This is a genomic window from Streptomyces humicola, assembly GCF_024436035.1.
In the GTDB taxonomy this organism is placed as follows: Bacteria; Actinomycetota; Actinomycetes; order Streptomycetales; family Streptomycetaceae; genus Streptantibioticus_B; species Streptantibioticus_B humicola.
This window is the reverse complement of record NZ_JANFNG010000005.1, coordinates 1-115,343: the sequence shown is the minus strand read 5'-3', so window position 1 is coordinate 115,343 and position 115,343 is coordinate 1. Positions and strand designations below refer to the sequence as shown.

The window sequence follows — 115,343 nt, the reverse complement described above, 5'->3', positions numbered from 1 at the left end:
CGGGCGGCCAGCGCCTCGACCAGGTCGTCGTGCAGCCGCTCGGGCACGTAGATCCGCTTGATGCCGGCGCAGATCTGGCCGTTGTTGATGAACGCGCCCCAGAACAGGCCGCGCTCCACCGTGGCCACGTCGGCGTCGTCCAGGACGATCGCCGCGTCGTTGCCGCCCAGTTCGAGGGTGTAACGCTTGAGGTCGGGAGCGGCGGCCGCGGCCACCGCCTTCCCGGTGGGCACCGAACCGGTGAAGCTGATCTTGCGGACCGCGGGGTGGCTGGTCATCCAGGCACCGAGGTCGTCACCGCCGCTGACGGCGTTGACCACGCCGGGCGGCAGCACCGACGCGACGATCTCGCCGAGCCGCAGGGTGGACAGCGGAGTGAACGGGGAGGGCTTGATCACCACAGTGTTGCCCGCGAGCAGCGCCGGGCCGAGCTTCCAACCGGCCAGCAGCAGCGGGAAGTTCCACGGGGTGATCGCGGCGACCACGCCGAGCGGCCGGTGCACGACCTCCGCGTACGCGCTCGCGTCGTCTTGGATGACGTTGCGGGGCAGTTCGAGGTCGGCCGTCGTGGTCAGCCAGCGGGCGGTCTCGGTGATCTCGTAGGCGGCCGCCTTGAGCGGCTTGCCCTGCTCGGCCGACAGCACCTCCGCGAGGTCCTCGGTGTGGGCGAGCAGCGCGTCAGCGGCCTGCTTGATGGCGCCGCGCCGCGCGTCCTCGTCCTTGCGCCAGGACACGCCGGCCGCCTTCGCGGCGGCCATGGCCTGGTCGAGCTGCTCACGGGAGCAGTCGGGTGCCTCGGCGAAGACCTGCCCGGTGGCCGGGTTGACGACGCCGAAGCTGCCCGCGCCGGCGACGGACTTGCCGCCGATCGTCATTGTGAAGCCGGTAGTGAGGGTTTGGGTCATCAGAACACCACCACAGCTCGGGCGCCCTTTTCGGAGGCGCAGTAGTCGACAGCGTCGTTGACCTTGTCGAACTCGAAGGTCTCGGTGACCAGTTCGTCGAGTTTGAGCACGCCCTTCTCGTACAGCCTGATCAGCCGCGGCACGTCGCGCTTGACGTCGGAGGACCCGTACAGGGAGCCGCGGATGATCTTCTCGGTCATCACCACGCCGGTGAACGCCGGGACGGTGAGGTTCACGTCGTCGCCGGCCGCGCCGACCAGGACGACCTGCCCGCCCCTGCGGGTCATCTTGACCGCGTCCCGCACGGTCTCCTGGCGGCCCACGACCTCCAGCACGTGGTCGGCACCGCGTCCGCCGGTCAGCGCCCGCACCGCCTTGACGGTCTTGTCCGAGGGCTGGAGCACCTCGGTGGCACCGAGCTTGACGGCAAGGTCCAGGCGCTCCTGGTGCATGTCGATCGCGATGACCGTGCTGGCACCGGCGATCCGGGCGCCCTGGACCGCGTTGAGCCCGACGCCGCCGCAGCCGACGATGACGACGGTGTCGCCGACCCGGATGCCCGCGGTGTTGACCGCCGCGCCGAACCCGGTGAGCACACCGCAGCCGAGCAGCGCCGCCGACGAGAACGGGATGCTGTCGGGGATCTTCACCGCCGCGCCGGCCGGTACGACGCAGCGCTGGGAGAGAGTGCCCAGGCCCGCCATCTGGTAGACCGGCTCACCGCCGAGGGAGTACCGCGTGGTGCCGTCGAGCAGCGCGCCCTTGGCGAAGGCCACGCCCGCGGTCTCGCACAGCTGGGGCTGGGCGTGCGAACAGTAGAAGCACGTGCCGCACTGTGCCAGCCAGGACAGCACGACGCGGTCGCCCGGGGCGACGTCGGTGACGCCGTCGCCGACCTCGACGACGGTGCCGGCGCCTTCGTGACCCAGGACCACCGGCAGCGGGTGCGGCAGCGTCTTGTTGAAGACCGAGATGTCGGAGTGGCAGACGCCCGAGGCACCGATCTCGATCGTCACCTCGCCCCGGGACGGCGACTGGAGGTCGACCTCGGCCAGTTGCAGCGGCTGTTGCGGGCTTGTCAGCACCGCGGCGCCGGTCATGCGGTACCCCAGGAGCAGGTACTCGGGTAGTCTACATATGTGGTCACTGAGTCGCTCATGCTGTATAGCTTAAGCGTGTTTTCGGTGCTCGCGCCATACCCGGACGCGGAACCGCACGTATCAGACCACAGCAGCCGATCTGGAGGAGAGATGGAGCTCAAGGTCACCCGCTACGCCGTCGATGAGGCAGGAGTCGCCACCGTCTGGCTGCACCGGCCCGAGCGGCGCAATTCGTGGACCGGCCGGATGCACGACGAGTACCGCTGGATCTGCAAGCAGCTCGACGACGACCCGAAGGTCAAGGTCATCGTGCTGACCGGCACGGGACACACCTTCAGCGTCGGCGCCGACCCCAGGGCACTTACCGGTTACGTCACCGCCGACCACTACGACCCCGCCCTGCCCAAGGACGCCGAGCGGCCCGGCTACGGCATCCGGCCGGAGTTCGACGCCGACATGGCCTGGCAGCTCGGCATGAGCAAGCCCATGATCGCGGCGGTGAACGGCGCGTGCGCCGGAATCGCTGTCGCGCTGGCAGCCTTCTGCGACCTGCGCTTCGCCGTCGAGGGCGCGAAGGTCACCACGGCGACTCCGCGGCTGGGACTGCCCGCGGAATACGGGCTGTCGTGGATCATGCCGCGGCTGATCGGGATGACGCACGCGGCCGACATCCTCCTCACCGGCCGGGTGTTCCTCGCCGAGGAGCTGGGGTCGATGGGCTTCTTCAACAAGGTGCTGCCCGAGGCGGAGTTTGCCAAGCACGTCGACGAGTTCGCGCACATGCTGGCCGCCGCCTCCCCCGAAGCGGTGACCACCACGAAGCGGCAGCTGTGGGCCGACCTGCTGCACAGCGACATCCGGGCGGCCGTCGAGGAGAGCAAGGCACTGATCGGGGCGCTCATGAACAAGCCCGACTACGCGGAGGGCGTCGCGGCGCTGATGGAGAAGCGCGCGCCCAAGTTCGTCCGCTGATCACACAAGGAACGGAGATGTCGATGAAGGTTCATGTCAACCCCGAACTGTGCCAAGGGCACAACCGGTGCATCGTGCTGGCGCCGAGCTTGTTCACCGCCGACGAGGAGGGGTTCTCCACCGAGAACGGCGACGGGACCGTACCCGACGACCAGCGCGGAAAGGCCGAGCTCGCCGTCGACAACTGCCCGGAACAGGCGATTTCCCTCATCCATGACGCGTGATGACCGTGAGGACACAGCGATGAACGAAGTCTCCCGCTGGGGACGTGAGGTTTCACAGTCCACCGTCGGCGGAAATCCGTGTCTCGTCTACACCCTGCGCCCCGGCTCGGTGGCGGAGCTGCTCCTTGAGGCCCGTCGCTGGAGCAACCGCGAGTTCCTCGTCCAGGGGGCCCGCCGGATGACCTCCGGTCAGCATGAGCAGGCGGTTGCCCGTGTCGCGGCCCACCTGCGAGGGCTGGGCGTCGAGCGCGGCACCCGCGTGATGATCCTCGGCTTCAACCGGATCGAATGGGTCGTCACCTACTGGGCGCTCCAGGTAATGGGCGCGGTCGCGGTGCTGGGCAACGCGTGGTGGAGCGAGGAGGAGGCGGCCGGCGCGCTGGCCCTGACCGAGCCTGCCCTTGTGGTCACCGAGCGGCAGCTCGACGGGTTCCGGACCGTGGACTTCGAGACACTGCGTACCGTCGTGGACAGCGACGACATCGTGGAGCTGGAGCTGACCCCGGTCTCCGAGGACGACGTCGCCGTGATCATGTTCTCCTCCGGAACCACGGGGGCGCCCAAGGGCGTGATCATGTCGCACCGGTCGGTGGTGGCCAACCTCCAGAACCTGCTCACCCTCACCGGGCGGCTGCCCAACGAGCTGCCCGCGGACCACCCGGGCACGGTGAGCATGCTGTCGGTGCCGCTCTTCCACCTGGCCGGCGTGCAGATCAGCTCCACCACCCTGCTCTCCGGGGGCTCGCTGATCTTCCTCAGCGGCAAGTTCGACCCGGCCGAGGTGCTGATGCTGATCGAGCGGGAGCGGGTCAAGGTGTGGGGCAGCGTCCCGACCATGGTCTCCCGGGTCCTGGACCACCCCGACTTCTCCAAGCGGGACACCTCAAGCGTCACCTCCGTGCCCATGGGCGGCTCCGCCATCTCCCCCGAGCTGCGGCAGCGCGTCACGGAGTCGTTCTCCGGCGTGAAGTCGCGGGTCGGCAGTCTCTACGGCCTCACCGAAGCGGGCGGCGTCCTCGCCGCGGGCAGCGGCCGCGACATCACCGACCGGCCGGGCTGCGTCGGCAGGGCGCTGCCCGTGGTCCAGCTCCGGATCAAGAACCCCGACGCCGACGGCGTCGGGGAGATCCAGGCCCGTACCCCCACCGCCACCTACGGCTACCTGGGCGAGCAGGGCGGCGTCGCCGACGCCGAGGGCTGGATCAGCACTGGCGACCTCGGGCGGATCGAGGAGCCGAACTGGCTCTATGTGACCGGGCGTTCGAAGGACATCATCATCCGCGGCGGCGAGAACATCTCCTGCGCCCACGTGGAGAGTGCGGTGCTCGCCCACCCCGACGTCCTGGAGGCCGCGGCGGTCGCGCTGCCGCATCCCGACCTCGGGGAGGAGGTCGGGGTGGCCGTGGTGCTGCGCCCGGGCGCGGCGCCCGACGTCGACGCCCTGCTGTCGGTCGCCAAGGGCCGGCTCGCCCGCTTCGAACTGCCGAGCCGGTGGTGGCTGCGCACGGAGTCGCTGCCCACCAACCCGACGGGCAAGATCTTGCGCGGCGAGGTCCGCAAGGCGTGGGTGGAATGCGGCGGCCAGGACATCGTGGACATCGCCGCGTCGGCCTGAGTCTTACGGGGCCGCGGCCGGTCCGCGCAGGACCCGTAAGGCCGCAGGTCCCGCAAAAGACAAGGTGACCGCCGCGTGATGCGGTGGTCACCTGTGACACCTCGGCCACCAGGCGCTGGAGGCCTGCGCGGTCGGGCGCTGAGACCGCCGAGTGGCCCTGGTCCACGTCGATGACGCGCACGCGTTCGGCCGACCAGCCCAGGGCGATGGCCCGACCGCGCAGGTCGTACTGGACCGCGGTGGACTCTGTGTTGTGCGCGACCCGGTAGAGCGTGGATTGACGCACCCTGGGTCCGGAACGCCGCCCGGTCGGCCGCCATCACCACGACGGGTCCCGCAGCCATGCCGTCCGCGCCGTCGGCACGGTGACCAGGTCGCCGTCCTCGTGATGGACATAGACCAGGTCGCGCCCAGCTCTGCTCACGCTTGAGGGATTCCAACTCCCGCCCGAACAGCGGGTGGAACCCGGTGCGTCACCCGCACCGCGACCGAATGGGGCTCACCGTTATGAAGAGCCTGGAAAATAGACAGGTCGTCGGCCGACGGAGAGCCGGCCGACGACCTCAGGGACGGTCCGTCAGGCAGAGCGCGGTCATACCATCTGGAGCACGGGCTTGATGGTCTTGCCCGCCTCGGAGTCCTCGCACGCGGTGTTTATGTCCTTGAAGGGGTAGCTGGTAATGAGCTTGTCGTACGGGAAGCGTCCCTGTGCGTGCAGTTCGATCAGTCGCGGGATGAACTCTTCGGGACGCGCGTCGCCCTCGGTGACGCCGACGATGTTGCGGCCGGCCATGAGGAACTCGAGCATGTCGACCTCGATGTTGGTGCCGGCGGTGCCGAAGCCGAGGGTGGCGCAGGTGCCCTTGGGCGCCAGCGCGCTGACGGCCTGCCGCACGACGGGCGTCACTGCGGTGGTGTCGACTGCGTAGTCCGCGCCGCGGCCGGTGATCTTGCGGATCTCGTCGACGACGTCGGTGGTGCCGCCGTTGATCGTGTGGGTCGCGCCGAGCTCCTCGGCCAGCTTGAGTCGCTCGTCCACCAGGTCGACGGCGATGATCTTCGTGCAGCCCGTGACCTTGGCGGCCATCAGGGCGGCCAGGCCGACCGCGCCCGTGCCGAACACCACCAGGCTCGAACCGGCGGGCGGGTTCAGGCGGTTGAGGACGGTGCCGGCGCCGGTCTGGATGCCGCAGCCGAGCGGGCCGACGATGGACAGGTCGGCGTCCGGGGAGACCTTCACCACGTTGCTCTCGACGGCGATGGCGTAGGTACCGAAGGAGGACTGGCTGAAGAAGAAGCCGTGGATGTCGCCCTCGCCATGCAGGGCGTTCGTGCCGTCGGGGCGCGAACCCGCGACGTTGCGCAGAGCGAACTGCTCGCAGTAGGCGGGCTCGCCGCGCTTGCACATGACGCACTCGTGGCACGCCGCGTAGGTCAGGACGACCTTGTCGCCGGGGGCGACCTTGGTCACGCCCGCGCCGACGGCCTCGACCACACCGGCGCCCTCGTGCCCGAGCACGAGCGGGAGCGGCACTGGCAGCCACTGGTTGCGCACACCGATGTCGGTGTGACAGATGCCGGAGGAGTGGACCTTGACGAGGATCTCGCCGTCGCCCGGGGCGTCGAGTTCGAGTTCTTCGAGGATGAACGGCTGTGCTGCTTCCCGCACGACTGCGGCCGTGATGCGCATGGATCTTGCTCCTGTGGAATGAAGGGGATGGTGAAGCGGTGAGGCCGTACGGGCCGAACGGAGCCGGCCCGTACGGAGAGCCTCAGCCCGGCAGGTAGATCGACTTCAGCTGCTGGTAGCCGGAGATGGCTTCGGGGCCGAACTCCCGCCCGAGGCCGCTCTGCTTCACACCGCCGAACGGCGCGTTGAGGTCGACCACGTATCCGTTGACGCCGATCGTTCCGGTCTGCACGCGGTCCGCGATCGCGATGGCCCGCTCCGGGTCGCTGGACCAGACGGTGCCGCCCAGACCGTAGTCCGACTCGTTGGCGATCTTCACCGCGTCGTCGTCGCTGTCGTACTTGATCACGGACAGCACCGGTCCGAAGATCTCTTGGGTGGCGATGGTGGAGGAGTTGTCCACGTCGGCGAAGACCGTCGGTTCCACGTACCAGCCGCGGTCGATGCCGGCCGGCCGGCTGCCACCGAGCGCGAGCCGGGCGCCCTCGCCGCGTCCCTTGGCGATGAAGCCCTCGACGCGGTCGCGGTGTTCGGAGGAGGCGAGCGGGCCGACCTCGGTGCTCGGGTCCAGAGGGTCGCCGACCTTCAGGTTGCCCATCCACGCGGAGATCGCGTCCACGACCTCGTCGTACCGGTTGCTCGGCGCGAGGATGCGGGTGCACGCCATGCAGGTCTGGCCGTTGTTCGCCAGCGAGGCGAAGAACAGACCCTCGGTCACCTTGTTCAGGTCGGCGTCGTCGAGGATGAGCGCCGCGGACTTGCCACCGAGCTCCAGGCTCACCGGACGCATCAGCCGGCCGCAGTTCTCGGCGATGATCCGGCCCGCGGCGGTGGAGCCGGTGAAGGCGACCTTGTCGATGCCGGGGTGCTGCACCAGGTAGGCGCCGAGCTCACGGCCGCCAGGCACCCAGTTGATGACGCCGGCCGGGATGCCCGCCTCGTCCGCGGCCTCGGCCAGCACGAAGCTGTCGAGCACGGTGCCGGGGGAGGGCTTGATGACGATCGTGCAGCCCGCGGCGAGCGCGGGGCCGATCTTGGTGATCGCGAGGACGACCGGGTAGTTCCACGGCACGATGGCGCCAACCACACCGACCGGGTTGCGCTGCACGAGAGTGTCGAAGCCCAGCGGCGACGGCCGGCGCTCGACGCGCTCGGAGGAGGCGGCCAGCGCGGCGTAGTAACGCAGCAGCGCGACGCCGTAACCGCCTTCCATCGCCTGCGCCAGGCTGATCGGCATGCCGTTCTGGAGGCTCACGATGCGGGTGAGCTGCTCCGTGCGCTTCTCGACGGCGTCGGCGAAGCGGTTGATGACGGCGGCACGGTCGGCGGCGGGCAGGGTGGACCAGCCGGAGTCGTCGAAGGCTCGCCTGGCGGCCTGGACCGCGCGGTCGACGTCTGCCTCGCTCGCCTCGGGCACGCTGCCCAGCGGCTCCTCAGTCGTCGCATTGATGGCCTCGATGCGGCGATCCGTCGCCGGGTCGACCCAGCCCCCGTCGATGTACAACTTGTCATGCAACACTGCCATGCCCGGCTCCTTTGCTGGTGACCGCTCGAGCGAACCCTGACAGATCCCGTCCTGGGTGGGTCGCTTGTCATGTTGAGGGGTGACGCTGCGCACTTGAACATAGGGACCAGTCGTCGTCTAGTCAACACGTAGCGCAACTAATACTCAGAATATGTAGAACATTTTGGGGAGATCCCGGATCGCTGCACCCGTGACGGTATGCGTTGCGGTTTCCATCCCGAGGGCGCGGTGCGGCGTCAATATTCTACGTCGTGTGGAGTATAGTGCTCATATCTGTATAGAATAGGTGCCGAGGAAGTGAGGATGACTGTGGACGACGACGCAGTTCTGCTGGAGACGGACGGCCCAGTCGCGCGGCTGATACTCAACCGCCCCGCCAAGCACAACGCAATGCGCTTCGACGACCTCGACCGGCTGGTCGAGCTGCTGCACGAGGCCGAGGAGGACGACTCGGTCCGGGTCATCATCCTTCAAGGACGGGGCAAGTCGTTCTGCGCGGGCCATGACTACGACGACGCGGTGCGTTCCTACGGTCTGGAACCGGAGGCCGACGGCGAGAAACCGCGCCGCCCCAGCCAGCGCTCCCGGCTGGCCCGCGACCGCAGGCTCGGCATGAACTACATGGCCTTCCACTACTCGCTCAAGCCGGTGATCGCCCAGATCCAGGGCGTGTGCGTCGGCGCGGGCCTTTACATCGCGGAACTGGTCGACCTGGCGATCTGCGCGGACACCGCGCGCTTCAGCCACGCCGAGCAGCGCTTGGGCCTCGCGGGCAACACCTGGCACCTGAACACCCAGATCATGAAGTACGGCCCCAAGCGCGCACGCGAACTCCTCCTGCTCGGCGAGGAGTTCAACGGCACGCAGGCCGCCGAGTGGGGCCTGGTCAACCGCTCGGTGCCCGAGGAGGACCTCGAAGCGACCGTGGAGGAATGGGCGCGCAAGGTGGCCCAGCACCCCAGGGACGCGCTGGTCACCGGCAAGGCCGTGTGGCAGATGGCGCTGGACAGCCTCGGCGGCTCCCAGCAGTTCTGGCGCGGTTACGTCGGGCACACCCTCGGCACCAACCTCCGGTTCGAGCCCGACGAGTTCAACTTCCTGCGCGAGCGCAGCCGCCTCGGCACGCGCGACGCCTTCGCCGACCGGGACAGCCACTACAACGGCAACGGCAAGAGCCGCTGACGCTCCCGCAGGCCCAGACTCCCGGGCAGGGGACACTCGGGGGAAAAGACAAGGTGGCCGCCGCATCACGCGGCGGCCACCTTGTCTTTTGCAGGTCCTGCGGCCTTACGGGTCCTGCGCGGCCCGCCGCCTCGGCCAGTTCAGCCGGCCTCCGCCGCGAGCCAGGCGCGGCCGGCGCCGGTGATGACGCGGTACTGCATGTCGGCAGCGAGCAGCGCGGGCTCCTCGTTGTAGAGCGTGGCCACCGCGGCCCGGCCGAGCCCGACTTCACGGGCGGCCTGGTGCGCCTCCAGTTTATGCACGCGGCCGCCCGGCGCGTCGGCGATCCGCTGGAGGAAGGCGGCCCGGGGACCGCTGCCGACCGGCGGGGCCAGGGTGTTGTCGGGAAGCTCGACAAGCGACTCCAACTGGCGGACCACTCCGCGCAGGGTCTCCGCCCACGCCTCGGCGGTGACCTTGACATCGCTCGGGAGTCCGCCCGAACTCTGCCAGGTCCGCTTGGGGAACCGGCGGATGTACTCCCATTCCAGCTCGAGCATTCGCGTGGTATGCAGGGCGTACTGCTCAGCGCTGCCGTGCAGGAAGACCCAGTTGCGGGTCTCGTGGGCACTGGTCCCCTGCTGTTCCAGTTCCTCGTCGCTCAGTTCCCGGGCGGGCCGTCCACGGACGTCATGGTTCTCCACGGGTACCCCTTCCAGGGTTGGTCTTGCCCGCCCCGGTGTCGCCGGAGCGGGGCTGTGACTCACAGATTCGACGTATGTAACGCGGTGCGTCAAGAGTCTGTAGTGCATCGGTCGAGGCAGGTTGCTTTTCCGGCGACCCGGAGTCCGGGGAACGTTACATACTGTGAGTGACTTGGGTCCACCTTGTGTAGAGCGACGCGATGGTCGTCCGGGCCGTTGACCTCACTCCGCGCGCCGCACACCATGCGCACCAGGCCGGACACGCTGTCGTATGTGGCCGGCGGGTTGCGCGGTGCCGCGTCCACTCGCGCCGTGCGACGGGCGCCAGAATTCACGTGCAGATGGGACGCATTGGGTATGCGGAAGGAGTTGGCTGGTGGGGGCGGTGCGGAAGCGAAATCCGTCCCGCGGGATCGCCAGGTTCGATCAGCGCCCTGTGTGCCGTCTATCGGAACCAGGGCCCACGCCCGGTGCACTGGCAACGGCCGCCTGTTGCACATGCATTGACGTCGTGTGTCGATCAGATGACACAGTGCCTTGACGTTCTACAACAGAGAAGCTACGCTCCCTGAACACGTCAAATGTGGTACAGGTCTCGACCCATAGAGACCATCGATGATCTCGTCTCAGGACCGCCGACGGTATGCCTCCCCGGACATAGTTCGTCCGCGCGGCCATGGTCGACGAGGACCTCTACTCCTTCAGCAGTGTCTCGCAAGCGGGACCGCACCTGCTCACAGTCTCAACACGCCGATCAACACTGAGAGGGACGGATAGCGTTGAGCGCCAACCAGAACCCGACGGGCCATGCAGAGCCCGAAGAAGCGGACAGTGCCACCATTCGCGCGTTGATCGAGAAGTTCAGCGTGCACAACAGGGAGAGCCTGGAAAACCGGGACGCGATATTCCGCGAGATGCGCGAGTCGTGCCCGATGGCCCGCAGCTCGGCACACGGCGGCTTCTACGCCGTCTCGCGCTACAAAGACGTCTACGCGGCCGCGCACAAGCAGGACGTGTTCTCCTCCTTCCCGGTGACAATCCCGCCGTTCGGCAACCCGACGCCGATGATCCCGATCGAGATGGACCCGCCGGAGCACCGCAAGTACCGCACCCTGGTGGGAACCCAGTTCAGCCCCAACACGATCGAGGCGAACGAGCCGCAGTTGCGCGCCATCGTCAACACGCTCATCGAGAACCTCCAGGGCCGGCCCCAGGCGGACCTGGCGGAGGAAGTCGCGATCGCGCTGCCGCTGCGCGCCATCCTTGAGGTGTACCTGGGCGTGCCCGAGAAGGACTGGGCGATGCTCAAGAAGGAATTCCTCTACATGCTGGAGCCCGACCCCGAGAAGTCGGACGAGGAGAACAACGAGCGGGCCATGCAGGCCGGCCTCAACTGCTCGATGTACTTCGCCGAGCTGCTGGAGGAGCGCCGTACCAACGGCTTCGGCGACGACTTGATCAGCCATCTCGCGCAGGTCGAGATCGACGGCCAGCGGCTGACGGACGACGAGATCTTCGGCTTCTGCCTGGTGCTGGTGCCGGCCGGCTTCGACACCACCGCGAGCCTGCTCAGCCGGCTGCTGCTGATGTTCACCGAACGGCCCGAGGTGCGCGAGCAGTTGACGGCGATCGTCGACGACCCTGACAAGCTCGACCTGGCCGTCGAGGAACTGGTCCGGTACATCCCGCCGCAGCCCGGCGTCGCCCGTAACGTGACCACGCCCACGACGTTCGCGGACACCGAACTCGCCGTCGGCGACCGCCTCCTGCTGCTGTGGCCGTCCGCAAACCGCGACCCCGAGGAGTTCCCCAACCCGGACGAGCTGATCCTCGACCGGCAGCCGAACCGGCACCTGGGCTTCGGCTCGGGCATTCACCGTTGCCTCGGCTCGCACCTCGCGCGCCTGGAGATCAAGATCCTGCTCCAGGAGTTCCTGCACCGCGTCCCCACGTACGCGGTGGCGCCCGACGCCAAGCCGCTGTGGCACACCGGCAATACCTGGGGTGTCTCGGAACTGCCGGTGGTCTTCGAAGACTGGGACACCGTCGGCGCGAGCGCGGGGCAAGGTGAATGAGCATGCTGAAAATCGCCATTGACGCCGGAAAGTGTGAAGGCCACGCCAGGTGTGTGGCCCGCGCTTCCGAGCTGTTCGACGTCGACGACGAAGGCCAGTCCTTCGTCCTGGCGAACCCGGTGCCGGCCGGGCAGGAGGACGCGGCGCGCAGCGCGCTCGAAGCGTGCCCGGAGCGGGCGATCACGATCACTGAAGTCTGAAGCCCAGACCCATAAGCCGATAAAGCGAACCGCCGGGCCGGACAGAGACCTGGCCGGTCGGCGGCTCCGGCCTTTTGCCGAAGAACAGGAGTATCGAGATGGGTGTCTTCAAGGACGAAGCCGAGGTCTACGAGTATCTCGGCCGCATTTTCCAGGCCGGGCTTGACGACCCGGACCTCGGGCCGAAACTCCGCGCGGTCGGCTCGGTGCTGAAGCTCAATCAGACAGACCCCGAATCCACCATAGTGATCGACTTCGGCGAAGGAATCGTCCAGCTCGGGGAGAGCGGAACCCCCCAGGTGACGCGGCCGATCGATGCGGAACTGTCCATGGCGGCGGACACCGCGCACAAGTTCTGGCTCGGCAAGGTCAACGTCGCGCTGGCGATGGCCAAGGGCCAGATCCGCAACAAGGGCAAGGTGTCGGCCGTGATGAAGGTCGTCCCCATCACCAAGCCGCTGTTCGCCACCTACGAGAAGATCCTCCGCGACGCCGGGCGGGCCGACCTCGTCGAGGCCGTCAAGTAACGGGCCAGTAGCCGCACCACAACGCCAACGGGAGCTTAAATGACAACCGTCGCTGAAGCCGACGTAGAACGACGGAGAGCGCCCGGTCCGGGGGGCCGAGTGCTCGGCTTCGTGCCGGCTTCTGTGCGGAAGCCGGTGCTCGAAGTCGGGCACATGTGCCAGCTGCTCGGTCAGGTGGTCTACAGCGCCGTTCGCAGTCCCAAAGGTTACTGGGGCGACACCCTCGAAGAGATGTACAGCCTGCTGAAGCTCTGCTTCTGGCCCGGGATGCTGTCGATGGCCGGCTTCGGCTTCCTCATCTGTGTCATGGGCGTCGGCCTGCTGACGCTGCTCGGCGCGGACAACCGCATGGGCGCCTTTTGGGTGATGGCCGACATCCGTGAGATCGCGGCGTTCATGGTCGGCATGGTCGTGGCCGGCGTGATCGGCACCTCGATCACCTCCGACCTCGGCGCGCGCAAGGTCCGAGAGGAGCTGGACGCCCTCAAGGTGCTCGGCATGGACCCGATCCGGATGCTGGTCATCCCGCGGGTCATCGCCACCGCCGTGATGTGCGCCCTGCTGAACTGCCTCACGTCGTTCGTCGGCGTCCTGCTCGGTCTGCTCGCGGTGCGCGCGCTCGGCGACACCACCAACGCCGCCTATATCGACAGCATGTCCCACAACCTGTACGCGGCCGACGTGTGGGGCGCCGAACTGAAGACCCTCCTGGCCGGACTGCTGATCGGCGTGATCTGCAGTTACAAGGGTCTCCACGCGGGTGGCGGTCCCGAGGGGGTCGGACGAGCGGTCAACCAGGCCGTGGTGACCTGCTTCGCCATGGTGTGGGTGCTGAACTTCTTCTTCAACGCCATCGCGCAGGGTCTCAACCCGAACCTGTTGACGCAGAGATAGAGGGACAAGCGAAGAATGACTACCGTTACCGAAAGTGTCCCTTCGCCATCCGCGCGCGGTGAGCACCGCAAGGCCAGGGCGGCGACACCTGGACAACCGAACGCCCTGATCGCAGCGAGTGAGACGGTCGGCAAGATCGCCGTTTTCGGCGTCCGGGTCATCGGCGACGTGCCGCTGACCATCGGCTTCTACTTCTCCGAGGTCCTGCGGCAGGCGGCGATCCTGGTCCGCTCCAGCGCACTGATCATCTGGTTCATGATGTTCGCCATCGGCTCGGAGGTAGGCCTCCAGGGTCACTACATCCTCGACCAGGTCGGCGCCTCGGGCTACGTCGGCGTCTTCACCGCCATCGGCGACCTGAAGGCGGTCAGCACCTCGATGTGGGGCTGGATTCTCGCCGCCAAGGTGGGCTGCGGATACGTCGCGGAAATCGGCTCCATGCGCATCAGCGACGAAGTCGACGCCCTGGAGGTCATGGGCGTCAACTCGCGCGCGTATCTGGCGGGCGCGCGACTGGTGGCTATGTGGATTGCGGCGCCTTTCTTGTTCTTCGTCGGTCTGGGGTGCCAATTCTTCGGCTCCTGGGTGGTCGCGCAGGTGATGCTCAAGTCCACCTCGCCGGGCGGCTACTCGAACATCTTCTGGTCGTTCCAGGCCCCGGTCGACCTTCTGTACGCCCTGATATGGGCACAGTTGCTGGGGACCTTGGTGGTCGTCGTCGGCTGCTTCTACGGATACACCGCCAGCGGTGGACCGGTCGATGTCGGTCGGAACACGGCAAAGTCGATGATGGTCAATATGATCGTCGTGAGTGCGTGCGCCGTCATCCTGTACCAGTTGTTCTTCGGTACCACCATCCAGACACCGATTGGAAATTAGCAACGGCGCGTTGCTGTCGACTTCGACAGGGGAGTCCCCATGGGTCCGCAAATCCAAGACAACGCTGATACAGAAAGCCTTCCGCCCGTGCGGGAGCCGGCCGCGGTCGGTTCAGGCCCCGGGTCCGAGAATTACGCGGGATCGGTCGCGAGCGTCCGTGACCTGCACAAGTCGTTCGGTTCTTTCCAGGTGATGCGGGGACTGAGTCTCGATTTCCATCCGCAGGCGATCACCACGATTCTCGGCCCGTCGGGTACGGGCAAGAGCGTGCTGCTCAAGCACATGGTCGGCCTGCTGGAACCGGACTTCGGATCGGTGCGTATCTTCGGCAAGGACATCTGGGCAATGAAGGAGCGCGAGCGCGCAGAACTGCGCAAGCGCTTCGGTGTGCTGTTCCAGGACGGCGCGCTCTTCGGCTCGATGAGCGTCTACGACAATGTCGCGTTCCCGCTGCGCAAGCACACCGACCTGGCCGAGGCCGAGATCCGCGACATCGTCATGGAGCGGCTCCAGGAGGTCGGTCTCGAAGCCGCGGAGAACAAGGCGCCCAACGAGATCTCCGGCGGTATGAAGAAGCGTGCCGGCTTCGCACGCGCCCTCGTGCTGAACCCGGAGATCGTGCTCTTCGACGAGCCGGACTCCGGCCTCGACCCGGTCCGTACCAGCCTGCTCAACGACGTGATCCTCAAAGTGCACGCCGAGGACAAGGGCACCTACGTGGTGGTCACGCACGACATCCGCACAGCCCGGAAAGTCAGCGACTACGTGGGGCTGATCTGGAAGGGCCAGGTCGTCTACTACGGACCGGCCAAGGAAGCATTCGAGTCGGACGACCCGTTCGTCCGGCAGTTCCTGGTCGGCGACTCGGTCGGCCCACTGGGGATGGACTGAGATGGCACGACGAGCAAAGTGGCTGGTGGGCGTCTCCCTTGTGGCGATCTTCGCGCTGGCGGCCGGCTACCTGCTGGCTTCGGGCGGGTCCGGGTACGAAGTCCAACTTGTCATGCCTAATGCGGCAAACCTGTTGAACGGCTCGAAGGTCGAGATCGACGGCATGCCGGTGGGTTCGGTCCGCAAGCTGGAGACACGGGACAACAGCGCGCTGGTGACGGTGTCGGTCGACAGCAGTCATGCCCCGCTGCATACGGGCAGCAAGGCGCAGGTGGAGTGGCAGGGCGTGCTCGGTGAGCGCGTTGTCGAGCTGCTGCCCGGCCCCGCCTCCAACCCGGCGATACCGAAGGGCAGTCTGCTCGCAGCCGGCACCGAGCAGGTCGAGCTGGACCAGGTGCTGGCCGCGCTCGACCCGGCGACCCGCGCGCACCTGGACTCCACGGTGCAGCAACTGGACGCCGCGCTGAAGTCGAAGCCGCAGAACCTCCAGGACACCTTGCAGGCCGCCGGTCCCGCCGTGCAGGAACTGGGATCGGTTCTCCAGGCGGTCGGGCAGGACGGCCCGGCCATCACGAGCCTGATATCCGACCTGCAGAAGATGACCGACCCGCTGGCCCAGCGCCGCGCGGAACTTCAGACGGTTGTCGGCAAGCTCACCTCGGCGATGTCCTCGATGGCCACCGAGCAGAGCCAACTCCAGCAGGCGCTCGGCCAGTTGCCCTCCACCCTCGACGCCGCGCAGAAGACGATGGACACCGTTCCCGCAGCGGTCGATTCGACCGTACCACTGTTGCAGGACCTGCGGCCGGCGACCCAGCAGCTGACGTCGGTGTCCAAGAACCTCAGCCCGCTGCTGGTCGACCTGCGGCCGACCATCGCCGAGCTAGGACCGGTCCTCCAGTCCGCGAACACGCTGCTCAAGTGGACGCCATCGCTGCTTGACAGCACGCACGGGGTGGTGCCGGGCGTGACCCAGGCAGCCGACCAGCTCAACCCGGCCGTCGACTTCCTGCGGCCCTACACGCCCGACCTCGTCGGCTGGCTGACCAACTGGGGCGCGACCTTCGGCAACTACGACGCGCAGGGCCACTACTTCCACGCTCTGGTCCAGGTCTCCACCAGCGTCTTGAACGACAACCCCGGGATCGACGCCGGTCTGACCGGTGGACCCAATTCCACACCCCCGCCCGGAATGGCATCCGGCCAAGGCTGGGTCGACGCAAACGGGAGCACGGCGCGATGAGCAAATCCAGGGCGACCTTCCTCAAGACCACAGCCGCCGTCGCGGTGGTCGCCGTCATTGCTGTGGGCGGATTCGCGAGCGCGGACTTCGGCGGCAGCAAGCAGGTCACCGTCACGGCCATGTTCTACGACGCCAGCCCGCTGATCCCCGGCAACCTCGTCCACATGGACGGGATCGACGTCGGCCAGATCAAGTCGGTCGAGCTGCGCAACGGCCAGGCCGCGGTGACCATGGACGTCGACAAGGGGGTGCTGCCGCTGCACGACGACGCCACCGCCACGATCCGCCCGGTGACGCTGCTCGGTGAGCGCTACATCGACATCAACCGCGGTTCGGACAACTCGCCGGTGATGTCGGCCCCCGAGGTGATCACCGCCAAGCACACGACCACCTCGGTCGACCTCGACCAGGTGCTCGACTCTCTCGACGACCCGACCTCCACCGCGCTCGCCGCCTTGGTGACCACGCTCGGTGAAGGCGTCAACGGGCAGGGCACCAACGTCAACGAGGCGATCAAGGCCCTCGCGCCGGCTATGGAGAACACCAAGCAGCTGGCGACGATCCTGGACCAGCAGAACTCGGTGCTCAACCAGCTGGTCGACCGGACCACGCCGGTGGCCGAGTCGCTGGCGGGCAAGAACGGCCAGAACCTCGACCAGGCCGTCGAGTACGCCAATCAGTTGCTGTCCTCGGTGTCAGCTCAGCACGAGGCCATGACCGCGGCACTCCAGCAGTTGCCGAGCACGCTCCAGAAAGCGCAGCACACGCTGTCGCAGGTGGCTGGCGTCGCCGACCAGGCGACGCCGGTGCTGGAGTCGGCGAAGCCGGTGACGGACAACCTGTCCCAGATCACCTCGGAGCTCAACACTTTCGACGACAGCGCGAAGCCGGCCCTCACCTCGCTCAACCCAGTGCTGGTCAAGGCGAAGTCGCTGCTCGACCAGGCCCAGCCGGTCGTCCGTGACCTGCGGACCGGCGGCCCGTCGCTGGCGAGCACCAGCGCGTCGGCCAACCGGCTGGTGGGCGGCCTCAGCCCGCAGATCACCACCGTGATGGAGTTCGTGAAGGACTGGGCGCTGAGCACCAACGGCCGGGACGCTCTGAGCAACTACTTCCGGGCGTTCGTGGTCACCACCCCGAAGGGCCTGCTCCAGATTCCCGGCGTCGGACTGGGCGGTACCGCCCCCACGACGTCGAAGAACGGCAAGTCGGCGACCCCGTCTCCCACGCCTTCGCCGTCCACCAGTTCGCTTCTGCCTACCCCCTCGGGCGGGGACGACAGCGCGACCGGTCTCACACCGACGCAGGAGAACTCCCTGCTCGGCCAGATCCTCGGAGGTTCGTGATGGCCGCACTCTCGCGGACCGACTCCCGCTCATTCGTGATCGGCACCGTGGGCCTCCTGGTGGTCATCGCGGTCGTCGCCTTCGGCCTCACGGCCAGCTCGGGCCTGCCCGGCGCCCCGACGACGAAGGTCCAGGCGGCGTTCACCAACGTCGGCGCGTCGCTGCAAGTGGGCGACGACGTCCGGGAGAACAGCTCCCGCATCGGCCGGGTCTCGGGCCTTACGTTCGTGAACGGTCAGGGGGTCGTCACCATGGAACTCGACGGCCACAAGCAGGTGTACAAGAACGCGCGGGCCGCTGTCTGGGACCAGTCGGCGCTGGCGAAGAAGTTCATCGAGCTCGACCCCGGCACCCCCGACGCCGGCCCGCTCGGTCACCAGGTCATCGCGGCGAACCGCAACGTCGACTCCGCTGACCTCGACCAGGTGCTCGACGTGCTGGACCCGCCGACCCGGGCCAAGCTCACCAGCGCCGTCCGCCAGCTCGGCGACGGCACCGCCGGCCACAGCCAGGACCTGCACGACATCCTGGTGCACCTGCCGGCGACGTTGGACGACCTGGGCACCGCCAGCGAGGCGCTGTCCAAGCCGTCCACCGACCTGCCCGCGCTGCTCCAGTCCGCCGACCAGCTCACCGGCTCGCTCAACGGCCACGAGCAGGAGCTCGCCGCCCTGGTCCAGCAGCTCGGCACGACGGCGAAGGCGATCAGCGTCGACAAGGGCGACCCCTTGCAGAGCGCCATCAAGGACCTGCCCGGAACGCTGACCGACGCGAGCACCAGCTTCGACTCCCTCAACAAGCCCCTTGACAACATCCACTCGGCGCTGGTTTCGGTCAAGTCGGGCGTGAACTCGCTGGGCCGGGCGACCCCCGACCTGCGCGGTGTGCTCAGGGAGGGCAAGCCGCCGCTGGACAAGGTGCCGGGCGTGTCCGAGGCCGCCCAGCCGGCCGTCACCGACCTCACCGGGACGCTCGCCGACGCGCGGCCGCTAGCACCCGCGGTCACCACCGCCCTGCGTGACGCCGCTTTGCCGGTGGGCACGCTGGCCATGTACACCACCCAGGTCGTGACGTTCTTCGAGCGCGTCGAGAGCATGGTGTCCACCTCCGTGTCCCCCGGCGTCCACGGCGCACGCGTGGGCCTGGCGGTAGAGGGGCTGTCGACGGTCACCGGCGGTCTGATCAACGACCCGTTGCAGGGCCAGGACGCCTACCCGGCGCCCGGAGCGGCCGACGGTGAGAAGACCGTTTCGCCGCTCGACAACATCCCCGGAATTCTGTACGGAGGCAACTGATGAGCGCCGCGCGATCGTGGACGCGACCTCTGCGTTCCCCGGCAGGCATCGGGGCCGTGCTCCTGGTGCTGACCGTGGTCTTCCTGCTGGCGGTGTACCAGAAGGAGCGCATCGGCACGATGCTGTCGTCGGGCCACACGGTGAAGGCCGACTTCAGCCGTGACTACCAGCTGCGCCCGTACAAGACCCAGGTGAAGGTCGCGGGTGTGGTCGCCGGCACGGTGACCGGCGTGGAGAAGGAAAGCGGCCACGTCGTCGTCTCGATGAAGGTGAACGACGACGTCGTCGGGAAGCTGGGCGACCAGCCGTCGGCGTTGATCCGCCCGACCACGCTGCTCGGTGGCAACTACTACGTGCAGCTCACACCGGGCGGCACCGACCAGAAGTACGACGGGAGCACCATCCCGATGTCGCGGACGGGCATTCCGGTGGAGCTGGACCAGGTTCTCCAGGCCCTTCCGAAGTCCGCTCGCAGCGGCATCCAGGGTTCCCTGAGCGAGACGGACCAGACGCTGAAGAACGGCGCGGGCACGTCGCTGGGCAACCTGCTCGCCGACGCGCCCGGCACCCTGACGCCGGCCGCCGAGGTTCTCGACAGCCTTCAGGGAACGCGTCCTTCGCAGGACCTGAGCCAGCTGGTGCCCGCGCTGGACTCGATCGCGTCCGTGATGAGCCGTCAGAACGGCCAGCTCGGCGACATCGTGGACTCGCTCGGCACTGTCAGTACGGCACTGTCGGACCAGCGCCGGCCGGTCACCGACACCCTGGCCACGCTGCCGCAGACGCTGTCGGACACACGTACCGGTCTGACCGCCCTGAACGGCTCGCTCCAGCAGCTCACCCAGACCGCGACCGACGCCCTGCCCACCGCACAGCGACTCGGTCCGCTGCTGAAGACGACGGACCCGGTGCTCCAGCAGGCCCGCCCGCTGGTGGCCAACCTGCGGCCGCTGCTGAACAAGGCGCTTCCCGTGGTGCAGCAGCTCGTGCCGACCTCGAAGCAGGCGACCTCGACGCTCGACGACCTGAAGGGTCCCGTGCTCGACCGGGTCAACGGCCCGATCGCCAAGACGGTGCTGTCGCCGTGGAAGGGCACCGGCTACTACCAGGGCGACGGCGGCAACGGCCACCTGTTCTATCAGGAGGTCGGCTACCTCGCCGCGCACGCCGCGAACCTGTCGAAGTACGGGGACAAGAACGGCCGGATGATCGGCCTCGCGCTCGGTGTCAGCCCCTCTAGCGCCGGCGGCAACGAACTCGGCACGGCGAAGCTGCTCCAGCAGCTCGGGCTGCTTCCCCAGGGCCTGTCGGTGCTGCCCGCGCCCGACACCGGCGGCGGCGCCTGGACCCCCGACTCGGCCACCGCGCCCGGCCAGGACCAGGTCCTCAACGGCCCCATCAACTCCCTGCTGGGGTTGCTGACCGGCGCGTCCGGATCCCAAGGAAAGCAGGGCTGACATGAGCAGGAAGTTTTCGGCCCGCCGGACATGGGAACGCATCCGCACCGTCCCGGGCCTGGGACGCAACGTGATCACGATGGTGGTTCTGGTAGCCCTCGGCCTCGCCAGCGCGTCCATCATCCTGGGCAACCAGCGGTTCATCACACCGTGGGCGCACCAATACGTCTTCGCCGCGGACTTCACCGAGGCAGGGGCGGTCAACCCCGGCGAGTCGCCCAAGGTGCGCATCGCGGGCGTCCCGGTCGGTCAGGTCACGGGCGCCACGGTGACCTCCAAGGGCCAGGCCGAGCTGACCATGTCGCTGGAACCCGGCCACACGATCTACGACAACGCCCATCTCGTGCTGCGGCCGACGAACCCGCTCAACGAGATGTACGTCGAGGTCGATCCGGGCGGTCCGCCCGGAAAGCCGCTGCCCGCGAACGGCGTGATCCCGGCGAGCCAGACGCAGCGGCCGATTCAGCCCGACCAGGTGCTGGACCACCTTGACGAGCGGAGCAGGGCGGCGCTGGCCGACCTGCTGTCGGCCTCGGACGTGGCGCTGGCCAGCGCGCCGTCGAATCTGCCGTCCGGCCTCGACTCGACCGACGCGACACTGCTGAAGGTCCAGCCGGTCCTGGACGCGCTCACCGAGCGCCGGCAGAACATCAGCAAGCTGGTGACGTCGCTGTCCCAGATCAGCATGGCCGTGGGGCACAACGACGCACGGCTGATCAGCCTGATGAACGCCACGCAGGACTCCCTGGGAATCCTGTCGAAGAACACCGGCGATCTGGAGGCCACGCTCAACGAGCTGCCCGGCACCACCGGTCAGCTCAAGAGCGCCATGACCGGCGTCAATGGCCTGACCAAGCAGCTCAACCCGGCGCTTCAGAACCTGTCCAAGGCGTCGGCGCAGCTGCCGAAGGTGCTCCAGAAGACGCAGGACACGGTCACCGACATCGGCCAGACCGTCACCGCGGCCAACCCGGTCGTCCGGGCGGCCAACCCGGTGGTCGACGACCTGCAGCCGCTGGTCAGCGACCTGCACACCTCACTCGGCGATCTGGAGCCCATCGCGCGCGACTTGAACCCTGACACCGAGACCCTGGTCGCCTACCTCGGCGATCTCCAGGCGTTCATCTACAACACCAACGGAGTGTTCAGCCTGTCCGATGCCAACGGCGGCTTCATCCGCGGTCAAGTGGCGGTTCCGCTGCCCGACGCCGGAGTGATCCCCGGAACGCACGGCGGCAACAGCGGCGGGAGTAAGTGATGTCGTTCGTCACGAGCAGGCTCGGCAAGATGCTTGTCCTCGGCGTCTTCTCCGTCCTGGCACTGGTCTACCTCGGCTATCTGTTCGCCAAGGCCGGAGTCAGTGGCCCGTTCGCCGGGGCGTCGTACAAGGTCTCGTTCACGACCCCGGACGTGAACAACCTCATCCCGATGGGCGATGTCGACATGGCAGGTGTCCGGGTCGGCACGGTCGACTCGATCAGCCACACCAACGGTATGGACAAGGTCGTCCTCAACCTCGACTCCGGCGTCGCCCCGCTGCACCAGGGCGCGACCGTGCGGGTCGGGGTGAAGTCGCTGGTGGGCGAGTCCTATGTGGCGGTCAACGACGGCAGCGGAAAGGTGCTGGCCACCGGATCGGCGCTGCCGGCGTCCGCGGTGAAGCCGGCCGTGCAGCTCTCCGACGTGGTGCGCAGCCTCGATCCCAAGACGAGGACGGCGCTGGGGAGTCTGATACGCAGCCTGGGCACCGGCACCGACGGGACCAAGGAGAGCGTGTCCCAGACCATGACCGGTCTCGGGGACATCGGCACCCAGGGCTTCACGGCTCTGGACGCCATCTCGGCCCAGTCCAAGGACCTGACGACGCTGGCGCAGCAGACCACGACGATCCTGTCCGCGCTCGACGAGGGCGAGGGGCAGATCGGCGATCTGGTCAAGAGCGCACAGCAGTTGACAGCGGCGACCAGCGGGCAGCAGAAGAACCTCAGCGCGACCGTGCGCTCGCTGCCGGGCGTCCTGAGCAGCACGCAGACGGCCACGCAGAAGCTCACCACGCTGTCGCAGTCGCTGGCGCCCGTGGCGTCGGACCTCAATGACGCGGCGCCGTCACTGAACACCGCCTTGCAGCAACTGCCGCAGACCACCAACGACCTGCGCGGCCTGCTGCCGGACCTGAACGGCACGCTGACCGAGGCGCCGGCCACCCTGGACCGGGTGCCGACCCTCGCCTCGGACGTGAACGCGGTCATCCCCCAGTTGGAGACGACGTTGAGCAACCTCAACCCGATGCTGGGCTACCTGGAGCCGTACGGTCCCGAACTCGGTGCGTTCTTCTCCAACTTCGGCGCCATGATGAAGTACACCGACGAGGCCGGAATTCACTACTTCCGGCTCGAACCGGACCTGGGTAACGAGCAGATCGTCAAGGGTGTTCCGATCAAGCTCCCGAACATCCTCGTCAACGACAACCCGTACCCCGCTCCCGGACAGAGCGACGCGGCGACCGGCCGGAGCTTCACCAAGCTCTACCCGGCCAAGAAGTAGCCGCCGGGGCGCGGCAGGCGGATGGCTCCACCAGCCGTCCGCCGGCCGCGCGCCCACCCTACCGACATCGTCATCACCGCCGCGGGCCGACCTGCCGCGGAGGAGCCGCACTGCCGAAAACGCAGTCCCGCCCCAAGGACGACATCAAGGACAGTCAACTCGGAGGTTGAGAGTGACTCGCAGCAATGTGCACGGAAAGCAGAAGGCGGAAAGGAGCGGGCCCCCCAGGGACGTGCGCGCCGAGCCGCTCCCTCACACACGCCGGTTCCAGCTCAGCGTCAAGCACGCCGCACTCGCCGGTATTCTCATCGCCACGACCGCGGGCGGCCCGCCGCACTTCGGGGATTCCCTCGATCTCGCGGCGCAGGTGCAGAAGGCCGGTTCCGGCAGCGGCACCGAGGCGGTGGACGGCGGCACCCCGCTGTACCTCGCCAGCCCCCCTCCCGCGCCCGCCCCGCCGCAGGACCTGGCGCAGCCGGCTGCGCCGGTCGGCATGACGCCCCCGCACGCGGCCCCGATCACCTTCGTCGCCGCCGGCGCGTCCGGTATTCCGAAGACGGTGCTGGCCGCGTACGAGCAGGCCGCAGGCACGCTGGCGCAGGAGGAGCCCGGCTGCCACCTGCCGGTCGCGGTGCTCGCCGGTATCGGCAAGATCGAGTCCAACCACGCCGAGGGCGGCGCGGTCGACACCAACGGCACCACGCTGCGGCCCATCCTCGGCCCGGTGCTCGACGGCTCCAACGGCTACGCCGCGATCCCCAACGTGTACGGCACGCAGTGGGGGCAGAGTGGCGTGTGGGCCAGGGCGGTCGGACCGATGCAGTTCATCCCGTCCACCTGGGCCCGCTGGGGCGGGGGCGGGGACCCGAGCAACGTCAACGACGCCGCGCTGGCCGCGGGCCGTTACCTGTGTGCGGACGGCCGCAACCTGTCCACCCCGGCCGGACTCCGGAGCGCCATCGTCAGCTACAACGACTCGCAGCAGTACCTGATCGCGGTGCTCGAGTGGATGAAGGTGTACTCCGGCGGGATCTCCCCGATCCCCGACAGCACCGTGTTCGGCCCCGTCACCGCCGTCGACATCTCGGACGGCTCCGGCAGCAACGGCACCCCGGGCGCGTCGAAGTCCACACCAGCCAAGCCGAAGCCCGGCACGAATGAGCCGGCCCCGAAGCCGACCGGCGGCTCGGGCCCGCAGCCCACGCCGAAGCCGACGCCCGCTCCCGGCAAGCCGACCCCGACCTCGCCGGGTGCGCCCACGGACGGCGGCCTCCAGCCGGTGCTCACCGGTACGGTCACCACCGTGACCGGAGTCGTCGGCGGACTTCTGTCGCCGTCCTGAGGAATAGCCCTGGGTAGCCAGGGGCGCACCGGACCTGAATTCACACACTTCTTCCGTGAAGTGGGCTTCGGTAGGGGCCGGAACACGCCCCGGGCTTCGGGCTGCCGGAACCGGAAAAAAGAACTACAGTACAAGCAACTTGGACTCCACAAGCGTTGACTGTTCTGGAGGTGCCGAGTAGGGTGACTCACCTCGCAGGGGCGGATCTGAGATGGTGTTTTGCCGCCCGGGTCGGGCGGCAGGCAAGAAGGAGGAAGTCCCGTAAGAGCTGTCGGAAACTGAGTCGCGAGGCATGGCTGTGTTCCGAGACCTGTCTTATGTAAATTCTCTGCGAGCGGCTTGGGTCACTGAACACGCAAAGGAGTACGACACACCATGAGGCGCACAGCGGAGCCCGCGGCCCGGGCCGGAAAGAAGCTGACTGCGTTCTGGCGTCGCCTCGTCGGCAGGGAGGGAAAGGGCGGCAAGAACACCTGCCGCCGGCTCCGTCTTCGCCGGCCCACCGCGCGTGAACTCGTCATATCCCTGATAGTTCTCGCGGTCGCCGCGGCGACCGCTGGCGGATTGACCCGGCTGCGGGTGGAAACCGCCATGGATTCCTTTCTTCCCCAAGGCGATCCGACGGTGTCCGCGATCGAGCAGAACGCGCGGTCGTTCGGCGGGGACCCCATCGTCGTACTGCTGGAATCGAGCAACCCGCGCCAACTACTGGTCGACGAGGACCAGTTCGATAAACTCCTCCGGCTGGAAGGCATCCTCTCGCAACTTCCGGACGTGGCCACGGTGTACGGCCCGGCCACGGCCGTGAACCAGATCGCGATCTCCTCGCAGGACATGCTTGCCCAGATCAGCGGCGCCGGGGACTCCCTGCGGGCGCAGGCCGAGGAGAAGGCGCGCGCCCAGCACCTGTCCGCCGCAAAGATTCAGGCCGCGGAGGACGCCGCGGTCGCCACGTTCGACGCCCGCTACGGCGCGCTGCTTGTCAAGGGCCTGCCGGGCGGACTGCCCACCACCAGCAATCCGAACTTCATCAGCAACGTCATCTACGACCAGTCGGGCCAGCCGCGCGTACGGTGGAAGTTCGTCGTCCCGAACGCGAACAGCGTCACCGAACTCGTCCGCCCCCGCGAGGACCTGGACGAGGCCGGGACCGAATGGCTCGTCTCCGCGGTCCGCGCGGCGGTGCGGCACTCTGGCCTCAAGACCAGTCGGGTGACCGTCACGGGCGTCCCGGCCATCACCTCCTCACTGACCCACGAGGTCGTCTCCGAGATGCCGGTGCTCGGCGGACTGGCCGTGCTGGTGATCCTGCTGCGGTTCCTCATCGCGCCCTCGCAGACCACCCGGCTGCGCAGGCTGTGGCCGCTGGTGGCGGCCGTCATCGGCAGCGCGCTGACCCTGTCCGCCTTCGGCTGGCTCGACGTGCCGATGTCCTTCGGCGCGATCGCGCTGTTCCCGCTGCTGCTGGGCATCGGCAGTTCGTTCCCGCTGTATCTCGCGTCCTTCTCCGACCGGCGCCGGGTGCTCGCGGTGTCGCTGGCGAGCGCCGCGGCCTTCGGCTCGCTGGCCATCTCGCCGCTGCCGTTCGTACGCGAACTGGGTATCGCGCTGGGCGCCGGTGTCCTGCTGACCGTGGCCGCCACGCTGGCACTCGGCAACATGGTCGCGCCGATCCCCAGTTCTGCGGGCGGCCGTCCGGGCGGCACCGCGCGGCGGTCGCTGCCGGCCGGCCGACGGTGGGTCGTCCTCGGCGTGCTCATCGCCGTCGCCGGCCTCGGCTGGGCCGTGCTGCCCAAGCTGGACATCCAGGCCAACCCGGAGGACCTCGCCAAGGGCCTCCCGGAGCTGAGCCAGGCCCAGTACGCGGAGCACGTCCTGGGATCGTCCGGTGACGTGAGCATCGTGCTGCGCGGAACCGACACGCAGGGCCCGCAGGCACTTCAGTGGCTCCAGGAGGCCGAGACCGCGGTGGTCGGCAAGTACGGCGACCGCATCCAGCCGATCCTCACAGCGCCCGACCTGCTGTCCTTCCTCGGCAACTCACCCACCTCGGCTCAGATCTCCGCAGGGGTAGGACTGCTTCCGCCGTACCTGACCGACGCGGTCTTCACCCCGGACGGCACCCAGGCCGTCATGGACTTCGGCCTGAAGTTCCAGGACCTGGGCGCGCAGACGAAGCTGCTCCACGACGTCCAGGTCGCTCTTCCCGCACCGCCGGCCGGATACAAGGTGCAGATCGTGGGTCTTCCGGTCGCCGCGGACCGGGCGTACACACTGATCAGCAACGACCGCTATCTTTCGAACGCCGCGGGTATCGTCGTCGCGGGAGCGGTTCTGCTGCTCGGCCTGCGGCGGCGCCGGGACGGTCTGCGGGCGGCGCTCGCGGCCGCGCTCGCCACCGGGTGGACGCTGGCAGCGCTGTGGGTCCTCGGCCAGTCGCTCAATCCGCTGACCGTGGCGCTGGGATCACTGATCACGGTGACCGGCTGCGAGTTCACGGTGCTCCTGATCGACGCCCGGCAGGAGGAGGGCTCCCGGCTGCAGCGCGTCGTGGTGTGGGCATGCGCCACGTCGGCGCTCGGATATCTCTCGCTTGTGCCGTCGCGGATCGCGTTGCTGCGTGAGTTCGGAATCGCGCTTACGGCGACGGTTCTGTTCTCCTACCTGGCCGCGACCGCGGTGGTACGACTCATCCCTGTCAAAGAGCGGCCCATGGAAACAGGAAAGCGTCCCGTCTCGAAGGTCGGGTCAGTCAAGTCCGCAGAGCCGGTAAACGCGGAGGTCATGCAGTGAAATTCAAACTCCCCGGCGTTCTGCGCCCAGGTGGCGACCGGAGCTCGGGCGGCGGCCTGCGCAGCAGAGCGGGGATCTTCCCCAGCCGCCAGTTCGCCCTGGTCTTCTCGGCGGTGCTGCTGGCGGCGATCGCCGGCGGCGCCGGAACAAACCTGTTCGTCCAGGAGAACAACGACCTGCCGAGCGATGTCGCCTTCCGTGCTGAAGGCGTGACCATGACCAAGGAGCAGCTCCAGCACCGGATCGTGCTGATGGAGTTCCTCTACGGTCTCCAGCAGCCGACGGACGCGGCCAAGCAGGACAAGTTCCGGCGTGACGTCGCGAAGGCGCTCGCGGTCAGCCAGGTGATCGACACCGCCGCCCGCGAACGCGGCATTGTGATCGCGGACAAGGAGGCGAGCGATCAGCTCCAGAGGATGATCAAGGACAACTCCTGGGGCGACAACAGCACGCTCATCCAGCAGCTCGGCAGCCATGGACTGTCCGAGGACGACGTGCTCGGCGAGATCCAGCGGCAGCAGTCGAGCGCCGAGCTGTTCTTCAAGGTCACGGAATCGGTCAAGGCGACGACCGACGCCCAGGCCCAGAGCTACTACAACGCGCACAAGAGCCAGATGGTCTCGCCGGAGCAGCGGACGCTCGACAACATCGTCGTGTCGTCCCAGTCGCAGGCCGAACAGATCGTCGAACAGGCCCGCGCGGGTGGCGACTTCGCGGCCCTGGCGCAGAAATACTCCCTGGACGGGAGCACCAAGAACTCCGGCGGCTCTCTCGGTTCCGTGACAGCCAGTCAGCTCGACTCGGGCTACGCGGCGGTCGCGTTCAAGGCGGCCGACAACTCGGTGTTCGGTCCGGTCAAGACGACGCAGGGCTGGAACGTCGGCATGGTCGCCGCCGTCCAGAAAGCGGTCCCGCTGTCCTTCAGCCAGCTGAAGAGCGCGATCGAGACCAAGCTTGACAACGACGCGAAACTCAAGGTCTGGGACGCGTTCTTGAAGAAGCAGATCATCGCCGCGCACGTCCGTTACGCGGCGGCCTACGAGCCGGCGGATCCCGACTCGCCGCCGGCCACGAACACGGTTAGCTGACCGGCATCGGAAGTACAGGACGGGAGAGTCGTGCTTACGCTCATATTGATAGTGGTCGCCGGCGTGAGCCTGCTGCTGGGCTGGCTGCTTGGGATTACGCCCCTGGTCTACGTGGCGCTCGGCGTGTCGGCGCTCGGCCTGATCCTCATCGGGGGCGACGCGTGGCTGCGCCGCAGGCGCGCCGCGCAGGCGGAGGAGTCCGACCCCGATGCGGCGGACGCCGATGAGGCCGATGACGAGGACGGGAAGGCGGCCGAGGACGGCGCGGACGCCGACACCGCCGTGGCCGCGTCCGCCGCGTCGTCCACATCGCGGGTCAGGGGCTGGGCAGCCAAGGCCAAGCCGAAGGCTGTGCCCGCTCCCGCGGCGACCGAGAACGACGCGGGCGGCGACGCGGCCGACGAGCCGCTCACCGACGACTCCGTGGTGCTCGTCGTGGCCGGCCGCAGGCGTTTCCACACGCCGGGCTGCTCGACGCTCGACGGCAAGGGGCCCGAGGAGCTGACGGTCGCCGAGGCGCGCGAGGAGTCCTTCACGCCGTGCACCATTTGTGTCGGCGCCGCGACGAAGAAGGAGCTCGCCAGGCGTCCGCGCTGACCGGGTCCCCGCCCGGAGGACTACGACCGGGCACAGGTCGCGTTGATCGACTATGTCCCGCCCGGCTGGCCCGAGGGCACGCGCGTGGTGGCCCGGCGGGTGCGCTACGACGCTGAGCAGATATCCGCCGATGCCCGTTCGCGACGGGCGCGCACCGTGGGCAAGAACCAGCTCGCCCTCGCCCTGGGCGGCGAGCTGGACGAGGTCTTCGCCTACTCCTTCTTAGCCACCAACGAGGAGTTGGACCTGGACGAGGAGATCACGCAGGCGGAGTTCGCATTCCGGCGGCGCACCCGGATCGAGGAGCTCTTCCGGGATACCGCCTACGGCGCCGGGCTGAACCACCTCCCCTCCGGCTCGCACGCGGTGAACACCTGCTGGATGTGGGGCGCACTGCTGGCCTACAACCTGTCGGCCTGGCTGCAGATGATCGCCCCGCTCGGCCCAGCCCGCGCCCGGATCGCCACCGTCCGCCGCCTGCTCATCGCCCGCGCAGCCCGCCTGGTGGTCACCAGCCGCCGCACCCCTGCTGCGATTCGGCCCCGCAGCACAGGAGTTGATCGAAACGGTACTGGCACGCATCCGCCGCCTGCGTCCCCTGCCGTCCGCCTGACCGACCCGCCCACCCCGGGCCCGACCCACCTCCGCCGTGGAAAGCCGTCCACCCGGCACGCCAGCCGGGCCCTCGGCCTGCCCGCACCCGGCCCCGCGCTCCATCACAGCCCCCAACCGACCCACCAGGTGATCACCTGACGCACCATCCGCCACTACCTGCGGATTCGGGTCAGACGTGCGAGGACAGGAGGATGAGGAGAAAAAATCATTCTACACTCTTTCGTAGTTGCGTCCGTGAGATGTATAACGATGATGCTGTGGCTGCAGATCGTGGTTGGCGTGGCCTGCCTGGACCGCATGTCCGGAAAACGGGCTCCTTCTTGCAGGAGGCGAGATACCCATGGAGCGGAACCCCCTCAGCCAGTCGTACTGGCCCGCTGAAGAAGGTGGCGAGAAAGTTCGGGACCTGACACTGGGAGAGCTGCTGCGAGAAGCGGCGCAAGCCGCGCCGGAACGGTTGGCGCTGGTCGACGGCGTCAAGGATCCGGCCGAGCGCCGGTCCTGGACGTATACGCAATTCCTCGACGCGGCCGAGCACGCTGCCCGCGCACTGCTGAAGCGCTTCTCGCCGGGGGAGCGGATCGCGATCTGGGCGCCCAACAGCGCGGACTGGATCATCCTCCAGGAGGGGATCAGCCTCGCGGGCATGATAATGGTCGCCGTGAACCCCGCCTACCGCAGCCAGGAGTTGGGGTACATCCTCAAGCAGTCCCGCTCGGCGGGCCTGTTCCATGTCGACTCCTACCGCGACTTCGACATGCGGACCGTGGTGGACGAGGTGCTGCCGCAGTTGCCCGACCTCAAGGAGGTCGTCTCCTTCTCCGACTGGGACGCCTTCCTGGCGTCCGGCGACCCGGAGCAGGAGCTGCCCCCGGTCGCGCCCACCGAACCGATCCAAGTCCAGTACACCTCGGGCACCACGGGCTTCCCCAAGGGCGCTCTGCTGCACCACAAGGGACTTGTCAACGAGGCGCACTTCGTGGCACTGCGGGCCGGCATGTCAGACGGCGGTGTTTACATCAACGCGATGCCGATGTACCACATCGGCGGCGGCGCGGTGACGTCCTTCGGCGCGGTGGCGATGCACGGCACCTTCGTCATCATGGGCGGCTTCGACGCCGGGCTGATGCTGGAGCTCTTCGAGGCGTACAAGGGCACCCACACCCTGGTGGTGCCCACCATGCTGATGGCCCTGCTGGACCACCCCGACCGCGAGTCGCGCGACCTGTCGAGCCTCCAGACCATCATGTCGGGCGCCGCGGCGGTGCCGGCGGCGCTGGTGCGGCGCACGATCGCCGCGCTCAACTGTCAGTTCAGCATTCTCTTCGGCCAGACCGAGATGCACGGCGTCATCAGCCAGACCCGGGTGACCGACTCGGCCGAGGACCAGTCGGAGACCGTCGGCCGGCCGCTGGCCCACCTGGAGGTCAAGATCGCCGATCTGGTCACCAACGCCCCGCTGCCGCTCGGCGGGACGGGCGAGATCTGCTGCCGCGGTTACCAGAACATGATCGGTTACTACGAGCTGCCCAAGGAAACCGCGGAGACAATCGACTCCGAGGGCTGGGTGCACATGGGCGACATGGGCACCATGGATGAGCGCGGCTTCATCAAGGTCACCGGCCGCCTGAAGGACATGATCATCCGCGGCGGAGTGAACATATACCCCCGGGAGATCGAGGAACTCCTCGAACTGCACCCCGCCGTCGGGCACATCGCGGTGATCGGCGTCCCGGACGAGAAGTGGGGCGAGCAGATCGCCGCGGTGATCCGGATCAAGGACGGCGAGCAGACGCCGACCGCAGACGAGCTGAAGAAGTTCTGCCGTGAGCGGATGGCGGCCCACAAGTCGCCGGTGTACTGGATCTTCGTCGACGACTTCCCGGTCACCGCGTCCGGTAAGGCCCAGAAGTTCAAGCTCAAGGAGCAGTTCGCCGCCGGCGTCCTGGAGGCGCAGGTCGCCCAGTCGTCGGCGCCCCAGCCGAGATGAGGTGAGGCCGGACCGGCCCCGGCAACCCGGGCCGGTCCGGCCGGTTGGTCCGTAACTCCGGCCAGTCGGTCCGTATACGAGTCGGGGGGGCGCCCCGCGTGAAGCGGCGGCCCGCCGACAGTCGCGTGCGGGGCCGGATGCTCAGGCCGGTACGGGGAGGGGCGTCAACTGCCCGGCCGCGTACGGGAGTCAGGCCAAAACGGCACAGCTGCGTCCCGTGCCCTCGGCGTCGAGCGCCCGCATGATCCGCTCGGTCACCTTGTCCACCTCGCCGACCGCGTCGACCGCGTGCAGCAGGCCCTGGTCGGCGTAGTGGGTGACCAGCGGGGCGGTCTGCTGAGCGTAGACCTCCTGGCGGCGGCGTACGGTCTCGGTGGTGTCGTCCGAGCGGCCCGACTCGGCGCTGCGCACGGCCAGCCTGCGGACCACCTCCTCGGTGTCGACACGCAGTTCGAGCACCGCATTGAGCGAGGTGCCCAGGTCCGTGAGCAGTCCGTCGAGCGCCTGCGCCTGCGGGCGACTGCGCGGGAAGCCGTCGAGTAGGAAGCCGGTGGCCGCGTCGGGCTCGGCTAGCCGGTCGCGCATCATGGCGATGACCACCTCGTCAGGGACCAGGTCTCCGGCGTCCATGTAGGACTGGGCCGACTTGCCCAGCTCGGTGCCCTGGCGCAGGTTGGCCCGGAAGATGTCCCCGGTGGAGATGTGCGGCACGGCGAGCTGGGCCGAGATGATCTCGGCCTGCGTGCCCTTGCCTGCTCCGGGGGGTCCGACCAGCACGATACGCATCAGCGAGAAACCTTTCGAAGTGGCGAGGCTGGAGGTGAACGCGGCCTTGCGCGGGTTGCTTGAGGGTTGCTCGGCCCGGGCGCGGCGCTGCGCCGGGAGGCGAGCGCGACGCGGCACCGCCGGGGGCGGGTAGGGCGTCGCACGCTCCAGCAGCTCGCTCGAGTCGGGCGCGGCCACGCGCGGAACACGTGAAGGGAGGAGTGAAGAGGGCGGTACGGCTGCGGACACGGAAGTGTGGGACCGGCACACCAGACCCACACCTGGTGGCGGGAATTATGCGAGGGTGACGGGCGCAGCCAGGGACTTCAGGATACCCGCGGCCTCCTGCGCCATGGCCGGTAGGAACTCTGCGACTCGCACCACATCGGCGATGGCGCTCGCCACCTGACCCGCGAGCACCAGACCGTTCTCCACATCGCCCGTGGTCTGGGCGAGTTGCATCTGCTCGATCTTCCACCGCGTCAGCTCCACCGCGCTGTGCACGGTGGCGTCGGTATGCAGCAGCGACTCCGATGCCTTGTTGCGCAAGCCCCGGCAGGGACCGTAGACGCCGTCGAAGGCCACGTCGTCGCCCTCGCGGGCGTCGATCAGCGCCTGGGCGTAGTTGGGGTGCCAGTCGGCGTTGTCCTCGGTGGCGATGAAGCGGGTGCCCATGGCGACCGCGTCCGCGCCCAGGCACAGCGCGGCGGCCAGCGTCCGGCCGTCGCGGGCGCCGCCGGAGAGCACCACGGGGACGTGCACGGCCTGCGTGACGTTGGGCACCAGGACGTAGGTGTGAACGGCCTTGCTGGGCGCGTGTCCGCCCATCTCGAAACCGGAGGCGATGATCGCGTCCACGCCCGCCTCCTGCGCCTTGAGTGCCTGCCGGGTCGCGCCCACCTTGTGCTGGCTGATCATGCCCGCGTCGTGGATGCGCCGGACGTAGCCGCCGGGGTAGCCGGCCGAGGTGGTGAGCACTTTCAGCTGGCGGGCCAGGCCCTCGTCCGCCGCGCGGGCGGCGAAGACCGTGTCGATGTAGACGTCGGTGAACGGCATCACCTTGCCGTCGGCGTCCACGCCGACCGGGATGTTCACGGCGAACGGCTTGTCGGTGAGCGAGGCGCACTCTTCGATGTGCGCGCGGAAGGTTCGCGCGCTCTCCTGCAGGTCGTCCGGCATGCCGGGCATGCTCACCGTGCCGAGGCCGCCTGCGTCGGACACCGCCGCCGCCAGCCGGGCCGTCTTGAAGGGGCCCAGGCCCTCCTGCACGATCGGGTGCTCGATGCCCACGAGCTTGGTGTACCGGTTGCTGATCGGTCCCACGGGGTTCTCCACATTCGCCACAGGAATTAGTACCTAGTTGCCGATTGCGTCAAATGTTGGCCCAGATGGCCATCCAGCGCTACCCGCCGCCTGACCTCACCTGTCAGGACGCCCTGTTTGTGTGGTTTGTAGCCGCCCCGACCCCGCTCCCGCGGGACATCGGGACCAAAAAGTTCGACAGACCCTTGGCAGTAGCGCAAAGAACGCGTAGAACTTTATCGGGGAGTGAAGACCAACCACAGGAGAGCGCTGATGTCCACTGACGCCCGTACCGGGCCGGCACCCAGCCCGACCGGCCCGCTCAGCACGATCGACTACAACGAGCGCATCCCCAACAACGTCGACCTGGCCGCAGACCGGCGCCTCCAGCGTGCTCTGGAGGGCTGGCAGCCGAAGTTCCTCGACTGGTGGAAGCAGCTCGGACCCTCCCTGCCGACGAAGGACGTCTACCTGCGCACCGCGATCGCGGTCGGCCGTGACGGCTGGGCGCACTTCGCGCACGTGCCCATGGAGGAGTACCGCTGGGGCATCTTCCTTGCGGACCGCGACCCCGACCGCAAGATCGCCTTCGGCAAGCACAAGGGCGAGCCGGCCTGGCAAGAGGTCCCCGGTGAGTACCGCGCGGAGCTCCAGCGCCTGATCGTCGTCCAGGGCGACACCGAGCCCGCCTCCGTCGAGCAGCAGCGCATCCTCGGCAGCACCGCGCCGAGCCTGTACGACCTGCGCAACCTCTTCCAGGTCAACGTCGAGGAGGGCCGTCACCTCTGGGCGATGGTCTACCTGCTGCACGCGTACTTCGGCCGTGAGGGACGGGAGGAGGCGGAGCAGCTGCTCAAGCGCAACTCGGGAGACCCGGACAGCCCGCGTATCCTCGGCGCCTTCAATGAGGAGACCACCGACTGGCTCCAGTTCTTCATGTTCACGTACTTCACCGACCGCGACGGGAAGTACCAGCTCGGCACCCTCAAGGAGTCCGGCTTCGACCCGCTGGCGCGCACCTGCGAGTTCATGCTCAAGGAAGAAGCGCACCACATGTTCGTCGGCACCACCGGCGTGCAGCGCGTGGTGGAGCGGACCGCCGAGCTGATGAAGGAGCACGACACCGAGGACATCTGGCAGTACGGCGGCATCCCGCTGCCGGTCATCCAGAAGTACCTGAACTTCCAGTACTCCGTCTCCATGGACCTGTTCGGCTCGGAGCGGTCCACCAATGCCGGCAACTACTACAGCTCCGGCCTCAAGGGCCGCTGGCAGGAGACGCGGCGCAAGGACGACCACGAACTGCTGGGCGCCGAGCGCACGATGAACGTGGTCGAGGACGGCCTGATCGTCCAGAAGTCCGTGCCGCTGCTCAGTGCCCTCAACCTGGACCTGCGCGACGAGTATGTGGCCGACTGCGCCAACGGCGTGCGCCGCTGGAACCAGGCGCTGGAAGACGCGGGCCTGGAGCAGCGGCTGTTCCTGCCGCACGAGGGCTTCCACCGCGCGGTCGGCGTCTACGCCGACCACCACGTGAGCCCCGAGGGCGAGGTCGTCGACGACGCGACGTGGGAGGCCCGCAAGGGCGACTGGCTGCCGAGTGACGAGGACCGCAGGGCGGTCGCGGCGCTGATGGTGCCCGAGTACGAGCCCGGCAAGTTCGCCGGCTGGATCGCTCCGCCGCAGGCCGGCATCAACGAGCAGCCGGTCGAGTTCGACTACGTGCATCTCGCCGAGGAAGCCCTCGCCTGATTCCGCCCGACGGACGGCACAGCCCTGGCGGCCACCCGTGGGTGGGCTCCATGGCTGTTGACCACTCCCGCCCATGCGGGCGCGCCGGACCGGCCCGACGCCGGTCCGGCGCACACCGGGAGCCAACCCCTGCCATAATTATCTACAAGCAATTGAACTAGATTCATATTGGCGTAGAATGTTGAGAGTGTCTACGTCGTCCGCCCAGTCTGCTGAGAGGTGTGGCATGTCCGTCTCCGCTTCCGTGAGTGACAGTTCCGCGAAGGAAGGTGCGGCACCGGCCCAGCCCGAGGCCGCGCCGGAGATCTCCTTCCGTGTAACTCCCGACAGCTACCGCCATTGGAGGGTCGAGGTGGACGGGGAAGTCGCCACGGTGATCCTCGGCGTCGACCAGGACGGCGGGCTCGTCCCCGGTTACGAGCTGAAGATGAACTCGTACGACCTGGGCGTCGACATCGAGCTGTACGACATCGTGCAGCGGCTGCGCTTCGAGCACCCCGAGGTCAAGTCGGTCGTGATGACCAGCGCCCTGGAGCGGATGTTTTGCGCCGGCGCCAACATCCGGATGCTCGCCCAGTCCTCGCACGCCTGGAAGGTGAACTTCTGCAAGTTCACCAACGAGACGCGCAACGGCATCGAGGACGCCACGACCAGCTCCGGCCAGACCTGGATCGCCGCGCTCAACGGCACGGCGGCCGGAGGCGGTTACGAACTGGCGCTCGCCTGCGACCAGATCATCCTCATCGATGACGGTTCCTCGGCCGTGTCGCTGCCCGAGGTCCCGCTGCTCGGCGTGCTGCCCGGCACCGGTGGCCTGACCCGCGTGGTCGACAAGCGGCACGTCCGTAAGGACCGCGCCGACATCTTCGCCACCAAGTCCGAGGGCTTCCGCGGTGCCACCGCCGTCGAGTGGGGCCTGGCCGACTTCACCGTGCCGCGGGCCGGCTTCGCCGAGGAGATCGCCCGCCGCGCTCACGAGGCCGCCGCTACCTCCTCCCGCCCGTCCGACGCGCAGGGCATCGCACTGACCCCCCTGGACCGCAAGGCGTCCGGCGACAGCATCACGTACCCGCACGTGACGGCCACCATCGACCGCGACTCGCGGCTCGCCGAGATCACCGTGCACGCGCCGGTGGACGCGCCGCCGGTAGACGGCGCCGCGATCCACGCCCAGGGCGCCGACTACTGGCCGCTGGCGGTCACCCGCGCGCTGGACGACCTGATCCTGCACCTGCGCACCAACGAGCAGGAGATCGGCACCTGGCTGATCCGCGCCCAGGGCGACGCCGACGCCGTGCTGGCCTACGACGCGCAGCTCACCGAGCTCGCCGACAACTGGCTGGTCAACGAGATCCGCCACTACTACAAGCGGACCCTCAAGCGCCTCGATGTCACCAGCCGCAGCATCGTGGCCGTCATCGAGCCCGACACCTGCTTCGCCGGCCTGCTGCTCGAACTGGCCCTGGCCGCCGACCGGCAGTACATCCTGGAAGGCGTCTACCAGGATGTCGACCCGGACGCGACGCCGGCCACCATCGTGCTGAGCGAGTCCAACTTCGGCGCCTGGCCGATGAGCAACGGTCTCAGCCGTATCGCGTCCCGCTTCTGGGGCCACGACGAGGACGTCACCGCCGCCAAGGCCCGGACCGGCGAGCGTCTCGACGCGGCCGCCGCCACCGAACTCGGGCTGGTCACCCTCGCCCTGGACGACATCGACTTCGCCGACGAGCTGCGCATCGTCCTCGAGGAGCGGGCCGCGCTGTCGCCCGACGCCCTGACCGGCATGGAGGCCAACCACCGCTTCGTTGGCCCCGAGACGATGGAGACCAAGATCTTCGGCCGCCTCAGCGCCTGGCAGAACTGGATCTTCATCCGGCCCAACGCCTCCGGCCCCGACGGTGCGCTGCGGCGCTTCGGCACCGGCCGCAAGGGCGACTACAACATGCAACGGGTCTGATCCATGCCCGCCCACCGCAGCCGCATCCTCAACGCGCAGACGTGGCTGGTCGACCGTCATGTCGACAACGGCCGCGGCGAGCACATCGCCGTGCGCGGCACCAGTGGCACGCTGACCTACCGCGAACTGGCCGAGGTGTCGGCCGACGCCGCGGCGGGCCTGCGTTCCCTGGGGTTGCGCCCCGACGACCGGGTCCTGTTCGTGATGAACGACGACGTGCCCATGCTCGCCGGAATCCTCGGCGCGTTCCGGGCCGGCTTCGTCGCGGTGCCCCTGTCCACCATGCTGAACGGACGTGAACTGGGCGGCCTCGTGGCCGACTCCGGCGCCTCCGTGCTCGTGGCGAGCCAGGAGTATGCCGAGGCCGCGCTCGCCGCGGCCGAGGCGGCACCGCAGCTGCGGTACCTGGTCGTCGACGCCGAGCAGCCGCTCGTGACGCCGGCCGGAATCCAGGCACTGACCTGGGCGGAGCTCATCAAGACCGGGGCTGCGGCCGCTGCGGAGCAGCGTGCCGCGGCCCCCACCACCGAAGACACCTGGGCGCTGTGGCTGTACACCTCGGGGACCACCGGCTTCCCCAAGGCGGCGATCCACCGACACGCCAACATCCGTCACGTGTGCGAGACCTACGGTGCCAGGGTGCTCGGGATCACCCCCGACGACTCGTGCCTGTCGGTCGCCAAGCTCTTCTTCGCCTACGGGCTCGGCAACGCGCTGTTCTTCCCGCTGTCGGTCGGCGCCACCACGGTGCTGGAGTCCAGGCGGCCGACGCCCGAGGTGTTCGGGGAGCGGGTGCGGCAGGAGCGCCCGACGCTGTTCTTCGGCGTCCCGAGCTTCTACGCGGCGCTGCTCGCCTCTGACCTGCCGGACGACACCTTCGCCTCGGTCCGGCTGGCCACGTCGGCGGGCGAGCCGCTGCCGGCCGGTCTCCAGGAGCGGTTCTCCGAGCGCTTCGGGGTGGAGATCATCGACGGTATCGGCTCCACCGAGGCGCTGCACGTCTTCCTGTCCAACCGCCCGGGCGAGGTCCGCCCGGGCACCACCGGCCGTCCCGTGCCGGGGTACGACATCGAGCTGCGCGACGCGGCGGGGATGCCCGTACCCGACCACACGCCTGCGTCGCTGTACGTGCGCGGGCAGTCCATCGCCGAGGGCTACTGGCGCCGGACCGACGCCGGCCGCACCGTCTTCCAGGGCGAGTGGCTCAACACCGGTGATGTCTACGCCCGTTCCGAGGACGGCTACTACACCTGTCTCGGCCGCAGCGACGACATGCTCAAGGCCGGCGGCATATGGATCTCCCCGGCGGAGATCGAAAGCCGCCTGCTGGAACACCCCGCCGTCGACGAGACAGCCGTCGTCGCCCTCACCGACGCCTCCGGCCTGGACAAGCCGGTCGCCTGCGTCGTCACCGGCGCCCCGGTCACCTCCGACGAGTTGATCCAGTGGTGTCGCAACGGTCTGGCGTCCTTCAAGCGCCCCCGAGCGGTGATCTTCATGGAAGAACTGCCGAAGACGTCCACCGGCAAACTCCAGCGGATCAAGATCCGCCAGCTCGTGGCGAACCTCAACGTCCACCTGACAGCCGCCCCTTCCCCCGCTCCCACCTCTGCCTCAGGAGGCCACACATGACTGCCATCCAAGTCGACCTGCTGATCGTCGGTGCGGGACCGGTCGGTTTGTTCGGCGCCTATTACGCCGGAGTTCGCGGGCTGTCGGTGGCCGTGGTCGACTCGCTGAGCCAGGTCGGCGGCCAGGTGAGCGCGATGTACCCGGAGAAGCAGATCTTCGACATCGCCGGCTTCCCCGCGATCTCCGGCCGTCAGCTGATCAGCAATCTGGCCGAGCAGGCCGCGCCGTACGAGCCGGTCTACCTGCTCGGGCAGGAGGCGCGGCAGCTGGAGCGGGTCGCCCGCGACGGGCAGCCCGACCTGCTGGTGGTCAAGACCAGTTCCGGCCAAGAGGTCACGGCCGGCGCAGTCGTGATCACCGGCGGCATCGGCACCTTCACCCCACGCCCGCTGCCGGCCGGCGAGGACTTCCTCGGCAAGGGACTTGAGTACTTCGTGCCCTCGTCGTCGGAGTACACGGGCAAGGACGTGGTCATCGTCGGCGGCGGCGACAGCGCCGTGGACTGGGCGCTGATGCTCCAGCCGATCGCCGCGAGTACCACGCTGATCCACCGCCGCGACGCCTTCCGCGCGCACCACGCGTCGGTCGAGCAGCTCAAGGCCTCACCGGTGAAGATCATCACCAACGCCCAGGTAACGCAGACCACCGGCGACGCGCAGCTCGAAGCGATCGAGATCAAGGTGACCGGCGAGAGCACCAACCAGACACTCAAGTGCCACAAGCTGGTCGCGGCGCTGGGCTTCACCGCCAACCTGGGCCCGCTGCGGGAGTGGGGCGTCGAGCTGCACGACAACCGGCACCTGGTCGTCGACTCGGCGATGCGCACCAACGTCTCGGGCGTCTTCGCGGCCGGCGACATCACCCACTACGACGGGAAGGTCCGGCTCATCGCGGTCGGATTCGGTGAAGTGGCCACCGCGGTCAACAACGCTGCGGTGCACATCAACCCCGACGCGCAGCTCTTCCCCGGGCACTCCACGGACAACCAGGCTCCGCTTCCCCTCTCCGTGTGATCCGCGCTCTCGTAACCATCCGCATCCAGTTGGGAGGCAGGCAGCATGCCGTACGTCATCGCCGCACCGTGCATCGACGTCATGGACAAGTCGTGCATCGAGGAATGTCCAGTCGACTGCATCTACGAGGGAGAACGCAAGCTCTACATCAACCCGAAGGAGTGCATCGACTGCGGTGCCTGCGAACCGGTGTGCCCGGTGGAGGCGATCTCCCAGGACCGCCGCGCCCCGGACCCCGAGTTCGTCGAGGACAACCGTCGTTTCTTCACCGAGCTGCTGCCGGGGCGTGATGCCCCGGTGGGTACACCTGGTGGCTCCAACAAGACCGGCCCCATCGGCGTGGACACCCCGCTGGTGGCCTCGCATTGACCGCCGGCCGGCCCGCCGTCGGGTGGTCCGTAACCGAAGAACGTGCCCTTGAGCGCCCCTGTGGCCGGCCGCGAACGCGCGGTACGGCTTGTCAGGGGCGCTCCGGCATGTCCGGGCGCGCGCCGGCCCGAAGACTCGAACAGCACTCGGACTTCGTGCGCCGTCATACTTCTTCGGCCGATCCCTATAACCTACATAGCTAGACACTGGATATCTCTAAGCGTAGAGTGTTGTTATGAGCGAACAGCCGGTCGAGCACGATTTCGATGGTTACGACATCTTCTCGTCGGACTTCAAAGATGACCCGCACGCCGTCTGGGCGGCCATGCGAGCGGGCGGCTGCCCCATGGCCTACTCGGACAAGTGGGGCACCTCGTGGATGCCGATCTCGTATGACGACATCCGGAACGTCGCGCGCGATGGTGCCCGGTTCACTTCGAAGGCCGTCGAGGTTGCCGGTCCGCTGGAGTCGGCCGGCGGTCTGTACCTGCCTCCGCTGACGTCCGACCCGCCGGAGCACAAGCCGCACCGGGACATCCTGATGCCCTACTTCCTGCCCGCCCGGATCGCGGAGTTCGAGCCGTTCATCCGTGAGAAGGCCAGGACCCTGGCGGAAGAGCTCGCCGCCCGCGGCAGCGGCGACGTGGTGAACGACTTCGCCCAGCACCTGACGATCGCCGTGCTCACCAAGATGCTCGGTGTTCCTCCCGGCGAGCAGTTCACCGACTGGATGATCCGGATGATCCGGCTCGGTCCGAAGGACCAGAAGGTCCGTGCGCAGGTGATCGAGGAGATCCTCAACTACCTCGGCGGCCTGCTGGACGAGCGAGAGGTCGAGCCCCGCGACGACCTCATCAGCTACCTGGCCCAGGCCGAGCTTGACGGCGAGCCGCTGACCCGCAAGCACAAGATCGGTGCCGCCTTCCTGGTGCTGATCGCGGGCGCGGACACCACTTGGAGCGCGATCAGCGCCGCCCTGTGGCACCTGGCCGCCAACGACGAGGACCGCAGGCGTCTGGTCGCTGACCCGAGCCTGCTGGACACCGCCACCGAGGAGTTCCTGCGCGTCTACGCTCCGGTGAGCGTCGCGCGGATCGCCAAGGAGGACATCAAGCTGCACGGCCGCAGCATCGCCGTCGGCGAGCGTGTACTGCTGGCCTTCGGCGCGGCCAACCGCGACCCCGAGGTCTTCGAGGACCCCGACGAGATCAGGATCGACCGGGCACGCAACCGCCACCTCACCTTCGGGTCCGGCGGCCACCGCTGCCTCGGCTCCAACCTCGCCCGGCTGGAGCTGCGCGTCACCCTGGAAGAGTGGCTGCGAGTCATGCCCGACTTCCGCCTCACCGACCCGGCGGGCGTCACCTGGAGCGGCGGCCAGACCCGCGGGCCGGAGCGAGTGGACTTCGAGGTGGCACGGTGAGCGACAGCACGGTGAACGGCACCCCCGCCGGCGGTCAGACCGAGCCGCCCGCCCCGCTGCGCGGGGTCCGCGTGATCGAACTCGCCCACTGGATGGCCGGTCCCGCCGCCGGCGGTGTGCTCGCGGACTGGGGTGCCGACGTCATCAAGGTGGAGCCGCACGGCGGCGAACCCATGCGGCACATCTGGGGCTCGATGGGCGCTAACCCGGACGCGCCGAACGGCGCCTTCACCTCGGCCAACCGCGGCAAGAGGTCCGTCGAACTCGACATCCGCCGACCGGACGGCCGGGAGACGCTGGCCCGCCTGCTGGCCGGCGCGGACGTGCTGGTGACCAATCTGCGCCCGTCCGCCTTGCGGCGGCTGGGCCTGTCGCCCGAGGAAGTGGGCGAGCAGTACCCCCGTCTGGTGTACTGCTCGCTCACCGCCTACGGCTGGACCGGAGACGACGAGGAGCGGGCCGGCTACGACCTCGCGTCGTTCTTCGGCCGTACCGGTATCTCGCACGAACTGACCACCCAAGGGGAGCCTCCCGCGCCCCTGATGCAGGGAATTGGCGACACCTTCACTGCCATGACCGGCGTCGCCGGCATCCTCGCCGCGCTCCACGAGCGCGAGCAGACCGGCCGCGGCCGGATGGTCGGGGTGTCCCTGCTGCGTACCGGCATGTGGGCACTGGCCGGCGAACTCGGCGTGCAGGCCATGGGCGGCAGGCCCAGGCCGCCGTACCCGCGGGACAACTGCCCCACCCCCATGTACAACTCCTACCGCACCGCCGACGACCGGTGGTTCTTCCTGGTCGGGGTCCAGGCGGGACGCCAGCTGCCGAAGGTGCTCGCCGCCATCGGGCGCACCGACCTGCTCCAGGACGAGCGGTTCGCCAAGCCGCGCGATCTCACCAAGAACCGGCGGGAGTTCATCCCCATCCTCGACGAGGCCTTCGGCGGCCACCCGCTGGAGTACTGGGCCGAGGTCTTCGACAAGCACGACGTGTTCTGGGCTCCGGTGCAGACTCCCGAAGAGGTGGTGAGGGACCCGCAGGCCCGTGCCACCGGGGCGTGGGTGGAGATCGCCAACGCCGGGGTGGAGTCGGTCGATTCCCCGATCACCTACGACCAGGTGCAGCGCAGCGTGGTCGCCGGGCCGCCGCGGGCAGGCCAGCACACCAGGGAGGTACTGGCCGAACTCGGGTACACGGAGAAGGAAATCGCGAGTCTGGCGACACCTCCGCCCCCTCGTGAGGCACAGTGAGGACTTCCCCGACGTGCAGTTCCTCTTGGCTCGAACTGCCGAGGCTCGCCACCGAGTGGATCTTCGGCACCGACTGGCCCTGCGCGTCCCGCAATGTGACCGCCCTTCGCGAGCTGGGCCTGCCCGCCGACACCGCACGTGCCGTGCTGTCCGGCAACGCCGCCAAGACCTTCCCCGGACTCGGGGTGTGAGGGACTGATGACGATGACCGCTGTGTACATGGTCGACGCCTGCCGTACTCCTATGGGCAAGGCCAAAGGCCAACTGGCCAGTGTGCGACCGGACGATCTGACCGCGGTGGTAATGCGCGCGCTGCTGGCGCGTACGCCCTCCCTGGACCCGTCGCGGATCGACGACGTCTACTGGGGTGCGGCCAACCAGGCGGGCGAGGACAACCGCAATGTCGCCAGGATGGGCGTGCTGCTGGCCGGCCTGCCGGTCGAGGTGCCCGGCGCGACCGTCAACCGGCTGTGTGCCTCCGGCCTTGAGGCCGTCTCCGGCGCCGCCCGGGCCATCGCGGCCGGCGAGGCGGACCTCTGCCTCGCCGGCGGCACCGAGTCCATGACGCGCGCGCCCTTCGTGCTGCCGCGCCCCGACTCCGGCTACCCGCGCTCGATGGAGCTGGCCGACACCCGGCTCGGCTGGCGGCTGGTCAACCCGCAGATGCAGAAGGACCATCCGCCGATCTCCCTCGGCGAGACCGCCGAGAACGTCGCCGACCGCTACGGCATCGGCCGCGAGCGCCAGGACGCGTTCGCCCTCACCAGCCACCAGCGCGCCACCGCCGCGGCGGCGGCCGGCCGCTTCACCACCGAGGTCGTGCCCGTCGCGATCAAGAACGGCAAGGCCACCGCGGACGAGGGTCCGGACGCGTCGGTCACCCTGGAGGCGCTGGGCACGCGCAAGCCGGCGTTCCGCCGCGAGGGCACCGTTACAGGCGGCAACTCCTCGCCGCTGTCGGACGGCGCGGCCGGCCTGCTGCTGGCCTCCGAGCGGGGCTTGGCGGCCGTCGGCGTCGAGCCGCTGGCGCGTTACGTCGGCACCGCCGCGGCCGGTGTGCACCCCGACTTCATGGGCATCGGGCCGGTGCCCGCCACGCGCAAGCTGATGGCCCGGATCGGCTGGTCGGTGGACGACCTGGACCTGGTGGAGCTGAACGAGGCCTTCGCCGCCCAGTCGCTCGCGGTGGTCGACGAACTCAAGCTCGACCCCGAGCGGGTCAACGTCAACGGGGGCGCCATCGCGCTCGGACATCCGCTGGGATGCTCCGGAGCGCGGCTGGCGGGGACGCTCGCCCACGAGATGCGCCGGAAGGGCGTCAGGCGCGGGCTGGTAAGCCTGTGCGTCGGAGTGGGCCAGGGTCTGTCGATGGCCTTGGAGGCAGCATGAGCAAGCAGATCGGCGTCATCGGCGCCGGAACGATGGGATTGGGCATCGCCTACGTCTTCGCGGTCGCGGGATACGCGACCACACTGGTCGAGCCGCGCGAGGACCAGGCGCGGCTCGCCCTGGAGACCATCAGGAAGCAGGCCGAGAAGGCCGAACAGCGCGGCAAACTGCCCGCCGGGGGCGCCAAGGCCCTGGTGGACAACGTGGTGTACGCGCCCGACGTCGCCCAGCTCGGCGAGGGGCTCGACCTGATCGTGGAGGCCGTGCCGGAGCGCGTCGAGCTCAAACGCGCGGTGCTCGCCTCCGCCGAGGAGACGAACCCGGTGCTGCTGGCGAGCAACACCAGCGGCCTGAGCATCGACACCCTCGCGGCGTCGCTGCGCCGCCCCGAGTGCTTCCTCGGCCTGCACTTCTTCAATCCGGTCTGGTCGATGCCGCTGTTGGAGATCGTCCGCGGCGCGGCGACCAGCGAGGTGGCGCTTGCGCAGGCCCGTACCGCCGCTGAGGAGATCGGCAAGGAGACCATCGTGGTCCGCGACGCCCCGGGTTTCGCCACCAGTCGGCTCGGTGTGGCGATCGGCCTTGAGGCGATGCGGATGCTGGAGGACGGCGTGGCCGCCGCCGAGGACATCGACCGCGCGATGGAGCTGGGCTACCGCCACCCGATGGGTCCGCTACGGCTGACCGACCTGGTCGGTCTCGACGTACGCCTCGACATCGCCCAGCACCTGACGAAGAGCTTCGGCCCGCGCTTCGAACCGCCGCAGATCCTGGTGGACAAGGTCGCCGCGGGTGAACTCGGCCGCAAGAGCGGCAAGGGCTTCTACGACTGGAGCAACGGGTGACCGCCGCGGAGGAGAAGAAGCTGAAGACCCTGCGGATCGAGCGCCGCGACGACCGCACCGTGGTGATGCTGGACCGGCCCGCCGAGCGCAACGCCATCGACGCCACCATGGTCGAAGAACTGCACGGCGTGTGTGCGGAGTTGGAGTGCGAGCCGAGCGTGCTGCTGCTCACCGGCGGCACCGACGGCGTGTTCGCTGGCGGCGCCGACATAGCCCAACTGCGCGAACGGCGGCGCAAGGACGCGCTCGCCGGCATCAACCTGCGGCTGTTCGAGCGCATCCGGGCGCTGCCGATGCCCACGGTGGCGGCGGTGGACGGCCACGCGCTCGGCGGTGGAGCGGAGCTGTCGTACGCCTGCGACATCCGGCTGGCCACGCCCCGGGCCCGATTCGGCCAGCCCGAGCCGCAGTTGGGCATCCTGGCCGGCGCCGGGGCGGCCTACCGCCTGGTGCGCCTGCTGGGGGAGAGCGTCGCCAAGCAAGTGCTGCTGGCCGGCCGGACCCTGGACGCGCAGCGCGCTCTGGACCTGGGCCTGGTCATCGACGTGGTGCCGCCGGACGAACTGCTGGCCGCCGCGCACGCGACCGTGGACCGTATGCTTCGCGGCTCGGCTGTCGCGCTGCGGCTGACCAAGCTGGCCGTGGACGCCCCCGAGGCGGCGCACCCGCAGCTCGATCTGGTCGCGCAGGCGGTGCTCTTCGAGGATGAGGAGAAGTTCGCCCGCATGGACGCTTTCCTCAACCGCGGTTCACGCGGCGGCCGCTGAGTCGGCGCACGGCGGGAGTCGGCGCCTTGGTGACCGGCCCCCACGCGGCCGGCCGACGCGTCGGGTAAGGCTACGGGTACGGGTGCGGAGGTCAGACCGCGCTGTGTTCTTCCATCAGCCGGTCCCACCGCTGCTGCGCGTGCTCGTGCCAGTCGCCGTGCATGCGGTGGAAGAGGTCGGCGGCCTGGACGCCGCTCCAGCGCTCCGGCAGCAGCATGCGCGGCAGTTGGGGGTCGAGGAAGGGGAAGCGGCGCCACTCGTGGACCAGCCGGGTCTGCGCCTGGAAGACTGTGTTCCCCTCGACCGGGTGCGCGCCGGTGAACTCGTCGATGAACGCCTCGTACCGCGCCTCGACGTCGCGCAGGTCCCAGGCGCGGGAGACCATCGTCTCCTCACTGCCCACCGCACCATAGTTGGCGGTGAACGACATGGCGTCCGCGGAGAGTCCGAGCTCCTTGAGCACGGTCAGCGCCTCGGCCTCGTGGCGGGTGTCGGGCGAGATCCACACCCCGGTCTCGGGGGTGCCGAAGCCGGCCCAGGCGAGCTGGGTGCGCAGCCGGTGGCGTAGTTCGCGCTTGGCCTCGGGCACGGAGACGAGTATCACCAGCCAGGTGCCGTCCCACTGCCGCTCGTTGTTGCCGAAGCTGTAGATGCGCTCGGCGCCCTCGGTCAGCAGCCTGCGGCCGGGCGGGGTGAGCGCCCAGCGCACCCGCCGCCCCACCCGCTCGGAGGTCAGCCAGCCCTCAGCGGCGGTGCGGGCAAGCGCCTGACGAGCCGATTTCTCCTCGATCTCGAACATCCCGAGCGCTTCGACCAGCGCCGAGGTCCACACCGGGCGGTCGCGCGGCAGGACGTACTCACCGAGGATGGTCGCCAGCAGCGACCGCGCGCTGGTGTGGCCGACCTCGCGCCGTCTGCTGACCTTCGGCCGGGCCTCGTCCGCCGGGCGTGCGGCCCGCGGCTTGCGTTCGCCCGCGCTCTGTCCCTCCGCATCCAGCACCATCGTCCGTCACATCCTTCACCGTGGATCGCGGGACACCGCAGGTGCCGCGCGGTTTTCAGGCTACTGGCCGCCCCGGCGGGGACGCCCACCCTCATCGTCAATATACTTGTTTTTTGCGTAGCGACTGAATAATGTCAATAATAAGTTGGTCGCCGTCCGAACGAACGGGGAACCCATCGATGCCGATCTACGCACTCGGCCCTGACGAGCCGCAGATCCACCCCAGCTGCTTCGTCCACCCCGACGCCGTCGTGATCGGCCGTGTGTCGATCGGTGAAGAGGCCACCATCTGGCCCGGCGCCGTCCTGCGTGGCGACCACGGCGGGCGCATCGAGGTCGGGGCCCGCACCTCAATCCAGGACGGCACCGTGCTGCACACCACCGAGCAGTGGCCGACCGTGATCGGCCCGGAGTGCGTGGTGGGGCACAACGCCCACCTGGAGGGCTGCACCGTCGAGAGCCGCTGCCTGATCGGCTCCGGTTCCATCACGCTCAACCGGGCCGTGGTCCGCACCGGAGCGGTGGTGGGCGCGGCCGCGCTGGTGCCCGAGGACTTCGAGGTGCCCGCGCGCACGACGGCGGTCGGTGTTCCCGTACACCTGCGCAAGACCGGTCTCGACCCCTCCTGGATGGACTTCGCCGTGCAGAGCTATGTCGACGCCGGCAACCACTACCGGGGCGCGCTGCGCCGGTTCGACCGCTGAACCCCGTGACTCCTGATGGAAGGTGACCCGCTCGTGGCGGCGAAATTGCAAAGCTATGTCAACGGTGACTGGTACACCGGCCCCGACGAGGGCCGGGCGATACTCGACGCGGCGACGGGCGAAGAAGTGGCCCGTATCTCCACGCAGGGCGTCGACGCCGAGTCCGCGCTGCGGTACGCGCGTGAGGTCGGCGGTCCCGCCCTGCGCGCGCTCTCCTTCCACCGGCGGGCCGGGCTGCTCAAGGCCCTCGGCAAGCATCTGACGCGGTATACCGCCGAGTTCAACGAACTGTCGACCCGCACCGGCGCCACCGCCCGCGACTCGGCCTTCGACGTCGACGGCGGCATCGCTGTCCTCTTCGTCTACGGCAGCAAGGGCGCCAAGGAGCTGCCCGACGGATTCGTACTGCCCGACGGCGACTTCGAACCAGTCGGCAAGGCCGGCACCTTCGGCGTGCGGCACGTGCACGTCCCCCGGCACGGCGCCTCCGTCTCGATCAACGCCTTCAACTTCCCCGTGTGGGGCATGCTGGAGAAGCTCGCCCCCGCCGTGCTCGCCGGTGTCCCGTCGGTGATCAAGCCCGCGAGCCAGACCGCGTACCTGGCCGAACTGGTCTTCCGCCGCATCATCGAGTCGGACATCCTGCCGCCCGGCGCAGTCCAGTTGGTCTGCGGCCGGCCCGACGGGCTGCTCGACGCGCTCACCGGCCAGGACTCGCTGAGCATCACCGGCTCAGCGAACACCGCACAGACGCTGCGGTCGCATCCGGTGATCACCGGCCGCGCCGTGCGGTTCAATGCTGAGGCGGACTCGCTGAACTTCTCCGTGCTCGGGCCGGACGCGGTCCCCGGCACCCCCGAGTTCGACCTGTTCACCAAGGCGCTCGTCACCGAGATGACCGTCAAGGCCGGGCAGAAGTGCACCGCGATCCGGCGGGCGTTCGTACCCAGCGCGCTGATCGACGAGGTCGCCGAGGCGGTCTCCGCCCGGCTCGCCGAGGTGAAGGTCGGCAATCCGGCCGACCCCTCGGTCACCATGGGCGCTCTCGCCAGCCTCGGCCAGCGCGCCGAGGTCCTCCAGTCCGTCAAGGCCCTCACCCGGGCCGCCAAGATCGTCCACGGCGACCCCGAACACTTCGAGCTGGTCGACGCCGACCGCGAGCGCGGCGCCTTCCTGCCGCCGCTGCTGCTGCGCTGCGACGAGCCGGGCCGCGCCGAGCCGCACGAGGTGGAGGCGTTCGGCCCGGTCAGCACCCTGCTGCCGTACGACGGGGCCGCCCAGGCCGTCGAGCTGGCCGCCCGCGGCGAGGGCAGCCTGGTCGGCTCGATCGTCACCCACGACCCGGACTTCGCCCGCGACGTCGTCCTCGGCGCGGCCCCCTGGCACGGGCGGCTGCTCGTCCTGGACCGGGAGGACGCCAAGGAGTCCACCGGACACGGGTCGCCCCTGCCGCACACCACGCACGGCGGCCCCGGCCGGGCCGGCGGCGGCGAGGAACTCGGCGGCATCCGCGGCGTCCTGCACCACATGCAGCGCACCGCCGTACAGGGCTCCCCGGCGCTGCTCGTCGGCGCGCTCACCGACGTCCCCGCGGCCCCCGAGGCGCAGTTGTGACCCGGCTCGGCCCCGACCTGGAAGTCCCCCCGATCGGACTGGGCGCGATGGTCCTGTCGGGGGTGTACGGGCGGATCGCCGAGCAGCAGGCCGAGGAAGTGATCCGCGCCGCGCTCGACGGGGGAGCCGGCTTCATCGACACCTCCGACGCCTACGGCCGCCGCCCCGGCGAGAACGAGGAACTGATCGGCCGGACCGTGGCCGGCCGGCGCGACGAGGTCGTCATCGCAACAAAGTTCGGCTACGTCGGCCCCGACCAGGGCCGGCCGGTCGACGCCGGCTACCGCATGCGGCTGTTCGTGGACGGCAGCCCCGCCCACGCGGCCGAGGCCATCAACGCGAGCCTGCGCCGCCTCGGCACCGACCACGTGGACCTGTGGTACCTGCACTTCCCCGACCCCGAGGTGCCGGTCGAGGAGACCGTCGGCGCCATGGCCGAGCAGGTCGCCGCGGGCAAGGTCCGGCACATCGGGCTGTCCAACGTGGACGCGGCGCAGTTGCGCAAGGCCGCGGCCGTCCACCCGGTGGCCGCCGTGCAGTTCGAGTACTCGCTCTTCAGCCGGCAGGCCGAGGCGGCGCTCGTCCCGGCCTGCGACGAGCTGGGCGTCGGCTTCGTCGCCTGGGGGCCGCTGGGCAGCGGCTTCCTCGCCGACCCCCGCTACCTGGACGGCTCCGCGGAGGTGGCCGAGGTGCCGCGCGGCGACCTGCGCTCGCGCTACCCGCGGTTCTCCGCGCAGACCCTGGCGGTGAACCGGGACCGGTTCGCGCCGCTGCGCGACATCGCCCGCGACAAGGGCTGCACCCCCGGTCAGCTCGCGCTGGCCTGGCTGCTGGCCCGGGGCGCGGTGCCGATCCCTGGCACACGCAACCCCGCGCACTTGACGGAGAACCTGGCGGCCGCCGAGGTGCGGCTGTCGGCGGAGGAGACCGCCGAGCTGGACCTGCGTTTCCCGGCGGACACCGCCGCAGGGGCGACCTTCCTGCCCGGCTGACAGCCCGGAACACCTCTGGAACGCTTGCAGCACTGCACGGGGCGGGTCTGCGCGCCGGATCCGTCCCGTCGCGCGTCCGGGGGGCTTCGGAGATAGATGTCGCGCACATCTATAGTTCTGGTTCCGGAAGTTGTAGAGTGTGGGACGGTCTGCGCTACTGCCGCGCTGTACGAGGATTGAGAGAGCCATATGGAGATCGAGTTCGACGATCCGGGCGGCGACTGGACGCGTCCAGGGGTCTTCGAGGTCTCCGCGGGCGTCTACCGCATCCCCTTGCCGCTGCCCTCCGACGGCCTGCGCGCCGTCAACGTGTACGCGCTGCGCACCTGCACCGGCCTCGTCGTCGTCGACTCCGGCTGGGCACTGGCCGAGGCGCGCGAGGCGCTGAAGAAGGCGCTGGGCGCCCTGGACTGCGGCTTCGGCGACGTAGACCGCTATCTGATCACACACGTGCACCGGGACCACTACACGATGGCCGTGCTGCTCCGCCGCGAATTCGGCTCCCGGATCCTGCTGGGCCGCGGCGAGGAAGCGAGCCTGCGGCACGCCCTGGACGCGAATGCCGACCCCTGGGGCGGGCTGCGCCGCCAGTTGCGCCGTGCCGGCGCCGACGACCTCAGCGGTCGCCTGACCGAGGAACTCCCGCCCAGCCACGTGATCACCGACTGGGAGTCGCCGGACGAGTGGCTGGACGCGCCGGTCTCGGTGAAGGTGGGGGACCGGGCGCTCCAGGCGATCGCCACCCCCGGGCACACCCAGGGCCACGTCGTCTTCCTCGACAGCGAGCGCGGCGACCTCTACGCCGGCGACCACGTGCTGCCGCACATCACGCCATCGATCGGCTTCGAGCAGGCCCCCGCGGCCTCCCCGCTGCGCGACTACCTCCGCTCGCTGCGGGCCGTCCGCGTCCTGCCCGACCAGCGGTTCCTGCCCGCGCACGGACCCGTCTCGCCCAGCACCCACCGGCGGATCGACCAGCTCCTGGACCACCACGGCCACCGCTTGGACGAGATCGCCGCCGCGGTGGAGACCGGCTGCGACACCGCCCGGCTGGTCGCTGGACGGCTCGGCTGGACCAAGAGGAACCGCCGGATCGAGGACCTCGACCTGTTCAATCAGTGCCTCGCGGTCACCGAGACCCTCGCCCACCTCGACGTCCTGGTCGAACAGGGCCGGCTGACCCGTACTGCCGACGGCACCGCCGAGGCCAGCCACTACGTGACCGCGTGATCAAAGGCCCGCGGGTCGGCGGCCGCCAAGCTCGCCTGGATCGCCGTTACCGACCGCCGGTTCGCGCCGGTGGTGGAAGTGTGGCAGCGGGAGACGTGCGGCCGACCCCCGAGCGCACCAACGCGTTCGGCCGCGCGATCGCCCTCAGCCACCCGCTGGGCGCCACCGGTGCCCGCCTGATGAGGACCCTGGTCCACCAGCTCCGCCCGACAGGCGGGTGCTACGGGCTGCAGATCTCACGCCGCCGTGGGGTTGAGAGTGTTCACGCCCCGGGAGCATTCTGGGCCGTCGGAGGTAATGTCAGGTGATGCGATTCCCGTGAACGCGATGGGATGAGTGTGCCGAGGGTGATGGGCTCACCGAGGGCCCGGTGAGCGACGACGAGCGCCCGAACACGGCGCCGGATGAAACCGCTGCGGTAGACGCGGGGGTGTCGTTACGGCCTGCAGCATGGAGGCCCGTCGACTTCGGCCGCGAAGACGGTGACATCGTTGGGCGCCCCGCAACCCGGCTGCTGGGGCTGGGGGAGTGGGCGTTCACCACCGAGCTGGCGGTCAGCGAGCTGGTCACCAACGGCATCCGCTACGGCGCCAGCCCCATCCGGCTGCGCCTGATCCGGGATGACGAATGCCTGATCTGCGAGGTCTCCGACGCCAGCAGCACCGCCCCGCACCTGCGCCGGGCCCGCGTCTTCGACGAGGGCGGCCGTGGCCTGCTCCTGGTCGCCCAGCTCACCGACCGCTGGGGCGCCCGTCATACCCCGACGGGAAGATCATTTGGGCGGAACAGTCTCTGACCGCCCTCAGATCATGACGGCTCCTGCCTGCGGCTTCTCGGACGGATCGCGTGGGACAGCGCCGGTCCGCCGGCCCTTCGTGCAGGTAGCGGTCGAGGCCGCTGAGAGTGAGGGTGGTGCCGCGGCAGAACGACAACCGGGCCCGCGCGAAGGCCCGCCGGTCCCATGCCGTCCCGGCGAGCGCGGAGCCGATGCGTCTCTGCTCCGACTGCCTGCGCCGCGAGTACGGCGCGCCGTCCGCTCGCACGCCGGCCAGTCGGCCCCTGGCCCTGCCTATGGAGGTAAGGCAGGCGTCGACCACATACACAGCCGTCATCGGTTCTCTCACACCCCAAGTCCAGGGAAGATCTTGGCGGCGTTGCCGGACAGCACGGCGCGCACGGTGTCGGCGGGCAGGCCCAGTTCGCGAAGGGCGGCCACATTGCGGGAGGCCCCTGGCACTCCGGGCCAGTCGGTCCCGAAGATCCACTTGGTGGCGAGCCTCGGCAGGTCGAACCGGGAGAAGTACTCAGGCAGCTTCCTAGGGGGCAGCCCGGCGAGGTCCAGCCACACGTTCGGCCTCCCCAGGGCCAGGAACGCCGCGCTGTCGTACCACCAGCCCCGCCCACCGTGAGCGAAGACGAACTGCACGTCGGGGAAGTCCTCGATGACGTCCGCCAGGAGCTCGGGGGCGCCGTAGGCGGTCCGCGCTCCCGGGAAGCTGGAGGTGCCGGAGTGCACGATGACAGGGACGCCGCGTTCGGCGCACAGCGCGTATGCCGCGTAGAGCTCTCCGGCGGCCGGTGAGAAGGCGCCGTGCACTGGGTGCAGCTTGAGCGCCACCGCCCCGAGGTCCAGTTGCCGCTCGATCTCGGCGGTGATGGGATAGTGCAGATGCGGGTTGGCGCTCGCCACCGGACGGAACCGCACCGGGTTGTACTCGATGATCGGCAGCAGGTCGTCGAACGACTGAATGCCGGTGGCTCGCGGACTGTACTCGCAGAACAGCAGTGCCCGGTCGACGCCTTCGGCGGCGAGCAGAGCGTCCAGACGCTCGGGTACAGGGTCGCCACTGTCGTCGTAAGCGTCACGCCACGGATGGCGGCCGGAGAACTTGTCGGCCCACTCCAGCCAGGAGCTTTTGAGCGTGGGCAGACGCGGGGCGTGCACGTGAGCGTCGACCACGATCTCGTCATCGATCATCGGACAACCTCCAGAGTCGAATCGGTCACGCCTCTGCGGCCAGCCCCCCCCCCGCGCCTTCGGTGGAGGCAGGCGGTCGTGTGCGGCAGGGCGAACTGGGGCACGGCGCGGGTACAGAGTCCTACGGCTCGTTCGACGAGTCCGGGTCGGCTGTCAGACGCCGGATCTCGGCCTCGTCGTAGCCGAGTTCGGTCAGCACTTCGCCGGTGTGCTCACCCGCCAGCGGCGGCCCGGCGACCAGTCGACGCCGCACCCGGTCGTAGGAGACCGGGGAGTCCACAGACTCGACCCCGGCGTTCTCGATCGTCACCCATGCCCCGGCGGCACGTGCCTGCGGATCGGTGACGACCTCGGCCGGCGTCTGCACCGGTGCCCAGAGCACGTCGTGCTGGTCGAAGGCTTCGGCCCAGTGTTCCAGCGGATGGGCCGCGAAGGCAGCATCCAGGATGGGAATGAACTCCCGGCGGTTCCTGGTGAGGTCTCTCGGCTTCGCGAAGCGCTCATCCTGGAGCAGGTCGGAGCGCCCGATCGCAGCGAGCACCTTCGGCAACTGGCGCTTGGCCTCGGCTCCGACGAGGAAGAACCACCGGTCGTCGGCGGTACGGTAGGAGTTGTACATGGGAGTGGGACAGTTGTCCCTGGGATACGGCGGGCGGGGCCTGCCGCCCATGGCGTGCACCGTCAACTCCCCGGCCAGCGCCCACATTCCGGTACGCAGCAGCGACACTTCTACCGTCCTTCCCTGGCCGGTGCGCTGACGTTCATGGAGCGCAGCCAGGACACCGGCGACCCCCGTCATCGCGGTGAAGGTGTCGCCAAGCCCCTGCATCAGTGCTGCCGGCGGCTCTCCTTGGGGCGTTATCTCGTGCGAGATGCCGGTACGGCCGAAGAACGACGCGAGGTCGTATCCGGCACGTTCCTCGTCAGGCCCCTCCCAGCCGTAGGCGGTGAGCGAACAGAACACCACCCGCGGGTGGTTACGAGCCACCTCTTCGGCAGACAGGCCCAGTCGCCGCAAGGCCGACGGGCGCAGATTGGTGAGCAGTACATCGGCCCGGTCGAGCAGGCGCCCGAGGACCTCTCTCCCGGGGGGTGTGCGTATGTCGAGTTCAATGGAGCGCTTACCGCGGTTGGCGGAGATGAAAGCGCCATTCGGCGCGTCCGGGTTGGCGCCCATCGAGCCCCAGATGTGCCGCATGGGTTCGCCGCCGTGCGGTTCCACCTTGATGACGTCGGCGCCCCAGTCGGCGAGCAGACCACCGGCTGCCGGACCCGCCATCCAGTGGGCGAGTTCGACCACCTGGACACCGCTCACTGGGGCGGGAGAAGGTGCGGCATCGCTCATCGGGCCACCTCGAAGTCCACGCGCCCCGGGCTGCGGGTCTGCCCACCGCTCTACACGACGCCATCGGGATCGACCAGGTGGAAGTCGGGCATCGCCCGAAGCCACTCCTCCAAGGTGACGCGCAGCTCCAAACGCATCGCGCTCGGTCGGTTGTTCGGTCACAAGAAACACACTACGCGATGAGTAACTCAGTGTCGAGGGATGTAGGTATAATGCTCTGTCAAAGTGAGGAGACGCACGCTGGTGTGGTCCCCGGCGGTTGCGGCACGCCTCGACCGCGGCCGGTCGTCGCGCGCCTGGCGCCGGGCACGCAAATCACCCTGAAGGCGAACAGCACGTCGCCGCCGGCTACGGCGTGCTCAGGGCGACTTCATGAGCGCGGGTTCAGCGCGCGGCCGCCATGGGGGTCCCCACCCCCACACGGTCGATCTTGCCGGCGCCGCCGGGCGTCCCCGCCGGCTTGTCACGGCCGGGAAGGAGCTCGGTGAAGAAGCGGCGGTTGTCCTCGACGAAGTCGTGGTACTCCTCGGCCATGCGACGGTCCTGGGTGATCGCTTCGACGGGGCGCGCGCTCACAGGCGCCGCAGTCGAATTAGTTTGGTTCCGCTCATCCGTGGACGCGCCTCTGCCGCCGGTCGCTCGGCGTCACCGCACCACTCGGCCGCTCGCCGATCAGCACGGTAGAATGCGGTGGTCAACGAATTGGGGAGCATCCTATGGGGCAACGGCGTGCGGTGCCGACCAACCCTGAGCGGGGTGGAAACGGTACTGGGCGCCCCTCGACCACGGTCGGGAGCGCGCGGTCGATGCTGCTGACCGTGCTCGGTGAGCTGGTCATGCCGAACGGGGACTCGGTGTGGACGTCGTCGCTGCTCTACGTCCTCACCCGTCTTGGCATCGAGGAGCAGACCGCGCGGCAGGCGATCGCCCGCGGTGCGTCCGCCGGCTGGATCACTGGGCACCGTTCCGGTCGCGAGGTCCAGTGGAAGCTGACCGAGGCGGGTCGGCATCTCATCGAGGCGGGCGCGAAGCGTGTTTACTCGATGAGCGAACCGGCCGGGCGCTGGGATGGAAACTGGTTGATTCTGTTGGTCACGATCCCGCAGAGCCAGCGCTCGGTGCGAAAGAAGCTCTACGGCGCGCTGAGTTGGGAAGGGTTCGGCAACCCCACACCGGGCGTGTGGCTGTCCCCGCATCCCGATCGCCGCGAAAGTGTGCAGCAAGTCATCGACGACTTCGGGCTGCGCGAATCGACGCTGGCCTTCGTGGGCAGCTCGCTGTCGATCGGTCTTACTGAAGACGAGATCGTCCAAAAGGCGTGGGATTTCGACGAAGTGACCGCCAAATACGAGCAATTGCTGATTCGCTTCAGCGGTCTGCAGCCCGAGCCGGGTGACCCTTTGCTCCTCAGCCACCTGCAGCTGGTCAGCGAGTGGCAACGGTTCCCGTTCATGGACCCGCAGCTGCCCGAGGAGCTGTTGCCGAACTGGATCGGCAGGCGGGCCGCGGTGGTCTGCACCCAGCTGCGCAACCGCTGGTACGACGACGCGCAGCGCCGGTGGCGCGAGGTCGTCAAGGAGACCTCGCCCGGCTGAGGACCGTGGCCCGCACCAGCGCGCCACGCGCAGAAGCGGCCCTCAGTGCTGCCGTACGGTCGGCTCCTTCGCTGTCACACCGGCACAGAGAGTGCAGTGCGTGAAGGGATCATCACGTGCTGTGGTGAGCGTCAGCTCCTCGACGTCCTTTCCGTCAAGCGAGGGGCAGGTAGGTGCGTGGAAATGCCTGCGCCCGGCCACCAGGGGGCCGTTTGCCCACGGCTCCGGAAGGCGTTTGCGCAGCTCAGGCGCTATTCGGGGGTTTTGAGGCCGCTCACCTTTGGCACTGAAGTTTCGCCGCTACGCGGCGGTAGCGTCGCTGGTCGGGGCGGTCTCGCCGAATGCGCAGCCCCCGTCTGCGTGCGGTCGCCCGGCTCATGGGGCTGTCCGTTCCCGAGTCGGCTCCAGCCGGACGACGATCGACTTCGAGGTGGGCGTGTTGCTGAAGTCGGCGACGCTGTCCAGCGGGACCAGGACGTTTGTCTCCGGGTAGTACGCGGCGGCGGAGCCGGGCGTGGTGGGGTAGGAGATCACCCGGAATCCGGAGGCGCGGCGTTCCACCCCGTCGAGCCAGACGCTGACCAGGTCTACTTCACTGCGGTCGGCAAGTCCCAGCTCCTCCAGGTCGGCGGGATTCACGAGCACGACGCGGCGGGCGTTGCGGATGCCGCGGTAGCGGTCGTTCATGGCGTACGGGACGGTGTTCCACTGGTCGTGCGAGCGCAGAGTCTGCAGGATCAAATGCCCCTTTGGTGCCTGCAGCATCTGGAAGGCGTTGCAGGTGAAGACGGCCTTGCCGCTGGGGGTGGGGAATACGCCCCGGTTCACCGGGTTCGGCAGCCTGAAGCCGCCGGGGCGCTTGACGCGGGCGGTGAAGTCCTCGAAGCCAGGAACGACACGGGCGATCCGGTCCCGGATGGTGTTGTAGTCCGCCTCGAACTCCTCCCAGGGGATGGCCAGCTGCTCGCCCAGGGTCAAGCGAGCCAGACGGCTGATGATGGCCACCTCGCTGAGCAGCTTGTCGGAGGCAGGCGCGAGTCGACCGCGGGAGGCGTGCACCTCGCTCATCGAATCCTCGACCGTGACGAACTGCTCGCCGCTTGCTTGGACGTCACGGTCGCTGCGGCCCAGGGTCGGAAGGATCAGTGCGGTCCGGCCGCAGACGGTGTGGGAGCGGTTGAGCTTGGTCGAGATGTGCGCGGTCAGGCGGCAGCGCCGCATGGCCTTCTCGGTGGCATCGCTGTCAGGTGTGGCCCGTACGAAGTTGCCGGCGACGCCGAGGAAGACCTTGGCGCGGCCCTTCAGCATCGCCCGGATGGAGTCCACCGAGTCCAGCCCGTGCTCGGTGGGCGGGGTGAAGCCGAACTCGCGCTCCAGCGAGTCCAGGAACGGCTTGGGCATCCGCTCCCAGATGCCCATGGTCCGGTCGCCTTGCACGTTGCTGTGGCCGCGCACTGGGCAGACGCCGGCGCCGGGCTTGCCGATGTTGCCGCGCAGCATCAGGAAGTTGACGATCTCGCGGATGGTGGGGACACCGTGCTTGTGCTGCGTCAGTCCCATCGCCCAGCACACGATGATCTTGTCGCTGTGCATGACCCGGGCGTGGACGCGTTCGATCTCCCCGCGCGTCAACCCTGTGGACGCGAGAATGTCCGGCCAGGAGATCTTGCGGGCGTGCTCGGCGAAGTCGGCGAAGCCGGTGGTGCGGGTGTCGATGAACGAGCGGTCGAGCACGGTTCCCGGCCGCTCGTCCTCGGCCTGGAGCAGCAGCAGGTTCAGCGCCTGGAAGAGGGCGAGGTCGCCGCCGGGGCGGATCTGCAGGAACTGGTCGGCGATGGCCGTGCCGCGGCCGATCACCCCGCGGGGCTTCTGGGGGTGTTTGAACCGCATCAGTCCGGCTTCGGGCAGCGGGTTCACCGCGATGATTTGTCCGCCGTTGCGCTTGGTCTCCTCGAGGGCGGAGAGCATCCGCGGGTGGTTGGTCCCCGGGTTCTGTCCGACGACGAAGATCAGGTCGGCGTCGTGGACGTCCTGCAGACTTACGCTGCCCTTGCCGATGCCCAGGGTCTCGTTGAGTGCAAAGCCGCTGGACTCGTGGCACATGTTGGAACAGTCCGGCAGGTTATTGGTGCCAAAAGCGCGGGCGAAGAGCTGCAGGAGGAAGGCGGCCTCGTTGCCCAGCCTGCCCGAAGTGTAGAAGAGGGCCTCGTTGGGGGTGTCGAGGCCGCGCAATTCGTCGGCGAGCAGACCGAGCGCCTCGTCCCAGCCAATGGACTCGTAGTGGTCCGAGCCGGAGTGCTTGATCATTGGCTCGGTGAGCCGGCCCTGCTGGTTGAGCCAGTAGTCGGACTTCTTGCCCAGCTCCGAGATCGAGTGCTGCCGGAAGAAGTCGGCGGTCACCCGGCGAGAGGTCGCCTCGTCGCTGATGTGTTTGGCACCGTTCTCGCAGTACTCGTTCTTGTGGCGTTGCCCCGGGGCGGGCTCGGGCCATGCACAGCCCGGGCAGTCGAAGCCCTTGGTCTGATTGATGTTCAGCAGCGTTAGTGCAGTCCGCCGGACCGACGTCTGGCCGAACGAGTACTGCAGGGCGTGGGTGACCGCCGGCAGTCCCGTCGCCCAGGTCTTGGGCGGGGTGACGGACAGGCGCTCGTCGCCCGGATCCTCGATAGTGCTCATCGTTCACTCTGCCTCTCGCGATTGCTTTCCCGACCGCGCCGATACCTGGCCTGCTGATACGGAGGGCCGGGCGTCCGTATCGCGAGGCGTGCCCTTGAGCAGAGCACTCCCTCTGCCTGAGAACTCTCTTGCGCCCGTCGTGGGAGCAGCCCTTGGCCACCGTCCAGGTGGAGGTGGATCTCCGTGCCTGCATGTGTTCGGTGTCCCGGCTGGGATGCAGGCAGTTCCGCTGGTGAACCCGGTGCACGCGGAGCCGATGGCGCTGCTGGTTCCCAGGCTGGAGCCGGGATAGGTCATGGCGCGGGCACTGGTGGAGGTCGCAGACCGCGCCGACGTGGCCGCCACGTTGGACCAATTTCCGGCAGAGTGACGTCGACTCGCCGGGCCCGCGGTTGTGGCCGTCGAGTCCGGGCTTGGCGATCACCACGCGGGCGCTGGGCGCCGGCGTGGCGTGAGGCTGACCGCCCGCCACACGGTGGGCGACAGTATGTCGGTCAGCACGGCCGTGAGCGCGTCCCCGGATGGGAAGGGCCCGGCCATGGGCGCCGGAGAACGGGGAATCCGGGTGGCCGGCTGGCAAACCGGGGCTATCAGCCCGGCGCCAGGTGGCACCGTGACGTCGTTGCGTCTCAGGGTCCTCGGAAGGAACGAATGGGCCGGCAGCGGGGGCCGCCGTGGCAGGTCGCAGGCAACGGCCATGGAAGGCACCTCCACAGTCGATGGGTAACGGCTCCCAGAGCGGAGGCCGATCTCATGAGTCAGAACGTGTCGTGCGGGACGTACGCGCCCCACACGTCGCGCAGGGCGTGGGAGACCTCGCCGACGGTGGCGCGCAGCCGCAGGGCCTCCCGCATCGGGAGGAGGACGTTGTTGGCGCCCTGCCCGGCGGCGCGCACCGCACCGAGAGCGCGCTGCACGGCGTCGTTGTCGCGTTCCTTGCGCAGGATTGCGAGGCGTTCGCACTGGTCGATCTCGATCTGGGGGTCGACGCGCAGTGGCTCGTAGGGCTCTTCCTCGTCGAGGACGAACTTGTTGACCCCGACCACGGTCCGTTCGTGGTGGTCGATCTCCTGCGCGATCCGGTAGGCGGAGCGCTCGATCTCGGACTTCTGGAAGCCCTGCTCGATCGCTGCCACGGCGCCGCCGCGGTCCTCGACGGCCTGGATCAGCTCCAGGGCTGCCGCCTCGAGGTCGTCAGTCATGGACTCCATGACGTAGGAGCCGGCGAAGGGGTCGACGGTCTTGGTCACGTCGGTCTCGTAGGCGATGACCTGCTGGGTGCGCAGTGCGAGCCGGGCCGCCTTCTGGGTGGGCAGGGCGATGGCCTCGTCGTAGGAGTTGGTGTGCAGGGACTGCGTCCCGCCGAGGACCGCGCCCAGGCCCTGCAAGGCGACCCGGACGAGGTTGACCTCGGGTTGCTGTGCCGTTAGCTGCACGCCGGCGGTCTGGGTGTGGAAGCGCAGCATCTGCGACTTGGGGCTGCGGGCCTTGAACTCGTCGCGCATGATCCGGGCCCAGATGCGGCGGGTGGCACGGAACTTCGCGATCTCCTCGAGCAGCGTGGTTCGGGCGACGAAGAAGAAGGACAGGCGCGGTGCGAAGTCGTCGACGTCCAGGCCCGCGGCGATCGCGGTGCGCACATATTCCTTGGCGTTGGTGAGGGCGAACGCGATCTCCTGCATAGGGCTCGCCCCAGCTTCGGCCATGTGGTACCCGGAGATGGAGATCGTGTTCCAGCGCGGGATCTCCTGGCGGCAGTAGGCGAAGATGTCACTGATCAGCCGCAGCGACTGCTGTGGCGGGTAGATGTAGGTGCCGCGGGCGATGTACTCCTTGAGCACGTCGTTCTGGATCGTGCCGGTCAGTTGGTTGCCCGCGATGCCCTGCTCGGCGGCGACCAGCTGATACAGCAGGAGCAGCGTCGACGCGGGGGCGTTGATCGTCATCGACGTGGACACCTTGTCCAGCGGCAGGCCCTTAAGCAGCGTCCGCATGTCCTCGATCGAATCGATCGCCACACCGACTTTGCCTACCTCGCCCTGGGCGACCGGCTCGTCGGAGTCGTAGCCCATCTGCGTCGGCAGGTCGAAGGCCACGCTCAGGCCGCCGGTGCCTGCGCTGACCAGCTCGTGGTAGCGCTCGTTAGACTCCTTGGCCGTGCCGAACCCGGCGTACTGCCGCATCGTCCACGACCGGCCGGTGTACATCGACGGATACACACCGCGGGTGAACGGGAACTGCCCCGGGGCACCCAGCTTGGCGTCCGCGTCGAAATCCTCCAGCGCGGAGCCGTCGTAGAGCGGCTGGATCAGCAGGCCGGACTCGCTGTGTGCATCGGAACCCATGCCGCATCTCCTCTCCGGCATCCTAGAATGGTATTCAATCTCGTAATGACGGTACTCAGTACCAACGGTGGGAGGCAAGTGGCAGCCGGAAGCTGAGACGGGAAGGATGGGCGGCCATGAGCAAGCCAGCCGCGCGGGACCGACTCGCAGACGCCGCATTTGCCCTCTTCGACGAGCGCGGATACGAGCAGACCACCATCGACGACATCGCCGAACGGGCCGGGGTGGGGCGCACCACCTTCTTCCGCCACTACCGGTCCAAAGAAGAGGTGATCTTCCCGAACCACGACCGGCTGCTCGAGCTGATCAGGCACCGGCTGGCCACCTCCAGCCACGGCACCGCCCTGGTCGCCGTCTCCGACGCGGTCCGCCTGGTGCTGCTCCACTACATCGATGAAGGCGACCTCGCACGGCGGCGGTACGCGCTCACGAGCAAGGTGGCCGCCCTCCGTGACCGTGAGATCGCCAGCGTGGCGCGCTACCAGCGGCTGTTTCGCGAGTTCATCTCGGATTGGATGGGAGATCCCACCACGGAGTCGGCCTCGCTCCGGGCTGAGCTCATGGCGGCGGCCGTGGTCGCGGCCCACAACCACGTGCTGCGCCGATGGCTCCGGGGGGAGTCCGCCGACCCGGTCGCAGAGGTGGATGAGGCTATGCGCGAGGTGCTCGACCTCTTTCCGGGACCTCGGTCCCGCCCGGGAACCGGTGACGGCGGCAGCACCGTCGTCGCGTTCCGAACCCGACAGGACCTCGACGCCTTGCTCCCCTCGCTACGACGCCTCATCGAGGAGGGGCCCGAGTAGTGACAGCTGTAGTGAGCCAGAGCCAGTAGGACTCGGCCACCCCGTGAACCGGGGCCCAGCCCCACGAAGCGCCTGGTGTCCACGTTGGTTGACGGCCCCGTCGATGAGGTGACCCACACTCACGGCAAGGGCACTTGCGGGGTTGCCGTCAGTTTCCAGCCCGCTGAGCGGAGCGCACCGTGCGAACCACCGCCACCGCAGGTTCGATCCGTGCCTCGGTGACGTCGCTGTGGGCGGTGAGCCGCAGCCGGAGATTTCTCGGATGCGGCCCGGAGTCGATCCCGTGCCGGTGGAGGTATACCGGCAGACGGGCCGACCGTTGTCCTACGGCTCCTGACGAACCGGTGGTGATGCGTTGATCTACGACCCGCTGTTTGCCAGTGCCGAGGAACTGGGCCAGCTCGTTGACATGGATGCCTACGGGCCCAGCCGCTCACCGCGCAACGAGATCCCCCTGCACCACCGCTTGCCTCTGCGCCCGATCCCCCAGCAGCCCCCGCTACTACCTGGTTCCTCCGGCCCCAGCCTCGAGGCTCAACTAGCCACCGAGGCCATCTGTCGGCGGCGGCTGAAGTCTGACCCACTTTGGGCGGTTGAATCGTGACCCAGGTGGTGTCTGCTGCGGTTGTTCAGTCGTTGTCGGTGGTGTCGTGAGGGATGCGTCCGAGTTCGCGTCCCTTCATGCGATACGAGTCGCCCTTGAAAGAGTGGACCTCAGCGTGATGGACGAGGCGGTCGATCATCGCGGCCGCGACGGTCTCGTCACCGAAGACGTCTCCCCAGCGCCCGAAGGGCTTGTTGCTGGTCACGATCACCGAGGCGCGTTCGTATCTGTTCGAGATCAGCTGGAAGAACAGGTTCGCCGCCTCGGCTTCGAAGGAGATGTAGCCCACTTCATCGATCACGATCAGCGGGTAGCGTCCAAGCACTGGCTTTGCCACTCGGGGTTCACGAAGACGAAGGCGAGCCCCGACAGGTTGGGCGTCGGAGACTGGTGGGAGCTGACGTCTATCCCTTGGAGCACATACCTCCGGCGCTGCTCACTGGTGGTCTTGGGGCGGCTCGAAGCCGCAGCGCCCGCAGTGCGCGGGCAGTGACTCGACGTGCGGGCTGGTGCAGTTGCCGTAGCCCGAGGACGGACCCTCGTGCGGTTCGGGGCAGCGGCTCATGCAGGCGCACCAGGGGTGGCCGACGATGCGGCACCACAGCCGCAGCAGGCGGATCACGGCGCCCCCCATTTCGACAAAAGACCGGCCCGAGTGCGGAGAATAGGGGCACACTCGGCTGATGGGGATTGGTAACCGTCGCTGCCGCATCTGCGGCGAGGCGGTGCTCAGCGTAGAGAAGCGGGGGAAGCCCAAGAAGGGCCGACCGTGCCACGCCGCGTGTCTGGAGATCGCGCGACTGCGCTCATCGGAGCCGAAGTCGCCGCCGACATCCTGGACGCACGGACAAGGCGGCACCATCGTTGCGGAGTAGCTGGCGGACGACGGCTCCCCGAGGCCGCGGTCCGACTCCTGGAAGCTCGGCCGCTCCCCGGGGAGCTACTACTAGACCGCGCCCTCGAAGCAGTGGCACCTCGTTGGCTGTGGTGGTCAGGCACCGACGCGACAGCCACGGATGTGGACCGCCTCTGGCAGTCGTTCCTGCGAAGATTCGACCTTGAACATACGAGCTCCACCGGCAAGTCGGCCAGCAGGAATGCTAGACGGGTGACGTCGTAGCCGGCGTCGAGGACGATCAGGATCGGCGGGGCGCCGTCCGTCCAGTGCCCGGCGGCGCGCAGGCGCTCGACCACCTCGCGTAGCTGTGCGGCGGTCACGATGGTCTCGTCGTCGCTTTGCCCGAGCCGGACCGCGTCCAGCAGCGCTGTCCAGGATGTGCGGGCCGGTTCCAGGGCGGCGACGATCGAGTACGGCCAGCCGGGGATCATCTGCGCCGTGCCCTTGCCGCGACCGTAGGTGTGACAGAACAGCCGATCCGCGCTCGTCGCCGCGTCGGGTCGTAGCCAGTTGCTGACGTCGCAGGCCAGCACGGTGCGTCCGTCGGCTGACCGTGGCAACGGCAAGCCGGCCAGCGTCCTGCGCAGCCGCGCCACATCCAGCCGCCCGTGGTTCAGCCCGCCATACAGTGCGCCGTGCCCACGGCGGTGCTCGGGCGCCAGCGATAGATCGACCAGCGTCTTGACCGGCCCGTCCGTGCATAGCACAGCGTCGGTCAGCTCGAACAGCACATCAGCACGGGCGGATAGAAAGGCGTAGAAGTCGGTCCGGAACCGGGACAACACGGTCAGGGACTCGACGTAGGCAGCATCGTCCAGCAGACTCATCCTCACGGCCTTTGTTGGGATCAATGTTGACTTCAGCGAGAAGACATGATCACGCAAAGGCCGGCCTGCTGTCTGCAGAACGGCGAAGCCTGTGGCCAACTCAACGAGCTGGCCACGGGCCGACGTTAAACGCCAAGCTGAGTTCAAAATCACAAATCAAAAATTGCGAGAGCGACCGCAGGTTACATTATGGCCAAAGCTACGGGTGGCCGCCTCAGCCCTGGAATCCACCGAGAAGGAGATATCGGGCCAGGTCGGCGCCCCGGGAACCATGAAATGCCTTGCGACCTGCGATGATGTGGTCGAGTCGGCGCAGGGCCGCCGATGGGGCGGACAACGCGCCACATCACCTGGTCGCCCAAGTACGTGCCGGGGGCCCGCTTCGATCGCCGCAAGACTGGTCGAACGACCACACCACCCCGCAGACTTATCACGCGTCACTCGAACCCCAGACCTTGACAATGAGTTAATCCTTACTTGACGATCAGTAAGTAAATATCGCGTAAGTCGTCGACGAACGCGCCCTCCACGGCGGCGTCGGCGGCTCCATGTGACTGTGGGAGTTCTCCTCTTGTACACCTCTCTACTCAGCATGCCCGCGCGCCGATCCGCCGCAGCGATCGGCGCTGCCGTCGGCCTCGCCGCGGGCGCGCTGGCCCTCACGCCGTCCGCCCAGGCGGCCTCCCCGGCCAGCTCCGGTGACGGCAGGGCCACCGCAACGGTGCTGCGCGCCAACCTCGACGCCTCCCTGCTTCAGGACAAGGCCAACGTTCCGCTGCACGCGGTGCTCGATGACGTGCACGCGCCCGCGGATGCCCACCAGAACACGCTCAACGCCAAGGTCCAGGCGCCGGTCAACGGCGGGCAGTTCAACATCCTGACCGCCGACGTCGCCGCCGCCAGCGCCACCGCCGACCAGCAGAAGACCGAGGGCTATGCGAACCTGGTCAACGCCAAGGTGGAGCTGCCCGGCCTGCCGGAGCCCGTGCTCCAGGCCAAGGTGCTGACCGCGCGGGCGACCTGCGTGGCAGGCGAGCACCCGACGGCGAATGCTTCGCTCCTCAAGCTCGTCGTGCTGGGTAAGGCGCAGGAAGTCAAGGTGGGCCAGACCATCACGGTGCCCGTTCCGGGCGTCGGCCAGGTCAGCGTCGACCTTACGACGACCAACACCACGTCCAGCACCGCCGCCGCCACCGCCCTCGGCCTGCACATCTCGGTGAACCCGCTGAAGGCAGGCATCGCGGATCTGGAGGGCAACGTCACGCTCGCCCACGCGACATGCGAAGCGCCTTCGGGCGGTGGGTCGACCGGCGGTTCGACGGGCGGTGGCTCGACCAGCGGTTCGACGGGCGGCGGCAACACCAGCGGTGGCTCGACCAGCGGCGCCTCGCAAGGCGCCAGCAGCGGGACCACCGCGGGCTCGACCGCCGGTACCGGCGAGCACCTTGCCGAGACCGGTGCCAGCTCGAACACGCCGTACATCGCAGGCGGTGCGGTTGCCCTCGTCGTCGCCGGCGGTGCCGTGGTCTACGTGACCCGCCGCCGCAGGTCGTCGGACCAGGGCTGAGCGTTCGCGCTCACCGGCCGGCCACGACGGCCGGTGAGCGCCGCCCCCCCAGCGCCGCCACCGGAAACACGGAAGGCGGGCGAAGGACTTGGCGACTGTCCGAGCCGACGATGATGGGGCCTTCCTCGCGGAAGAGCTCACCACGGCCTTGACGCACACTCCGCGGGCCGGATCGGGGGCGCTGTGCCGACGGCCCGGCCCTTCCCCGGTCGGTGACGCCCTTGCCGGAACACACCAACAGGGAGAGATCACAGATGCACTATTGCATCCTTTGCCGCAGGTATCTCAATGGTGCTTTGTGCTGCCCGGGGTGCGGCGCATACGTGCATGACATCACCTCGGCTCCCGCCCAGCCCAGTCTCGTGCCGAGAACGCTCACAGTGACGCCTGAGGGGTACTGCGCGGAGCAGCTACCCAGCACAGCGGTATCCCTCGATCGTCCTCACTCGACAGCTGCGTCCGTTGGCATTGGCACGTCCCGCCACGTGGCCGAGGACGGGTCTCAGTTGGGCCCGTTCTGCAGGGACGAACGCACCTCTCCTACCCCGCAGCGCCGTGGGGGCCGGCACCGGCAACTGACCTGGCAGAAGAGTAGACGGCTCAGGGCTCTGGTTAGTGCCACCGCCGCGCTCATAGGGGGCGGCCTGATCATCGCTGCGCAATCGACCAGCTCTTCCCACGCGCCTGTGGATGAAGCCGTCGTCCCTAAGTTGGTGGACCCGGCACCGGCGGCGATGAGCACCGCTGGCGCCGCTTCAGTGCAGTCGAACCCGGACACCACGGTACATCCTGGTGGATCGATGAGCGCACAGTACACGGCGGCGACGTACACCACCGACGGGAGGAGCCCACAACCGCACACTGCGGGTCACGCAACGCAGTCTAACCCGACCAGCGCTGTCACACCGTCGGCCACTGCACCGATCCCATCCGGAGGGACCTCGACGATGTCTCCGAGCGGCTCGCCGCCGCCCTCAGCGCAGCTGAGCCCCACATCGACAGTGGCGCCGCCAGAGCCGGGGTGCCTCCCCTTTGTATGCGCAGGGTCGGTACAAGTGACAGTGGAACTGCCGATTACCTGAGGTCGGAGTTTCAAGGTGACGAGTTCTAGGCTTCGCTGACGGGCCGTCACTGCTGGCGGTGGACCGCGGGTGTGCGGTACGCGGACGGGGCAATGGAGGGGCGGAGGATCGACGGCGCTGGCCTCCCGCGGGCCTGGTGGGCGGCGTAGCAGGCTCTCGCTTCGCTGCCTGGGGAAGCTGGCCGAGTCCCTCGACCAGGGCCCGGCCGCTCACGGCTGGGAGTGGGACCGGATGTGGACCGCTGCCTGGGTGGCCACGCTGATCGGCCGGAAGTTCCACGTCTCTTACAGCGTTTCCGGGGCCACCCGACTCATGCACCGCCTGGGCTTTACCCCGTAGATGCCCGCGCGGCGAGTGGCCGAGCGCGACGAGCAGGCCGTAACCGAGTGGAAAGAGGCGACCTGGGCGGAGGTAAAAGAGCCCGGGCGGCCTGCGGGGGCTGGATCTGCTTCGAGGACGAAGCCGGCTTCACCCGCCGACCGCCCAAAGGACGCACTTGGGACAGGCGAGGCGTTGCACCGGTGGTCACCGTCAGCGGCCGCCGCTCCGGGCGCCTGTCCGTGGTCGGGCTGATCGCCATGCGGCCCGGCTCGCGCACCCAATCCACGCCGACACCCACCGGGGGACTTGTTGACCTGCTCGGCTGCGACCCCGCCGACACCGACACCCTCGCCGTGGACGGCAAGAGCGCCCGCGGCTCCCGCCACGACGATGCTCCCGCCGCCCACCTGCTGGCCGCTCTCATCGACGCCGGGCACGTGGTCACCCGGAAACGATCTCTGAAACCGGTGCCGCGCTCTGCGTCGGATTATTTCGTTGGCGGCGCAACTTCCGGAGCGCTGGGCGATGTCCAGTGAGGACATTCAAGGAGATGAGTGGGGCGCCTACGTCACGCTGTAAACGTACGACAGGGTCGAACGTGGGATCGCCTACGGGCCGCGAGGTCCAGGGCGACGGAGTGCTCGTAGTAGTCGGTGCGCCATGAGGTGCGCTGGTGTATCGCCCTGTAGGGTTCCGTGAGTCTCGTACACTCTTTGGCCTGGCCTTTTTTCTCGCCTTCGTGATCTTCGTTAGGCGGCGTTGCGGTACTCGTGGATGAGCCCGCCGAGGACGTCGTGCCGCTGAATCCGCTGTGCTGGAAAGGGGATGACGTCGGGGTCGTCGTCAGGAGCTTGCAGTTGCAGCGCCCGGTGCGGCCGTCCGGAGTTGTAGTGCTCGGCGTACTCGGCAAGTACCTGCCGCAGGTGCTGCTCGTTGTAGATGAGTAGCTGGTCGGCGCACTCGGTTCGTGCGGTGCGTATGAACCTCTCGGCGTGGGCGTTCATTCGCGGCGTCTGCGGCGCGGTCTTCAAGATCTGGATGCCGTCCGCGGTGAAGACCGTGTCGAACGCCTGTGTTTAGCGGCTGTCGCGGTCGCGTAGCAGGTAGCGGAAGCCGGAGGCCCGGTCGCCGAGGTCGGCGAGGAGGTTGCGGGCGAGCTGGGTGGCCCAGGCCGCGGTCGGATGGGCGGTGACACCCAGGATGTGCACGGTGCGGGTGCCGACCTCCATGACTGCGAAGACGTACAGCCTGGTCAATACGACGGTATCAACGTGGAAGAAGTCGGCGGCGAGCAGGCCGGAGGCCTGGGCACGTAGGAACTTGCGCCAGGTTGGCCCTGCGTTGGGGCTTCGTCGGGGTGCCGGGCCGACGCCGGCGCTGCGCAGGATGCGGCGGATGGTTGAGGCGCCGACGCGGTGCCCGAGGCGGCGTAGCTCGGCCCTGGATTCTGGTGTAGCCCCATGTGGGGTTGTCGCGGGCCAGGCGCAGGATGAGGGCGGTGAGTTCCTCGAAGATCGGTGGGCGTCCGGTGCGCACGGGTTTCTGCTTCCACTTCCAGCGGAGCAGCGTGCGGTGCCAGGTGAGCAGGGTGCCGGGGGTGACCAGGCGGTGGCGGCGAAGGTGGGTTGGTAGGTGTCGGGCGAGGGCGGCGAGCACGGCGCGGTCCGGCCAGGTAAGGCGTGGCCGGGTGCCGAGCTGGCGGCGTAGCACCGCGTTCTCGTGGCGCAGCGAGAGCAGCTCCACCTCCTTTACCTCCTCCGATCGGGAGAGCAGCAGGAGCAGTCCGAGGAGCCGGAGGAAGATCAGGTACAGGACGCGCAACGCCATGCGATCCGAGCGTGCCATGACCGGGCGAAGTTGCATAGTGCCTGGTCAGAGGTCATGTGTGAGTTATGGCACCCTACAAGGGCGGGACGGTGCGGCGCCGGTCCGGCTCGCGTTGCCCTACCACCGCATCAACGAGGTTTCGGTGAAGGAACTCAAGCGGATCATGGGTGCTCACCCTGGCGAGAACCCGGTACATGTCGCGGTGCGCGGCCCGCAGAAGACGATCGTCTATCGACTTGAGGCGATGGTGAACGCGGCCACGATCGCCTCCGACATCAAGGGGAGTTTCGGCCCGGAGGCGTGGCAGGGCGTGGCGTAGGCAGCCCGGGCGGCCGGTGAACGTGCGGCGCGCGCCGACGGGACGATCCCGCCGGCGCGCGCATCATGCTGGGTGGGCCCTGGTCTTACTGGCCCGTGTAGTTGCTGTCCGAGCAGCCGGAGTGGCACTGCGAGCACTCAGCGGGCAGTCCCCACAGTTCGGGGTCGGGCTAGTACCCCGCGGTCCTTATCGCCTCGATGGCCCGCAGTCGGGTGTCACGCTTCGGCTCGTACGTCACGCCGGGCTCGTCCGCCGGGGCGTGGTGGATGAACCGCCCCGCAACGCGCTGGCAGAACCCGCACCTGGCTGGAGGCGCAGTTCCGCCATCAGGTGACCCTCGCCCAGCAGGAGCTGCCCGCCGCCGTCCTCGATCCGGTCGCCCGCGCGGAACTCGCCGCCTGGATCGGCCACCTCACGCTGGACCTGCCGCCATGCGCCCGAGCCCCCCAGTAGACCGTGACGGCGCCGCGCGGCCGATCCGCGGCGTGGTCTGCGACCTCGATCACACCATCACCCTGCGCAGCTCAGTCGTCGAACTCACCCCCGCCCAGGCTGGGGGTATCGCCGCATCCACGGTGAGCTGCTCGTCTTGGGGGTGAAGGTGGCCGCGTCCACCGTATGGGAGATGTTGAAGGAGGCTGGGATCGATCCGGCACCTGAGCGCGCTTCCAGCATGTGGGCGGACTTCCTGCGCTCCCAGGCCGATGCGCTGCTGGCTTGCGACTTCCTGGAGACGGTCACCCTGTCGGGGGCGCGGATCTATGTGTTCGCGGTGATCGAGCACGCCAGCCGCCGGATCCGGGTCCTGGGCGCGACCGCGCACCCGACTGCTGCCTGGGTGGCGCAGGCCGCGAAGAACGTTGTCATGGACCTCGAGGATGCGGGCTGCCGGGCGAGGTTCATGATCAGGGACCGGGACGGGAAGTTCCCCGCCCTGTTCGACGCCGTCCTCGCGGACGCGGGGATCGAGGTGGTGCTCAGCGGCGTGCGGATGCCGAGAATGAACTCGATCATGGAACGCTGGGTGCAGACCTGCCGCCGCGAACTGCTGGACCGCACCTTGATCTGGAACCAGCGGCACCTGCTTCACGCCCTACGGGAGTTCGAAGACTTCTACAATTCCCATCGGCCCCACCAGGGCATCGCCAACGCCTGCCCGCTGTACCCGTTGCCGGCGCCAATCGCCGACCCGGAGCAGATCACCCACCTCGAGATACGAAGACGCGAACGACTCGGCGGCATCCTCCATGAGTACCAACGTGTCGCGTGAGCCGCGCGGATGAGGTTTTCGGCAAGGGCAGGGTTTGAAACCGCCTCTGAAGTCAGTCCATGCGCTGCTCGGCGATACGATTGAGGAAGTAGGCATATTGAGTGTCAGTGAAAGAGAGTATTGTGACGAGGTTCCCTTCCTCCATGCGGTAGGTGCGGTCCTGAGCTCCCTGGAAGGAGAGCCAGTTGAAGGACGTGGTAATGCAGGTGTCATCGTAGATGAGAACCTTGGCGTGGGTGCTCTTTAGGCGAGTGAAGCTGAAGTCGTTCGGGTAGCGCGTAGCGAGGTCTTCGAGGCGGCGAACCGCTTCTGGGTCGCATTTCTTGTCATGGCGGGAGAAGCCGTAAGCGATGTTAACTCGGACTCCGCGGCGGATTCGTCCTTCGAGCTTGGCGATGAAGGTGTCGTTGACGACGGAGTTCTTGATCCATGGGGAAACGATGAGGAGGCGGGCGCGGGCCTGGGTGATGGCTTCTTCGAGCAGGCGGGGGTGGTCGAAGACGCTGACTCCGAGGACCTGGCCCTGCTCGGCGACGCCATCTTTGGGCGACGCATGGGAAGCGGTGTTGTCTCGCTTGGTAGAGACGGGGATCCGGATGCGTTCGAGGTCGTCGTCCAGACGGGGCCGTTCGGCGGGGGGGTCGACTCGAATGCCGAGAGCGTTGGCACCGCCGCGGCTGATGAGGGCGAGTTCGTGTGGGGTGGAGATCTTGCCGTCGATGACGACGGCGACTTCGATGTCCTTGCGGTCGGGATCGGAGTAGACCAGCAGGTCCGCCGGGAGGTATCGGGGCGTGGGTGGGTGGCGGACGTCTCGCACAGCCAGGACGGTGTAGCGGTTGTCGGCTTCTGCGCGAAGGAGGCTGTTGAGCTTGTCGGGAGTGAGGTCATCGGCGCGGACGGGGGCGGTCGTGATAGCGGGGAGCTTGAGCAGGTCCTCGTCTGCTGCTTCCCGGGCTTGGATGAGGAGGGTGCGGTCGTAGGGCTGGATGTCGCCGAGGGTTCCGTCGTAGTAGAACGTCATTCGCTCGCGGACAGGGCGGATGGCGGCATGTTCCAGCGCGACTTGTTGGCCGAGGGGGGTTAGGCGTACGTGCTCGTCGTCGGGGGGTGAGTTCGGGTTCAGGCGGATGTGTCCTTTGACCAGGCCCTCGCTGAGGGTCCGGCGGACCGGGTCGGCGGGGAAGCCAAGGAGGCCGCTGATGTCGTTGGGAGCGGTGACTCCAGCTTGAATCAGGCGCAGTGTGCTCTCGGTGAGCAGCGGGAGTTCCTTTTCTTCCTGTGCGTCGACATCGACTTTGAGTGTGGTGACGGGGATGCCGGCGGGAATAACGGCTACGAGGGTGAGTCCGTCGCGGGCATCAGCGAACTGATCGGCCAGGACAGCGTGGTTAGCGGTGTGCATCGCGGATCTCGCAGTCGTCTCGGTGACCGTCCATGTAATGGAGCACGTCGCGTAGTGGGCCTGGCTTGCTGCGGCAGAATCTGGCGTCGCCGATGATGGTGAGTCCGTAGCGGGCTCGTGAGAGGGCGACGTTGATCCGGCGTCGGTAATGCTGGCCGATGAATCCGAATTCGCCTCGATCATTGCTGCGTGTGACGCTGAAAACGGCGACGTCGCATTCGCGGCCCTGTACGGCGTCGACGGACAGTACATCGACTTGGAGGTGGGGCAGGGGGGTAGCGGCCAGTCGGCGGTGCAGTTCGTCGACTTGGCGGCTATAGGGGGTGATGACCAGCACCTCCAGTGTTCGGTCTTTCGGCGGGAGAACGAGGTTCTTTTCGACGGCCTTGTTGATGGTGGTCAGTCGGTGGATGACCTGTGTGGCTTCGGCCCGGTTGACGACGCTGGTCTCGCCGGTGGCGCGGCTGTGCTCGCGGCGGTTAGCCAGGGGGCCCGTGTCGATCCATAGGACCGGCTTGCCGAGGGTGGCGTACCCATCGAGGTGCTGGTTTGCCGGAGATTGCAGGTCTCCGTTGTAGAAGCACTTGCTGATCAGGTTCCCGATTGCGGGTGTCATCCGGTATTGCTGCAGGAGTTTCTGGTGTACGGGGCTGGTGGTCTGCTGCAGGACGTGATCGAACAGGGTGGTGGTCACCAAGGTGGGGGTGAGCTGGTGTTCCTGCATGACAGTCTTATTTCGCAGGAGATCTTCTTCCAAGGGCGGAAGCTGGTTAGGGTCGCCGATGAGGATCCAGCGTTTGGCGCGGACCATGGAGACGAGGGCTTCGGTGCCGCTGGCCTTGGATGCCTCGTCGAATATACATAGGTCGAATTCGAGGGTGCGGGCGGCTGGGTGGCCAAGAAATCCGATGGCGGTGCCGCCGACGATGCTTCTGGTGCGCAGGTATTCCGCGATGATGTCTGGGTCGTTTCCCATGCGCAGGAGCCAGTCGCCTTGGACTCTGATGACGTTCATGAGCGCCCGGGCTTCTTGGCTTTGGCCGAGGAGGACGGCGATGGCATCCCTGGAGTCTTGTGCGGACTGCTTCTCGCTTAGGGTGAGGTCTCCGCGGACCTCACGCTGGGCGTCGGCGAAGACCTCTGCACGTTGGGCCAGCAGGTCATCGCGGCGCTGGCGGGTTGAGACGATGGCGTCGCCGCGGGCCTGCTCGCTGGTGGTGAAGTCGTTGTCACCTTCCTCTAGCCGGGCCAGCCGGTGCTCGACATATTCCAGGTCGGCGGCCACGGACGCCAGTTGTTGCAGGTGAAGGGCCCCACGCAGGTGCCGGGGCTCCTGTCCCAGCCGGCCGGCCATGTCTTCCATGTACTGCTGGGCGCTGCGTCGGACCTGCTGGACCCATTTTTTCATCTGGGGATCCAGTAGGAGGTGCCGGGCGTTGGCTCCGACGTTGGGGTCATCGGGACGAGCCAGGCGCACCATGCCGGTGACTCCTGCTTCCTCAAGTCTGCGCAGGGCGTTGTCAACGGCGATGTGGGTCTGGCTGACGATGAGGACTTTCAGCCCGGGTGACCGCCTGAGGTTCTGCTCGACGATCTCCGCGATCATCGTGGTCTTGCCCGTCCCGGGGGGCCCTTCCACGACGAGCAGCGGCTGGGTGCCGAGCGCGTACCGCACCACCTCGCGTTTACTGTCGTCCAGGTTGGGCTGCAGCCAGGCGGAGATCGTTACTGGCTCTCCTGCGGGGGCACGGCCGGGATCGAGGAGGATCGCAGGCAGCTGCGGGTTGGCGAGCGAGTCCCCGGTCGTCAGCGCGGCCAAAGCTTCGCGTTGCCGCTTGAGCGAAACCCGAGATGCGCCCAGGTACGGGACGAGGACTCCTCGTTCCGGCACTCTCGCATTTCTGGAGCAGCGAAGCCTGACCACATCGTCCTCGCGGTCGACGGCCACGACGTCTCCGCGCTCGACAGGCCGGCCGCGTTCGTGCTCGGCAACCGACCATTCCTCTCCCTTTTCCGCCACGGGGGTCTGGGCCAGGTACAGCCGCCACGTACAACCATCGGGTTCCACGACGGCCCGGGTGTATGTCACAGGAGCTCGGCCCCCTGCGGCGAGATCGTCTCGGGCGTTCAGGAGTCGGCCCCACCCCTCAAACAAGTCCGCTGAGACGGCAGCGGCACGTTCCTGCTCAGCACGCTCACGGTCCTCGGCCTGACGATCTAGCCTGGCTGCCATCTCCTCCCAGCCAAGGGCTGCAGCCCGCTCTCCCGGATTGGTGAAGGTGAACGTAAGGGCTGCGCCGAGGTCCACCCGGGACTCACACCACCGGGCCCGCTGCTCCGGCCGTACCTTCTGCACCTTCACGATGGCCGTGCGGTACTCCTCGGTGCGGTTGTCCGGCACGATGGTCATCTGGTACGTCCGGCAGGTGAGGATCACGGCGTTGTGATCAATTTTCCCGCTGTCCCGGTCGATGCCGTAGTCCGCATGTACAGCGCCGGCGAGGTCCTCCAGCAGCAGCGACTCCGCACGCTTCCAGTCCTCCCGAGCAAGCGCTTCAGGGTCGTTCCTGGGCCGACCCAGGACCACCTGGGCGGCCAGTCTGGTCAGTTGGAGCCACAGATGGCAGGCGCGGCGTGCCTCGCTGTCGTCGAGCCGCTGCTCTACCCGGGCGAGCTGCTGCTCGAGGACACTGGCGTTGCCCGGACGGCGTGCTGCGTCAAGATCTACGCAGGCACGCAGGATCCCGCGGACCTCATCCTGAAGGTCGAGGCCGTCCAGAACAGCCGATAGGTCGGCATAATCACTGGCGGCGCTGCCGGAGAGTGCCTGTATGGCGAGGACACCCCAGCTGAAGACGTCGCGTACGTACGGGGGGCAATTGACGTCGGGCGGGGCGTACAGGCCCGATCGGTAGCCGGCGACGGTCTCGGCGGTCGGTGAGAAGTTATCGCGGATCTTGGCGATTCCGAAGTCGGCAAGCTTGACCTGACCGTCAGCGGTGAGCAACACGTTCGCCGGCTTGAGGTCGCGGTGCTCAACTTCCCTCATGTGGGCGCAGGCCAGCGCGGATATCAGCGGGGCGCCGATGTCAGTGTAGAACTGGCGCCAGCTCATGGCCTCGCCGACGTCCATCTTCTGCTTGAGGTTGTGGTCAACCCACTCCAGCACGAGGTATGCCTGGTCCAGCTCCTCCGACCATCCAGCGTCGATCAGGCGCACGAGGTTCGGGTGTCCCGCCTCACCAAGTCGCCTCAGGGACTGCTGCTCACGGTCGAGGAACTCGTTCGCCAATGGCCCGGACCTCTTGTGGAGGAGCTTCACAGCGACAGATTCTCCCGTGAGAGAGAGCACGTCGATCGCTCGGTGGACAACCGACATGCCACCGATCCGTGGCCCGTCTCCCAGCAGGAGAAACCGGCCGTTGATACGTTGTTCCCCCACGCTGTTTCTCCTCGTGCCGCCTCGCACCAGCGCCGCCCATTCTCGCAGGACCAGCGCTGCCCCGTGGAGATAAGGTAAAAAATCTCTCTGTGGGATGCCGTCGACCAGGGCCAGGGTCTGGGTGACGTCGTTGACGTTGGCAGCGGTAGTGATGACCTTGAACGGGGTGCCGTTGCCGTCGCAGATCAGGTGGTGCTTACTGCCCGTCTTCCCGCGGTCGACCGGTGACGGCCCGGTGGCCTCGCCCCCTTTTTCGCGCGGATGTGAGAGGCATCCAGGCAGGCCCGGGTCCAGTCCAGGGCGTCTGCAGCGTGCAGCTCGGCGAGCAGGATGTGATGCAGCTTCTCGAAGACGCCGGCCTTCTGCCATCGACCCAGCCGGCCCGCCAGCAGGTCTGCCCGGAGCAACCGAGCTCCAGGGGCAGCAGTTGCCAGCTGATGTCGTTGTAGAGCACGTACAGGATGCCCTGCAGGCACAGCCGGTCATCCACGGGCTTCGGATCTGGTGGCTTCTTGGGCCAGGACGGCAGCAACGGCTCGATCAGCGTCCACAAGTCGTCGTCCACGATCCACGGTCGGTTCCCCACACCTCACGAACGGCGTGTTACGAGCTCTTACTGATTTTTGCCTATGGAGTTGACGGTTGCGCGTCCCACTTCAGGCCGGTTGCGGTGAGAAATCCGGTGAGCAGCTTCGGTTGGTACTGGATGTGCCGCAGGCCGCGGCGGGCGGTGTGAAGGAGTTCATCGAGGCTGCGGGCTCCGAGGTTGGCCAGTGGCCCGTTCTTCAGATGAGCCCAGCTGCCCTCAACGGGATTGAGGTCGGGGGCGTAGGGCGGCAGGTAGACCACGGTCAGCCAGGTACTTCGGGCGATGAATGCGCGCATGGGGCGGCTGCGGTGGCTGCTCAGGTTGTCCCAGATGAGCATGATCGGACGGCTCAGGGACCGGTGGATCTGGCATAACTGTGCCCGACCCTGGTGGTCATTCGAGGGTCAGGTGGCGAAGCGTAATTCGAGTCGGGCGAGGTGGGTGGTTCGGGTGCGATCGAGTGGGTGTCCGTTCCACCAGGCGTCGAGTCGGATCAGGTTGAGTGCGACGGCGCTGTAGATGTGTTCGAGATGGGTCTTTGCCAGGCCTCGATAGCGAGCCTGGTGCAGGTCGGTGACGGCGACTGCCTGTCTGATGGTGCCCTCGACTCCAGCTCGCAGGGCGTAATCGGTGTTCCAGTCCTTGGTCTGGTGCTGCGCGCGAGCGTGCCGTAGGGCCTCGGTCATCTCCTCCGGGTGCAGGGATAGTTGGCGGCGTTTGCTCTTCGCCGTCGTGCACTGCTGCTTGAAGGGGCAGGGGATGCAGTCGAGCGCGGCGACCGTCGACGACGGCGGCAGCTCTTGCACGCCGGGCGCCTCGATCGCATCCGCTGATGACGCCCAGACCGCCGAGGCGTACGCCTACGGCACCGCCTGGGCCATCCTGCGCGTCCTCGACGGCCAGCAGCCCGCCGCCGTACGCCTCGGCCGGAATACGGAAGGGTTCTTCATCATCCCCGGCGAGCTGTGCCCCGTCCCTCCCACCTTCGAAGCGCTGAAGCGCTGGAACAAGTGGGAGAAGTTCACCGCCGCCCGCGCCGCGATGGAGCGGTGCGAATACGCCGGGTGCTACGCCGACTCCCTCGCCGACTGCCGCTACCTCGCTGACCACGAGGCCGCCGCCATGCACGAGGCCCTCGACGAAGCCGCCGGCCTGCCGGACGCCGCCTACGACTACGGCGTCCTCGCCGAATCCGCCATCCACTTCGCCCTCAACAACGGACACGCTCACCAGACCGCGTCCTAGACACGCCCGGAGCGGGCCGCCGCTCTCGCCACAGAAGTACGGCCCGCTCCGGCTCTCCCTGCCCGTTCGTCACCGAACAGGAGGACCTCAAGCATGCCCCATCCTCCCCACGCCACGCTGCTGAGCGTCGCACTTGAACTGGCAGCCGCGCACGTGCCCGTGCTGCCGCTGCGCGAAGGGAAGCTGCCGTTCGGGAACTGTCCTGCCTGCGCGCGCAGTGCCTGCGGCGGCAGGCCCGTCATGAAGACCGCAGGGGACTGCCGCTGCCCCGCCCCATGCCACGGCTGGGCAGCCGCCACCCACGTCATCACCTCCCGCCCGTGGGCTGCGGCGTGGCGGCAGGCGGTCGCCGTCGCATACCACCCCGCAGGCGCGGGGCTGACCGTTGTGGACCTCGACGACGCACAGGCCGTCGCCTGGGCGCGCGAGAACCTGCCGCCCACAACGACGGTGCTCACGCCCCGCGGAGAGCACTGGATCTACCGCGGCGCCATGCAGTCGGCCAACCACGTCCGGCCCGGCGTGGACATCAAGTCGCGTATGAACTACGCCCGCTGGCTCGGACACGGCCACGGCACCATGGTGGACCTGCCGGCCAGCGTGCGCGCCCTGGCCGAACGGGAAGAAGCCACCCCCGCCCGCGGGCGCGTGGCTTCTTCAGACATCGTGCGGGCTGCCTGGGATCGGACCGTGGCCACCGGGTGCCGGCACACCGCCACCTACATCCGCAGCGGCCTGGAACGCGGCCTGGCCAAGGTGCTCGCCCACACCAAATCCGGCGCCGGATCCCAAGCATTCGGCGTGGCCCGCTTCCTCGCGGCCCAGCACACCGACTGCCCCGGACCCTGCGGGCTGGAGGTCATCGGGCAGCAGATCATCACCGCCGCCGTCTCCGTCGGTGTACCCGAGCCGTACGCGGAACGAGCCGTCACCAACGGCCTCGCCGCCGGCACCGGGGGGCCCTCGTGAACCGGCTCGCCGACACCCCGCCCGTACCCGGCTTCGCCGCCTGCGACGCAGGACCGGCCCAGCTTTGCGGCCGGGAAAAGGCCGCCCGTCAGGGCGTCCTTTCTGCTCTTCACCCCGACCCTCAGCAGGTCGTCATCATCACCGGCATTCGCCCTGGCCTGCACGTCCGCATGACCGGCCGACCGGTCGCCGACTGGCTGTGCGCCTGCGGCCACCACGAACGCGCCCGCGGACGCACCGCTGTCGTCGAGCTGACTGACCGTGTCCGCGTCGGCCACTGCCCCCACCGCGCTACCAGCACCAACCAGCCCCAAGGAAGGGCAGCATGACCACACCACCCATCGACGGCGCATCGCTACTGGACGAAGTCGAAGCGTTCCACCGGCGCTTCAACATCTTCCCGCAGGAAGCCGCCTACGTCGCCGTGACCTTGTGGGACGCTCACGCTCACCTCATCGACGCGTTCGACGGCACCGCCCGCCTCGCCTTTCTGTCCCCCGAACCAGGCTCGGGCAAGTCCCGCGCCCTTGAGATCGTCGAGACCCTCACCCCCAACGCCGCGATCACGGTCAACGCATCCGCCAACGCCCTCTTTCGGCTGGTCGAGGCCACCGAGGGCACCCCTACGCTGCTCTTCGACGAGATCGACACGGTATTCGGACCGAAAGCCGGAGGCGACGAGGCCGTCCGCGGCTTCCTCAACTCCGGTTATCGGCGCGGCGGTCAGTCGCTGCGCTGCGTTGGGGACGGCTCCAACCAGACCGCTGGATGGTTCTCGTCCTTCTGCGCCGTCGCCATGGCCGGACTCGGCTCCCTGCCCGACACCATCCTGACCCGGTCCGTGATCATCCGCATGCGCAAGCGCGCCCCGAACGAGAAGGTCGAGCCCTACCGCCGCCGCATCCACGAAAAGGAGGGAAACGCCCTGCGCGACCGCCTCGCGAAATGGGCCGACACCGTCCGCAACGATGTTGCCGAAGCCTGGCCTGAGATGCCAGAAGGCGTGAGCGACCGGCCCGCCGACGTCTGGGAGCCCCTGCTCGCTGTCGCCGACGCCGCTGGAGGCGACTGGCCGGCACGGGCCCGCGCCGCCTGCGTCGAGCTGATCAAGTCGGCACAGGACACCGACGGAGCCTCCCTCGGCATCCGGCTCCTGACCGACCTGCGCGACAAGGTGTTCTGTGGAGCCGACCGCATGCCCACCGCCGCCATCATCGAATGCCTGCTGAACATCGACGATGCGCCCTGGGGCGACCTGGACGACAAGCCCCTCAACTCCCGCACGCTGAGCAGGCTGCTGGGCCAGTACGTCACCGCGGCCAACAAGCCGATCAAGTCGCGCGGTATCCGGACCGCCTCCGGCACCCCGAAGGGCTACTACGCCGAGGACCTCGCCGACGCCTGGGACCGCTACTGCCCCCCTCCCCCCGGAAAGTCCGCAACAGCCGCAACAGCCGCCACACCGCAGGTCAGCGGGGGTGAATCTGTGGCGGATAGCGCCACAGACATCCGCCACACGGCACGGGAAACCGCCACACGCCCCCTGACAATCGTCAGCTGACTCGAGCCCACCGCCATGGTGCCGCCACCTCCTGCGTGGCGGCAGCTATCCGCCACACAACCGCGATCCGCCACAAATCCAAGCCGCTGACCAGCAATGTTGCGGCGTGGCGGATGTTGCGGATCCCCAAGGGGCCCGGGCGAACAGCACGCGCCCGCCCCTTCCGCGATAGGCCCGCTCAGCCCTGCCGACCCGGGCGGCAGGGCTGAGCCCATGTCCAGGAGGCACGCCGTGTCTAGCGCCACCTCAAGGCTGCGCGCACTGCTCACTCTTCCCGAAGTTTGCGAAGAGCTTCGGATCACCCGCTCCACGTTCTACGACTGGAGGCAAAAAGGCCGCGCTCCTCGATGCATCAAGCTTCCTAACGGTGATCTGCGGATCCGTCGCAGCGACTTCGAGATCTGGCTGGACGGCCGGGAGGACGCCGCGTGATGAAGACGACCTACAACATCAAGGTATGGAAGATCGCGACGTACAAGGGCGCCCGCGGTACCACCTACACGGTCCGCTGGACGCTGGACAGCAAGGAGTGGCGGGCCCCCTTCGGGACGCGGGCGCTCGCCGACGCGTTCCGATCCGAACTCATCAGCGCGACCCGCCGTGGTGAGGCATTCAGCCTCACCACCGGGCGCCCTGTCTCCCACGACTCCGGGGCAAGCTCGATGAATTGGTACGACTTCGCCGTTCGATTCACTGATGCCCAGTGGCATCGCACCTCAGGAAACAACCGCAAGAACGTTGCCAAGGCGCTTACGCCGGTGACCGTTGCCCTGCTGCGGTCGCAGCCGAGCAGCTTCAAGCCCGTCGACGTGCGCACCGCGCTGAGGGAGTTCGCGTTCAACACGAAACGGCGGGAAGAGGCCTCGCCCGAGGTCGCCGTCCTCCTCAAGTGGGTCGAGCGCAACACCCTGTCGATGGCGGCATGGGAAGACCCTGCCAAGGTCGAGGAGGTGCTACGGACCCTCGGCACCAAGCTGGACGGGACACCAGCCGCCGCGAGCACTGTCAAACGCAATCGCCGGGTCCTCAATGTGGCCATGGAGTACGCCGTCAAGCATCGGATCCTGCGCTCGAATCCGCTGCCGAAGGGCAGGGGCACCACGCCGAAAACCTCGTCAGCAGTGGACAAGCGATCCTTGCTCAACGCCGTGCAGGCGGCACGGTTGCTCGACTGGGTGCGCCGTCGCCCCCGGGGTGGCCGGCGGCTGCATGCGTTCTTCGCGACCATGTACTACGCCGGCTCACGCCCGGAGGAAGCCGTGGCGATGCACGTGGCCGACGTTCGCTTGCCAGACGAGGACGCCCATGACCAGTGGAGCGAGCTGGTGATCCACACCGCTCAGCCGGAGGTCGGCAAGAACTGGACGGACACCGGCGAGATCCGCGAAAGACGAGGGCTGAAGGGTCGCGCCGCCGACGACACCCGCGTCGTGCCAGGGCACCCCTCGCTCACGAAGATCCTCCGCGAGCACATCAAGAGGCAGAAGCTGAAGCCCGGCGATCTGCTGTTCCAGGGAGAGAACGGTGAGATGCTCGCCGGCTCGGTCATTCGCCGGGCCTGGCGCACCGCACGGCAGGAGGTGCTCAGTCCGGAGGAGTTCTCTTCCCCGCTCGGGAAGCGGGTGTACGACCTTCGCCACACCTGCCTGACGAACTGGCTCAACGACGGAGTACCGCCCGCGCAAGTCGCGGAGTGGGCGGGCAACAGCGTGCCCGTGCTCCTCGCCGTCTACGCCCGGTGCATCTCCGGGCAGCTCACGGACCTGAAGAAGCGGATCGAAGCTCGGGGAGACCTCCCCGAGCTTCCCGCGGAGGGCTGACCTCAGGCCGCGGAGAACTTCACCGCGTATTCTCCGTGGCCACCCACAGAAGCCCGGTGAGAGCCGGACAGCGCCGGACCGCCCTCATGATCGGGGGCGGTCAGCGCTCTGCGCTCAGCAACGGCTACCTTGCATCGGCCCATATGGTCGCAGTCGTCCCAAGGCCCCACCGGCGTGGCCGGGAGCCCCGGACCAGCCGGAGCTTCAGGAGCCCCCGGCGCCGCCGGATCACCAGGCCCCGCGGGCCCTGCGGGACCACAAGGGCCGAAAGGCGACACCGGGGCGACCGGCCACGCTGGGCCGCCATCGAGCAGCCTGACGTTCGCATACACCGGCGAAGTCGGGAAGTCGACGACGTACATCTGCACACTCGACTCGGGCACGACGCACATGACGTGCACGGCCACGTCCAGTTCCGGGCCGGGCCCGCTGTCGACCTCGTCATCCGCCCCGGTTGCGGGCGCCCTATCGCTGGGTTGCCTGCTCGCAACTGCCGCGTACCGACGCCTCTGCTGACCCTCCACACTGCTTGCCCCGCTCTGGCCTTCGGGCCGGACGGGGCTCGTTTGTCGTTCCATATGTTCACACGTCCTCCGCAGGTGCCACACTTGGCGCACATTCGCACGATCGGGGGACACCAATGGCCGTTGACGACAGGGTGGTTCGGGTTGCGGACGCTGCGCCCGCTACCTCACCGCGGACGGTCCGCTGGGTGCCGCGCCGGCCGGGCGATCCGTGGCTGTGGGCGGTGTGTGCCGCGGTGTTCGCCGTCTACGTGGTGCTGTCGGTGTCCCGGTACGCCGTCGGCAACCCGGCGAGCTGGGATCTTGGGATATTCACGGAAGCCGTCCGTCACTACGCGCACTTCCAGGCACCGGTTGTGGACATCCGCGGCATGGACGCGATGGGCGACCACTTCTCCCCGGTCGACGCGCTGTTCCTGCCCGCATGGTGGCTGGCGCCGTCGCCGGTGACACTCCTGGTGGTGCAGGCGGCGCTGGCGGCGGTATCGATCGTGCCGGTGTACCGGGCCGCGGCAGCACGGCTCACCGTCGTGGAGGCGCGGCTGGTCGCGGCGGCTTACGGCTTCTCGTGGGGTCTCGCCTCGATGGCCTGGTACGACGTGCACGAAATCGCGTTCGCCGTACCCCTGATCGCCTGCTCGCTGTCAGCGATGGCCCGCAGCAAGCACCGGGCGGTGGTGTGGTGGGCGGTGCCGCTGGTCTTCGTCAAGGAGGACCAGGGCTTCACGGTCGTGGCGATCGGCCTCGCCCTTGCCTTGGTGTACGGCAAGCGCCTCGCCGGGGCGCTGCTGGCCGCGTGGGGTGTGGGTTGGTCGCTACTGGCCGTGTACGTGCTCATACCGGATTTGAACCCGGGGCACGCGTACCCGTACTGGAGTCAGGACGGGCACCTGGCGGGCCTCGCCGCCGGCTGGGACGTGAAGGGGCCGACGCTCGTCGTGCTGCTGTTGCCGACGGCGCTGGTGGCGCTGCGTTCCCCGCTCGCCGCGATCGCCGTGCCGAGCATTGCGCTGCGGTTCGTGTCGTCCAACCCGGCCTACTGGGGCACTATATGGCACTACAACGCTACGGTCATGCCGATCCTGTTCGTGGCGGCGATCGACGGCCTCGCCCGAATACGCGCCGGACGACCCACATGGGCGCGCGGCTTCTGGCCCTACCTCGGCCAGTACGCCCCGTCGATGATGGCCATGGGCGCCGTGACGCTCGCCCTCTGGTCACCGCTGCAGAACCTGTGGCAGCCCGGCACGTACAAGACCCCGGCGCACATCACGGCCGCGCGGGCGGCCGAGCAAATGATCCCGGCCGGGCAGACGGTGAACACCACGCTTCCGGAGCTAGCCCCGCTCGCGGCACGCGGCGATGACGTGTACTATTTCAACGACAGAACAGCGCCGCAGTGGATCTTGCTGGACACGGCGTCGTGGAATGTTCCAGTCGCCTCGGTCTCGCATTTCCCCGGCTTCACCTACCGCACGCTGTTCCACCGCGACGGCGTCGTGCTGGAGCAGAGGATCAGTGCGCACCGCTGACGTCCTTCCTGGCCGTCTGGTCGAAGGGCTCGTCTGCCTCACGGTTTGTCACGATCGGGCAACGCGGCGGGGGCGTTTGTCAACGCCCTCTGGCTGTACCCCGTCGGTGCCCGGTCGGGCACCCTTGTTTTCCGTGGTTCACCGCCCGATCGGACACGCGACGGGCATGGCCTGACACCCGCTTTAGGAGCCCGGGGACGATCTCCGCAAGGTTTGCCCTGGTCACCCCGCCTGTGGTCGCGGTACGGCCTGGGCTGGGCTTTCTCCCCGTCCTGGTCCGCGAGTGACCGTAGCTGACCGACCGTTCTGGCACGAATGTGGCACGGCGCGACCGTGTGACGGCTGCCTTGTAAGTTCGCTCCGATAGCTTGGTCTTCCCTGCCAGGACCACTTCGACCAGTGCGGGGCATCGTCGCCCACGTGCGCCCTTATTCGCTGCTGTTCGCTGTCGTTGATGTCACCGGTGGATGTCAACCCCGGTTGGGCCAACACCCTTGGGGGCTCTCGGACGCTTGCTGTCGGGGCCCCATCGATGCTAGGGCCTGCCCCAAGATGCGATCGGTGGCCTTCTCGGGCCTGGTCACGCAGGAGGACGGCTAACGGTCGGTGTCTTCCAAGGCCAAGCGTCCTCACTGGGGACTGCCGATGCCCCATGCGACCCGTGACGACCAGATACGACGTCGCCAATCGGGTCCCCGTCTGGGTTGTTCACGTCAAACAGCGGGATCGGACCGTTGAGCAGCGTATACATGAACGGGATTGGCGGCAGCGTCAGCGCGAGCTTCCCATCAGCCGATGGTTGAAGCTCCATCTGTGTTGCCTTTTTATTGAAGAATGCGCCTAACGGAGTCTCAATCAAGTGATAGATCCCGAAGAAACTGCGGGCCGGGAAACCATTGCCATGGAGATCAGGCTCATCCGTCGCCGGATCATGAAACTCCGTCAACGATTGGACTACCCCGTAGCTCGATGCGTCGTGGTCACCGGTTTCCATCCGGTTGGAGAAGAACAGGTCTGGCTGAGCCTCCGCGTACGGAAGCCCGATCAGCAGGCGCGAATTGCCGTCGGCAGAGCGCATGTTCATGCTGACCACCTGGAGCAGCTGCAGCGTTGTGGGGCGACGGTACCGGTCCGGGGTGTGTCGTGGGTACATTGCTCGTGACGTTAGGGGAGGCGGCACAGGTACGTAGATACCTTCAGTCTCGATGGATTCGTCGTACCGAAGTGGCGCACTTGCAGCGATTGAGGTGTTTTCATCCTCAAAGCGAAGAGTGATCTCTTCGCCCGTATCGCGGAGTCTTACCGTGGCCTCAGAGTAGCCATTCATGAAGTAGATCGCCCCAGATGGGCTGAACGGCGCGATATCGCGGACCTCGTATGGCGCCGGGAGTTGAGCCCGCAATGCTTCATCCGTGGCGCCCCGGGCTGCCCACTCGCGGATATCGTCAATACTTCCGCGCGCCCGCAATTCCCATTCTAGTGGCATTGTTCAGCTCCTACCGATCTTTTGTAAGCATTTGACGAGCAAATGTCGGCTCCGGGGAGTCTCGCCGTAGTAGACGCAACCGCAAAACGGCGCCGCGAAACAACGCTATGTCACGCCCTCACTGTCTGCTCGACATGACGTGCGATATTACTGCGTTGGGCCCACCCGAGACCTCCGCGAACTCGGGGACCGGAGACTGTAAATCTGTCGGCTTACGCCTACGCAGGTTCGAACCCTGCCGCCGCCACACGGAAGAATCGGCCCCTGACCAGCACGAACGGTCGGGGGCTGATCTCGTTCCCGACGCCTTCGAGTGACTGTGATTCCCCGCTGTTCCCCGCCCGACCTGGCACGCGTGTGGCACGTCGTCCATGGCCGCGATGGCAGGATCGCCCCCATGTCTGAACAATGGGGCACTCACGCCGTCGAGCTGCGGCCCAACTGGGTGACCAAGCGGTTCCGGGGCAAGGATCGTCAGCAAGGCGAGCGTGAGTGGCGTGCACTGACGTTGCTCGCGACATACGTGCCCGGCTTGGCTCCTGATCCCTGGGAGGCGGATCTTGCCGCGGCGGAACCTACCGTGGTGATGTCCAGGCTGGCTGGCACGCCGTTGCGCGGATGCTCTCTCGAAGACGGCCAGATCAAGGCGCTGGCGACTGCTGTGACCAGGGTGCATGACGCGGTGCCGCCCGACGTTCTGGCTGAGGTTCCTCTCAGACCAGGGCGCCAAGACGAGCTCATCGCCCACATACACTCCTGGTTCCCGAACGCCCGTGCTCAGGTCAACCACGAGGTGGGCCAGGCTATGGACCGTGGCATGGATTGGCTTGCCCGGTCGGGGCTGGACACGGCTGGTCAGCCTCTTGTCCCCACGTCTTCGGGTCCGGAGACGGCAACCTCGCGAACTATCTATGGGATGGCCAGCGAGTTCAGGTCGTCGACTTTGAGGACTCGGGTCTCAGTGATCGCGCCTTCGAGCTCGCGGAGATCACCGAGCACGTGGGCAGCTGGGTGGAACAGCCGCTGGACGTTGACGGCTTCCTCAGCCACTTCGAGCTGACGAACGCCGAATTCGCGCGCTTGGTGGACTGCCGTCGGCTTCTCGCCCTCGTCTGGCTGTTCCTGCTGGCGTTCGACGCCGCCGACAACCCGAGGAACCCGCCCGGCACTGCAGAGCGGCAAGCCAGTCGGTTGCTACATCTGCTTGCCTGAGATGGATGCCGGGGACAGCGCGCCGCAGCCGGGTTCGAGGTTGGTGGAGTCTCACTGGCCGAGTCAAGCCGCTGGTGACCGCCCGCTGCTGTACAGCCACAACTGATCACGCACGGCTGCCACCTGCGGCTGCGTACTCGATCAACGCTTTGACCTACTGCTGAGCTGTCGGTGGCTGTCAACGTTTGTCACCGTTGAGCGCCCTTCCACGGCCCGGTCACGGCCCCGGAAGGGCGCTCCGGCTCTTCCCCGCCGGTGGTCACTCGAACCACGCCCTTGGTTGTGGGATTGATCGGCTGGCGGACTGCTGCGCTGTTCCTGGTGCGCTGCGAGTGCTGGACCAACTGCAGATACATTCCGCTACCGATCACGCCGCGTAAGGGCAGGTGTGGCCGACCCCCGTGGGCGGTGCGGAGCTGTGTGGCTCAGACCTCCAGCTCCAATGCCCTACGCAGGGCAGCAGCGCGAACAAGCCGCACGTCCCGGGGCGCTTCGCACAGTTCCGGGTCAGGCACTCGGAACCTGTCGCCCCCGAAGCGCGGGATGACTGAGACGTGCAGGTGATGAATCACCTGGCCAGGGGCTTCGTTGTTCTGCACGATCGTGCTTCCAACAGCCCGGTAGGCGTGTTTCACTGCGGTCGTCACTCTCGCAACGACATCGAACACTTCGTGCAGGAGATCACGCGGGGCCTCATGCAAGCTGGACACGTGGGAAACCGGCAAAACGAGCGTGTGACCCGGGTTGTTTTCTCGCTGCATGAGAGTGGGGATGACGAAGGCGTTCTTCGTACGGTAGGCGACCAGGTCATCATCAATCTCGCCTTGCCCGATCCTGCAGAAGGGGCAGTCACTCATCCTTGAGACCTCCGAAGTCACCTCATGCCGGCCCTCTCAGGCCAGAACGACGAGTTTGGCAGGTCATCGCCGAAGAGGACATCTGAGTTTCGCGGCGTTCACACACCGAGGCAGCTCGTGAACCGCGCGGTCGGTGGAGCGGCTTTGGGCGGGAGCTGGCATGGGGCGAGAGATCATGGCCCCTTACGCTGGCCGCGAATCGGGCTGGCTCCTCGCCTGCCCGCAGTAGCCCGATCTGGGGCCATGATCTTCGAGGCTCGCCCCATGGTGGCTGCCTAAAGCCGTGGAGCCGGCCGCCCCAGCCCGATTGAGTCTCTTCGCTCATGGAGTGTTCGCTCTAGCCGCGCGCCCGGCGGAGCCGGGGCCGGAGCGGGGCGAAGACATGAGCGTCGGCCCCGGCGGTGAGCCGGGGCGCGCGCGGCGAGCGGGAGCGAGCCGCCTTGATGGAGGTAGAGAAGGTTTTGCCGGGCACTTGCCGTTGATCACATTTGTGGGCTACCGCTCGGCGCAGCCTGCGGCCTACCTGCCCGCGCAGGTTGCGGAGGGGGCAGGCGACAGGGTTCCGGTGCTCCTCGGCATCTCCGGTCAGATCGCGGACCTGAAGAATCACATCGAAGCCAAGGGCCCCCTCCGGAGCGTTGACCCCCGTGGAGAACTTCACCGCCTATTCTCCGTGGCCACCCGCAGGAACCCGGTGACAGCCGGACAGCGCCGGACCTCCCCGTGATCACTCAGGGGAGGTTCGGCGCTGCTGCGCGCGCGAGGAAGATGGCTCTGACCAGCAAAAATGCCTCTCCGGGGAGAGGCGGGAAGGTGTGCACCCAACTTGCCACAACGCGAAAAATGAGGTGCTGATCGAGGGGTCGGGGCTGGCGCTCTCGGCGGTCCACGCCAAGCAGCGCCGCGACGGATACCGGCGCGGCGGAGGCGAGGCCCGGGAGTGATGCCAGACCTCAGGAAGCGTCCGTGGCTTCGGGTGCTCCTTGGGCCATCCCGTTGAGAAGGCTCCGGAGCCCGAAGCTGAACCGCTCGTCGTTGCCCTGCTCGGTCAGGTATCCGGCGAGGGCTACGGTGTGGGGGAACTCGCTCGTGGAGAGCTGTTCCAGTTCGTTGCGTACGTCGGCGAGGTAGTCGGGGAACGGTTCTCCGCGTGCGACAGGCCCCGACATAGGTGTGATTTCCCAGAGGACGAATCCGTGGATGTAGGCCATGATCGCGATCAGTGCCTGGGCGCTTCGCCGCTCGTCGAGGTCGGCGGCGCGTAGCCATCCCAGGAGCCGTTCCAGGATGGCGAGCATGTGTGGTCCGATGACGAAGCGATTCGAGAGGATCCGGGCCGCATCGCGCCGCTCCAGCAGGTAGTGGCGGAATGCCTGACCGAAGGTGTAGAGGCTTTCTGTCTCGTTGTCGTCGGGGGGCAGGTCGTCGAGGGGGAACCGGGCGAACAACTCCTCAGCGAGCAGGTCGATCAGGTCGTGTTTATCCCGTACGTGCCAGTACAGTGTGGCGGCCTGGATACCGAGACGGTCGGCGAGTTTGCGCATCGTGAGTGCGTCCAGGCCGTCTTGCTCGACGAGTTCGAAGGCGGCGTTGGCGATCCGTTCGACCGTCACGGGTTCCCGGTTGGTCCGTGTGGCATTGCGTTGTCTCGCCATCCGTGCTCGCCTTCCGCCTCGTATCTGGCCGCCATGACCATCTAACATCGTTAGATACTGTGCTGGCCAGCCTTACGAGATCTTCGGCATGACCTCCCGGGCGAAAAGGGTGATGTTGCGTTCCATCGACGGCCAGTCCTGCCCCCCGTAGTCGATCTGCCAGAGCATCGTGTCCAGGCACAACTGGTCCCGCAGTGTGGCGATCTTGTCGATCACGGTGCCGGGGCTGCCCACGACGCCCGTCGCGGTGGACAGCACATCGGCGCGCGCTGCAGCGAGGAACGTCTTACCTGGCGTCGAGTAGCCCGGGTATGCGCTGGAGGTCACGCCGGTCCACGATGCGGCTGCTTCTCCCCAGACCCGCAGGTATTCGCGGAGCAGCGGTTCGGCGTTCCGGGATGCCTCGGCGTCGGTGTCCGCCACGTACAGCGGCACGCTCAGCCCGACCCTTGGCCGGTGTCCCGATGCGCCGTGCTCTTCCTCGAACGTCTCCCGGTACACCTCCACCATCTCGCGCATGCGGGGTAGTTCGTCTTCCTTCGGGGGCGAGGCGATGAGCAGGGACAGTCCTTGGTGGCCGATCCATGCGAAGCTCTCGCGGGAGCGGACGGCGGCGACCCATACCGGTGGGTGCGGTGTCTGCGTCACTGGGGGCAGCGAGGTGGCGTCGGTGTAGCGGAAGAACGGGGTGTCCTCGGTGGCGGAGGTCTCGGTCCACAGCTTGAGGACGGCTTCGATCGTGGTGGTGAACCTCTCGCGGCTGTCGTCGAGGTCGATGCCGAACACTTCGAACTCGTAAGGCAGCCAGGCTCGTGCGAATCCGACCTCGAGGCGACCGCCGCTGATGGCATCCAGCTGGGATGTTTCCGCGGCGAGTTGGACGGGGTGGTGGAAGGATGCCTGGATGCCGCCGGTCATCAGCCGGATGCGGGAGGTGCGGGCGGAGGCGGCGGTGAGGAATCCGAGTGGGCTGGGGCAGTAGCCGCCGTAGTCACGCAAGTAGTGCTCGGTCATTTTCACGTAGTCGAAGCCGAGCCGGTCGGCCAGTTCGCAGGCGCGCAGGGCGTCAACGAAGTACTCGCGGGCTGTACGTTGCTGGGGACTGCAGTCCGGGAGCAGCGATATTCCGTGTTTCACGACAGGTACCTCCTGCGATGGGTTGGGGTTACAGCACGGCCAGCGAGGTGAATACGGTTCCTGCGGCGACCAGCGGCCACACGACCGGCACTGCGGCGTACAGCAGCGCATGCGCCGTCCCGTTCACGACAGCCAGCACGGCGGCCACTGACCGGTCCTGCGCACCGCGCACCGGGACGATGGTCGCGACGAGCTGCACGATGACGGACACCACGATGCGGACCGCTCGTCCGCCGGGGACGACGGCGAACGCCGCGGACCGGAGTACCGCCTCCTGTACCAGCGCGGCGGCAGCGAACGAGCACACCGCGGCCGGCCAGGGGACTCGGGCTGCCAGCTGACGCCACGGCCGCCACAGCGGGCTGCGCGTGACGGCGGTCCACGCGTCCCCGCTGATGGGGGTCTTGCGCACCGCACTGCGGGTGATGGCTGCCAGGAGTCCGCAGGTGGCGAACTCCGCCGCGCCGACGGCGGCTCCCAGCGGGAGCATCAGCAGTGTGCTCATCGGCCGGTCCTCCTCTTCTGACCGCCGAAGACGGAGCGGTAGTGCTTCCAGACCCGCAGGTTGAACCACGCATGCCCGATGGCTGCCGCGAGGATGCTGCCGCTGATCAGCGTGGCGGCGAGCGCGGCCAGTGACAGCGGGAGCTTGGCCACCACATGAGCCCATCCGAACGGCAGGTGCAGCACCGTGAAGGCGAGTGTCGCCACTGTCAGCAGAGCGATGGTGGCCGACAGCAGAGCTGCGTCGAGGGCGAGGCGTCCCCAAGCGCCTCGGTAGAGGAGTTCCTCCAGCACCGCTCCGCCGATAAGCCACGCTGGTCCCAGGTGCGTATCGCGTGTCCGTTCCAGGCGCGTCCACCTCCCTGTGGCCTGCCCCGGTGCCGGCCCGTCCAGGGTGCCTTTGTCAGCCGCGATCCCGACCGGCCGCACCGTCCCACGCGCTGGACGGAGACGGGCGGGGGGCGGGGTGTGCTCGCCTCGCCGGGTCAGCCGGGTCAAGATCCACCGATCGGCCCGCCAGGAGAGGCGTGAGATCACGTAGCCGAGGAGAGGGGACACGGCCAGCCCGGGCCAGCGGCCGTCGGCGAACAGGTGAGGCCCATCCACTGCCAGGCCGATGCCCACCAGCCCGGCCATGATCACCAGGTACGGGGCGAGAGTGGGGACCCGGGGCCGTATGGGTTCGATCCATCGGCCGTGCAGATGGGAGGCGAGCCACATGGGCGCCAAGCCGCCCAGCAGCAGAATGCCGATCAGGTAGTAGCGCATGTCACGGGTAGGGGTGCGGTTGGGGGTTGGTGAACCCGCCGTGGTCTGCGAATCTGCGGTGGGCGGCGGCGGGTGCGCTGGGCAGCGGCAGGCTCAGGGTGTCCGGGGACCACACGCGCATCACGGTGAAGCCCAGGTCGCGGATGTCGCAGCTGGTCAGGTCTGCCCAGTACAGGGTCTTGCCCGTCGACCGGAACGCCTCCACCACGCTTCGGGCCACCTGCCGTCCGGAGCGGGTGTCGTCGGGAGGGAGTTCGCCGGCTGGTTTGCACTCGTGCCGGGAGAACCGCTCTTCCACCACCGCTGCGCCCTCGCGGGTGGCGTAGTAGCCGACATTCGACTCCAGATCGAACATGCCCGAGAGCCGGTCGGGCCCTGGTGTCGCCTCGCCTTCTTCCAGCAATGTCCAGGAGGCGAGGGCGTGCACGCCCACGGTCTCGAGCAGCGCCCGGTAGACGGCTCGCTCCAGGCTGGCTCCGCTTCCCAGTCCTGCGCACAGTGCCGGAAGCGCGCCCTTCGGGTTGCGCAGCAGACAGGCCACGGTGAAACCGGGGAGATCCGGGTTGGGCAGGTAGTGGAACTCCGGCTTGACCAGTCCCGTGTAGTGGCGGGCGAGGAAAGCCTGCAATGCCGTCAGGCGGCTGTCGGGCTCGATAAGGACGCTGTCGGTGGTGCCGAACCAGTGCCCGATGGCGGTATCGATCTGTACCAGTTCGAACAGAGCGCCGCGCAGTGCCGCATCGGGGCTGGTGTGAGCGGCCGTCCCGGTGGTCACCGCCGAGACCAGGTGCGGTTCACCGGGGGCAGGCACGTAGCCGAGAAGGAACATCTGCGCTGGAACCCATGCCTCGCTGCTGTCCGTCAGGGACGGCAGCTTCACCCAGCCGATGGGGGTGTGTGGGTCGAACCGCTGGTACGGAAAGCCATCGCGGGCCAACTGGGCGGCATCGAAGAGACGCAGGCGATCTTCGGCGATGACCGGTTCTCCCTGTTCTGCCAGTTCGGCCTGGCTGGCCATGGTGACGGGGAAGCGTTCCTCTGCCACTGCGGCGTGCCCTGCATAGCGTTCCAGGGTCTCGCCGAGCACCCGGATACGGCTTTCGAACGGCAGGAAACCGTAGCCGCCGATGTGGTAAAAGCCGGGTTTGGGCGCCGGCTGGCCGCTCCACAGATGCACGCCGGTCAGCTCGGCGCCTTCGACGAACATGCGGGGCGAACGCAGCGGCTTGTTCAGCCCGCCCATCGAGGGGATCAGCCCGCACAGCCGGCTGTGCATTCTGCGTTGCAGCGACTGTGCGCGCTCGGCATCGTCGCGTCCCAGGCGCAGGTCCAGTGCGGTCTCAGGCATCGAGCCACGCCCTCGCGTCGAAGTACAGGCTGGCATCGTCGCGTCCGCGCAGCGATCCGCAGGACGGGCAGCCGGGCAGACGCAGCACCTCGCTGTGCGAGATCTCCATGGTGGGGAGGTAGATGCCGAGTACCTTGCCGATGGTGAACGTGGAGCCGCAGGTGAGGTAGTTGACTGCCTCCAGTGCGGTGTGCCCGGCAAGGGTGGCGCGCAGGGCGCTGAGCAGGGGTGGGCTGCCGGCTTTCACCACTCCTTGAGCAAGGGCGTGCTTGTAGCGGACGTAGCTGTCGTTGCTTCGCAGGTTCATCGCGACTCTGGTCTCGAAGCATTGGTAGCAGGGTGAGGAGCCGGGCACGATCGTGGGGCCGACCAGCAGGAACGGGCCGTCGACAGCGGCGTGGGTCCACGTGATGCCGGCTTCCAGCGCTACCCGGTTGAACAAGGTCGCTTGGGCGGGGTTGACGGTTTCCTGAGCGAGGACGACGTAGGCACCGCGCAATTCGGCGAATGCATCGACCAGTCGGGCCAGTCGCAGTCCGTCGTGCACGTCGGCGAGATCCGGCGTGGCGAGGATCTTGGCTATAGGGCTGTCAGGGGCAAGGACTTCGGTCTTGGCCTGGTCGAGTTCGGACAGCAGGTCGGCGACGACAGTGGTCAACTGCGGGTCGCCGAGGAGTACGGCGCGCTCGGGGCGTCCGGTGGACCCGTCGTCCACTTTGAGGGGGCGCATCTGGTCGAGGTAGGCATCGACGGCGCTGGTAGGACCCCACTCGATCGCGTCGAGGGTCCGCAGGTGATCGACGACTGCTTCCACCGTCGCACGCGGCACGCCATGGGCACGCGCCAGGTCCTTGTGGCTCTGGCTGCCGTCCAGACCGCTCACGATGTCCAGCAGTTTTCCTTTTCCGGAGTCATCCGTGACGGTGTACGAGCGGGTACTCCATACACCGACGCGTAGCTCGACGACATCGGGGCTGTGCCCGACCACAATGATGGAACGCTTCAACCGTGCTTCGGTTCCTGGCATCAATTCGCTCCCTGGAAATGCCGGTAAGAGGGGGGATGGGCTAGGCAGGCAGGCCGAGAAGCACCATGTGCACTACGGTGCGAAACAGGCCGTCGATACCCAGTGCTTGGTGAGTCTCGTCATCGAAGAAGCCGGAGTAGTCCAGGCTGCCGATCCCGGTGGCGGTGGCCGCCAGATGGATGTTCTGGGAGATGGAACCCGCCTCATGGAGGACGAAGCGAAGCCCGCGTGGTCCGTACTTGCGCATCGACCGCCACGGATTGGCCACCAACAGCAGCACGGCCGCAGCCTGTCCGACGAGATCTTCGCCGGATACCTCGCCGCAGGTTGCCGACAGATCCTCGACGGCATCGGCTTGTGCCCAGGTCTCCAGCGAGTCGTGACCCGGCAAGTATCGGTACGCCCCGGTGGCCAGGCCCGCGACAGTGCGGGCGGCGATCCACACCTCGATGGGGTACAGGCCGCCGGCGCTGGGTGCAGTTCGCAGCCGTAACCCGGTACTGCGGCCATCCTCCAGCCCGACGTTGACCTCCGCTGTCTCGGAGTCTGCGTAGCGCAGAACGGCGGCAAGTTGATGCAGTGGCAGGGGAGTGGAGGCGAACGCGCGCACGGAGCGGCGGGCGGCGATGGCTTCGGCCAACGTCAGGGTCGGTGCATGGTGCCGGGGGAGAGGAATGCGACCCGACCCATCGTTGGGGACGGTGGAAGCATGCGCGAGGGCAATGCTGACGGGGTCGGTGAAGTAGTGGGCGACCGACGCCTGCGTCTCCCGGTCGTGTCGCAGGTTGCGGCTGGCGACCAGGAATTCCTCGGCCGGCCGGGGCACGGTCGTGGCGTTGTTGTCGAAACGCAAGGGGTGGGTGCGCAGTCCGACGTTGAGCAGTGACGGGGTGACTTCGCGGGTCTCCGTGGTGACCAGCGCGTCTTGTATGTCGGAAGCGGCCAGCGTCGGGCTGGTGTCCACGCGGCTTCATCCCTTTCAATTGTCGAGCAGGGGGATTGGGACGCCGGGCAGGCAATAAGGCTGCCTGCCCGGCTTTGTGGATCTTCCGGTCAGCGCTTGCTGGCGACGGCTGCAGAGCAGCACGACGTACCCGGAATCACGATCGCCTCGTCACGCCCGTCGTTGAGGGTGACCTGCGCCGTGGTGTTGCGGTGCTCAACCGTGGTCTCAGCGCTCAGCTTCATGTCGGTGCACCTCCTTCCTGCATTGATGGATCGGATACGTATGGGGTAGCGGTGTGGAAGGGGGAGCAATCCGTCCCTGTCACACGGCTTCTGAGAACCCCGGAGTCGACTTTCCACGCCGGGGCGCAGCGCACTCAAGCAGTCCGAACAACATGTGCGAATCGTCGGCAGGCTGCGCATGGACGGTGATAGACGAACACTCATCCCGTCCGACACCACCTCACCTCGGGAGACGCCCATGCCTCCGCCCGACGTATCCATGCAGCCTTTCGCTCCTCAGCACGCTGCCCTCCCGTACCAGGCGTACCGGCTGCTGCTGGACCGCGGTCCCGTCCACCGGTTGCCGGTGGCCGACGGATTGACGACCTGGGTCGTATGCGGACACGAGACTGCCCGACGGCTGCTGGCCGACCCCCGACTGAGCATCGACCCGGCCTCGACAACGTGCGAGATGCGGGAGAAGCTTCAGGCCTTGGCGACCGAGGAGAAGCAGTCGCTGGCCGGCCGCCACCTGCTGTCGACCGATCCGCCGGACCACACCCGCATGCGCAAGATCACCTCACGGGCACTGACCGCCCGGAAGATCAACGCGCTGCGCCCCAAGGTCGAGGAGATCGCCTGCGAACTGCTGGACGCCCTTGCCGGCCGTACCACGGCTGATCTGCTGACCGAGTACGCCCTGCCCCTGACCGTCCGAGTCCTCTGCGACCTGCTCGGGTTACCGCCTGCAGGCGTCGATGTGTTCCATCAGCTGGGATGGCTTGTGGTGCGGGGCGACGCCGAAGACGACGAATCCTTCAAGGGCGTGATCGCATCGCTCGCTGCCTACTTCGCCGAGGTGAGGGACCACCCCGAGGTGCTGCGCGCAGACGGGCTGATGCGGCTGCTGCTCCAGGCACACGCCGACCAAGAGATCACCGACGGAGAGCTGAACTCCCTGCTCTTTCAGCTGTTCTTCGCCGGACATGAGAGCACGAGCTATTTCATCGCCAATGCCATTGCCGCTCTGCGGCAGCACCCCGACCAGTGGAACCTGCTGTGCGGCAACCTGTCCCTGATCGATGCGGCAGTAGAAGAAATGCTCCGCTACGAGGGATCAGTCAAGTCCGCCACGTGGCGCTTCGCCACCGAACCGGTCGAAGCGGATGGCGCCTTGATCGGCCCGGGCGAACCCCTGCTGATCGTTTTCGCGGCGGCAAACCGCGACACCGGGCACGTGAGCGACCCCGACCATCTCGACATCACCCGCCCGCCCAGCGCGCACCTGTCATTCGGACACGGCGCCCACCACTGCCTGGGCCACGCACTGGGACGGCTCGAGGCCGCCACAGCCCTGACCACCCTGATCTCCCGCTACCCCACCTTGCAGGTGGACAGGGCGTACGAGCAACTCCCGTGGCGCAGCAACATCGTCATGCGCGGCATGAGCGCGCTTCCCGTACGCCTCGCTCCAGAACCTGCCCGATGAACCGAACCACACGCAAAGGAGACGTCTGTATGTCACACGACACCACAACGGACTTGCCGGCTTTCCCCGACTGGATGCCCCCTCACCTGGCGCTCATGCAGCTCGTTGCCGCGAAATGGATCAGTGCCCCGCTTGTCGCACTCGCCGAACTGGGCATCGCCGATCTCCTGGCGAACGGGCCGTGTTCCGTGGAGAACCTCGCCGATGCGTGCGGGGCCGACCCCGACCCGCTGCGCCGCTGCCTGCGCGCCACCGCGGCCGTGGGAGTGTTCGCCGAACTCGATAACGGACACTTCACTCTCACACCCATGGCGGAGCACCTGCGCTACGGGAGGGAGCTGTCGCTTCGCGATCTCACCCTGTTTCTCGGGGCCGAGCCGACGCAGCGATCGTTCGAACGGATCACGGACGTGCTGCGGACCGGACGGCCGGGGTTCGAGGACGCCAACGGCAAGGACTTCTTCGCATTTCTGGCCGACAACCCGCAACTCGGTGCCGTCTATCAGGGGGCATGGGCACCGCTGACCGCCGGAGTGGCGCGGGCCCTGGTGGAGGCAGTCGACTTCACCGCCTTCAGCACCGTCGCGGACCTCGGCGGCGGCACCGGGACGCTGCTGCGCTCCGTGCTGGAGGCCAACGAGCATCTGCAGGGAATCCTCATGGACAGGCCGGAGGTGATCGCCCGCGCTGACCCGGCCCTGGCCGGCGGTCCGCTGGCGAACCGGACACATCTGGTCCCTGGCGTGCTGCCATCCGGCATCCCGGACGGAGCTGACGTCTACATGGTCAAGAACGCGCTGCACTGCATGCCCGAGGCCGAGGTCGAAGCCGCCTTGAAGAGCATCCGCACGGTCATCGGAGACCGGTCGGATGCTCGGCTGCTCCTCATCGAGGCAGTACTGCAGCCCGGGAACGCCTACGACTGGGGCCGGTTCGTCGACATCGAGGTGATGATCAATTGCGGTGGGAGGGTGCACACACGAGAAGAGTGGGAGGAACTGCTCACCTCGTGCGGGTTCGAGCCTGCCGACGTCAGAACTCTGCTTCCCCCGCAGTGGCTGATAACCGCGCGTCCCGTGTGACACCCCTTGCCTTCTCTAACGTTGGTAGGGTTCACTAACGACGTTAGAGGGTCGGGTGATCCTCTGTCATATCAACCGACGGGGAAGGAGCATCGGTGGCACCGACCGCAACACAAGCAGGGTCTGGCCACGCGGCGCGCCCGCGTCAACGCACCGGGATCACGGTCGCGATCGTCCTGGTCGCGGCGTTCATGCAGCTGATCGACGTCAGCATCGTGAATGTTGCGGTGGCGTCGATTCAGCAAGGGCTGGGAGCGACCGACACGCAGATCCAATGGGTCCTGGCCGGTTACACACTGGCGTTCGCTGTGCTCTTGGTCGCCGGAGGGCGGTTGGGCGATCGCCTCGGTCGCCGCCGGATGTTTCTGGTGGGCATGGCGGGGTTCACCCTCGCTTCGCTTCTATGCGGCGCGGCGACGAGCCCTGCCATCCTTGTCGGCTCCCGGCTGGTTCAAGGGCTCGCTGCCGCACTGATGTACCCGCAGGTCTACTCCGTCATTCAGGTCGCCGTGTCACCGAAGCAGCGCGGTGCCGTGCTCGGCGCACTCGGCGGAGTCATCGGACTGGCAGCCATCACCGGCCCGTTGGTCGGAGGGCTGCTCATCAACGTGAACCTCTTCGGTTGGACCTGGCGGCCGATCTTCCTGGTCAACGTCCCCATTGGCGTTCTGACGATCATGTTCGCGCTGCGGTTCCTGCCGGAATCCCGTTCCGAAGAACCCCATGCCATTGACTGGCTCGGAGTGGCACTCGTCACCCTCGGCGTCGGGCTGCTGGTCTATCCCCTGGTACAGGGCCGCGAGACGGGGTGGCCGGAATGGATGTTCGGCATGCTGGCGGCAGGTGCCACCGCACTGCTGGTGTTCTGCATCTATGAGAGCTACAGGGAGCGCACCGGGCGGACGCCGCTGGTCCGCATGAGCCTGTTCGCGGGCCGCGGTTTCAGCGGGGGTCTCATCCTCATCATTGTCTTCTATGGTGCATTCCTTCCGTTCTTCCTGGTGTTCAGCCTGTATGTGCAAGTCGGGCTCGGCTACAGCGCGCTTGCGGCCGGCGTAACTCTCGTCCCGTACGCCCTCGGCTCCGGCGCCGGCTCCGGTTTGTCGATCGCTCTGGCCCCGCGCATGGGGAGGACGATCCTGCACATCGGGTTGGCCCTGCTCATCGCAGGAAGCTGCGGCATCGCCTGGACGGTGCACCGCGTCGGCAGCCATCTGCACGGAGTGCAGCTGCTCCCCTCCCTCGTGGTCGCCGGACTCGGGTTCGGCCTGACCGTCACCCCCCTCGTCACGTTGATCCTGGCGAAGGTGCCCGTCCATCACGCGGGCTCGGCTTCAGGCGTTCTCACGACCGCCCAGCAGTTCGGCAGCGCCGGCGGCATCGCCGTCCTGGGGACGGTGTTCTTCGGGCTGCTGGGCGCCCACGCCGACACCATCACACACGCTCAGACTCCGGCTCTTACCCGTCAGATCACACCACTGGCGACTACGGGCCAGCCCGCCCCGCAGGTCGTGGCCGGCTACTTGACCTGCTTCCACGACCGCGCCAACGAGAAGGACTCCTCGGTCGTCCCGGCAAGCTGCCAGGACCCGCATCCGGAACCAACCGCCGTGGAGAACGTGCTGGACACGTACGTCGATCAGGCCGAACGCGAGGACTTCGCCTGGTCGGCCGAGCACACGGTGTACGTCCAGATCGGCCTATTCGCCGTGTGCTTCCTGCTGGTCTCCACGCTTCCCAAGGTGCGCGGCAAGGAACTTGCCGAGTTCGAGAAGCAAGCTCAGGACGCGGTCATCATCGGCTGAGGCGACGGCACAGATCACATCGCGTGGTCAGGCACGAAGGATATGATCTTGAATCCCGTCAGGTACCGGGGGACGGTCTCCACCATGGTGATGCTCGGTCCCCACACGGGATGGAGGAAGGGTCTCGAGGTGGCAGACGGCAGAAGCTGTTTGGCTGACACGTTCCGCCATACCGTGCGCACTCGCTGGTCTCGCGTCGCCGCGGCGAGGAGGCTCGCGGGCCAGCGTGTGCCCCGGTACAGCTCGCACGCGGCGCGCAGTTCGGCAAGTAACGGGACGGCCCATGCCTCCTGCCACTCACCGAGCAGGGTGTCGCGCAGATGGGGCGTCAGAAGCAGCTGCAACATCAGATTGCTGTGCCGTCCATCAAGCGGTAGTTGCTGATAGGAGGCATTGGCAGAAACGATTCTCCATGCTCGATCCACGATCGTGGCCGGGCAGGTCTGCGCGGCCAGCAAGTTCCTCCAAGCCGCTGGGTTCTCCAGAGGTACCCCGTCCAGCGGAGGTGGTTCGTGCCCGGTAGCCAGCATGTAGAGCATCCATCGCTCGTAAGGCTGGAGCTCGAGAGCGGAAGCGAGGTGGTCCAGTAGGTCGGAACTCGGATTGCGGATGCGCCCTTGTTCAAGATTCCAGTAGCCGCGTGACGACATATGCAGTCGCTGTGCCATGGCCTCCTGTGAGATGCCGATGCGCCTGCGGCATCGTTGGAGAAATTCCTGGAGCCGTCCGTGCGGTTCCGTGCGGAGCGGTGGTGCCGTCGCCACGTGATCCCCCAAGGCGTGCTCCGGCGCGGCCGTGCGCACCGGATAGCAGGTGTAGTAGAGGCGGTGCACGACGCAGGCGGTGGTCAACCTGCCCTGCGCAGTGGGGCATTGAGCCCCAGGCAGAGTCAACTGTAGACTCTCCTCGACCGATCCTGTCAACCAGCAGTTAACAACGAGCCGGGGGCTCGCTACTGGCCGGAGGGACTGAAAGATGCCGGGCACCGGTGACATGTCCACACTCGCCGCCAGGCTGGACAACCTGTTCGAGCAGATCCGGCCACCGGGTCAAGGGCATCGCAAGTACACCAACGTGGAGGTCGCGGAGGCGATCAAGAAAGCCGACCCGGGCATCCGGGTGAGCCGCGCCTACCTCTCTGCGCTACGGAACGGCGCCAAGACGAACCCGTCCACAGACCTCCTCGCTGCTCTCGCCCACTTCTTCTCCGTTCCCGTTTCCTACTTGCTGACGTCCACCCCGACCGGGCAGGCCGTATCGGAGCTGGAACTGGCGAAAGTCGCGCACAATCACGGCGTCAGAGCTCTCGCGCTCCGCGCATTGGACCTCTCTCCCGAAGGCCTCGCCGCCGTCACCCAGATCGTCGAACACGTACTGCAGAGTGACAAGCGCACCGACGACTAGACGGGGAAGGCCTCGATCAGTGAACGACAGGCAGCTGCGCCGCCACTGCAGACGACTCCTCAAACAACTCGATATCCACCCCCCTTTGGACGTATATGAGTTGTGCGAGCGCGTGGCACAACGACGAGACCGGCCCATCCGATTATCCGCCCGCCCCATACCCGTGGCCAGCATGTTCGGGCTGACATTCGCCACCGCAGAGGCGGACTACATCGTCTTTCAACAGCACACCAGTAAATCCCACCAGGACCACATTATTCTGCACGAACTCGGCCACATCCTTGCCGGGCACACCGGTCTCGCCTCCGGCCCTGGCGTCACCGCGGAGCTTTACCGCGGCATGAACCTCGACGCACTGCGCGACCAATATTCAGACCTGGAGCCGGAGACCTTACGTAGAGCTCTCCAGCGTTCCGCCTACGACACGAGTGAGGAGCGCGAAGCCGAGACGGTGGCCACGATCATCCTCGAATGGGCGTCAGTTCTGGACTGTGTGGCCGATCCTCCGTCCGACCAGTCAGCAGTACGGAAAATCGAAACCGCTCTGGGCGACAGGCTGGGCTGGCTATGAACTTAATCGTCGTGCTGCGCTCCATCGAAGGCATCGCCGTGTGCTGCGCGCTGGTGTGGAAGCTCTACCAGCTCGCCCGCCTGCCGAAACATCTACCACTCCGGCTCGTCACCGTCTGCCTTGCTCTGGCAGTCGCTTCATTCCCATGCGAGGCGCTGCTGGATCCCAGCGTGATGGCGCAGACCCGCCCGGGGCCGATCTGGCTGATGTGGCTACACGAATCCATCCTCCTACCACTGTTCTATACGCTGATCTGCTTCTTTCTGTTCTCCGCGCTCAATGCTCGGCAAGCAAGGCGTCGCGCTCGACGCGAGGGCGTGGTGCTCGGGTGCGCCTTGACCGTTCTGACCGCTATCGCCCTGGCTCTGCGCGGCGGCCCGTCGGCCAGTTACCCTCTCGCGCTCGTTTCGGTCTTCTTCCTGACCGCCGACCTGTATACGGTGTACGGATTCGCTGTCGCGATGGTATGGACCCGCCGCTATGCAGCGAGCGCAGGCCGACGCCTCGCCCGAGGCCTCGAGCTGGCTACCATCGGACTTGTCGCCCTGGAAGTCGCCACTACCCTGACCATAGCTATTGTCATCATCCACTGGGCGGGCGGCCGGGTGGCAGCCTGGCTCGTCAACACTCAGCCGCTTCTCCTCGTCCCCGGCATCGTGGTCTTCATGGCCGGAGTGAGTTATCCAGGGCTGGCCATGCGACTGGCCGCGGCGCGCATATGGTGCCGTCACCTGGGCGCCTACCACCGGCTTCGCCCCTTGTGGAGCCTCCTTCACGAAGCCTTCCCTGAAGATGCCTTCCATCGCGTTCCCACCGGCCGGTGGAGAGACATGACCAGCCTGCGGGGTATCCACCGGCGCTACTACCGGCGGGTGATCGAATGCCGCGACGGCTTGGTCCGTCTCAGCCCGTTCGTGGCCAACGCCACCCAAGACGGTCCAGCACCCGTCTCGTTGGCTGATCAAATCCACGCCGCCCTGAAATCGGCGGCCGTGGGTGAGACCGCCCCTCAGCATGTCGTGCCCCTGGCCGTGCCCGACAGCACCGGCCTGGAAGCCGATGCCGCACGACTCGTTGCACTCTCTCAATCGCTGCAAGGAAGGAGCGTCCTGTGACGCATGCACTCATCATCGGTGGCGGAATCTGCGGAGCCGCCACAGCTCTGGCCCTGAACAAGGCGGGAATCACCTCCACCATCTACGAGGCTCACGCATCCCCCGCGTACCAAACCGGGGCGTTCTTGATGCTCATGCGCAACGGGCTCGACGCATTGAAGGCCATCGACGCCCATGCGGCCGTGGCCGACGTCTCCTTCGCCACACCGCACATCGAGCACATCGATCACGCCGGCACACCCGTGGACCTCGCGCCGATCGGCGGGGAAGGGGAGCCGCCGTGCACCGTCACCCGCTCGGCCTTGCTGCAAGCGCTGCATGAGCAGGTCATCAAACGCGGCGGCCGCATCGAATACGGCAAGCACCTCGCAGAGGCCACCACGGCCGGGCGCACGGTGGTCGCCAGGTTCGCCGACGGTTCACACGCCGAGGCCGACCTGCTCGTCGGTGCCGACGGCATCCACTCACCCACCCGCCGCCACATCAACACGGCGAACCCGTCCCCCCGCTACACCGGCCAGAACATCATCTACGGTCACACCGACGATCCGGCCGCCCCCGCAGCGGCGCCGGGCACCTTCCGCATGGTCCACGGCTCGCAGGCGTTCTTCGGCTACACCACCTCGCCCGAGGGCCGCACCTTCTGGTTCTGCCGGTTCCCCGGCACCCGGTACACCAGCGCCGAGCAGCAGGCCGCCGAACCCGGACAGTGGCGGCGCACGGCCCTGGAGTACGCCGAAGCCGACCGGACGGAGGCAGCAGCCATCATCGGTGCAGCCGACGACAGTGCCACCGCCACCAGCATCTTCGACCTGCCGTCCATACCCTGCTGGCACAACGGGGCGATGGTGCTGGCCGGAGACGCCGCGCACGTCTCCTCGCCCTCGGCCGCGCAAGGAGCGTCCGTGGCCGTCGAGGACGCCGTCATCCTCGCCAAATGCCTGCGCGATCTGCCCGATCCGGCCACGGCGTTCGCCGCCTACACGCAGCTGCGCCGCTCGCGTGCCGAACGCCTCGTCGCCTTCAGCGCCCGGCAGGCCGAGCACCAGTCGGACATGATCGGCGAGGCCCGCGACGCCCGGGACTGGCTGTACGCCCACCACATCGACTGGCACTCCACCATCGAGAACACGTCTTGACCGTGCGCGTGAGAAGCCGGTTGGGAGGAAGTTCCCGCACTGTGGGCCGGTGCTGGTGGATCAACAGCTGCAGCCTTCTGTGCGAGCACCGTTGCCCAGCATCGCGATCAGCTGCTCCTCCATAGCGTATTCGTCTTCGGCAGACTGCTCCTGCGGCTGGGGCTCAACGCAGGGCCGTTCAACGGTGCATGCCTTGGGGGGGGGTCACACCGTTGCGCGGATGCCCAGCTGCGGCGCCGGGTGACGGCGGCGACGAACAAGGTCGAGTCGTTCAACCGTTTCTCCCGGTGGGTCGGCTTCGGCAACCAGGGCCTCATCGCCGACAACGACCCCGTCGAGCAGGAGAAGGCGATGAAGTTCAACGCCCTGCTCACCAACGCGCTCACCTTCCACAACGCCCTGGACATCGCCGAGATCGTCCGCCAGCTGCTGGAGGAGGGGTGGGAGATCGACCCCGAGGGCCTGGCCCAGGTCTCGCCGTATCTGACCGAGCACATCAAGCGGTTCGGTTCTCTTGCGGGTTTGGCTGTGTTGCTGATCACGGCCCGGACGTCGCGGCGAGAGGTGAGAAGGGAGGATCAGCGGAAGGCGGTCTCGTTGTTGACCGTGCGTTCTGTGATGATGACCGTGAGTAGCGGCAGCGTGCGCGCGGGGATCGAGCCCGACGGGGTTGTCCCGATCCGTGCGGCGCCCATGGCCAGGTAGAAAGGCTCGGCGTTGGGGTCCGCGTCGATGGAGAGACGTGTGAAGCCGAGGCTGTGCGCAGTGGCTATGACGTGCTCGAATAGGCGGCGGCTGATACCCCGCCCGATGGTGTCCGGCTCGACGAAGAGCATGCCCAGGACCCCTTCTGGCGGGCTTCCTTCAAGGGTTGAAAAACTCAGGATGCGGCCACCGTCCTGCTCCGCCACCGCGGTCCGCAAGCTCTCGACCTTCGATGCGGGGACGGTCAGTTCGTCCCGGCAAGCGGCCATGAATGCCTCGTCGTAGTCCCAGTAAGCCCTGGACCGAAGCGCCAGTTCGCTCAGAATCTCGGCCTCGGTGCTTTGCGCGGCTCTGATCAGCACCGTCGCCCCCTAGCTCGCGGCACTTTCGCCACGTCTCGCTCGATCTTGGCAGGTCCGGTCTATAGGACCGCGTCGACCGTTGCAACGGGTTTCGGGACCCACGGTGGTGATCAGTCCTGAGGCCTGCGGCTGGGTGCCAGTGAGATCGAGTAGACGTTGCCGAGCAGTTCGTCCCGCTCGGCGGTGACGCGGTCCAGCTCGGTGGAGAGCTCGTTGACGACCTGGGCGTAGAAGTCGGTGAGCTCCTGGCGCTCGGCCTCGGCTGCCTTGAGCCGGGTGCTGGCTTCCTCCAGTTCGCTGGTCCTCTTCTTCAGCTTCGCGACCGGGAGCGGGTCACCGGCGAGGACGTGGGCCCTGGCCTGGAACTGCTCGGCGAGGTCGCGGTGCCTTGACCCGGGTGCTAGCTCGTCATCACCTCGGGCAAGAACCAGGGCAAGCGCCCCTCGATCGCTACCGTCTACCGCATCCTCGCCGAGGACACCCGACAGCATCGGATGAGCCCGAACACCCATCAGGAATTCAAGATCATCCCATGGCCCCCTTTGGGCTTACCTCGGCGATACCCCTGGTAGGCCGACTTCCGGCTCACCCGCAGCCGCCGCGCCACTTCCGGCGGCTTGACCTCCTGCTCGAACAACTCGGCCGCCTGCATCCGCACCGCCTCGTGGCGCTGGTGTCCCGCGGCGGTCAACCCGCCCCCATCCGCGTACCTCACACACCACGAGGTACAGCCAACGCCCCATCTTTATCAGGGACTTCGAGAAGAATCTCCCGGACGAGCCGAAGTCAGTAGCGCTGGATCTGTGGGACGTCCTTGACGAACACTATCGCGTCGTTTCCGGCCAAGTGTGCCGGGTTGAGCGGGGAGTAGCCGTAGTAGGGGGACACGCGGGGGGCGGGCTGCGTGTCGCCGAGGGTGGTGGCCAGCCGGGTGGCGTCGATGACGCAGCGGTCCTCCAGAAGCGCGTACAGGAGTCCTTCGACGGTGTCCGGTGGCGGGGTGTCCACTCCCTGGTGCCGGATCGTGCCGAGGGCCGTGGCCAGGAAGGCGTACCGCTCGCCCAGGCGGGCGCTCACGATCGCGCCGGCGCTCCACCACTCCACCGGCCCCTCCCACATCTGCATCGTGCTCTTGTCCCGCTGGAGATGGCCGTTGTGGGCGTGGACCAGTGCCGGGCCCTGTTCGGCGAGGGAGAGGAGGTTGTCGGCCATCATCTGGTCCCGCAGGGCCACCAGCCGGGTCATGCGGCTCGGTGAGGTGTCGGCCATCCAGAAGTGGTAGCGCAGCAGGCCGGTGGCGGTGCGCCCGTACAGGCGTGCGCGGTCCCAGTCGTCCCGCGAGGTCGCCGTGATCAGGTGCGGCGTCTGCGCGTCGAGCATCGCCAGCAGGTCGTCGGCGAGGAGCCGCAGCTGACTGGCCTCGGCCGACTGCCCCACGGACTGGGCCGGATCCATCATCGCCGCGGGATTGGTCCACCGATCGTCGGCGCCGAGCAGGCGGTCGAGCGTTTCCGCGGTGCACGGGAGCAGGTCCGCGTCCATGTGGGCCGAGAGGTAGCCGTGGAGTGCGGTGAGGGCTTGCCGGGGGCTCGCGGCGCCGGTGATCTCCAGCGGACCGTCGAAACCGGCGAAGCGCAGCCGCTCGGACGCGGGCCGGCCGTCGTTGTAGGCGCGCATCCAGCGCACGAGTTCGCGGTTGGCCCCGGACGTGCCGAACCCGTGGCTGAATCCGCGCTCCATGACTTCGTCGAGGGTTCCCGTGCCCGAGGTGACGTAGTCGTCCACGACCAGGCCCATCATGCAGTCGCTCTCGATCGCGATCGTCCGGTAGCCCTCCTGCTCGACGAGCTGCCGGAAGAGCTTGTTGCGCAGGTCGAGGAGAGTGTCCTCGCCGTGGGTGGGCTCGCCCAGGGCGAGCAGCCGCGGCCGGGCCGGGAGCAGCCTCATGACGGCAGCCGCCTCGACGGCATGGGCGGTGTCCTTGATGTCAGTAGCCATGCCTTCAACGGTATCGTTGAACTTTCGTTTGAAACTTCCTTGCGATATCGGCAGGACCATGGAGCGAAACCCTCAAAAAGGCGAGCGGCTCAGGCCGATTGACCTGGCACGCGGGCACGGTCTGTCCACACAGGCGATCAGGAACTACGAGGCGGCTGGCATCCTTCCGGCCGCCGGTCGCACACCCCACGGCTACCGCACCTACACCCCGCTGCACGCGCAGGCCCTGCGCGCGTTCCTCACCCTGCTGCCCGGCCACGGCCACCAGACGGCGACGTCGATCATGCGCGCGGTGAACCAGGGCGCGGCCGAGGAGGCGTTGCACCTCATCGACGCCAGCCACGCCCAGCTCCTCGACGACCGCCGGACCCTCCAGGCCGTGCAGCGCGCCCTCCGCGACCTGCAGCACACCAGGGCGCCCGAGCCCAACGCAGTGTCCGGGCCCGGCGGCACGTTCATCGGGCCGCTGGCAGGGAAGCTCGGAATCCGGCCAGCGACGCTGCGCAAATGGGAGCGCGCCGGGCTGGTGCGCCCGCGCCGCGACCCGCAGACCGGATACCGCGTCTTCGACCAGGCCGACGTGCGGGACGCCCGGCTCGCGCACCAGCTCAGGCGGGGCGGCTACCTGCTGGAGCAGATCGCCCCGCTGATCGCCCAGGTGCGGGCGGCAGGCGGGCCGGAGCCGCTGGAGGCCACCCTGCGCGACTGGCACGGTCGGCTGTCCGCCCGCGGGCGCGCGATGCTGGCCGGGGCCGCCGAGCTGGAGGCGTACCTCCGCGAACGCGGATGAGATTTCGGCCGTCAGCCGAAGAGAGACTCCCAGGACTGACACACCCGTGTGCGCGACGGGCGCCCCCACCCGGCACCCCTCAGAGATCCCAACTACCGCTCCCAGGTTCCAACCACGTCTCACAGCCACAGGGGCCGGGCAACGTCACCCTGACGAGCCAAAGTCAGTAACGCAGCACTCTTCTTCCGACAGTTCGGGCGTCGCCGACGCACCTGGACATCTGACGGTGACGCTACCCAGCTCCCCATGGGCGCCGATCTCGGGGCGCGGACGCGGAGGCGGGCCGACGGATGCTCACTGTTCTCGACCAGAGAATCTCAACCTGGAGTCGAGGGTTCGCGGTGTGCGTTGATCGCGCACCCAACTTGCCACAACGCGAAAAACGACGTCGTGGTCGAGGGCCCGGCTCTGGCGCTCCCGCCGCTCCATGCGAAGCAGCGCCGTGATGGCTACCGGCGAGACGACCGGTAACGATCAGCGTCGGTGCTTCGTATCGTTCGGGTCGGTGGACGGAACGAGTCCCGTGGGGGTCTCCTTGACGGCTCCCTGCTGGAGGAGTACGTCTATGTCCGCGTCGAGCGCGGCCTTGATATCGGAGCCGAGGCGGAGCCAGCCGAAGTACCGTGCCGTCTCCCGCAGGAGTTCCTCGCGTCGCAGGCCGGGGGATTCCGACAGGATGCCCAGGAGGGCGATCTTTCTCTCGACCGATGGCACCTGGGATACCTTCTTCCGGTCGAACTGCTCGCTGGGCGTGCGGGCTACCGTGACCGGGCGGTCCGGCAGATCCCAGGTGGTTCCGTCGCGGGTTGCTCGGCCGGATCGTTGGAGCAGATCGAGTGCGTTGCGTATGCGATCCTGGACCACCTGGCCAGCGCGGTCGAGGCCCCAGGCCTCGCGTACGCGGGCGATGAGAAGCTCCTCCTCGACGGGGCCCTCCGCGACCATGATGTGATGTGCTACCTCGGCGACAGCCCGACGGGCGTCCCAGTCACGGATGTCGATGTCGGGCCGTCCGAGTGCCTCGCTGAACACCTCCCGCAGCTTCCGCAACTGTGCGCTGTCGAGGGCATGGTACGGCGCGCTCCAGCCGGAGCGGTCAGCCTCCGTCACGGGGACGATCTCCACCGACGGGACTTCGTTGCCGCGTTGGAGTGGCGGCTCGTCCAAGCGCACCTGTGCCACCTCGGCGTACGGGTCGGCAGCACACGCAGTCTCGACGGCTTCGCGCAGTTGACGTTCGGCGTCCTTGCGATTCCGGTACCAGTCCGTGCCCCAGATGCGGTGCAGCTTCCACCCGAGGCCGCGCAGGATCTCCTCGCGCAGTCGGTCGCGGTCGCGTGCGACCTTGGACGAGTGGTACATCGCGCCGTCGCACTCGATGCCGATGGCGTAGGAACCGGGTGCACCGGGATGGCGGATGCCGAGGTCGATACGGAATCCGGCCACACCTACCTGCGGCTGGACGTCGTATCCCCAGCGCCTGAGCGCGTCGAGCACCTCCTCCTCGAAGGGGCTCTCCGGAGCCGCGTCCGGGAGCGCGGCAGCGGTCTGGAGGATCGCCGGTCCCCGCTCCGCGTACTGCAGGTACCGCTTGAGGTTCTGGACGCTCTTGTTGGGGCTGTCCGGCAGGTCGCCGCCGTGGAAGGAGGCGACGACCTCCATCCGGAAGCGGGCGCGGGTCACCGCGACATTGAGCCGTCGCCCGCCTGCCTCGCGGTTGATCGGGCCGAAGTGGGCGTACAACTTGCCCTGCGCATCAGGTCCGTAGCCGATCGACAGGATGATGACGTCCCGTTCGTCGCCCTGCACCGTTTCCAGGTTCTTGACGAAGAAGCCGCCGAGGCGGTCCTCGGTGAAGTAGCGGTCGAGATCCGGTCGCTGAGCCCGGGCCTTGGCCACGGCGTCCTCGATGGCTTCGGCCTGCGCCCTGGACAGGGCCACGACGCCCAGGGTGAGCTTCGAGCGCGTGGAGAAGTGATGGATGACGCGCTCGGCAACGAGTTCGGCCTCGCGCGGGTTGTCGCGTCGATTGCTGCGGTCGTAGACGCCGTCGGCCTTGAAGAACTCCACGCCCACGCTGTTCCCCCGGACGAAGGCACCAGGGAAGATGGTCATGCTCTCGTCGTAGAACTCGTGGTTGCTAAAGGCGATGAGGTTCTCGTGGCGGCTGCGGTAGTGCCACCGCAGCGGCAGCTCACGGAGCACTCCGCTTGCCTTGCAGGCGTCCAGGATGGATTCGAAGGAGTCGGCGGCGTCCTCATCCCAGTCGTCGTCATCGTCGGCGTCGCTACCGGCGCTGAAGAACGAGGTCGGCGGCAGTTGCCGCCGGTCGCCCGCGACGATGAGTGCGTTGCCACGGTAGATGGAGTTCACCGCGTCCTGCGGAAGTACCTGTGAGGCCTCATCGAAGATGACCACGTCGAAGAGGAAGTCGGACGGAAGGAACTGGCTGACCGTGAGCGGGCTCATCATGAAGCACGGCTTGATGAGCTGGACCACCTCGCGCGTCTCGCTCAGCAGCTTGCGCACTGGCATGTGCCTGCGCTGCAGCTTGGCCTGACGGCTCAGGACGGCCGCCGGTCCGACCGTGGTACGGCGTGGTCTGCGCTGGTTGCACGCGGCGATCACGCCAGCGTGCGCGGCCTGGACCAGGCCTCGGTCGAGTCGCCGGAAACGCTCGACGAGCTGGTCGCGCTCCGCCGCGCGCAGCGGGCGCAGTCGCCGGTCCTCCGCCAACTGCTGCTCGACCCAGGCCTGGAGGACGGCCCGCTCCAAGGAGCCCGGAAAACGCTGAGCGGGAATTCCACGATCCGCCAGTTGCTCGGGCAGCCCCTCCAGCCCGTACCGGCGCACCACCTCGAGGCCTTCGGTCGCGGAGTTCCAGGCGTCAGGGCCGTGGGGGTCATCGGCCATCCGGTCGAGCAGGCCCCGGGCTGAGGTGAGCGAGGACGCGAGTTCCTCGCGTATCTCGCGGGCCCGCGTGAGCTCGAAGTAGTCGGCCAGGGCGTCGATGCCGCGCTGCCACTCGTCGATGCGGCGGGAGACCGACGCGTCGGGTTCGACGGTGGTCATGATCCGGGCGGCTGTATCGCTCAGGGGCGTGGAGATCCCGTCGTTCGCGGTGCGGCGTACTTCGTGTGCCCAGTCGAGTGCGGTCTGGACGGCGTCCCGGTCGGTGGCGATGCCGTCGTAGAGGGCGCCGAGCAACTGTTGGTCCTGCTGGTCATGGCTGAGGAAGTCGTCCTGTGCAGCGCGGGCCGCGGTGACCGCGGCGACGGCGGACCGAGCGGCCGTGAGAGTCAGCCAGCCGGTGGCGGGCGCCACCGCATCGACGGTCCGCGCCACGGCATGGATGAGGGCGGCCGTATCCTCGAGCGGTTCCAGATGGGCGCGCAACCACCGGGCGCAATCCTCGAAGGCGTGGGCCGCGAGCTGGGATCCCACCGCAGACAAGTGTGGTTGGCGCGTGTGGATCTCCCAGGTGTCGCAGACCTCTCGGATGCGCGGAACCGGCCGGAGCAGTTCCGTCCGGGTCGGCCCTCCCAGGGCGAGGGCGCTGATCAGAGGGGTGCGTCGTGCCGGGTCGGCGAGCTGGTCGCGGGCGAACCGGTGGACCGCCGCCGCGGTGTCGAGGGCGCTCGCGAGGGCGGCGGTATCCGCTCGTCCGTCTGTCCCGTACGGCCCGAGCAGGCCCGGCTTCGACAGCTCCCGCGGGCTGGCGTCCGGGCCTTGCCAATCTCGGCTCGCCCGGAGTGCCCGGGCGTCGCGGAGCAGTTCACCGGCGCGCGGGTCGCCCGCTTCTCCCACCCCGACGAGACCGGGCACCGTGTCAAGTCCCTGATACCACTCGGCCAGCAGGGCGCGGTCGGTCTTCTCACGCTCGGTGAAGGCGGTGCTCTCCCGCTGGGCGGCTTGTGCGGTGCTGATCGCCGCCCGTGCTGACGCCAAGGTGTGGCCGGTGTCGGCCGGGAACGGCCGGCCACCGATGGACTTGACGGTATCGATCAGGTGAGTCGCGTCGTCGAGCGGTACGAGGTGTGCGCGAAGCCAGCGCGCACAGTCGGTCAAGGCCTTCTTGGTGAGCTCCGCCCGGACATCGGAGAGCGGGGCGTCGTCGAGGGCATGACTCCAGGCGTCGGCGCTCTCGGTCAACCGCTCGCCTTGTGCGAGCAGGTCGGGAGGCGCGGTGCCTCCGAGCGCCAGGCATTCGGCCAGTTGCTCCCTGCGCCGGGGATCGGCGACTGCCTCGGACGCAAGCCGGTGGATTGCCTCGGCGTGGTCCAACGCGGAGGTCAGCACGCTCATGTCGGGGCGTTCGTCCGCCACGTAGTGGCCGAGGAGGGGCCGGTGGGTGCGGACGGCACGGATCAGCGTTTGGCACGCCTCGTGCCAGTCAAGCGCCAACGGCAGCTGGTCCTGGAGGCCGGCACGCCACCCGCCCATCGTGCTCAGACCGCCAACCAGTTTGCGGTCTGCACGCACCTGAGACGACAGGACAGCCGCGAACCGCCCCCCGTTCCCGGTGAGCCGCCGCACGGCCTCGGGCAGTTCCTCGGTGTGCGGTGTCGCCGGTCCGAACGTGTCGCGGGCGGCGGCTTCCGCCGCCTCGACCGCCCTAGCCGCGGCCTGCAGTTCCTCCACTGCGGCATGCACCTGGGGCAGGAGCTCCGGATCGAGCCATCGCGGCAGCGCACGGTGCTCGGCAGCGGCCAGGCCGATGAGCGTGGCCAGGGCGCGGACCTCGGCAATGGTGACGGGTCGGGGACAGCCGAGCCGCGCGGCGGCCTCGTCGCCGGTGTCCCGGGCGCCGTCGAGCACGTCGGCGAGGTGGGTGAACCGGGTGGCGAGGCCCTCTGCGGCGTGCCGGGTCAGTACCAACAGATCGACGCCGGGAGGCTCGAGGGCGGACAGCGCGCGCTCGGCCGACATGGGATCGGCGGCCAGCGTGTCGGGGAGTTCGGCCCACCCCGGTCCGGCCTCGGCTTCCGCCAGCTCGCGGGCAGCGGTGGTCCGGGCGAGGCGCTCCAGAAAGTCGTCGAGCGCGGTCGCGACGCACTCCACGGCGGCACGCCGGACCTCCTCGAGCGCGTCCGGCACGAGCCAGGCTTCTACAGGCCGGTGCCCAGCCTCGGCCAGGGCGGCCAGCTCGCACAGCGCGCGCACGCCCTGGATGCTTCGCGGCGCGTAGGCGCCAAGCTGCTGGGCGAGCTCCTGAACCGACGGGGCTGTACGGCTCAGCACCTCCGTCAGACGCTGGAACTCCCGTGCCATGTCCTCGGCCTGCTCCTCGGTGAGGGCAGTCAGGTCAAGGCCCGGCGGATCCAGGCGGGCGAGCTGACGCTCGGCGTCGGGCGGCTCGGCCGTGAGCCGGACGGAGATTTCCTCCCAGCGGGCTCCGGCCACATCGCGCGCATCATCCCGCGCGCGGCGGAGCCGGCGCAGCCTGCGGAGGAAGGCCTCCACGGGGCCGTCGACCTGCTCGGCCATGTCGCGAGCGGTGAGCCACCACTTGGGGGTTCCGGGACGCCGGGCGACCAGGCCGAGGAGCTGGGTGAGGCGTTGGACGGCGGGGACGTCCCCGAAGCCTGTCCCCGTGGTGCTCAACTGCTGGTATGGCTCCACAGCAGCGGTCAGCGCGTCGAGGGCCGTCCTTGCCTGGTCCAGTGCGGTGCTCGGATGCGGCAGGCCGCGCCGCAGGTGGCGCCAGGGGAAGGCCGGGTCGGCGACCGCTTGCCAGGCATCCCTGATCGTCTGCGCCGCCTGGACGATCGCCTGCAGGTCGCTACCCGCGAGGCGCTCGGGGCGGTAGCCGTCGTCCTGGCCGGGGGCGGCCGGGGCGAGATAGGCGACGGGCGCGTCGCGGAGTTTCGCGATGCGCCCGATGACGTCGTGCAGGGTCCGGCCGAGCGGCTGGCGCACCTCGTTCATGGCTGTGGAATACGCGGAGAGGGCGATCCGGTCGTCCTGGGCCTGACGCCTTTCCTGTTCGGGGAGTTCGGGCGCTTGGGGCTCCTCGGTGAGCGCTCGCCCGAGTTCCTGAGCGACGGCCTTGCGGCTGGTGTTGTGGCTGTGCAGGGCGAGCGCGTACGAGTCGAGGCCGACCGACCTGAGGCGCTGGAGGACGACGTCCAGGGCCGCCGCCTTCTCGCTGACGAAGAGCACGCTGCGGCCCGCGTGCATCAGGCCAGCGATGATGTTGGTGATCGTCTGGCTCTTTCCCGTACCGGGTGGGCCGTCCAGGACGAAGGACTTGCCCGCGACGGCCGCGGCCACCGCCTGCCGCTGGGAGGCGTCCGCGTCGAGTACGAGCGGGACCTCCTCGGGAGGACTCAGCTCGTCGATGCGGTCAAGGGGGATCTCCTCGAAGTCGAACCGGTCGGAGGCGAGCGCGCCGCCGGGGCCCACGGCGATCGCCCGCACCAGGTCACTGGCGAGCACGGCATCCGCATTGTCCAGCAGATCCTTGTACATCGCCTCCTTGTGCGCGGCGAAGAGTGACACGACAAGGCGGTCGGTGACCTCCCACAGCGGCTTGCCGGCGACGGTTCGACGCACGAGGTCCAGCACGGCCGGCACGTCGTTCGGATCGGACTGGGCAGCCTCGGTCCAGTCGATGCCGAACTGCTCGAGCTTGATGCCCAGGGCCGGGTTGATCCGGGGCTCCTCGTCGTCGCTCGCCCGGAGCAGGAACTGACCGGTCTTGGTGCGTTCGAGCTCCACGGGGAAGAGGATCAACGGCGCCTCGCTGGAGCTGGTCGCGCCGTCCTCCCGCCAGTTCAGCATGCCGACGCCGAGCTGGAGGGTCCACAGGCCGTAGTCGTTGAAGATCTGAATGGACCTGGAGCGCAGGCTGCGCAGGGCCCGCATCAGGGCGGGGGCGGTCGTCTTCTGCGTGACGATCCCGGCGTCGTCCTCCCCGTCCACCACGGCGGAAGGGGTATCGGCGTCCGCGTCCCCGGCTTGTTGGCCGTCGTTGGATTCCGGAAGCGGAGCGAACGGCCACGGCCTCTCGTTGAGCGCGCTGACCAGATCGGCGGCGCCCGGCCGGATGATCTCCAGGGTCGAGGACTTCGTGTGCCGGAAGTTCAGCAGCCGGTTGCGCCCGCTGAGGTCGACGAGCGAGGTCCGCCAGCCCGCGAGAACCGCCTTGAACCGGTCGAGATCGTCGCTGCCGCCACCGGCGGTGTCCTGACTGATCACGCTCGTCCTCCCCCTCGGTGCGCACTCAGGACGCCCGTCTGCTCACCGACCGTAACTTCCGCACGGGATATGGCGGATTATATGCCTCCCAATTGGCTGGAGAGAATATGCTCGTGAATGAGCGTCAGCGGCCTGTAGAACCGGATCGCTTCGCGGTCAACGCGGGATCTGGGGGACGCCACCTACCCAAGGTGCGCGCCACGTGATGACCGGACGAGCGTCCATCACGGGTCTGGTGAACTTCGGTTACAGTTCGCTGGTCCGTGCGGCTGCCTTGAGCCGGTCGAGGCTGGTGTATC

At 68.0% G+C, this 115,343-nt stretch carries 96 protein-coding genes and 9 pseudogenes (1 of these 105 running past the window's edge); 65 read left to right on the top strand and 40 right to left on the bottom strand.

Going from position 1 to position 115,343, the window contains the following annotated elements; genetic code table 11:
• Together NGB36_RS09580 and NGB36_RS09575 are read right to left on the bottom strand one after the other, a co-directional pair.
• On the bottom strand, positions 1-905 hold the 5' portion of the coding sequence (locus NGB36_RS09580; protein WP_372509400.1) for an aldehyde dehydrogenase family protein. 517 nt of this gene lie to the left of the window's left edge; only the first 905 of its 1,422 coding nucleotides appear in the window; it begins with the start codon at positions 903-905; its stop codon lies beyond the left edge, outside the window.
• Positions 905-2,005 carry a Zn-dependent alcohol dehydrogenase gene (locus NGB36_RS09575; protein WP_255919743.1) on the bottom strand — a complete coding sequence of 367 codons (1,101 nt, stop codon included), beginning with the start codon at positions 2,003-2,005 and terminating at the stop codon, positions 905-907. Before NGB36_RS09575 ends, NGB36_RS09580 begins: the two co-directional genes overlap by 1 nt.
• A 150-nt stretch (positions 2,006-2,155) precedes the next feature.
• Between NGB36_RS09575 and NGB36_RS09570 the strand changes: the two genes are divergently transcribed.
• From NGB36_RS09570 to NGB36_RS09560, 3 genes are read left to right on the top strand one after another with little or no spacing between them, the layout of a single operon-like run.
• Positions 2,156-2,977 (top strand): enoyl-CoA hydratase-related protein, encoded by an 822-nt coding sequence (locus NGB36_RS09570; RefSeq protein WP_255919742.1) that lies wholly within the window; start codon positions 2,156-2,158, stop codon positions 2,975-2,977.
• Between the two features lie 17 nt (positions 2,978-2,994).
• Positions 2,995-3,201, top strand: coding sequence for a ferredoxin (locus tag NGB36_RS09565; protein ID WP_211265551.1), 207 nt, complete (start codon positions 2,995-2,997; stop codon positions 3,199-3,201).
• 19 nt (positions 3,202-3,220) lie between these two features.
• Entirely contained in the window at positions 3,221-4,816 is a 1,596-nt protein-coding gene (locus tag NGB36_RS09560) for a class I adenylate-forming enzyme family protein (RefSeq protein WP_255919741.1), read from the top strand.
• A 592-nt stretch (positions 4,817-5,408) separates the two neighbouring features.
• Here the strand turns inward: NGB36_RS09560 and NGB36_RS09555 are convergent.
• Together NGB36_RS09555 and NGB36_RS09550 are read right to left on the bottom strand one after the other, a co-directional pair.
• Positions 5,409-6,506: an NAD(P)-dependent alcohol dehydrogenase gene (locus NGB36_RS09555; RefSeq protein ID WP_255919740.1), complete on the bottom strand. Its 1,098-nt coding sequence runs from the start codon at positions 6,504-6,506 to the stop codon at positions 5,409-5,411.
• 82 nt (positions 6,507-6,588) lie between these two features.
• Positions 6,589-8,031, bottom strand: a complete 1,443-nt coding sequence (locus tag NGB36_RS09550) for an aldehyde dehydrogenase (RefSeq protein WP_255919739.1) — start codon at positions 8,029-8,031, stop codon at positions 6,589-6,591.
• 303 nt (positions 8,032-8,334) lie between these two features.
• Between NGB36_RS09550 and NGB36_RS09545 the strand changes: the two genes are divergently transcribed.
• Positions 8,335-9,213, top strand: coding sequence for an enoyl-CoA hydratase/isomerase family protein (locus NGB36_RS09545; protein WP_255919738.1), 879 nt, complete (start codon positions 8,335-8,337; stop codon positions 9,211-9,213).
• A gap of 140 nt (positions 9,214-9,353) precedes the next feature.
• On the opposite strand, the gene NGB36_RS09540 is transcribed toward NGB36_RS09545, so the two are convergent.
• Complete coding sequence (locus NGB36_RS09540) at positions 9,354-9,896, bottom strand: DUF6158 family protein (RefSeq protein ID WP_255919737.1); 543 nt, start codon at positions 9,894-9,896, stop codon at positions 9,354-9,356.
• A 779-nt stretch (positions 9,897-10,675) separates the two neighbouring features.
• On the opposite strand from NGB36_RS09540, the gene NGB36_RS09535 reads away from it, so the two are divergent.
• The 18 genes from NGB36_RS09535 to NGB36_RS09450 all read left to right on the top strand — a co-directional run bounded on the left by NGB36_RS09535 (position 10,676) and on the right by NGB36_RS09450 (position 31,672).
• On the top strand, positions 10,676-11,971 hold the full coding sequence (locus tag NGB36_RS09535) for a cytochrome P450 (protein WP_255919736.1): 1,296 nt from the start codon (positions 10,676-10,678) through the stop codon (positions 11,969-11,971).
• 2 nt (positions 11,972-11,973) lie between these two features.
• The gene (locus NGB36_RS09530) at positions 11,974-12,171 is read left to right on the top strand and encodes a ferredoxin (protein WP_255919735.1); all 198 of its coding nucleotides are present in this window, start codon (positions 11,974-11,976) and stop codon (positions 12,169-12,171) included.
• A gap of 98 nt (positions 12,172-12,269) precedes the next feature.
• On the top strand, positions 12,270-12,698 hold the full coding sequence (locus NGB36_RS09525; RefSeq protein WP_255919734.1) for an SCP2 sterol-binding domain-containing protein: 429 nt from the start codon (positions 12,270-12,272) through the stop codon (positions 12,696-12,698).
• Between the two features lie 111 nt (positions 12,699-12,809).
• Complete coding sequence (locus NGB36_RS09520; RefSeq protein ID WP_255919733.1) at positions 12,810-13,592, top strand: MlaE family ABC transporter permease; 783 nt, start codon at positions 12,810-12,812, stop codon at positions 13,590-13,592.
• A gap of 15 nt (positions 13,593-13,607) precedes the next feature.
• Positions 13,608-14,471, top strand: a complete 864-nt coding sequence (locus NGB36_RS09515; RefSeq protein ID WP_255919732.1) for an ABC transporter permease — start codon at positions 13,608-13,610, stop codon at positions 14,469-14,471.
• A gap of 192 nt (positions 14,472-14,663) precedes the next feature.
• Complete coding sequence (locus tag NGB36_RS09510; protein WP_255919731.1) at positions 14,664-15,362, top strand: ABC transporter ATP-binding protein; 699 nt, start codon at positions 14,664-14,666, stop codon at positions 15,360-15,362.
• 1 nt (position 15,363) lies between these two features.
• Positions 15,364-16,605: an MlaD family protein gene (locus NGB36_RS09505; RefSeq protein ID WP_255919730.1), complete on the top strand. Its 1,242-nt coding sequence runs from the start codon at positions 15,364-15,366 to the stop codon at positions 16,603-16,605.
• On the top strand, positions 16,602-17,951 hold the full coding sequence (locus NGB36_RS09500) for an MlaD family protein (protein ID WP_255919729.1): 1,350 nt from the start codon (positions 16,602-16,604) through the stop codon (positions 17,949-17,951). Before NGB36_RS09505 ends, NGB36_RS09500 begins: the two co-directional genes overlap by 4 nt.
• Entirely contained in the window at positions 17,951-19,246 is a 1,296-nt protein-coding gene (locus tag NGB36_RS09495) for an MlaD family protein (protein ID WP_255919728.1), read from the top strand. Before NGB36_RS09500 ends, NGB36_RS09495 begins: the two co-directional genes overlap by 1 nt.
• Positions 19,246-20,703, top strand: coding sequence for an MlaD family protein (locus tag NGB36_RS09490; protein WP_255919727.1), 1,458 nt, complete (start codon positions 19,246-19,248; stop codon positions 20,701-20,703). The genes NGB36_RS09495 and NGB36_RS09490 overlap by 1 nt, the downstream gene beginning before the upstream one ends.
• 1 nt (position 20,704) lies before the next feature.
• Entirely contained in the window at positions 20,705-21,961 is a 1,257-nt protein-coding gene (locus NGB36_RS09485; protein ID WP_255919726.1) for an MlaD family protein, read from the top strand.
• Entirely contained in the window at positions 21,961-23,247 is a 1,287-nt protein-coding gene (locus NGB36_RS09480; RefSeq protein ID WP_255919725.1) for an MlaD family protein, read from the top strand. The genes NGB36_RS09485 and NGB36_RS09480 overlap by 1 nt, the downstream gene beginning before the upstream one ends.
• A 172-nt stretch (positions 23,248-23,419) precedes the next feature.
• Positions 23,420-24,589 (top strand): lytic transglycosylase domain-containing protein, encoded by a 1,170-nt coding sequence (locus NGB36_RS09475; RefSeq protein ID WP_255919724.1) that lies wholly within the window; start codon positions 23,420-23,422, stop codon positions 24,587-24,589.
• A gap of 375 nt (positions 24,590-24,964) precedes the next feature.
• The gene (locus NGB36_RS09470) at positions 24,965-27,382 is read left to right on the top strand and encodes an RND transporter family protein (RefSeq protein WP_255919723.1); all 2,418 of its coding nucleotides are present in this window, start codon (positions 24,965-24,967) and stop codon (positions 27,380-27,382) included.
• A complete protein-coding gene (locus NGB36_RS33390) occupies positions 27,379-28,470 on the top strand; it encodes a peptidyl-prolyl cis-trans isomerase (RefSeq protein ID WP_255919722.1) in 1,092 nt (363 codons plus the stop codon). Before NGB36_RS09470 ends, NGB36_RS33390 begins: the two co-directional genes overlap by 4 nt.
• A 30-nt stretch (positions 28,471-28,500) precedes the next feature.
• A complete protein-coding gene (locus NGB36_RS09460) occupies positions 28,501-29,067 on the top strand; it encodes a hypothetical protein (protein WP_255919721.1) in 567 nt (188 codons plus the stop codon).
• A 42-nt stretch (positions 29,068-29,109) separates the two neighbouring features.
• Positions 29,110-29,820 (top strand): transposase, encoded by a 711-nt coding sequence (locus NGB36_RS09455; protein WP_255919720.1) that lies wholly within the window; start codon positions 29,110-29,112, stop codon positions 29,818-29,820.
• A 202-nt stretch (positions 29,821-30,022) separates the two neighbouring features.
• Positions 30,023-31,672, top strand: a complete 1,650-nt coding sequence (locus NGB36_RS09450) for an AMP-binding protein (RefSeq protein WP_255919719.1) — start codon at positions 30,023-30,025, stop codon at positions 31,670-31,672.
• Positions 31,673-31,861: 189 nt separating this feature from the next.
• Here NGB36_RS09450 and NGB36_RS09445 read toward each other — a convergent pair whose 3' ends face one another.
• Positions 31,862-32,458 carry an adenylate kinase gene (locus NGB36_RS09445; protein ID WP_255919867.1) on the bottom strand — a complete coding sequence of 199 codons (597 nt, stop codon included), beginning with the start codon at positions 32,456-32,458 and terminating at the stop codon, positions 31,862-31,864.
• 273 nt (positions 32,459-32,731) lie between these two features.
• Positions 32,732-33,760: an NAD(P)H-dependent flavin oxidoreductase gene (locus NGB36_RS09440; protein ID WP_255919718.1), complete on the bottom strand. Its 1,029-nt coding sequence runs from the start codon at positions 33,758-33,760 to the stop codon at positions 32,732-32,734.
• Between the two features lie 252 nt (positions 33,761-34,012).
• Between NGB36_RS09440 and boxB the strand changes: the two genes are divergently transcribed.
• The 11 genes from boxB (at position 34,013) to NGB36_RS09385 (ending at position 46,136) form a co-directional block, all read left to right on the top strand.
• Entirely contained in the window at positions 34,013-35,491 is a 1,479-nt protein-coding gene (gene boxB / locus NGB36_RS09435; RefSeq protein ID WP_255919717.1) for a benzoyl-CoA 2,3-epoxidase subunit BoxB, read from the top strand.
• 244 nt (positions 35,492-35,735) lie between these two features.
• Positions 35,736-37,448 carry a 2,3-epoxybenzoyl-CoA dihydrolase gene (boxC, locus tag NGB36_RS09430; protein ID WP_255919716.1) on the top strand — a complete coding sequence of 571 codons (1,713 nt, stop codon included), beginning with the start codon at positions 35,736-35,738 and terminating at the stop codon, positions 37,446-37,448.
• A gap of 3 nt (positions 37,449-37,451) precedes the next feature.
• A complete protein-coding gene (locus NGB36_RS09425; RefSeq protein ID WP_255919715.1) occupies positions 37,452-39,080 on the top strand; it encodes a benzoate-CoA ligase family protein in 1,629 nt (542 codons plus the stop codon).
• A complete protein-coding gene (locus tag NGB36_RS09420) occupies positions 39,077-40,093 on the top strand; it encodes an NAD(P)/FAD-dependent oxidoreductase (RefSeq protein WP_255919714.1) in 1,017 nt (338 codons plus the stop codon). Before NGB36_RS09425 ends, NGB36_RS09420 begins: the two co-directional genes overlap by 4 nt.
• A gap of 45 nt (positions 40,094-40,138) precedes the next feature.
• Positions 40,139-40,462 (top strand): ferredoxin, encoded by a 324-nt coding sequence (fdxA, locus tag NGB36_RS09415; RefSeq protein ID WP_255919713.1) that lies wholly within the window; start codon positions 40,139-40,141, stop codon positions 40,460-40,462.
• Positions 40,463-40,697: 235 nt separating this feature from the next.
• Positions 40,698-41,885, top strand: coding sequence for a cytochrome P450 (locus tag NGB36_RS09410; protein WP_255919712.1), 1,188 nt, complete (start codon positions 40,698-40,700; stop codon positions 41,883-41,885).
• Positions 41,882-43,135 (top strand): CaiB/BaiF CoA transferase family protein, encoded by a 1,254-nt coding sequence (locus NGB36_RS09405; RefSeq protein WP_255919711.1) that lies wholly within the window; start codon positions 41,882-41,884, stop codon positions 43,133-43,135. Before NGB36_RS09410 ends, NGB36_RS09405 begins: the two co-directional genes overlap by 4 nt.
• Positions 43,132-43,326, top strand: coding sequence for a hypothetical protein (locus NGB36_RS09400; protein ID WP_255919710.1), 195 nt, complete (start codon positions 43,132-43,134; stop codon positions 43,324-43,326). The genes NGB36_RS09405 and NGB36_RS09400 overlap by 4 nt, the downstream gene beginning before the upstream one ends.
• Positions 43,327-43,339: 13 nt before the next feature.
• Positions 43,340-44,524, top strand: a complete 1,185-nt coding sequence (locus NGB36_RS09395; RefSeq protein WP_255919709.1) for a thiolase family protein — start codon at positions 43,340-43,342, stop codon at positions 44,522-44,524.
• Positions 44,521-45,369 (top strand): 3-hydroxyacyl-CoA dehydrogenase family protein, encoded by an 849-nt coding sequence (locus NGB36_RS09390; protein ID WP_255919708.1) that lies wholly within the window; start codon positions 44,521-44,523, stop codon positions 45,367-45,369. Before NGB36_RS09395 ends, NGB36_RS09390 begins: the two co-directional genes overlap by 4 nt.
• A gap of 65 nt (positions 45,370-45,434) precedes the next feature.
• Complete coding sequence (locus NGB36_RS09385; RefSeq protein ID WP_255919866.1) at positions 45,435-46,136, top strand: enoyl-CoA hydratase/isomerase family protein; 702 nt, start codon at positions 45,435-45,437, stop codon at positions 46,134-46,136.
• 91 nt (positions 46,137-46,227) lie between these two features.
• Here the strand turns inward: NGB36_RS09385 and NGB36_RS09380 are convergent, their stop codons facing one another.
• Positions 46,228-47,139: a PaaX family transcriptional regulator gene (locus NGB36_RS09380; RefSeq protein ID WP_255919707.1), complete on the bottom strand. Its 912-nt coding sequence runs from the start codon at positions 47,137-47,139 to the stop codon at positions 46,228-46,230.
• 179 nt (positions 47,140-47,318) lie between these two features.
• On the opposite strand from NGB36_RS09380, the gene NGB36_RS09375 reads away from it, so the two are divergent.
• The 6 genes and pseudogenes from NGB36_RS09375 to NGB36_RS09350 form a co-directional block, all read left to right on the top strand.
• A complete protein-coding gene (locus tag NGB36_RS09375; RefSeq protein ID WP_255919706.1) occupies positions 47,319-47,843 on the top strand; it encodes a gamma carbonic anhydrase family protein in 525 nt (174 codons plus the stop codon).
• Between the two features lie 33 nt (positions 47,844-47,876).
• Positions 47,877-49,457, top strand: a complete 1,581-nt coding sequence (paaZ, locus tag NGB36_RS09370) for a phenylacetic acid degradation bifunctional protein PaaZ (protein WP_255919705.1) — start codon at positions 47,877-47,879, stop codon at positions 49,455-49,457.
• The gene (locus NGB36_RS09365) at positions 49,454-50,449 is read left to right on the top strand and encodes an aldo/keto reductase (protein WP_255919704.1); all 996 of its coding nucleotides are present in this window, start codon (positions 49,454-49,456) and stop codon (positions 50,447-50,449) included. The genes paaZ and NGB36_RS09365 overlap by 4 nt, the downstream gene beginning before the upstream one ends.
• A gap of 189 nt (positions 50,450-50,638) precedes the next feature.
• On the top strand, positions 50,639-51,679 hold the full coding sequence (locus NGB36_RS09360) for an MBL fold metallo-hydrolase (protein WP_255919703.1): 1,041 nt from the start codon (positions 50,639-50,641) through the stop codon (positions 51,677-51,679).
• Positions 51,568-51,987: a hypothetical protein gene (locus NGB36_RS09355; RefSeq protein ID WP_308288823.1), complete on the top strand. Its 420-nt coding sequence runs from the start codon at positions 51,568-51,570 to the stop codon at positions 51,985-51,987. The genes NGB36_RS09360 and NGB36_RS09355 overlap by 112 nt, the downstream gene beginning before the upstream one ends.
• Before the next feature lie 209 nt (positions 51,988-52,196).
• Positions 52,197-52,492, top strand: a pseudogene (locus NGB36_RS09350) (ATP-binding protein); the annotation flags it as partial.
• Positions 52,493-52,799: 307 nt separating this feature from the next.
• Here NGB36_RS09350 and NGB36_RS09345 read toward each other — a convergent pair.
• The 3 genes from NGB36_RS09345 to NGB36_RS09335 all read right to left on the bottom strand — a co-directional run bounded on the left by NGB36_RS09345 (position 52,800) and on the right by NGB36_RS09335 (position 55,578).
• Complete coding sequence (locus NGB36_RS09345) at positions 52,800-53,657, bottom strand: amidohydrolase family protein (RefSeq protein ID WP_255919702.1); 858 nt, start codon at positions 53,655-53,657, stop codon at positions 52,800-52,802.
• Between the two features lie 121 nt (positions 53,658-53,778).
• On the bottom strand, positions 53,779-55,002 hold the full coding sequence (locus tag NGB36_RS09340) for a CaiB/BaiF CoA transferase family protein (protein WP_255919701.1): 1,224 nt from the start codon (positions 55,000-55,002) through the stop codon (positions 53,779-53,781).
• Between the two features lie 384 nt (positions 55,003-55,386).
• Positions 55,387-55,578: a hypothetical protein gene (locus NGB36_RS09335; protein WP_255919700.1), complete on the bottom strand. Its 192-nt coding sequence runs from the start codon at positions 55,576-55,578 to the stop codon at positions 55,387-55,389.
• 230 nt (positions 55,579-55,808) lie between these two features.
• Between NGB36_RS09335 and NGB36_RS09330 the strand changes: the two genes are divergently transcribed.
• Positions 55,809-56,597, top strand: coding sequence for a PaaX family transcriptional regulator (locus NGB36_RS09330; RefSeq protein WP_255919699.1), 789 nt, complete (start codon positions 55,809-55,811; stop codon positions 56,595-56,597).
• A 375-nt stretch (positions 56,598-56,972) separates the two neighbouring features.
• Here the strand turns inward: NGB36_RS09330 and NGB36_RS09325 are convergent, their stop codons facing one another.
• A complete protein-coding gene (locus NGB36_RS09325) occupies positions 56,973-59,273 on the bottom strand; it encodes an FdhF/YdeP family oxidoreductase (protein WP_255919698.1) in 2,301 nt (766 codons plus the stop codon).
• 758 nt (positions 59,274-60,031) lie between these two features.
• Positions 60,032-61,618, bottom strand: a complete 1,587-nt coding sequence (locus NGB36_RS09320) for an acyl-CoA mutase large subunit family protein (RefSeq protein WP_255919697.1) — start codon at positions 61,616-61,618, stop codon at positions 60,032-60,034.
• A gap of 116 nt (positions 61,619-61,734) precedes the next feature.
• Between NGB36_RS09320 and NGB36_RS09315 the strand changes: the two genes are divergently transcribed.
• Positions 61,735-62,421, top strand: coding sequence for a TetR/AcrR family transcriptional regulator (locus tag NGB36_RS09315; protein ID WP_255919696.1), 687 nt, complete (start codon positions 61,735-61,737; stop codon positions 62,419-62,421).
• 629 nt (positions 62,422-63,050) lie between these two features.
• Here the strand turns inward: NGB36_RS09315 and NGB36_RS09310 are convergent.
• The 3 genes and pseudogenes from NGB36_RS09310 to NGB36_RS09300 all read right to left on the bottom strand — a co-directional run.
• A complete protein-coding gene (locus NGB36_RS09310) occupies positions 63,051-63,350 on the bottom strand; it encodes an ATP-binding protein (protein WP_308288827.1) in 300 nt (99 codons plus the stop codon).
• A gap of 111 nt (positions 63,351-63,461) precedes the next feature.
• On the bottom strand, positions 63,462-63,659 hold the full coding sequence (locus tag NGB36_RS09305; RefSeq protein ID WP_255919695.1) for a hypothetical protein: 198 nt from the start codon (positions 63,657-63,659) through the stop codon (positions 63,462-63,464).
• A 431-nt stretch (positions 63,660-64,090) separates the two neighbouring features.
• A pseudogene (locus NGB36_RS09300) lies at positions 64,091-64,750 on the bottom strand (transposase); the annotation flags it as partial.
• Positions 64,751-65,342: 592 nt separating this feature from the next.
• On the opposite strand from NGB36_RS09300, the gene NGB36_RS09295 reads away from it, so the two are divergent.
• The 3 genes and pseudogenes from NGB36_RS09295 to NGB36_RS34030 all read left to right on the top strand — a co-directional run.
• Positions 65,343-66,317: an SCO1860 family LAETG-anchored protein gene (locus tag NGB36_RS09295; RefSeq protein ID WP_255919694.1), complete on the top strand. Its 975-nt coding sequence runs from the start codon at positions 65,343-65,345 to the stop codon at positions 66,315-66,317.
• Positions 66,318-66,571: 254 nt separating this feature from the next.
• A complete protein-coding gene (locus tag NGB36_RS34035) occupies positions 66,572-67,399 on the top strand; it encodes an SCO2400 family protein (RefSeq protein WP_443741253.1) in 828 nt (275 codons plus the stop codon).
• A gap of 93 nt (positions 67,400-67,492) precedes the next feature.
• Positions 67,493-68,001, top strand: a pseudogene (locus NGB36_RS34030) (winged helix-turn-helix domain-containing protein); the annotation flags it as partial.
• Positions 68,002-68,469: 468 nt separating this feature from the next.
• Here the strand turns inward: NGB36_RS34030 and NGB36_RS33740 are convergent.
• The 3 genes from NGB36_RS33740 to NGB36_RS33730 form a co-directional block, all read right to left on the bottom strand.
• Positions 68,470-68,724 carry an integrase core domain-containing protein gene (locus NGB36_RS33740; protein WP_372509399.1) on the bottom strand — a complete coding sequence of 85 codons (255 nt, stop codon included), beginning with the start codon at positions 68,722-68,724 and terminating at the stop codon, positions 68,470-68,472.
• A 72-nt stretch (positions 68,725-68,796) separates the two neighbouring features.
• A complete protein-coding gene (locus NGB36_RS33735) occupies positions 68,797-68,976 on the bottom strand; it encodes a hypothetical protein (RefSeq protein WP_372509398.1) in 180 nt (59 codons plus the stop codon).
• 10 nt (positions 68,977-68,986) lie between these two features.
• Entirely contained in the window at positions 68,987-69,547 is a 561-nt protein-coding gene (locus NGB36_RS33730; protein ID WP_372509397.1) for a hypothetical protein, read from the bottom strand.
• A 58-nt stretch (positions 69,548-69,605) separates the two neighbouring features.
• Between NGB36_RS33730 and NGB36_RS09275 the strand changes: the two genes are divergently transcribed.
• From NGB36_RS09275 to NGB36_RS09265, 3 genes and pseudogenes are all read left to right on the top strand, one after another.
• Positions 69,606-69,866 (top strand): hypothetical protein, encoded by a 261-nt coding sequence (locus NGB36_RS09275; RefSeq protein ID WP_255919692.1) that lies wholly within the window; start codon positions 69,606-69,608, stop codon positions 69,864-69,866.
• A 330-nt stretch (positions 69,867-70,196) separates the two neighbouring features.
• Entirely contained in the window at positions 70,197-70,319 is a 123-nt protein-coding gene (locus NGB36_RS09270) for a hypothetical protein (RefSeq protein ID WP_255919691.1), read from the top strand.
• Positions 70,320-70,326: 7 nt separating this feature from the next.
• Positions 70,327-71,136, top strand: a pseudogene (locus NGB36_RS09265) (integrase core domain-containing protein); the annotation flags it as partial.
• Between the two features lie 52 nt (positions 71,137-71,188).
• Here the strand turns inward: NGB36_RS09265 and NGB36_RS09260 are convergent.
• The 5 genes and pseudogenes from NGB36_RS09260 to NGB36_RS09245 all read right to left on the bottom strand — a co-directional run bounded on the left by NGB36_RS09260 (position 71,189) and on the right by NGB36_RS09245 (position 77,378).
• Positions 71,189-72,541: a phospholipase D-like domain-containing protein gene (locus tag NGB36_RS09260; RefSeq protein ID WP_255919690.1), complete on the bottom strand. Its 1,353-nt coding sequence runs from the start codon at positions 72,539-72,541 to the stop codon at positions 71,189-71,191.
• Complete coding sequence (locus NGB36_RS09255) at positions 72,528-76,352, bottom strand: AAA domain-containing protein (protein WP_255919689.1); 3,825 nt, start codon at positions 76,350-76,352, stop codon at positions 72,528-72,530. The genes NGB36_RS09260 and NGB36_RS09255 overlap by 14 nt, the downstream gene beginning before the upstream one ends.
• Before the next feature lie 25 nt (positions 76,353-76,377).
• Positions 76,378-76,548: pseudogene (locus NGB36_RS33725) on the bottom strand (transposase); the annotation flags it as partial.
• 62 nt (positions 76,549-76,610) lie between these two features.
• A pseudogene (locus NGB36_RS09250) lies at positions 76,611-76,943 on the bottom strand (transposase); the annotation flags it as partial.
• Positions 76,944-76,976: 33 nt separating this feature from the next.
• Positions 76,977-77,378: a transposase gene (locus NGB36_RS09245; protein ID WP_255919688.1), complete on the bottom strand. Its 402-nt coding sequence runs from the start codon at positions 77,376-77,378 to the stop codon at positions 76,977-76,979.
• On the opposite strand from NGB36_RS09245, the gene NGB36_RS09240 reads away from it, so the two are divergent.
• From NGB36_RS09240 to NGB36_RS09210, 7 genes are all read left to right on the top strand, one after another.
• On the top strand, positions 77,332-77,817 hold the full coding sequence (locus NGB36_RS09240) for a hypothetical protein (protein ID WP_255919687.1): 486 nt from the start codon (positions 77,332-77,334) through the stop codon (positions 77,815-77,817). The genes NGB36_RS09245 and NGB36_RS09240 overlap by 47 nt on opposite strands.
• 93 nt (positions 77,818-77,910) lie before the next feature.
• Positions 77,911-78,786, top strand: a complete 876-nt coding sequence (locus NGB36_RS09235) for a bifunctional DNA primase/polymerase (protein WP_255919686.1) — start codon at positions 77,911-77,913, stop codon at positions 78,784-78,786.
• The gene (locus tag NGB36_RS09230) at positions 78,783-79,115 is read left to right on the top strand and encodes a hypothetical protein (protein ID WP_255919685.1); all 333 of its coding nucleotides are present in this window, start codon (positions 78,783-78,785) and stop codon (positions 79,113-79,115) included. The genes NGB36_RS09235 and NGB36_RS09230 overlap by 4 nt, the downstream gene beginning before the upstream one ends.
• Positions 79,112-80,347, top strand: a complete 1,236-nt coding sequence (locus NGB36_RS09225) for a DUF3631 domain-containing protein (protein ID WP_255919684.1) — start codon at positions 79,112-79,114, stop codon at positions 80,345-80,347. Before NGB36_RS09230 ends, NGB36_RS09225 begins: the two co-directional genes overlap by 4 nt.
• Before the next feature lie 261 nt (positions 80,348-80,608).
• Complete coding sequence (locus NGB36_RS09220; RefSeq protein WP_372509408.1) at positions 80,609-80,779, top strand: helix-turn-helix transcriptional regulator; 171 nt, start codon at positions 80,609-80,611, stop codon at positions 80,777-80,779.
• Positions 80,779-82,167, top strand: a complete 1,389-nt coding sequence (locus NGB36_RS09215) for a tyrosine-type recombinase/integrase (RefSeq protein WP_255919863.1) — start codon at positions 80,779-80,781, stop codon at positions 82,165-82,167. Before NGB36_RS09220 ends, NGB36_RS09215 begins: the two co-directional genes overlap by 1 nt.
• A gap of 712 nt (positions 82,168-82,879) precedes the next feature.
• Positions 82,880-84,223, top strand: coding sequence for a DUF2079 domain-containing protein (locus NGB36_RS09210; protein ID WP_255919682.1), 1,344 nt, complete (start codon positions 82,880-82,882; stop codon positions 84,221-84,223).
• A 580-nt stretch (positions 84,224-84,803) separates the two neighbouring features.
• Here the strand turns inward: NGB36_RS09210 and NGB36_RS09205 are convergent.
• The gene (locus tag NGB36_RS09205) at positions 84,804-85,709 is read right to left on the bottom strand and encodes a hypothetical protein (protein ID WP_255919681.1); all 906 of its coding nucleotides are present in this window, start codon (positions 85,707-85,709) and stop codon (positions 84,804-84,806) included.
• A gap of 822 nt (positions 85,710-86,531) precedes the next feature.
• On the opposite strand from NGB36_RS09205, the pseudogene NGB36_RS33720 reads away from it, so the two are divergent.
• Together NGB36_RS33720 and NGB36_RS09200 are read left to right on the top strand one after the other, a co-directional pair.
• Positions 86,532-86,660, top strand: a pseudogene (locus NGB36_RS33720) (hypothetical protein); the annotation flags it as partial.
• A 48-nt stretch (positions 86,661-86,708) separates the two neighbouring features.
• Positions 86,709-86,921, top strand: coding sequence for a hypothetical protein (locus NGB36_RS09200; RefSeq protein ID WP_255919680.1), 213 nt, complete (start codon positions 86,709-86,711; stop codon positions 86,919-86,921).
• A gap of 425 nt (positions 86,922-87,346) precedes the next feature.
• On the opposite strand, the gene NGB36_RS09195 is transcribed toward NGB36_RS09200, so the two are convergent.
• The 9 genes from NGB36_RS09195 to NGB36_RS09155 form a co-directional block, all read right to left on the bottom strand.
• Positions 87,347-87,778 (bottom strand): HIT family protein, encoded by a 432-nt coding sequence (locus NGB36_RS09195; protein WP_255919679.1) that lies wholly within the window; start codon positions 87,776-87,778, stop codon positions 87,347-87,349.
• Positions 87,779-88,731: 953 nt separating this feature from the next.
• On the bottom strand, positions 88,732-89,433 hold the full coding sequence (locus NGB36_RS09190; protein ID WP_255919678.1) for a TetR/AcrR family transcriptional regulator C-terminal domain-containing protein: 702 nt from the start codon (positions 89,431-89,433) through the stop codon (positions 88,732-88,734).
• A 72-nt stretch (positions 89,434-89,505) separates the two neighbouring features.
• Positions 89,506-90,570, bottom strand: coding sequence for an LLM class flavin-dependent oxidoreductase (locus NGB36_RS09185; protein ID WP_255919677.1), 1,065 nt, complete (start codon positions 90,568-90,570; stop codon positions 89,506-89,508).
• A gap of 28 nt (positions 90,571-90,598) precedes the next feature.
• Positions 90,599-91,075 carry a hypothetical protein gene (locus NGB36_RS09180; protein WP_255919676.1) on the bottom strand — a complete coding sequence of 159 codons (477 nt, stop codon included), beginning with the start codon at positions 91,073-91,075 and terminating at the stop codon, positions 90,599-90,601.
• Positions 91,072-91,842, bottom strand: coding sequence for a CPBP family intramembrane glutamic endopeptidase (locus NGB36_RS09175; protein WP_255919675.1), 771 nt, complete (start codon positions 91,840-91,842; stop codon positions 91,072-91,074). The genes NGB36_RS09180 and NGB36_RS09175 overlap by 4 nt, the downstream gene beginning before the upstream one ends.
• 1 nt (position 91,843) lies before the next feature.
• Positions 91,844-93,190, bottom strand: coding sequence for a YcaO-like family protein (locus NGB36_RS09170; RefSeq protein WP_255919674.1), 1,347 nt, complete (start codon positions 93,188-93,190; stop codon positions 91,844-91,846).
• Positions 93,183-94,217 carry a TOMM precursor leader peptide-binding protein gene (locus tag NGB36_RS09165; RefSeq protein WP_255919673.1) on the bottom strand — a complete coding sequence of 345 codons (1,035 nt, stop codon included), beginning with the start codon at positions 94,215-94,217 and terminating at the stop codon, positions 93,183-93,185. The genes NGB36_RS09170 and NGB36_RS09165 overlap by 8 nt, the downstream gene beginning before the upstream one ends.
• A 40-nt stretch (positions 94,218-94,257) precedes the next feature.
• Entirely contained in the window at positions 94,258-95,181 is a 924-nt protein-coding gene (locus NGB36_RS33385; RefSeq protein WP_255919672.1) for a SagB/ThcOx family dehydrogenase, read from the bottom strand.
• An 89-nt stretch (positions 95,182-95,270) separates the two neighbouring features.
• Positions 95,271-95,405: a hypothetical protein gene (locus tag NGB36_RS09155; RefSeq protein WP_255919671.1), complete on the bottom strand. Its 135-nt coding sequence runs from the start codon at positions 95,403-95,405 to the stop codon at positions 95,271-95,273.
• Between the two features lie 238 nt (positions 95,406-95,643).
• On the opposite strand from NGB36_RS09155, the gene NGB36_RS09150 reads away from it, so the two are divergent.
• From NGB36_RS09150 to NGB36_RS09140, 3 genes are all read left to right on the top strand, one after another.
• Positions 95,644-96,873, top strand: coding sequence for a cytochrome P450 family protein (locus NGB36_RS09150; protein ID WP_255919670.1), 1,230 nt, complete (start codon positions 95,644-95,646; stop codon positions 96,871-96,873).
• A 29-nt stretch (positions 96,874-96,902) separates the two neighbouring features.
• The gene (locus NGB36_RS09145) at positions 96,903-97,955 is read left to right on the top strand and encodes a methyltransferase (protein WP_255919669.1); all 1,053 of its coding nucleotides are present in this window, start codon (positions 96,903-96,905) and stop codon (positions 97,953-97,955) included.
• Between the two features lie 95 nt (positions 97,956-98,050).
• Complete coding sequence (locus NGB36_RS09140) at positions 98,051-99,760, top strand: MFS transporter (protein ID WP_255919668.1); 1,710 nt, start codon at positions 98,051-98,053, stop codon at positions 99,758-99,760.
• Positions 99,761-99,774: 14 nt separating this feature from the next.
• Here NGB36_RS09140 and NGB36_RS09135 read toward each other — a convergent pair whose 3' ends face one another.
• Complete coding sequence (locus NGB36_RS09135; RefSeq protein ID WP_255919667.1) at positions 99,775-100,593, bottom strand: helix-turn-helix domain-containing protein; 819 nt, start codon at positions 100,591-100,593, stop codon at positions 99,775-99,777.
• A gap of 142 nt (positions 100,594-100,735) precedes the next feature.
• Here NGB36_RS09135 and NGB36_RS09130 point away from each other — a divergent pair, with 142 nt between their 5' ends.
• The 5 genes and pseudogenes from NGB36_RS09130 to NGB36_RS33380 all read left to right on the top strand — a co-directional run.
• Entirely contained in the window at positions 100,736-101,164 is a 429-nt protein-coding gene (locus NGB36_RS09130) for a helix-turn-helix domain-containing protein (protein ID WP_255919666.1), read from the top strand.
• A 172-nt stretch (positions 101,165-101,336) separates the two neighbouring features.
• Positions 101,337-101,735: a hypothetical protein gene (locus NGB36_RS09125; RefSeq protein WP_255919862.1), complete on the top strand. Its 399-nt coding sequence runs from the start codon at positions 101,337-101,339 to the stop codon at positions 101,733-101,735.
• Positions 101,736-101,746: 11 nt separating this feature from the next.
• Positions 101,747-102,850, top strand: a complete 1,104-nt coding sequence (locus NGB36_RS09120; protein ID WP_255919665.1) for an MAB_1171c family putative transporter — start codon at positions 101,747-101,749, stop codon at positions 102,848-102,850.
• Positions 102,847-103,989: an FAD-dependent oxidoreductase gene (locus NGB36_RS09115; RefSeq protein WP_255919664.1), complete on the top strand. Its 1,143-nt coding sequence runs from the start codon at positions 102,847-102,849 to the stop codon at positions 103,987-103,989. The genes NGB36_RS09120 and NGB36_RS09115 overlap by 4 nt, the downstream gene beginning before the upstream one ends.
• Positions 103,990-104,028: 39 nt before the next feature.
• Positions 104,029-104,490: pseudogene (locus NGB36_RS33380) on the top strand (Tn3 family transposase); the annotation flags it as partial.
• Positions 104,491-104,567: 77 nt separating this feature from the next.
• Here the strand turns inward: NGB36_RS33380 and NGB36_RS09105 are convergent.
• From NGB36_RS09105 to NGB36_RS09095, 4 genes and pseudogenes are all read right to left on the bottom strand, one after another.
• Positions 104,568-105,056, bottom strand: coding sequence for a GNAT family N-acetyltransferase (locus NGB36_RS09105; protein ID WP_255919663.1), 489 nt, complete (start codon positions 105,054-105,056; stop codon positions 104,568-104,570).
• A gap of 110 nt (positions 105,057-105,166) precedes the next feature.
• Positions 105,167-105,547, bottom strand: a complete 381-nt coding sequence (locus tag NGB36_RS09100; protein ID WP_255919662.1) for a hypothetical protein — start codon at positions 105,545-105,547, stop codon at positions 105,167-105,169.
• A gap of 47 nt (positions 105,548-105,594) precedes the next feature.
• Positions 105,595-105,771: pseudogene (locus NGB36_RS34025) on the bottom strand (helix-turn-helix domain-containing protein); the annotation flags it as partial.
• A gap of 71 nt (positions 105,772-105,842) precedes the next feature.
• Positions 105,843-107,054 carry an erythromycin esterase family protein gene (locus NGB36_RS09095; protein WP_255919661.1) on the bottom strand — a complete coding sequence of 404 codons (1,212 nt, stop codon included), beginning with the start codon at positions 107,052-107,054 and terminating at the stop codon, positions 105,843-105,845.
• Between the two features lie 58 nt (positions 107,055-107,112).
• Between NGB36_RS09095 and NGB36_RS09090 the strand changes: the two genes are divergently transcribed.
• On the top strand, positions 107,113-107,844 hold the full coding sequence (locus NGB36_RS09090) for a TioE family transcriptional regulator (RefSeq protein ID WP_255919660.1): 732 nt from the start codon (positions 107,113-107,115) through the stop codon (positions 107,842-107,844).
• A gap of 474 nt (positions 107,845-108,318) precedes the next feature.
• Here the strand turns inward: NGB36_RS09090 and NGB36_RS09085 are convergent, their stop codons facing one another.
• Positions 108,319-115,044, bottom strand: coding sequence for a DUF3320 domain-containing protein (locus NGB36_RS09085; RefSeq protein WP_255919659.1), 6,726 nt, complete (start codon positions 115,042-115,044; stop codon positions 108,319-108,321).
• Positions 115,045-115,343: the final 299 nt, after the last annotated feature.

Bases quoted from the DNA above. Each gene is read 5' to 3' on its own strand.
- NGB36_RS09165 (WP_255919673.1), bottom strand. From the start codon at position 94,217: ATGCCAGGAACCGAAGCACGGTTGAAGCGTTCCATCATTGTGGTCGGG.
- NGB36_RS09420 (WP_255919714.1), top strand. From the start codon at position 39,077: ATGACTGCCATCCAAGTCGACCTGCTGATCGTCGGTGCGGGACCGGTC.
- NGB36_RS09495 (WP_255919728.1), top strand. From the start codon at position 17,951: ATGGCCGCACTCTCGCGGACCGACTCCCGCTCATTCGTGATCGGCACC.
- NGB36_RS09090 (WP_255919660.1), top strand. From the start codon at position 107,113: ATGGAGCGAAACCCTCAAAAAGGCGAGCGGCTCAGGCCGATTGACCTG.
- NGB36_RS09575 (WP_255919743.1), bottom strand. From the start codon at position 2,005: ATGACCGGCGCCGCGGTGCTGACAAGCCCGCAACAGCCGCTGCAACTG.
- NGB36_RS09315 (WP_255919696.1), top strand. From the start codon at position 61,735: ATGAGCAAGCCAGCCGCGCGGGACCGACTCGCAGACGCCGCATTTGCC.
- NGB36_RS09195 (WP_255919679.1), bottom strand. From the start codon at position 87,778: ATGAGTGACTGCCCCTTCTGCAGGATCGGGCAAGGCGAGATTGATGAT.
- NGB36_RS09330 (WP_255919699.1), top strand. From the start codon at position 55,809: ATGCTGCTGACCGTGCTCGGTGAGCTGGTCATGCCGAACGGGGACTCG.
- NGB36_RS09560 (WP_255919741.1), top strand. From the start codon at position 3,221: ATGAACGAAGTCTCCCGCTGGGGACGTGAGGTTTCACAGTCCACCGTC.
- NGB36_RS09390 (WP_255919708.1), top strand. From the start codon at position 44,521: ATGAGCAAGCAGATCGGCGTCATCGGCGCCGGAACGATGGGATTGGGC.
- NGB36_RS09500 (WP_255919729.1), top strand. From the start codon at position 16,602: ATGAGCAAATCCAGGGCGACCTTCCTCAAGACCACAGCCGCCGTCGCG.
- fdxA (WP_255919713.1), top strand. From the start codon at position 40,139: ATGCCGTACGTCATCGCCGCACCGTGCATCGACGTCATGGACAAGTCG.
- NGB36_RS34035 (WP_443741253.1), top strand. From the start codon at position 66,572: ATGCACTATTGCATCCTTTGCCGCAGGTATCTCAATGGTGCTTTGTGC.
- NGB36_RS09380 (WP_255919707.1), bottom strand. From the start codon at position 47,139: ATGGTGCTGGATGCGGAGGGACAGAGCGCGGGCGAACGCAAGCCGCGG.
- NGB36_RS09240 (WP_255919687.1), top strand. From the start codon at position 77,332: ATGCAGTCGAGCGCGGCGACCGTCGACGACGGCGGCAGCTCTTGCACG.
- NGB36_RS09235 (WP_255919686.1), top strand. From the start codon at position 77,911: ATGCCCCATCCTCCCCACGCCACGCTGCTGAGCGTCGCACTTGAACTG.
- NGB36_RS09215 (WP_255919863.1), top strand. From the start codon at position 80,779: ATGAAGACGACCTACAACATCAAGGTATGGAAGATCGCGACGTACAAG.
- NGB36_RS09515 (WP_255919732.1), top strand. From the start codon at position 13,608: ATGACTACCGTTACCGAAAGTGTCCCTTCGCCATCCGCGCGCGGTGAG.
- NGB36_RS09385 (WP_255919866.1), top strand. From the start codon at position 45,435: ATGCTGGACCGGCCCGCCGAGCGCAACGCCATCGACGCCACCATGGTC.
- NGB36_RS09150 (WP_255919670.1), top strand. From the start codon at position 95,644: ATGCCTCCGCCCGACGTATCCATGCAGCCTTTCGCTCCTCAGCACGCT.
- NGB36_RS09445 (WP_255919867.1), bottom strand. From the start codon at position 32,458: ATGCGTATCGTGCTGGTCGGACCCCCCGGAGCAGGCAAGGGCACGCAG.
- NGB36_RS09425 (WP_255919715.1), top strand. From the start codon at position 37,452: ATGCCCGCCCACCGCAGCCGCATCCTCAACGCGCAGACGTGGCTGGTC.
- NGB36_RS09565 (WP_211265551.1), top strand. From the start codon at position 2,995: ATGTCGATGAAGGTTCATGTCAACCCCGAACTGTGCCAAGGGCACAAC.
- NGB36_RS09145 (WP_255919669.1), top strand. From the start codon at position 96,903: ATGTCACACGACACCACAACGGACTTGCCGGCTTTCCCCGACTGGATG.
- NGB36_RS09100 (WP_255919662.1), bottom strand. From the start codon at position 105,547: ATGCTGTCGGGTGTCCTCGGCGAGGATGCGGTAGACGGTAGCGATCGA.
- NGB36_RS09525 (WP_255919734.1), top strand. From the start codon at position 12,270: ATGGGTGTCTTCAAGGACGAAGCCGAGGTCTACGAGTATCTCGGCCGC.
- NGB36_RS09170 (WP_255919674.1), bottom strand. From the start codon at position 93,190: ATGCCTGAGACCGCACTGGACCTGCGCCTGGGACGCGACGATGCCGAG.
- NGB36_RS09295 (WP_255919694.1), top strand. From the start codon at position 65,343: ATGCCCGCGCGCCGATCCGCCGCAGCGATCGGCGCTGCCGTCGGCCTC.
- NGB36_RS09320 (WP_255919697.1), bottom strand. From the start codon at position 61,618: ATGGGTTCCGATGCACACAGCGAGTCCGGCCTGCTGATCCAGCCGCTC.
- NGB36_RS09225 (WP_255919684.1), top strand. From the start codon at position 79,112: ATGACCACACCACCCATCGACGGCGCATCGCTACTGGACGAAGTCGAA.
- NGB36_RS09510 (WP_255919731.1), top strand. From the start codon at position 14,664: ATGCGGGGACTGAGTCTCGATTTCCATCCGCAGGCGATCACCACGATT.
- NGB36_RS09450 (WP_255919719.1), top strand. From the start codon at position 30,023: ATGGAGCGGAACCCCCTCAGCCAGTCGTACTGGCCCGCTGAAGAAGGT.
- NGB36_RS09340 (WP_255919701.1), bottom strand. From the start codon at position 55,002: ATGAGCGATGCCGCACCTTCTCCCGCCCCAGTGAGCGGTGTCCAGGTG.
- NGB36_RS09375 (WP_255919706.1), top strand. From the start codon at position 47,319: ATGCCGATCTACGCACTCGGCCCTGACGAGCCGCAGATCCACCCCAGC.
- NGB36_RS09395 (WP_255919709.1), top strand. From the start codon at position 43,340: ATGACCGCTGTGTACATGGTCGACGCCTGCCGTACTCCTATGGGCAAG.
- NGB36_RS09570 (WP_255919742.1), top strand. From the start codon at position 2,156: ATGGAGCTCAAGGTCACCCGCTACGCCGTCGATGAGGCAGGAGTCGCC.
- NGB36_RS09155 (WP_255919671.1), bottom strand. From the start codon at position 95,405: ATGAAGCTGAGCGCTGAGACCACGGTTGAGCACCGCAACACCACGGCG.
- boxB (WP_255919717.1), top strand. From the start codon at position 34,013: ATGTCCACTGACGCCCGTACCGGGCCGGCACCCAGCCCGACCGGCCCG.
- NGB36_RS09205 (WP_255919681.1), bottom strand. From the start codon at position 85,709: ATGCCACTAGAATGGGAATTGCGGGCGCGCGGAAGTATTGACGATATC.
- NGB36_RS09360 (WP_255919703.1), top strand. From the start codon at position 50,639: ATGGAGATCGAGTTCGACGATCCGGGCGGCGACTGGACGCGTCCAGGG.
- NGB36_RS09490 (WP_255919727.1), top strand. From the start codon at position 19,246: ATGAGCGCCGCGCGATCGTGGACGCGACCTCTGCGTTCCCCGGCAGGC.
- NGB36_RS09550 (WP_255919739.1), bottom strand. From the start codon at position 8,031: ATGGCAGTGTTGCATGACAAGTTGTACATCGACGGGGGCTGGGTCGAC.
- NGB36_RS09260 (WP_255919690.1), bottom strand. From the start codon at position 72,541: ATGCACACCGCTAACCACGCTGTCCTGGCCGATCAGTTCGCTGATGCC.
- NGB36_RS09530 (WP_255919735.1), top strand. From the start codon at position 11,974: ATGCTGAAAATCGCCATTGACGCCGGAAAGTGTGAAGGCCACGCCAGG.
- NGB36_RS09125 (WP_255919862.1), top strand. From the start codon at position 101,337: ATGTTCGGGCTGACATTCGCCACCGCAGAGGCGGACTACATCGTCTTT.
- NGB36_RS09485 (WP_255919726.1), top strand. From the start codon at position 20,705: ATGAGCAGGAAGTTTTCGGCCCGCCGGACATGGGAACGCATCCGCACC.
- NGB36_RS09175 (WP_255919675.1), bottom strand. From the start codon at position 91,842: ATGCGCTACTACCTGATCGGCATTCTGCTGCTGGGCGGCTTGGCGCCC.
- NGB36_RS09345 (WP_255919702.1), bottom strand. From the start codon at position 53,657: ATGATCGATGACGAGATCGTGGTCGACGCTCACGTGCACGCCCCGCGT.
- NGB36_RS09545 (WP_255919738.1), top strand. From the start codon at position 8,335: ATGACTGTGGACGACGACGCAGTTCTGCTGGAGACGGACGGCCCAGTC.
- NGB36_RS09255 (WP_255919689.1), bottom strand. From the start codon at position 76,352: ATGGCAGAAGGCCGGCGTCTTCGAGAAGCTGCATCACATCCTGCTCGC.
- NGB36_RS09130 (WP_255919666.1), top strand. From the start codon at position 100,736: ATGCCGGGCACCGGTGACATGTCCACACTCGCCGCCAGGCTGGACAAC.
- NGB36_RS09470 (WP_255919723.1), top strand. From the start codon at position 24,965: ATGAGGCGCACAGCGGAGCCCGCGGCCCGGGCCGGAAAGAAGCTGACT.
- NGB36_RS09555 (WP_255919740.1), bottom strand. From the start codon at position 6,506: ATGCGCATCACGGCCGCAGTCGTGCGGGAAGCAGCACAGCCGTTCATC.
- NGB36_RS09180 (WP_255919676.1), bottom strand. From the start codon at position 91,075: ATGAGCACACTGCTGATGCTCCCGCTGGGAGCCGCCGTCGGCGCGGCG.
- NGB36_RS09095 (WP_255919661.1), bottom strand. From the start codon at position 107,054: ATGGCTACTGACATCAAGGACACCGCCCATGCCGTCGAGGCGGCTGCC.
- NGB36_RS09305 (WP_255919695.1), bottom strand. From the start codon at position 63,659: ATGGGGGGCGCCGTGATCCGCCTGCTGCGGCTGTGGTGCCGCATCGTC.
- NGB36_RS09480 (WP_255919725.1), top strand. From the start codon at position 21,961: ATGTCGTTCGTCACGAGCAGGCTCGGCAAGATGCTTGTCCTCGGCGTC.
- NGB36_RS33730 (WP_372509397.1), bottom strand. From the start codon at position 69,547: ATGGCGTTGCGCGTCCTGTACCTGATCTTCCTCCGGCTCCTCGGACTG.
- NGB36_RS09410 (WP_255919712.1), top strand. From the start codon at position 40,698: ATGAGCGAACAGCCGGTCGAGCACGATTTCGATGGTTACGACATCTTC.
- NGB36_RS09505 (WP_255919730.1), top strand. From the start codon at position 15,364: ATGGCACGACGAGCAAAGTGGCTGGTGGGCGTCTCCCTTGTGGCGATC.
- NGB36_RS09325 (WP_255919698.1), bottom strand. From the start codon at position 59,273: ATGAGCACTATCGAGGATCCGGGCGACGAGCGCCTGTCCGTCACCCCG.
- NGB36_RS09190 (WP_255919678.1), bottom strand. From the start codon at position 89,433: ATGGCGAGACAACGCAATGCCACACGGACCAACCGGGAACCCGTGACG.
- NGB36_RS33740 (WP_372509399.1), bottom strand. From the start codon at position 68,724: ATGAACGCCCACGCCGAGAGGTTCATACGCACCGCACGAACCGAGTGC.